Below are 115,343 nucleotides of genomic sequence, written 5' to 3' on the forward strand. Positions count from 1 at the left end.
GTGCTAAACGGGCAGGTGGATGCAAAAGCGCTGCTTGACGTGCGCCATGAGGTGGCTCGACGAGCCCGACCAACGCGTGTTCTGCCGCGCTTTGGGGCGGCGCGCGTCAAGCCAGAGGTGCGGAGGCAGGAGAAGACGAGCTTTGGCGGGCTGCAAACGCTTCATTATGAGTTTGGAGCAAGTGTCGATGCCGATCGTCTGTATGAGTTTATGTACCGCTTGCCGGAGAGTGTGGCGCGGGGAAAAGGGTTTTATCGAGATGCGGAGAACGGGCAGATGTATCAATTTCATTTTACTCCGTACGCCCCGATGACCGCGCCAGCCGAAGGTGAGATGCCGGCGTTTGCTGTGCTGATCGGGGAAAATTTGGCGGAGCGGGAGTTGCTCCAACAACTGCAAGCATGTGAAGTAGAAAATACCCCGCGCTAGTGGCGGGGTATTTTTCGTGGAACGACCAGACGTGTTCGTTGTTCAGCTTGGGCTGCCAGGCGGGATTCGTTTTTGGAAGGTAGCCTGGTGCGGATTGTTGATCTTTCTGATGAGTGCGATCTTGTTATCACGGATGGCGATGCTGGAGACTTGGACCTTGATCGTCACGCGGACGTTCCTCCTTCGATGCTTTTCTGCGGATGGGTGTCGATCACGGTGCGGATGAAATCGCAGGCGACGCAGGCAAAGGCGATAACAGATGGAAAATCGAGCGATTGTGACTTGCATGCGTTGGATGCTTCCGTATTTTCACGGATGCGAAGCGTTTCGCGAAACAGAGGTTGCCATTTTGCATCAGATGATTGGATGGCATATTGCAAAGCTGCCGTTTTGGAAAGTATGTCGCCGTGCTCCAAGGTGTACGCAATGCGGCAGAGAGTGAGGACGGCGTCTGCTGTATCCGCTTGGAGTTCCGTCTCGGGCAGCGTGTCGAAGCTCATCCCCTCCAGCGCTTGCAGGCGGTGCGACCAATAACTGTGCAAGTTATACGCCATCGTGGCGCGCAGGTCCTCCGTCGTGACATGAAGCAGCAGTGTAGATGATTCCGGGCCGAAGACGGTGACTGCACGATGTTGGAGCAGCCACCACGTGACATGGTTGACATCCCAGTGTCCGGCACGGTGGAACTCGCCTTCGTGCGTGAAGCTGTAGGGCGGGATCTCCGGATTGAGCCGGCCGAGGTGCTGACGATGTATGTACATGCCATCCATGAGGAAGGCGAGAGGATGATCGTTTTGCAAGCGGATGTGCAACAGTTCGAGTTCGCCCCGCTCCGCTTCGGTCAAGTCGCGGCGCAAAACGGTGAGGAAGTCGATGTCGCTCCGTTGCTCATCAAAAGCCCCTAGAGCGATCGAACCGTAGAGGTATATGCCGTGCAACGCGTCGCGAAACGAAGCGTTATTCAATTGGCAGGTGTAAGCCGCAATCAGCGGTTGTAACGCGGTCGGTATCTCACAAGTCATCGAAACACACTCCTCTGATAAAGATTAGCTCTCTAGATTCCACCAGATCAAAGAGCACCTGTGCCCATTGCATCCCAACAAGGTTGACACGTAGCACCAAACTCATCAGCGAGGGATCTGTCGCTCACCCTCGCCAATTTGTTGCATACTCGCGAACCAGCCGCAAAAACTCACTGTGGAGCGGAGAAAGCCATTTGTTTTTATGATGGATGATCCGGGTCGCGACACGGCTCGCCGAATCATCCCAAGCAAGAGCGGTCAATTTCCCTTCCCGCAGTTCAGTCTCTACGCTGATCCGCGGCAAGTAAGAAATGCCAAGCCCCGCCATCACACAGCTTTTGATCGCTTCAATATTCCAAAACTCCAGCGCGATCGACTGCTCGACCCCGTGAGTTTGCAACTGTTGTTCAAACAGCCCGCGATAGCTACATCCCGGCTCGGTGTGCAAAAACGACTCGCCTGCCAAATCCTGCGGTTGCACCCGCTCCTTATGGGCCAATGGATGGTCGATCGGCGCAACCAACGCCATACGTTCCACAACCAACGTCTCCCTGTACAGATCGGATGTCTCCCCCTCTGGCTCAAGCAAGAAAGCAAAGTCGATCTGCCCATTTCGCACCTGTTGCCGCATTTCAGGACAATGTCCTGGCCGCAACACGATTTTCACTTGCGGGAACAACCGCCGATACTCTCGAATGATCTCTGGCAACCGATAGGCGGCCAACGACTCCGACGCGCCGACCGTCAATGTCCCCGCGAACTGTGTGTCGATCTGCATCGCCTCGATCGCTTCATCATGCATCCGCACCATCTCCAGAGCAAATGGCAACAACCGCTCCCCCGCATCGGTCAACACGATCTTTTTCCCCAAGCGATCAAACAGCAAAGCTCCAAGCTCTTCTTCTAACCCCTGAATCTGCGCGGTCACACTCGATTGAGCGTAGCCAAGCAGCTCCGCCGCTTTGGTAAAACCCCTCACTTCTGCTACCGTTTTAAACGTGTTCAACTGCCTGATCTCCACAGCCACACCTCCGTTTCGTTCGATCTTCTAGCACGATTGTATACCAACAGATCTTAATTTTCCATCGCCAAAAACGATCCTTCTAATCAAGATGATTCATTTTACTGATCGAATCACAACTGGTACGATCTTCGAAAAGAGACTAGATGAATGGAGATTTGGAGATGGAAAAAACAAAAACTTTACAAGCCACGATCGGACTTCCGCAAGCGGTCGCGTTGTACATTGGGGCTGTGCTCGGCTCAGGCGTGTTGCTCGTACCGGGGTTGGCCGCCGAAATCGCAGGTCCCGCCTCACTGCTTGCCTGGGGGTTGATGACCTTGCTCATCTTACCGATGGCGCTGTCGATGGGCCTTTTGGCTGCCAAATTCCCAAGCGCCGGCGGCGTCTCTCATTTTGTCAGTCGGGCATTTGGCGACCGCGCTGGCACGGTTGTCGGCTGGTTCTTCCTGATGGCTGTCCCAGTCGGTACACCGATCACGGCCTTGATTGGAGCTGGCTACCTCAGCGTCGCAATGGGCTGGGGGGAATCGGCTCGCCTCACAGTCGCGGTCATCATGCTGCTGGTCGGACTGCTCACCAACCTGCTCGGCATGAAAGTGGCGGGCAGCATCCAAGTCACCGTTGTTGCCGCCATCGTCGCCGTTCTCTTACTCGCCATCGCAGGAGCCGCTCCGAACATCGAAGCACGCCATTTCACCCCGTTTCTGTCAAATGGCTGGTACAGTGTCGGGCAGGCGACCGCGATCATCTTCTGGTGTTTTATCGGCTGGGAGGCCGTATCACATTTGTCGGAGGAGTTTGTCGATCCGGAACGAGAAGCGGTCAAAGGGGTGACGATCGCCGCCATCGTCGTCGGTCTTCTCTATTTCCTGACCGCCTTGGCTACTGTCGGCACACACACCTACGGACAAGCGGGCCTGTCTGAAACATCGCTTGCCCTCGTCATCGAAGGACTGCTCGGCAAAAGTGGCATCTACATCGCTGGATTTACAGGTGTATTCATCTGCATGGCCACGATCATCGCCTATGTTGGAGCCACCTCCCGGCTCGCCTATGCTCTCGCGCAAAAAGGCGACGCACCCAAGCTGCTCGGGGCCCTGTCCAAGAAGCATGGCACCCCAGTTGGGGGACTTGCCTTTCTGGCAGTGTGCTTCGTGATCGTGCTCGCGCTTTATGCGACCGACAGCATCTCGCTTAGCACATTGATCCAATTCCCGAACGCGACCATCATTCTCACCTACCTAGGCGGGTGTGCAGCAGGCATTCGACTGCTCAAGGGCAACAAATGGGGCGTTCGTCTCTCTTGGTTGAGCTTTGTCCTGACCGCTTTGATCTTCCCTTTTGTCGGTTGGGCGATGCTATACCCACTTTTGATCCTCGCGATCGTCTGGCTTTCTGGATTGAGGAAAGGCGACCCACACGATCTTCCCCGCTAAAAAACACCCCGTCATTCGACGGGGTGTTTCTCCTTGCGTTCCAGCATACGCTCATAGGCAACGGCCAAGCGGCTCGTTTCATTCAGTTCGATCACACCGCACGTCTTCGTCTCCGGGCAGCCTTGATTTTGCATATAGCAAGGCATATTCAGATCGCCAAACAAGAGCGGAGCCACCTTGATCAACTGGTTCACCTCTTGGCGGCGAACCAACCGGATCTCATCCTGCGCGCGCAGGCACAAGCGCTTCATCGAATGGTGCCGCCAAGCCCAAGCATTGCGGGTGTCCGTGTAGGTCGTCGCAATGCCGACTGGCAAGACCGAGCGGGCTTTTTCCCCTTCGAGGATCTCCTCATCGGTAAGCCTGCTATATAGTTCAATCGCCTGTTCATGCACATACTGCCACTGATTCAATTCACTTTCACGACCGGGCTGCAAAAGCTCCTTTGGCGTATAATACACCAAACTGCCGTCATCCGCCCGGCAATAACGCAGGCTCCGCTCGTCGAACGAAGCGTGACGGGCGCGCAAATCTTGACGCGCCACAAAGATCGGCACCTTTTTCACAAACGAAAACACGTTGTGCTCCAGCACCGTATTGTGACCGGAGTCACGGCAATGCTCGACAACCCGTGTCGCCACCTTCGAGCCCGGTTTGTACAAATCGGTGTCATAGCACAGGCTCGCCACATTGGCAGCAAACCAGTCGGCATCCTCCGACCATTGTACCAACACCGAAGCCAACATCGGCAACTCCTTGGACAGTTTGAGCGCAGTCGGGTATTCGACCCCTTTATACGCAAAACGTACCGCCATGTGATTCTCCTCCCCCGCATCTCCCAGACGTCTAGTCACTCACGGTTACTTCGCCATTGACCGATTCTGTACCTTGCTCCCGTTTTACTCGAACGTGCGTGACCCAAGTTCCAGACATCGGAAACGTCCCGGCTCCTCGATACTGACCAGGTGACGTCTCCACAAGTCTGATCACATGTTCCCCGTGATCCATTTCCCGCATCTCCAAATACAGCGAGACCTCTGCTTGCACAACCGGCTTGTCTCGCTCTGTAACCTCCACCAAAAAGGAGGTCTGCTGCTCAGCATGGGGAACCGCAGGGTCTGTCTGAACGCTGACCGCAAGCGGCACTACAGCGGGTGCAACGCTGCTGTCACTTCGACTGCAACCTAGCAGAGGCACCGTGAGCAAACTCAGGATCAACACTGCACGACTTATCTGTAGTCTCATCTGTTTTACCTCTCTCATCTTATCAAAAAAGATCCCAACTGAGAAACTTCATCTCCAGTGGAATCTTTTGCCTTACGACACTTTTTTATTCGAGGCCAGTTCTTGTTCCAACCGCTTCATGCAAACACCCAGTGGCAGTTGCTCTCCATCAGGGAACGTCCGAAATCCAGTACGGAACAACTTCAACGCCTTCGTTTCTTGAAGATGATGTGTGGTCTGACAAGTCAAACAAAAATACATGAGTGCGCACCTCTCTATTCCGACAAAAATCGACATTTATACTACATAGACGTAGAAAAGAAGAGGAATGTTTCACCTTTAGTAAAAATTTTTTTGAGAGGCATGCTACTTATCGAGTACAGACGAAAGGTGGGGGTTAGATGACCAACCATAAGGATCTCTTCCGGAACAAAGTTGACTTTGCCAACGAAGAATTCGCCACCGAACTGTACAAGCCCAAAGGCATTCCGCGCCCACGGGAATACAAGTCACAAAAAGGTCAGTACGGCAAGCACGAGATGACGCACAAGTCGATCAAACGACCGATGAACGACAAACTCGGCTGGACCAAGTGACGACCTTTCTACCGCTTGGCGAAAGACCCGCATTCCTCATTTGGAATGCGGGTCTTTCGTTGCTTTTCGGCTCAACCTAGATCTCAAACACTGCACCTTGTGTTGCGATCAGCACTTCACGGCCAAACTCCGCCTCGGCCTCCGCTTTCAGCAGTGAGCGGTCGTACTCCGGATAGAAGTGGGTTAGGCAAAGTTGCTTCACCCCGACTCGCTTCCCGATCTCCCCCACTTCTTTCGAGGTGAGATGCCCGATGTGCGCTGGACCGCGATCCTGCTCCAGCCATGACGCTTCACAGAGGAAAAAGTCAGCCCCCGTTGCCAGGCGCTCCAAGTTCTCAGATGGCCCAGAGTCGCCAGAGAAGACGAAACGCTTGCCCTGATACTCGGCAGACACTGCCAAACAGGGAATCGCATGCACCGTATCGGCAAACGTAAAGGTCATGCCGCACAACTCCAGTTTGCTGTCACTCGTCAGCGGCACCGCTTGCACATGACCGTCCAAGCCCACTTTTGCAAACTCTTCGGCCGGAGCTCCATTGGCATAGACGGTGATCGGTTCGTCACGCAACCCTTGCAGACGATGAATCATCACGCCGTACTGCAACACGTTCAAGTCGCTCGTATGATCGGCATGATGGTGGGTGATGATCACCGCATGGAGGTCTTTGATCGCGAGATGTTTGGTCAGCTCGGACATCACGCCGCTCCCTGCGTCGATCAGCACATTTCCCTGCTCAGTCGATAATAAAAATCCAGTCGTTGCTCCACCTGGAGCCGGGTATGGGCCCGTTTCGCCCAACACGCGCAGTTTCATGCTCATGTTCTACACTCCTTCTCTTCCGACCGTGACGGCCTCTTCCTAAGTTCTTAAGCCCCTTGCCACACCTTCGCACTGCCATCTCACAGCAGCGCGGCGTGATCGGAACCTCATTTGTGTGTTTCAGCGAGTCCCCCTCATTATAGCGAAGTCCAGATCGAGCGACAATTTCAAACTTAGCGTACCCACCTCACCCTCCCACCACGCAAAAAGGTCACCTGTACATTCAGGTGACCTTGACCTTTCCCACCATCTGCAAAGCTGTTAGTTCCAGCCTTTATACGCCGCCTTTTGACGCAGCTTTTCCACCACTTCATAAGAGACATGAACGGAGCCCAGATCGCCGCGATGTTCAGCTCCACCGCCATGAAAATCGGAACCGCCCGTCGCAAGCAATCCGTGATGTTCGGCCAACTTTGCATAATGCGCGCGTTTTTCCGAGGGATGATCGGGATGAAACGCCTCTAACCCAATCAGGCCGAGCGGGACGAGCTTGTCAAAAAGCTCATCCTTTCCGACCAGGCCAGGATGCGCGACAACCGGACTGCCACCCGCCTGTAAGATCAGTTGTACCGCCATCTCAGGCGTCACCTTCAACCGCTCCACATAGCCGATCTTGCCCGAACCCAAATATTTGTCAAACGCCTCTGGGATATTGCTGACGTAGCCTTTCTTCATCAAAACGCGAGCGATGTGCGGGCGGCCGACCGCTCCTTTCGCTTCATTCAGCACCTCGTCTTTCGTGATCGCAAGCCCCCCTTGTTGCAGGCGGACGATCATCTTGTCGAGGCGGTTTAGGCGATCTTCGCGCATTTTCGCGATCAAGTCCCGCAGTTCCTGGTGATCGGGGTCATAAAAGTAGCCGAGCACATGCACTTCTCTTCCTTCTAGCGTGGTGCTGAGTTCAATGCCAGGGATTACTTCTACTCCTAGCTCCTTACCGGCTGCCCGCGCTTCGCTCAGACCGTCCATCGTATCATGGTCAGTGACAGCGACCGCCTGCAATCTGTTGCGTTTAGCCAGCTCCACTAATTCACGCGGCGTGAATGTACCGTCGCTGGCCGTCGTATGTGCATGAAGATCTGCAATAGTCATGTTGTTCTACCCTTTCAAGATGCTGTCGATCACGCGCTTAAAGTTACCACCCATTATCTTTTTCATCACGTCTTCGCCGTATGCTTTAAACAATCGCTCCTGCAATCGAGGCAAATCACCGCCATGACGCAGATCGGTCATCGTCCACTCGATCCCGTCAAAGTCAGAACCGATCCCCAAATGATCTTCGCCACCCAATTCCAAGATGTGATCGATATGGCGCATCAGATCGGAAATGGCGACGTCACCGGTCCCGACAAACATTGGAACAAACGTGACACCGATCAAGCCACCCGTTTTAAACAACGCTTGCAACTGGTTATCATGCAGGTTGCGACGATGATCATGTATGGCCCGTGCATTCGCATGGGAAGCGATCACCGGCGCCTTTGCGACTTCCATCACGTCCCAAAACCCTTTTTCCCCCAAATGCGCCACATCGACAATCATACCCAAGCGGTTCATCTCACGGACCACATCACGACCAAACGGTGTCAATCCACGGTCGATCTTCTCCCCGCATCCATCTGCGATGCAGTTAGCCTGGTTCCATGTCAGCCCCATCGCCCGGACACCAAGTCGATACATCGTGCGCAAGATGCGCAGGTCAGATTGGATGCAATCCCCGCCTTCAATCGACAACAGACCGGAGCGATACCCTGCCGCCAGATTGCGTTCCAAATCGCCTTTTTTCAAAATCGGACGAAATTTGCCCCCACCGACCACTTCACTATAAAACTGTTCAATCATATTTAAATGAATCGTGAGCTGCTCCGCTGGTGTGTACTTTGGTTCCACAAACAGCACGAAGAACTGCAAATCAATCCCCGCTTTGACGATGCGGTCATAGTTCAAGTGCAGATTATCCTTGTCTTCATAAAAACGCAAACCTTCCTTCTCCATCCGGTACAGAATGTCCGCGTGACCGTCGATCACTAATGTCTTCCCATATTCCATTTGCATGATCTCCTTTGTACACTTTAGTCAATGTTGTTGAAGATAATAGTTCGCCTTACAATATGAAAAAACCTGCTTATCTAGTTGATAAACAGGGGATTGATAAATGTATAAGAGCAATAAGTTCTCTCTTACCTCGGTTCCACAATCAGTTTGATCGCGGTTCGCTCTTCGCCATCAATAATGATATCGGTAAAAGCAGGAATGCAAATCAGGTCAACGCCGCTTGGTGCGACAAAGCCCCGTGCAATCGCCACCGCCTTCACAGCCTGATTGAGTGCGCCCGCCCCGATCGCTTGGATCTCAGCATTGCCTCGTTCGCGAAGGACACCTGCCAATGCTCCAGCTACAGAATTAGGGTTGGATTTTGCTGAAACTTTTAATACATCCACTTCAAGTACCTCCTTTAGATTGGATCGTTAGGTTAGGACACTACTATCTATATTCGCCCAGACCAAAATAATTCCTTCTGAATATAGTGAAATTTTCTCAAAATTCCACCAGTGAATCTTAAAGGAGGGAGAAGTGGTTTTTTAAAATTGTTTTAAATCAGAATTTGTGTTCCAAGGACGATCTGGCGTGATCGAAATGCGCGAGATCGACACCGCTTTCCCCAAATCGTTTGTTTCTATATATACGCCATGCAGTTGAGCTTCTCCTTGTGGAACTTCGAACCGCGACGGCATTTGAGTTAAAAACTTTTGGATCACACCGTCCTTGTGGAACCCGATGATCGAATCGTACGGCCCACACATCCCGACATCGGTGAGAAAGGCGGTGCCGCCTGCCAGAATCCGCTCATCGGCCGTCTGTACATGCGTGTGCGTGCCCACGACAGCAGACACACGGCCAGCCAAATAGTTGGCCAACGCAGCTTTCTCAGAGGTAGCCTCAGCATGGATGTCGAGGAAGATATGCTTGGTCTTGTCCCCGATCTCTTCCAAGATACGGTCTGCCGTGCGGAACGGATCGTCATAGTCCCCTAGAAACGCCCGCCCCAGCAGATTGATGATCGCAATCTGGCTATTTCCGGCCCGACAGAGCGTATAACCTTGGCCCGGAGTTCCAGCCGGGTAATTGGCAGGACGGACAATGCGGCGATCCGTACTGATCAGTGGCAAGGATTCCTTATGATCAAACGCGTGGTTGCCAAGTGTCAAGATGTCCACTTCCACATCGAAAAGCGCCTCGGCCAACCGTTCGGTGAGGCCGCGTCCATTCGGCGCAATATTCTCCGCGTTGGCGATGGTGATGTCCGGTTGAAAGTGTTTGATCAATTTCGGCACCCACTGCTCCACCATCTGTTTGCCAGGGTGACCCACGATATCTCCTAAAAACAAAATGCGCACAACATTTCCTCCGTTCTACTGTGAAGCCTGCAAGACCCGTATACGTGGTCTCATTTATTTATTGTACACGAATACTTTTCCACCATCACGATATGCAACCAGTGAATCTTCGTGACGCAGCGTATCTTTTTCTCCCAAGATTTTAGCGATGATCTCTTCTTGCGCATCCACTTCATCTTCCTGTAAGGGGAGCAGATCATCCCCACAAAGCTCGGCATAAAAATCCCGCACCAAGTTCATAAACAATGACAACTCCGTCACATTCAAACGATCGACCTGTTGCTCATAGGTCAAAATCGTCACATTGTCCATCAGAGAGTGGCCGATCGTCCCGAATTGACCAAAGCTCGGTTCAAGCTCTTGGAAGACTGCAAAATAGTCTGCACAAAATCGAGAGAACTCGCCGCGTTTTTCATCGGCAACTTCCCCGTTCAATAATATCGTAAACGTGAGCATGCCCGTTTTCGCATTCAGACTGAGTGAGGAGAGCTCCGGGTACCGTATTAACATCGAAACGAGCAAATTGGTGCCGGGCGTTTCCTTCAATCGAAGCTTTGCCAAAATGATCAAACCCTTCAATCAAAAATTCCACCACACATCTATTCGATTTCCCCTTGCAAAATCCTTCAGGTAATAATTGTGCACAAAAAAATAAAGTAGCCTTTAGGGCTACTTTATTTTGCGTATTCGACGGCTCGGGTCTCACGGATAACCGTAACTTTGATTTGTCCAGGGTAATCGAGTTCATTCTCGATTCGTTTGGAAATCTCACGTGCAACGCGTACCGATTCTGCGTCGTCAATTTGCTCAGGTTTGACAATGATTCGTACTTCACGTCCAGCCTGAATGGCATATGACTTTTCTACGCCGTCAAAAGACTCGGCGATTTCTTCCAATTTTTCAAGACGCTTGATGTAGATATCAAGCGTTTCACGGCGCGCTCCTGGGCGAGCAGCCGACAATGCGTCTGCCGCAGCGACCAGCATCGAAATTGGCGATGTGAATTCGATATCGCCATGATGGGCACCAATGGCGTTGATTACAATCGGGTGTTCCTTGTACTTTTTGGCAAGTTCAACTCCGATTTCAACGTGCGAGCCTTCCACTTCATGAGTGATCGCTTTACCAATGTCATGGATCAAGCCAGCTCGTTTTGCAAGTTGTACATCAAGCCCCAACTCGGCTGCCATAAGACCAGCGAGGTGGGCCACTTCGATCGAGTGTTTGAGAACGTTCTGACCGTAGCTTGTACGATACTTCAGACGTCCGAGAACTTTGATCAGGTCGGGGTGAATACCATGAACCCCTGTTTCGAAGGTGGCTTGTTCGCCCTCTTCGCGAATGCGCTCGTCGATCTCTCGACGTGCCTTTTCCACCATTTCCTCGATGCGGGCTGGGTGGATGCGCCCGTCTGCAACCAACTTCTCAAGTGCAACCCTTGCGATCTCCCGGCGAACCGGATCAAAACCGGAGAGAATTACAGCTTCCGGAGTATCATCGATAATCAAATCGATCCCAGTAAGTGTCTCCAGGGCACGAATGTTTCGGCCTTCGCGACCGATAATACGACCTTTCATCTCGTCGTTCGGCAATGCGACAACAGATACGGTCGTTTCGGCGACATGGTCGGCAGCGCAACGCTGAATGGAGGTTGCGATGATTTCCTTCGCCTTCTTTTCAGCTTCTTCTTTCGCTTGTTGCTCGATCTCTTTCATCATGATTGCCGCTTCGTGACGGCATTCATTTTCCACATTGGTGAGAATCAATTGACGTGCATCGTCGCGGGTCAGTCCGGAAATCCGTTCCAACTCTGCAACCTGCCCGCGAAGCATCGCATCTGCGCGCTCCTTGGTCTCCTCAATCATACGTTCTTTATTCGATAAGACTTCCCCGCGCTTTTCAATCGATTCGGTCTTGCGATCAAGCGTCTCCTCTTTTTGCAAAAGGCGGCGTTCGAGTCGCTGAACCTCATTACGACGCTCGCGAGTGTCTTTTTCAGCTTCGGAACGTAGCTTGTGTACTTCTTCTTTCGCCTCTAAAATTGCTTCCTTCTTCTTCGCTTCGGCTTCTTTTGCTGCAGTATCAAGAATCTGCTCCGCACGCAATTCTGCAGCGGCCAATTTGCCCTCTGCGATGTTGCGACGAACTAAATAGCCTCCAACAAGACCTACTGCCAAGAAGATCACCGATAACAAGATCGGGAGTAAGGAATCCATGGTGGCGCCTCCTTGCTCAGTTCATAAGTATCTAAGCATGTCTGACGCAAACCCGGTATGCGAAGCTACTTCCACGAGAGAATGATCAAGCTGTTTATACGCAATATTAATTCTATCGTCTGTGTCAATCATTGTCAAGATTGGCGAGGGATATACAGCGTCTTAACGCGACCTTGATCACCGTGGTAGAAAAACCCCGCCTTGCCAGATATTGCGCTAATTTCCGCTTTTCATCAAACGTAAATTCTAACGTTTTATGGCCAATTTTTTTCTGCAGGAGACGAATCGCCCCTTCAATTTCGAGATCGTCATCACAGATGTCATCGATGACTTCGGTCATCTGATCCGGATCGATGCCCTTTTGTTTCAATTCCCACTTGAGCATCGCTTTGCCGCGCGGACGGCTGCGCATCCTGCTTTCCACCCACTGCCTGGCAAATTCATTGTCGTTCAGATACTTCCGCTCGATCAGCCAGTCCACCGTTTTTCGGACGATCTCCTCATCAAACAGCTCTTTGCCGGACAGATAATCGACCATCTCTTTTTTCGAGCGATGCCGGAATGAGAGGTAGTGAACAGCAGCATCCTTCGCTTTGAACACCACCTCATCCCGCCATACATCCTGCATAAGTTCCGCCGTGACCTGCATCCCTTTTTTCAACTGGTGCTGAACTGCCACTTCCCGACGCACACCCATCAGGAATTGTTCATCGATAAACAGATTGAGACGGTCTGGACTTGCTTTTTGCACAGAAAGGGCGGTCACTTGACCGCCCCGAAATTCCGGTTGCTCTTGTTTCTTTTTCTCCTGCATCGAATACACCTTACAGGTCGAGGTCGAGCAGTTCGTCCGCTTCTTGGTCTGCCAACTCTTCAGCCGTTGCCTTGAAATCAGGCGCTTGTACTTTGCCTACTTGATAGTGCTCACGAATCAGTCCATCGATCTTGTTAGCCAACTCGGGGTGGTCTTTCAAGAACTGCTTCGCGTTCTCACGACCTTGACCGAGACGTTCCCCTTCATAGGAGTACCAAGCGCCCGATTTGTTGATGATGTCCAGATCGGTCCCCATATCGACCAGTGTGCCTTCACGGGAGATGCCTTCACCAAACATCAGGTCAACCTCCGCTTGTTTGAACGGCGGTGCAACCTTGTTCTTCACCACTTTGATCTTGGTGCGGCTGCCAACCATGTCATTGCCTTGCTTGAGCACTTCGGCACGACGCACTTCCAGACGAACGGTGGAGTAGAACTTGAGCGCGCGGCCGCCGGAAGTAGTTTCCGGGTTGCCGAACATCACGCCTACTTTTTCACGAATCTGGTTGATGAAAATCGCGATCGTTTTCGATTTGTTGATCGCACCTGCCAGTTTGCGTAGCGCTTGAGACATCAGACGCGCTTGCAGACCGACGTGGGAGTCACCCATATCGCCTTCAATCTCTGCCTTTGGAACGAGCGCTGCAACGGAGTCCACAACCACGATATCGACCGCGCCGGAGCGCACCAAAGCTTCGGCGATTTCCAACGCTTGTTCACCAGTATCCGGCTGCGCGATCAGCAGTTCGTCGATGTTGACACCGAGCTTTTGCGCGTAGACCGGGTCGAGCGCGTGCTCCGCATCGATAAATGCCGCTTGGCCGCCCGTGCGCTGGACCTCTGCGATCGCATGCAAGGTGACAGTCGTTTTACCAGAAGATTCCGGTCCATACACTTCGATGATGCGGCCACGCGGGAACCCGCCGACACCGAGTGCAATATCAACAGCAAGCGAACCGGTCGAGACCGTTTCCACGTTGTAGCTGGAAGCAGCTTCTCCTAGACGCATGACAGAACCTTTACCGAACTGTTTCTCAATCTGACGCAACGCCATATCCAATGCCGCTTTACGATCGTTAGACAATGGTTACACTCCCCTTATTCTATTCCTCTCACGAATCTCAAACAGATTCGCGTTCGATTCCTCAATCCCTGCTTTTATTGTACTGCAACCGGAGAGAAAAAGCAAACATTTGTTCTCCTGTTTTCAAGGAAACAGCCCCTGACTGTACAGGGGCTGTTCGTCATGCTATTTACGCGCGCGCTCACGCGGTCTGGCCGGTTCCAAATTGATTCGGGAGCCGTTGATACGCGATTTGCGCAACGCTTCAAATACGAACGGCGCAGATTCTTCCTGCACCTCAACAAAAGTGAACTTCTCAAAGATGTCGATCTTACCGATCGCACCGCCTGGGATGCCCGCTTCCTCGGAGATCAGTTTGACGAGGTCGCTCGGACCGATTTTTGCACTGCGTCCGATGTTCAGGAAGAAGCGAACCATGCCCGGTGCTCCACCCGTTTCACCAAAGTTGTAATCGCTCTCTTGCGCCTCAAAATCCTCACCGCTCGCCAGTTTCAGCGCCGCGGCGGCCAGATCGAGCGGATCGAATTCATCGACGAGACCCGAGAGAATCGCACGGTAGGTTGCCAGTTTTCCATCCTGCATCGTACGCACCAGACGGTCGCGCCAGATCTCCGTCTGCCGCTCTGCCACATCGGCTAAAGACGGCACCTCTTTGGAGATCAGTTTCGCCTTGGTCTCCTTTTCGATCTGTTTGAGCAGTTTGAACTCAGGCGGAGTGACCAGCGTCAGCGCCAACCCGTGCTTGCCAGCACGACCGGTTCGACCGATGCGGTGCACATACGATTCCGGGTCTTGCGGAATATCAAAGTTGATGACGTGCGTCACGTTTTCCACGTCGATCCCGCGAGCTGCCACATCGGTTGCGACGAGCAGTTGAATCTCTGTGTGGCGGAACTTGCGCATGACGCGGTCGCGCTGCGCCTGTGACAAATCGCCGTGGAGACCGTCGGCCAGATAGCCCCTGCTCATCAACGCATCGGTCAATTCATCGACGCCGCGCTTGGTACGGCAGAAGATGATACCTAGCTCCACCTCTTCTGAATCGATGATTCGCGACAAGCTCTCCAGCTTCGTGCGCTCCAATACTTTGTAGTAGACCTGCTCGATCAGCGGCACAGTCACCTCACCGCGATTGATCGATACATTCTGCGGATTATTCATGTAGCGCTTGGAGAGGTTTTTCACCTCATACGGCATCGTCGCCGAGAAGAGCAACGTCTGCCGATCTTCAGGTGTCTCTTTTAGAATCGCTTCAATATCCTCGATAAAACCCATATCGAGCATCTCATCCGCTTCGTCCAGCACCAGCGTCTTCAACTTGTCAAGCTTGAGCGTGCCGCGGCGCAGATGGTCTAAGATCCGGCCTGGGGTCCCGATGACGATCTGCACACCTTGCTGAAGCGTTCGAATCTGCGAGCCGATCGATTGCCCGCCGTAGATCGGCAACGTGCGGGTGCGCTTGTATTTCGCGATCTTGCGCAGCTCCCCTGCGACTTGAATCGCCAATTCGCGGGTCGGTGTTAAAATCAAAGCCTGCACATGCTTGCTAGGACCAGCCATCTCGATCAGCGGAATGCCAAACGCAGCCGTCTTGCCCGTTCCGGTCTGCGCTTGCCCGATCACGTCGCTGCCGGTGAGTACGACCGGGATGCACTGCGCTTGAATCGGAGATGGCTCTTCAAAGCCCATATCGCTGATCGCCTGTTGAATCTTCTTGCCAAGGTTCAGTTCAAAAAATGTCGTCATATGCGTATGATCACCTTTCGTTCTGGAGACGTTGGATCAAGCTGTAAAGAGCCGTTTTTGCCGCCCGCAAACGGATTTGGTTGCGATCCCCATGTTTCCATTGGTGTTGCTGCACCGTACTGCCGTTAGGACCTGCCACCGCGAGATAGACCAGCCCGACCGGCTTCTCCTCACTGCCACCGCCAGGACCTGCGATCCCCGTCACCGATACGGCCCAGTCGGTGCCCGTCAGTTTGCGCACACCTTCGGCCATCTGCACAGCGCACTCGGCCGAAACGGCACCATGCGTTTGCAGTACCTCCGCTTCGACACCTAAAACGCTTTGCTTCACCGAGTTATGATAGGAAACTACACTGCCTAAGTAATAGTCAGAGCTCCCCGGCAAGTCGGTGATCATCTTGCCGATCAGACCGCCTGTGCAACTTTCAGCCGTAGAGAAGGTCTGCCCTAGCTCTTGCAGCAACTGACCGACCTTCACTTCCAGCGATTCCTCGTCGATGCCGTAGATAAACTCGCCGACGCGCTCGCGAATCGACCGTTCTAGCGGTGCGATCAACGCCTGAGCTTCCGCTTCAGTAGAGGCGCTGGCGGTCAAACGAATCTTGACTTCGCCTTCTGAAGCATACGGAGCCACAGTCGGATTGGTCTGCTGTTGGATGATGTCGCGAATCTTCAGCTCCATCGTCGATTCGCCAATGCCAAACAGTCGCAAAAAGCGGGAGGCGAAGACCAGCTCATTCGTCCCTTGCAGGCGCTTTAAGATCGTCTGCACCTGCTCCTCATACATAGGGCGCATCTCGGTCGGAGGGCCTGGCAGCAGGAAGAAGTGCACACCATGCTGCTCCAGATACATACCGGGAGCAGTTCCGCGCGGATTGTGCAACACTTCGGCCCCGTCGATCACCATCGCCTGCTTGGTGTTGTTTTCAGGCATCTCAAGTCCACGATATGTATAAAAGCTGCGGATATATTCTACTATTTCGTTTGACAAATTCAGACTTCTTCCGACAAATGAAGCGACCACTTCCCGCGTCAAATCGTCTTCGGTCGGTCCCAAGCCCCCGGTCAGAATCACCACGTTAGCTCCACGATCGATCGCCGTTTGTAACGCTTGTTTGGCACGGTCGAAGTTGTCACCGACCACCGTATGATGGTACACTCCAACGCCGATTTCGGCCAAGCGTTGCGACAGATACTGCGCGTTGGTATTGGCAATCTGCCCCATCAAAAGTTCGGTGCCGACAGCAAGAATCTCTGCTCTCATCTCGTTTCAGTCCTTCCGTTTCCCGAATGATAAAGAAAACAAGTAGCCAAGGGAAAAGCTCCACTCGGCTACCGATACAAACCCATCATTCTTGAATCGCTTGTTTGTTCTTTACAAAATAGTCGATGCCTGACCAGACGGTGATCACAACCATCGCCCAGACCATCCACAGATCAAACCGGATGTCGATCGTGGAGAACGGAAAGTTGTTAAGGATCAGCGCGACGATCGCGATGATCTGGAGTGTCGTCTTCCACTTCGCAAGCTTCGATGCGGCGATCACAGTCCCATTGGCAGCAGCGACCAGACGAAGACCGGTCACGGCAAACTCGCGGGAGATGATGATGATCGCCACCCACGCGTCGAGACGTCCCAAGTCCACCAAGGAGATCAGCACAGCCGACACCAAAAGTTTGTCGGCGAGCGGATCGAGAAACTTACCAAAGTCGGTAATCATCTTGCGACTCCGAGCTATGTAGCCATCCAGCCCGTCCGTTATTGCCGCGATGATAAAAATCAACGCGGCAATGAGATCGGACCAGTTGGCTTGGTGACCGAATAACGTAAGTTTCCCAAGATCGAGACGCACCAAGAGAAAGAACATGACGATCGGTACCAATGAAATCCTGACTAATGTGATGCGGTTAGCCAGATTGAATTTCAATTAGACCGCCTCCCCCGAGAGGTCAAAATCGTACGCATGAGTGATGCGAACTTGAACCATATCGCCCACTTGAGCATCGCTGTTTGCAACAAATACAAGGCCGTCAATATCCTTCGCATCGAACTGCGTACGCCCCACGCGAATTGTTTCGTCTTCTTCATCATACTTCTCAATCAGCACGTCGAGAACGTGACCAACATGTCGCGCCTGACGTTCTGCTGCCACTTCGCGCGCCACTTCCATCAAGATGTTCGAACGGCGGTCTTTGACATCTTCAGACACCTGTTCGCCAAACTCTGCCGATGGTGTGCCTTCTTCCGGCGAATAGGTAAACACGCCGATATGATCAAAGGCCAGTTCGCGTGCGAAGTTGCACAGATTTTCAAAGTCTTCCTCCGTCTCCCCTGGGAAACCGACGATAAACGAAGTGCGAAGCGCCACGTTCGGCACGCGCTCACGGATCTTTTGCACCAATTTCTTGACACCTGCTTGGTGACCTGGACGCTGCATCGCTTTCAAAATGTGATTCTCAGAGTGTTGAAGCGGCATATCGATGTATTTCGCCACTTTGTCAAGGCGAGCCATCGCATCGATCACTTCATCGGTGAAGAATCCCGGATACGCGTAATGCAGTCGAATCCATTCCAACCCTTCTACATCGTTCAGGGCGGCGAGTAATTCGGCCAAACGGCGTTTTTTGTAGATATCGATACCGTAGTCGGTCGAGTCTTGTGCGATCAGAACGATCTCCTTCACACCTTGTGCCACCAGCATTTCCGCTTCGCTGACGATCGACTCGATCGGACGGGAGCGGAATTTGCCGCGCATCTTTGGAATGATGCAGAACGTGCAGGCGTGGTTGCATCCTTCAGCAATCTTGATATAAGCAGAGGAACCGCCCGTCGTGTGTACGCGCGGAGTCGTTTCATCGTAGAGATAGATTGGGTTCTCCGCGGAGAAATAGCGCGGACGATTGCCGGTCTGTGACTCTTCGATCAATTCGTCGATGCGAATCAGATCCTGGGTGCCGACAATTCCGTCGATCTCCGGAATCTCTGTCATCAGTTCATCTTGGTAGCGCTGTGCCATGCATCCAGCGACCAGAACTGATTTTACATGATGTGTTTCTTTCAACTGCGCCATGGTGAGAATGGTCTCGACCGATTCAGCCTTGGCATTATCAATAAAGCCGCAAGTATTGACTACAACGACGTCAGCCTCATCCGGAGAGTCGACGATTTCATACTCCTTGCCTTTGACAATGCCCATCATCACTTCTGAATCTACAAGATTTTTTTCACAACCGAGCGTCACGAAATGTACTTTTTGTATGGTTTTTTGTGTCATATTGCCTGTCCTCCAAAGCCAAAGCAAAGCTTGGCAATCTGCCCTTCAGTATAAACGAATGAAGTATACGTGTCAAAAGTAAAGGAAGAAGACTCCGCCTCGGGCAGAGTCTTCCTGAAAACGTTAACGGTAGTTGTTAAACTGCAAATCGACCGGTACGTCCGCACCTTTGAGCAGTTGGATGACTTGTTGCAGATCATCACGGTTCTTACCAGAGACACGAACGGCGTCGCCTTGAACGGACGCTTGCACTTTGATCTTCGAATCTTTGATGATCTTGACGATCTTCTTCGCATTCTCCTGATCGATGCCCTGCTTGATCTTGACCGTCTGCCTGACGGTGCCCGCCGCAGCCGGCTCGACCTTGCGATAGTCAAGCGACTTTAGCGAGATGCCGCGCTTGATGATTTTGCTCTCCAAAATGTCGATGACGCTTCTCAACTTGCCTTCATCATCAGACGCGAGGAGGATCTCCTCTTCCTTCAGTTCGATCGAGCTTTTGCTGCCTTTAAAGTCAAAGCGGGAGATCATCTCCTTGCTCGCTTGGTTGACTGCGTTGTCCAATTCTTGCATATCCACTTTCGACACGACGTCAAAAGATGCGTCCTTCGCCATCTGAAAAACCTCCTGTCAACAACTATGTATCTCAACAAGTATAACACAAAGCGTCAAACGATTAGCGCCAAAAAATCCCAAACAGTAAAATTTGCGTTCGTACTTTTAAAATGTCGAACGTGGTGTTAGAATACGAACATACATTCTCAAGAACGTATGTTCTGAAAAAGGAGGTGCGTGGCCACGTCTCGTGGATTTGACCCACTTTCCACGGTCAAGGAGGTTCTGACCCTGCACTTGCTCAGACAGCAGCTCGAAGCGGACATCAAGCTGCTCAGCAACATCCCCCTTCATCTGGGGGCTGCCTATATCGAGCAGTTGGAGGCTATACACGCCATGCTGCTCCAGCAAGTCGGCGCTGCCAAGCGCGAACTCAAACGACATGGTGTGCGGGTGATCGCACAAGAAAAAAACAGTATGGACTTTCACATCACCTATGTGGAGAAGGGATATGAGGTCCGGCACTGTTTTCTGCTGGCGACGTTAAGCGCGGAAGGTCGGGCGCGATTTCTGAATGATTTTTGGAGCGGGAGGTGATGGATGTGCAGAGTCACGAAGACTTGCGACTCGCCCGCGCACTCGATCAATTGAGCGTATATTTTTACGCCATCCGAGTGCCGTTCACAGTTGCAGATCTGTACAGGAAAGCGTACGGAGAGGTATGGGAGGAAATGCCGGGGGCGTTATGGTTAGAGTTTTTGTCGGAGGACCCGTATGTACGATTAGGACGGGACGAATTTTACTCGCTGATGACAATCTTTGAAACGCTCCATCGAGCGGGACTTGTCAAACTGTTGGACGTGATCGCCGCAGAGACAGAGCGGTTGGGGATCGACATGGGCGTCATGAAACCTGGACACTACATCGGCCGCCCGTCGAAACATAACGACGAGCAAAATGATTCCTGATGCGCCGACCCCCACCACTACTGCCTGTTTACGACTTCAGGTTGAACAGGAATGTGTAGCCGCGCAAAAGCGGTTCGACCTGCACCTGCTGTTCATTGATCTTGACCGTGATGAACTTGGATTTCCCCGTCAGCAACGCGATCGACTGATTCGCTTTCCACGTGCGGGTCTCTCCTTTTTTGACGATGCCCGACTCCAGCACCTTGCCGTCCGCTTTGATTTCCAACCAGCAGTCATCGAGTGCTGCAAGCTCCATCGTCATGTCCTTAGCACCTGTGACCTGATAGGTGGTCAGATTGTTTTCCTTTTGCACTTGCTGTACGACCGTTGTCGGCTTGGGCGGCTCCGGTGTTTCCTGTCCTTCCGGTTTGACAGTCGTGTCTGGCGTCTGTGTGATCCCTTGTGGAGGTTCTGTCGATTGAGTCACCGGTTCCTTGCCGACCTCTTGCTGATCTTTGTTCACCCAGACAGCATAGACTGTGGTCAGAACTACCAGAATACCGACAACAATCGCCACCTGCGGCAACAAACGGGTGTTGAACGAAGAGGCTTTGCCTAAATTTTTGTCCGTATGGGTGACCCGCACCGCTTCCAACTGTGTGTCCGCTTTGTCTGCAGCCATCCCATGCGCTTCGAGCAGTTCCTGACCGTCGATCTCCAGGAAATCACAATAGCTCTTGATAAAACCGCGAGCATAGACAACACCAGGTAACGCCGACAAATCGCCCGACTCGATCGCTTCCAGATAGCGGGTGCGGATCTTGGTCGCCTGTTGGACATCATCCAATTTGTAACCTTTTTCTTCGCGAATTCGTTTCAGTTCAGAACCGAGTTCCTCCACATTGATCCCTCCTTCGAGACTATGCCGCTTTTCGTTAACTGATATCGAAGGATGAAAATCCGGTTTGGATCATTTGGTAGGAGATCTCTTCCTCCGGCGAATTGCGAAGCTCGATGATCCGATCAAAATGTTCCCAACCAAATTCTGTCTCCCGAACGAAGATATCAGGGTGTTCGATCACCTTGGGGGCAGGTAAACGCATGATCTCCCGCACCAGCGAATGGTGCTGCTCATTGGAGCGCAGCGTAGACACGATACCATCAACGAGGTAGACCATGTTGTCGGTCGCCATCTCGTCCTCTTCCAAGCGATAGCGAATCGTTTGGCGCAAGAGCGTCGATGACACGAACGACCATCGCTTATTCGCATAGACGCTGGCCGCTACGATCGATTCGGTTTTGCCAACGCGTGGCATGCCCCTGATGCCGATCACCTGATTGCCTTCTTTTTTTAGTAATTCCCCCAAAAAGTCCACAAGAATTCCAAGTTGTGCCCTTGTAAATTTGTACGTTTTGACATTCTCGTTCGATTCGCGCTCGATAAACATCCCGTGGCGCAAGGCCAGACGGTCGATCAATGTCGGTTGGCGCAGGGCCGTGACGGTGATATTTTCCACCTTGCGCAACATCGAGCGCAAGGCTGAGATCTTTTGGCGGTCATCCGTCTGCAAGAGAAAACCGCGGTTTTTGTTTTCGACACCGTTTACAGTCAGGATGTTGATCGACAGCATCCCGAGCAGTGAGGCGATATCACCGAGCAGACCCGGTCTGTCCTTATGGATGTGATATTCCAGATACCAATCCTCCACATCATTCATCCCCTTTGGCGGTCAATCGGCGCGGTTTCCTTGCCGTACCGCCGCAATGTATTGTTCTGGGTTCAACGAGCCTGCGCCGATCTGTTCTTCGATCAGCTCAAGTCGCACATCGATCTGCCCGTTTGCAAAAGCGGCTGGCGTAAGGACTTGAAAGGTTCGTTTTCCCGTCAATGTGACGTTCTGCTGACCTGTCCAACTTCCGGATACCAGCAGTTTTGCTTCTTGGCGCAGTGCTGCCTCGTACAGCGAAGCGGGCTGTGCGATGACACGATCTTGAAGCGGTACGGCCGTAGCTCGCTCGTCGGTGCGGATCAGCACCTGATTGCTCGCTTTCAATCGCTCCCACGCCCGATCGGACGGTGGATCGAGCAACACCATGGAGAGACCGCTCAGTTTGGATGTGCCAGGGTTTTGTTGCCCAACCTCCCCCTGCCCTGTCGTCGTACCTTCAAGTGCAGAGATCGTGACTTGTTGCGGCACATCGTTGCGCCCTGCATAGTGGTGCCCTGCAAGAATCATCTGCCAGTCCGCATCGTCTGCACTGCGCGGTTCTTTGACCAGCACTGTAAACGGTGCATTCGAAGTGCGATTGGCTTCAGCAGCGAGGAAACCAGCTAGAAAAAGCAGTTTCTTGCGATCGTGGATCAAGTGACGGACATTGCTCAGCTTCGGTTCGGCGGTGTCACCAAGCAGAGAGAAACGCAGTTCAGGATGCTTAGCAGCCAATTCCCCAATCTGAGGGGTATCAGCAGCAGCTACGACCAGATCAAGTCCAGGGTACTCCGTTACTTGCGACAACGCGTTCGCGTCTGTCGAGTAGACCACTGCGGAGGACAACCCGTTCTCACTGGCCACTTCGCTTACCAATTGTTCAACGCTGTGCTTCTCTTCTTCATTTTCGGCGGTGGAGACGAAAGACATCGACCATTTGATCGAACTTGGCTCCATATTTTCAAAAGTTGGTTTATAACAACCGCTGACGAACACAGCGGTCAGACAGCCTGCTGCAATGAGTTTGCGGATTCCTTGTTTCATCTGTAAATTGAACGCTCCTGCCTGTTGATTGCCTAAGATGCAAAAGACGGTACTCCCTGCTAGTATAACACAGAGTCATCAAAAGCTTCGAGTCGCAACACAGCTTTGTGAATTTTTCCAGATGTATCCCACTTCGCTCGCGGGCATGCTGTAGAAAGTCTATCTCACAAAAAGGAGGAGGTTCATGAACGCGACAGAAGTCACTCGGCAGCTGCTGCCGCCCAGCTCCAAATGGCTGCTTTCGATCAACACCCTTTTTGCGGGAGCGAGCGCCTTATCCAACACATTTTTGAACATCTACCTTTGGAAATTCCTGCAAAGCGTTGAGCAGATTGCGATTTACAACTTTTACATCTTTTTGTTCTCGGCAATCGGGTACACAATCGCAGGCTGGATCGCAAAAAAGAGCGATCGCTTGTACACCTTGCGCCTTGGCGTCGCCATTCTCGCCCTGTTTTACATCCTGATCATCAGCCTTGGCTCACAGGTGATCAGCCTATATGTGCTGCTCGGAATGTTACAGGGAATCGGCACTGGCTTTTTTTGGCTGTCCTATAATGTGCTCGTCTTTGAAGTGACCGAACCGGAAACTCGTGATCAGTACAATGGGGCGAACGGTTTTTTGTTCGCGATCGCCACCATGGCCGCCCCCTTGCTCGCTGGGCGCGTTCTCTCCACCCTGCCGATCAAAGGCTACACGATCATTTTCACGATCTCGTTTGCATTGTTTTTGACCGCGGTACTGCTCACCTGGCTGCTCAAACCGAAAGCAGGACCCCCCTCTTTCGATTTGTACGCCGGTTTTTCGCCGCGAGAACACAAGAATTTGTGGCGAAAGATGCTGTCCATGTCCTTCGCGATGGGTTTTCGTGAAGGAACGCTGTCCTTTTTACCTTTTTTGCTGGTATTTATGGTCACGCGTGACGAACTGACCGCTTCACGTTACCTGCTGTTCACCTCGGGCGGATCGCTGATCGCCTATTATGTAGTCAAACGTTACTTAACCAATACACGGCGAATCACCTTTGTCACGACCGCAGCTTTTATGCTCGGCCTCTCCGTGCTGTTGCTCCTATTTGAAGTGAACAAGCTCTCCCTGTTTACTTTTGGGATTGCCAACGCTCTGTTCACACCGTTGCTTGTTATTCCCTACTCCTGCCTCACCTTCGATGTGATGGGGCAGTTACCAGAAGCGGTCCACCGCAAAGTTGAATACATTGTCATCCGAGAAGCGCTGGTCAACAGCGGACGCTGTTTGTCAATCTTGGCGATGATCGGCTTGCAGTTGATCGTCTCCGCCAGCTTGTCCCTAAAACTGACCTTTTTGCTGGTTGGACTTACTCCTCTCATCGCCATGTTCCTCTTCCGGCGTACCAACGAAGCGTTTCACTCCCTATAGGGTTAGGAACTTCGTTTTCTGAAGTTCCTGAGCCCTATTTCTTTTTCTTGCGTGCAAAGACCATCATAAATCCAAACGTGAGCAATCCCACGAGTACAAACGCTAACGCCATAAAGAAATCCACTTTGACTTCCTCCTCCATTCAACTCCATCATATTGTACCAAAAAAAATTCCAAAGAGGTCAAAGCACCTGAATTTGTAATATATATAGAGTAACGATATCAAGGTCAACGGAAAAGGGGAGAGGCAGAGTGACACAAGAATTTCATCATACGGAATACACACCAGACCAAGCCTTCTATCAACTGGACTTCTATTTAAAGGCACTCAACCTGCCCTTTTCGCTCAAAGACCTGTACAAAAAGGCGTATGCAGAACGCCTCGGTCCCCACTACAGCGACGACTGGCTCGACGATCTTGAACACGATCCGGACGTGCAGGAATCGATGAGCACGCCGTTTACGGCGAAGACGATCGTCGAAACACTGATGAAAAACGGACATGAATCGATCATTCGAGCACTGCTGCGGCACTCGCGAAAACTCGGGATCGGTTATTCGCAAGCCTATATCGTCGGCATCGAAAAATGGAAATAGCCGTGCGAAAAGCCGCCTTCGTCACAGAATCGAATGGCGGCTTTTCACTATATTATTCCAAGTGTCTGGACAACTCCTCAACAAATTTCTTCAATGCCTCTTCCGTTCCTGAGCCGAAATCTGCATCGAGTTGCTCATATTCTTTGAGGTCATTCTGCAACACATCCACAATGCATTTGACTTCAGGGAGCGGGATTTCGTAGAGATTGATCACTTTACTGCTATCGGAACGCACGACCACACCTCCACCTTATTGTTCCTTTAGCGCTTAGGGTGACCGAAAAAAAGGATGCTATCCCATGTATAAGATACGAGAGGCCAAGGAAACGTATTCAATACAAGGAGGTGATTGAAATGGCCCGCAATTCCAATCGTAATCGTGTGTTGGTAAACGGCGCTGAACACGCTCTCGATCATATGAAGTACGAAATTGCGAATGAATTTGGTGTAGACCTCAGTGGTGACACCCCCTCCCGCCTGAATGGATCGGTAGGTGGGGAGATGACCAAGCGTCTGGTCGCCTTCGCGGAACAGTCGTTGTCAGGAAGCAACATGGGAATGGGCATGCACCGCTAGTTTCCACGCCTCTGATACATAGGGACCCTACCAATCGAAAAGCGACCCCTGTTCAGCAGAGGTCGCTTTGCTTATCTTTTCCGCTTGTATTTCCGCCACGATCCACAAGGGATCATCGGGCACCCCTGATGATGTTGCCACACGTACGCCTGCCCTTGCTGTCCCGTGCTCGCATCGCAGACACGGATACGCTCATACAGGTTGTCCGGATGGTCTGGGCCGAGATAACCTTCTAACTCATCCAGTTTGGAGAGGCCCTCTGCTGTCACTCGCATCCATTCGCCTTCGATCAATTCGGCGTTGGGATCAAGAATCAGCGCTGGATAACGGCCTGCGGCCGCATCGTAGAGCCTCCCGTACACCGTGCCTGGCTCGACCTGCAACAGATAGGGAGCCACGATGTGATGATTGCGCTCGCCTGTGAGCAATGTGCCGTAGACAAATATATTGATCATCGCTTTGTCTCCGTTCGCTCGATCACCCGCTATGGTTTCAGTTCCGGCCAGATCTCGCCAACTTTCATCTCCAGAACCTTCGCGATCTTTTGCGCGATGTGCGGTTTGGGCTGATGTTGTTTGTAGACGAGAAACTCCAGTGCGAGCATCGATACGCCCGTATCTTCCGAAATTTTTTGCAAGCTCAGCTTTTTATCCTTCAACAGTTGCTCCAACCCATGTTTTCCGCTCATCACTCGAAATCTCCTTCGAACATAAAAACTGCGTCCATTGTATCATACTGCCAGCACTTTTTCGATGAACAAATCGGGGTGCTTTTGTAGGTCGATATACTCATCCTCGATCTGAAGCAACGGTCGGGTCGGACGATCCGGTGGGATCAACACCACCTTGGCTGAACGACCGTCGGAGAGCTGCACGATGTTGCCGACAAATAAGCCGATCATCTTCTGGACGAACACGGACACAACCGTTGGATCGAGTGCACCAAACGAGTTGCTCTGCAACTCATCGAGCACCCGGTAATACGAAGCCGCATCTCGATAAACGCGACGAGAAGTCATCGCGTTGAATACATCTGAGACGGCGACGATGCGCGAGAATAAATCGATCTCCCCTCGCTGTAACCCTCGCGGATAACCGCTGCCATCGAGACGCTCATGATGGTTGAGCGCTACCAACGCCACCGCTTCCTTCACCTCTGAGTTTCGCAGCACCATGTACCCCAAATGCGTGTGCGTTTTGATATGCTCATATTCGACCGGAGTCAACCGACCCGGTTTTAACAATACATCCTGATCGACCAAGCTCTTCCCGATGTCGTGCAACGTGCCAGCTAACAGCAGATCGTCACATTCCTCTGCCGATAAGCCAAGCCATTCCCCGATCTGCGCGCAAAGCAATCCGACACCGAGCGAATGTTGAAACGTATAGTCATCAAGCGTTCGCAGGTTCAATATCAAATCGAGAAAATTAGACTCCTGCTGGCAAGCGCTCCAGAACTCGCGTAGCACCGTTGGCGTCGCGCCAAGGTCGAGCTGTCTGGCAGCAGATGCCTGAGCAAACAGATCTTCGATACAGATCGCAGCCTCTTGATACACTTGAACGATGACTTCGCTAAACAGCGGTGCGACCACGGGGTCTTTTTCCCGCACCCATACTTCGAGGATTCCGAGCTGTTTGAGGCGATTCAACTGTGCCAGTGTCAGCACCGTCTGACGCGGCAGCACCAGCTGTCCTTGTTGATTGACGATATCACGGGCCAGGACGAGTTCGCTCTGCCACTCAGAAGTTTGAAATTTACGCTCGTTGGTCGGCATTCCCGATTCACCCCGTACATTGACAGAATCATATAAGTAATCTTAATTATTCAAATTATATCATTTCCCCCCTCAATTGACCAGCAATAGAAAAAGAGAGACAAGGATTCCCCCTGTCTCTCCCGCAACATTGCGATTAACGACTTCCCGTTTCGTAAGGCTTACCATTTGCGGCTGGCGCTTCCGATCGTCCAACCACTCCGGCCAGCGCCAGAATGGTCAGCAGGTACGGCAACGCATTCAGAAACTCACTCGGCACATACTCGGTAAGTCCCAGCACCTGTCCGGACACGGACAGTGCGGTAGCAAGGCCGAAGAAAAGCGCCGCGCCCATCGCGCCAGCCGGATGCCATTTGCCGAAAATCATCGCCGCCAGCGCCATAAAGCCATGACCGGATACGGTCGCGTGCTGGAAGTTCGACGAGATTGCGATCGACAAAGCGCTACCGCCCAGACCTGCGAGTGCGCCGGAGATCATCACCGCCATATAGCGCATGCGACGAACGTTGACGCCGAGCGTGTCCGCAGCTCGCGGATGCTCACCGACAGCACGCAGGCGCAGGCCGAACGGCGTTTTGTACAGCACATAGTACGAGACACCTACCAGAATCATGGCGAGGTAAGAGATCCCGTACACATTAAAAATCCCTGGGCCGATCACCGGAATTTCATACAGGCCCGGAATGGCGATCTTAGTGAACACGTTTTGCACGGTCGTGGTTTGACCTGCCCCTTCGAACAGCTTTTTTACCAAAAACAGGGCAAAACCTGCTGCCAAGAAGTTGAGTGCCACGCCGCTCACCACTTGATCGGCTTTGAAGTCGATCGAAGCGACCGCGTGCGGCAGTGAGAAGATAATACCTGCGACCATCGCCGCCAACATGCCGATCCAAGGAGCCAGCCAGCCTGGCACCCCCAGCGATTCACCGACGAAAATCGTCACGACAGCAGCTGCGAACGCCCCGATGACCATCAAACCTTCGAGTGCAATGTTAACGACACCTGAACGCTCCGAAAACACCCCGCCCAATGCGGCAAGAATCAACGGTGTCGCAAAGATGATCGAACCATTTAATATTGTAACGAGTACATCTGAAAAGTTCATCAGCTCTGCACCTCCTCACGACGACGGCGGAACACACCAAGCAGGCGGTAGATGATCGCGGAAGCCGCAACGAAGTAAATGACCATCGAAATGACAATTTGAATCGACTCGGTCGGAATTCCTTCGGCGCGCTGCATGTTGTCTGCACCAAACGAGAAACCGCCAAACAGCAAAGCACCTAGCACGACACCAAACGGGTTGTTCGCCCCGATCAGCGCGACCGCGATACCGTCAAAGCCGATTCCCGTGAACCCTGCCGAGATGACCATGTACCCATACACGCCAAGCGTCTCGACTGCCCCGCCCGCACCTGCGAGCATGCCGGAGATCACCATCGAGAGCACGATATTTTTCGATACGTTCATCCCTGCGTATTCGGACGCATGCGGGTTGAAGCCGACTGCGCGCAATTCATACCCAGTGGTCGTCTTCCACAGCAACCAGTACATGAGCAGTGTCAGACCTAAAGCGATAAAGAGTCCCCAGTTGATACGCGCCCCTTCAAAAAGGTTGGACAGAAACGGAGAGGCAATGGATGCGGACGGCAGAATATCTTTGGTGCCTTCCGATGCCCCTTTCAGGAAGTTGCGGATGATGTAGTTGGCACTGAACAGCGCAATATAGTTGAGCATGATCGTCGTGATAACTTCGTGCACACCCAAGCGAGCTTTCAGCCAACCGGCAAATCCCGCATACAGACCTGCTGCAATCATCGCGACGAGCACCGCTGTGATCGCATGCAGTACGGGCGGCAAGTCCCACGAAATCCCGACCCATGCTGCCGCGAGCTGGCCGACGATAAATTGCCCTTCGACCCCGATGTTGAACAGGCCCGTCCGAAATGCGAACGCCACGGCCAGACCTGCAAAGATCAGCGGCGTGACGGCGCGCAACGTCTCCCCCATGTAGTACGGGTTTGCGAAGATCCCTTGGAACATCAATGAATAGGCTTGAATCGGATTGTACCCCATCGCAAGCATAATCAGAGCGCCGACGATCATCCCAAGGATGACAGCCAGCACAGGAACGAGAAACGCATTTAATTTCGAGTTGCCTTTGTTCATGACTGCGCTCCTCCCCTCTCATTTGCTCCTCCGGCCATCATGAGGCCCAATTCATCGTGGTTGGTCTGTTGCGGATCGACAACACCAACGATCTGCCCTTCATAGATGACCGCGATGCGGTCGCTTACGTTTAAGATTTCATCGAGTTCGAGCGACAGTAGGAGGACAGCTTTCCCTGCATCTCGTTGCTCGATCAACTTCTGATGGATAAATTCGATCGCGCCAACATCAAGTCCCCGAGTTGGCTGAGCGGCGATCAACAGGTCAGGATTGCGGTCTACTTCACGCGCGATGATCCCTTTTTGTTGGTTACCGCCTGACAAAGCACGCGCTTCGGTGTATTCGTTTGGCGTGCGCACGTCAAATTGCTGGATCAGTTTGCGTGCGTACTCGTAGATCGCGTTGTAACGCAACACCTTGTTTTTCGCAAATGGCGACTTGTAATACGTTTGCAATACCATGTTCTCACCGATCGAATAGTCGAGCACCAGACCGCGCTTGTGACGGTCCTCGGGGATGTGGCCGACGCCCGATTCGACAATTTCACGCGGACGGCGATTTTGCATCTCTTTCCCATTTAGCTTGACCGTACCGGACTTGACCTTGCGCAACCCTGTGATCGCTTCGATCAACTCAGACTGCCCGTTGCCTTCGATCCCCGCCACGCCCAAAATTTCACCGGCACGCACCTCAAGGTTGAGACCGCGCAGCGCATCCACGCCGCGATTGCCCGCCACGATCAGGTCCTGCACTTCCAGGACTGGCTGTTTTGGAACGGCTGGCTGTTTGTGCACTTCAAACGTGACATGGCGCCCAACCATCTTCGCAGCGAGATCATCGACGCTGGTGTCTTTGATCGCAACACTGTCGATCTGCTTCCCGCGGCGAATGATCGTACATCGATTGGCCGCCGCCATGATCTCTTTTAACTTGTGCGTGATGAAGATGATCGATTTACCTTCGGCGACAAGACTTTGCATGATTTCCATCAGTTCTTTGATCTCCTGCGGGGTTAATACCGCAGTCGGTTCGTCGAAAATGATGATCTCAGCGCCTCGGTAAAGCGTTTTCAAAATTTCTACACGCTGCTGCATCCCGACCGAAATATCGGAGATTTTCGCGCTCGGATCGACTTTCAAACCGTAGCGGTCAGATAATTCCTGAACATCCCGCTCCGCTTTTTTTATGTCGATTTTCGCACCTTTTTTCGGCTCGGCACCCAAGATAATATTCTCGGTGACTGTAAACTTATCAACGAGCATAAAATGTTGATGCACCATGCCGATGCCAAGTTCATTCGCCATGTTCGGGTCGGTAATTTTCACCGCTTGCTCACGGATGCGAATCTCACCTGCGTCCGGCTGGTACAGACCGAACAGAATGTTCATCAAAGTCGATTTCCCCGCACCATTCTCCCCAAGCAGTGCGTGAATTTCTCCTTTTTGCACAACAAGATTGATATTGTCGTTCGCGGTAAATCCAGCAAACCGCTTTGTGATACCTAGCATTTCAACAACTGCCGGCACGGCATTCCCTCCCCTGTTAGAGGTTAAATCCAAAAACAAGGCCAGTGGGTCAGCACTAGCCTTGTTTGTCGGAGCTTTCATGGTGCTACTTACTTGAAGTTTTTGAACTCATCTGCAGTTGCTGGAGCAACGATTTTACCATCGATGATCTGTTTCTTATAGTCGTCCATCAGTTTAATAACATCTTCCGGAGTGTTGTTCTTGGTGGTCGGAGCGTAGCCTACACCATCGTCTTTCAGACCGTACACGATATGTCCGCTATCGAATTTGCCTTCGTTCAGGTCTTTGGTGATGGTGAAGATTGCATTGTCAACACGTTTTACCATCGAAGACAAGGTGTTAGCCGGAGCCAGGTCGTTTTGGTCGCGGTCAACACCGATGACCCAGAATCCTTTACCGCGCTCTTTTGCTTCTGCAAATACACCGTCGCCGGTCAGACCGGAAGCGTGGAAAATAATGTCGTTGCCGCTTTGGTACAACTGAGCAGCCAGCAATTTCCCTTTGTCCGGCTTGTCAAATGCGTCCGCATAAACAGCGGTTACAACAGCATTCGGGTTAACAGATTTGACACCCGCTTTGAAACCGTATTCGAACCTTTCGATCAGCGCAAATTTGACGCCGCCGACGAAACCAACTTTATTCGATTTGGTCATCTTGCCTGCGAGCACGCCCATCAGGAAGGAGCCTTCTTCTTCTTTAAACGTAACTGCTGTTACGTTTTTCGGGACGTCACCGCCAAGGTCGGAGTCGATGATCCCGATTTTTGCATCCGGGTTAGCCAGTGCGACCGACTTGATGTCTTTTTCCATCAGGAAGCCGATGCCCCAGGTCATGCCGACGTTCGCGTCTTTGACGAAGCCGTTCAAGTTCGGGGTGTAGTCTTCCGCGCGCTTGGACTCGGTCACTTTCGGAGTGACGCCGAGTTCATTTTTCGCACGGGTCAGACCTTCCCATGCCGATTGGTTAAACGAGTTGTCGTGCACGCCGCCAACGTCAGTAACCATGCCGATCGTCAGTTTTTTCTCGCCGCCTTGGTTGCTTTCGCCACCTTCTTTGGCCTTATCGGTACCACAGCCTGCAAGCAGGGATGCTGCGAGCACGCCGGTGAGCGCTAGGCTCATAAACTTTTTCGCTTTCATCATCTGTTCCCTCACTCTCTTAGATTCACATGGTGTAGTCAGATCATCTGGTATGTACTGATACTAGCGTTTCCCATTCCCCCCATGAACTTTCATCGCTATTCTTTCGGCCTGCGTCTTAAGACGTGAAAATGAAATGTATCGGTCCGAAAATAGTTAGCCGACAACAGCACGGGGATGTCGCTTGCATCAAAGTGCATCTGCTCTAGCAGTAACAGGGCCTGACCTTCTTTCACATCGAGCGCCGGAAACACTTCCGGATGCTCAGCGATCGGCTTGATCACAGTCCGCGCATACGCGATCGCATGTCCCGCCGCTTCCAAGTGGTTAAAAATCGAACCATCAAAACCGTCGAGCCCCTCCGGCAAAACCGACTTGGGCACGCGGTCTTCACAGTACACCACGGGATCGTCGTCGGCGGTGCGGATGCGATGAATGAGGTATAAACTCTCCGGCCCGTTCAGGCCGAACTGTTCCTGATCCTCTTTGCACGCTTCCTCCTCCCCGATCGAAAAACCGATCGTGCCGGGTCTACGACCCGCCCGCTCGATCCATTCGGTGACGGAAAACAACTGCTCAATGCCAGCCTGCACAAGCGAACGCTCGGCGATGAACGTTCCGATGCCGTGTCTGCGAACGACCGCGCCCTCTTCCTCCAGCACACGAAGCGCTTCCCGAAGCGTAGCTCGGCTTACTCCAAACATTTTGGCGAGCTCAAACTCGGAGGGAAGCCGCGTACCGGGCGGCCATTCGCCGCTTGCCGACATCTCCTTGATGCGATCGATGACCAGCATGTACAAAGGACGTGTGTCCGGTCGTAATTGGTTCACATTTACCTCCCTGGTTAGTCAGTCAGATGTCTGACACCATTACCTATTCTACATACTTCGACTGACGAGTGCTAGCGGTATTTTTCCACATTTACAAAAAAGATAAACATATCGTGTAACAATTATCATATTCTAGACATTCTGAGCATAATGAAAGCTGCCTCGAACTTACTCCGAGGCAGCTTGTTGCATCATCGCCCACTGATCGCGGGTGATTTTAACTTCGCGCGGTTTGCTACCTTCAAAAGGTCCGACAAAGCCGCGGTCTTCCATCTGATCGACCAGACGGGCCGCCCGCGCGTAGCCTACTTTCAGTTTGCGCTGTAATAGCGAAACGGACGCTTGCTGACTATCGACGATCAGCGTGACCGCATCGTAAAACAGATCGTCAAGATCGTCATCGCCGGCCCCTTTGCCATCCTCCCCCTGCGGGGAGGTGAGATCGACCGTATAGTTAGCCTCACCTTGTGTTTTTGCATAGGTGACGACCCGTTCTACTTCCGCGTCGGACAGAAACGCCCCTTGCACACGCACCGGCTTAGAAGCGCCAACAGGCAGATAGAGCATGTCCCCGCGCCCAAGCAACTTTTCGGCGCCACCAGAGTCGAGGATCGTCCGCGAGTCAACTTGTGAGGACACCGCAAAGGCGATGCGCGACGGTATATTCGCTTTGATGACCCCGGTGATCACATCGACGGATGGACGCTGGGTAGCGATGATCATATGGATGCCTGCCGCCCGCGCCATCTGCGCCAGACGGCAGATCGCGTCTTCAACATCGCCCGGTGCGACCATCATCAAATCGGCCAACTCATCGACGATGACCACGATGTACGGAAGGGGCTGTGCTCCTTTCTCGTTCATCAGCGCGTTGTAGCCATCGATGTTGCGACAACCAGTCTTGGAGAACAGCTCATAGCGATGTTCCATCTCCGCAACCACTTTTTTCAAAGCGTAGGCGGCGCGGCGCGGATCGGTGACAACAGGTGCCATCAGATGCGGTATGCCGTTATAGACGTTGAGTTCGACCATCTTCGGATCGACCATGATGAACTTGACTTCGGACGGCTTCGCTCGGTACAAAATGGAAGTGATGATCCCGTTTACGCAGACCGATTTCCCGGAGCCTGTCGCGCCTGCGACCAGCAGATGCGGCATTTTGGAGAGAGTGCCCACGATCGGCAGACCGGATATGTCGCGGCCCAATGCGATCGTCATTTTCGACTCGTTGCCGGAAAACTCCTGCGCTTCCAGCACTTCTCGCAGTGTGACGACTGCCACTTCCGTATTCGGAACTTCGATCCCGATTGCCGACTTGCCCGGAATCGGAGCTTCGATGCGAATGTCTTTCGCAGCCAACGCGAGCGCGATGTCATCAGACAGATTGACGATTTTGGAAACTTTGACCCCGACGGCCGGTTGCACTTCGTACTGCGTGACGGTCGGCCCGATCTGGGCGTTGATCACTTTGACCGTGACGCCAAAGCTCTCAAACGTCTGCTCCAGTTTGCGTGCGTTCGCTTTCACTCCAGCGATCCCCATTCCCTTTTGCCCACCTTTTGGCGCATCGAGCAGACTGAGCGGGGGAACTTCATAAAAATCTTCCTGCACCGGCTGAAAGTCGAGTTGCAGATCGACTGGCTCATCCAGTTTGGAAACTCCTTTGATTGGCGGGTCGAGCGGCACCTGCCCCTGCTTGACAGGAAACTGAATCTTGATCTGCGGCGAGTCGGTCTGTTGAACAAATCGCGGGACGTCCACCGCTTCGTCCGCTCCCTTTTCTTGCCCTTCTGTCTGTTGTTCAGCGATTAGTTGATCGGCAAACGAGCGCACGGTAAAGGAAAGATCCCCCGAATTTTGCTCCGGCGCCGCCTGCTGTCGCTCCGAATGTTGCTCCACCTTCTTTTGCACGGGCTCAAGCTCTGTGACGGCTGCGAACTCATCATCGTCGAGCTCCCACAGCGGAGAGACTTCTTCACCTGCTTCTTTGGGCTTAGCGTTTTGCTTGTTCTGTTTCGATTTCTCACGCTTCTCCTTGAGTAGGCTCGGCCACTCGCGCAAGGAGTCATAGATCCCAGCCATGCGCATCGCCATTTTGTCACGCCCGTTGCCAAGCGTCGCAACCAGCGATTTTTTGGTGATCAAGATCACAGCCATGATCCCCGCCATCACCAACACGAACAATGTGCCAGCCGTGTCGAACAAATAGTGGGTGATCGAGAAGATCAAAAAGCCTGTCAAACCGCCGCCTGCAGACGGTTTCTCGATCGCCACTCCGTTTTTCGTGGGGATCTCAGTGTTGTAATCAGACTGTGCATTGATGCGATCCATCGTGGCATCAAACAGATCGGGTGCAACGTTCGGATGTCCACGGGTGATCGTGTCATACAGGTTCATATGCGACCATGTGAGCAGCACCAAAAAGAAAACGATTAGACCCCACTGACGTGCGGTCATCTTCAGGCGCTGTCGCTTGATCATCAGATAGACCGCCAGATAAATCAGGTACGATTCGAGCAACCAATCCCAGTTGCCACCGAGCAGAATAAACAAATAATCGACCGTCTTGCCCACCCAGCCTTGTGCAGCAAGGCCGAGCATCGCCAGCGCGATCAGAGACAAGCCGATCAGTTCAAACTTGAGAAATTGCTTGGTCTGTTCAATCTTGCCAGCGCTTTTCGCGCCTTTTCCTTTCCCTTTTGCTCTCGCCATGCTTTCGCTCCGTTCTTGCCAAATCTTGCTCTCTGAAAGTTTCTCCTTTTTTGAGTCATTTCCTTCAGCTGCTTGGAAAAAAGCCACTTCCAGCTTTGGAAGTGGCTTTTTCGCCTCCGTACGTTATGGTCCTTTGGTTAAACAAACGTTCTGGCCGGGCTGATGTTTCGGGTTTAAGAACTGTGCAGGATCAGGGCAGAGCAAACGGATGATTCTTCCATACCCCGGTTGACCTTCCGTCGGTTCCACCAGCATCTTTACACCATTTACTTCCGCTTCGATCCAGTTATAGTTTTGCTTATCATAATTTTCGAGAATAAACTCTTCCGGCACAACCGACCAGAGCATTATTGCAACACCTCACTCGAACCTTTCTCTCGGCGGTCCGCAATCATCAGGTTCAATTTGCGAATCGCCTGGGCCAAGCCGCCGATCTCATCGATCAAGCCGTATTTGACCGCATCACGCCCGATTACGGTGGTGCCAATATCGCGTGCCAGTTCGCCCGTTTTCAGCATCAGTTCACGGAATTTATCTTCGGTGACATTCGAATGTGACGTTACAAAGCCGATCACCCGCTCCTGCATCTTTTCCAGATACTCAAATGACTGTGGCACGCCGATGACAAGCCCCGTCAATCGAATCGGGTGTATCGTCATCGTCGCAGTGTCGGCAATAAAGCTGAAATCGGAAGCCACCGCGATCGGGACGCCGATCGAGTGACCGCCACCGAGCACCAAGGTGACCGTTGGCTTCGACAAGGAAGAGATCATCTCGGCCAGTGCTAAGCCCGCTTCTACATCACCGCCTACGGTGTTCAAGATGATCAGCACGCCTTCTACCGTTTGGTTTTGTTCGACTGCGACCAATTGCGGAATGATGTGCTCATATTTGGTGGTTTTGTTCTGCGGGGGCAGTACGACATGCCCTTCCACCTGCCCGATCACGCTGATGCAATAGATGTTCGATTGGTCGGTGGACGGCACGTTGGTCGTACCGAGCGCCTGAATCGTATCCACAGGTCCGCGGCTTGGCATGTCCAGCGGCAGTCCAGGCGGTGTCGATGGTTGAACGCCCGGCGGTGCGGGAGGATTTATCGTTGGCGGCATGTCCATCCGCCCATTTCTCCATTCTTGCATCGTACCACTCTCCTCAATGTTCTCGGATGTAGTATGAAGCAAATTTCGCCCAATCATACAGATCATGAGCATGCAAAAAAAGCCTTGGCTTCCGAAGAAACCAAGGCTTGTAATCGTTTACCTATACTTCCATGATGATCGGCAGGATCATCGGGCGGCGACGTGTCTGTTCGTAGAGGAAGCGAGACAGCGCATCACGGATGCCAGTCTTGAGCGAGGACCACTCGTTGACATTTTCGGCAACCATGCGTTGCAAGGTGGCTGTGACGATGCGATTTGCCTCGTCCAGCAGTTGTTCCGACTCACGCACATAGACGAAACCACGGGAAATAATGTCTGGCCCAGACAGGATGGTACCTTCTGCTTTCGAAAGGGTGACCACCACGACAAGGATTCCGTCTTGCGAGAGCAGTTTGCGGTCGCGCAGGACGATATTGCCGACATCACCAACACCAAGCCCGTCGATGAGGACCGTGCCGGACGGAACTTTTGAGCCCATACGTGCGCGGCCGTTTTGGAATTCCACCTGATCGCCAATATCGACGATGAAGCAGTTCTCCTGTTCCACACCGGTCGCAACTGCCAGTTCGGCATGTTTTTTCAGCATCCGGTATTCACCGTGAACAGGGATAAAGTATTTCGGCTGAACGAGATTCAGCATCAACTTCAGCTCTTCCTGCGAACCGTGACCGGAAACGTGTACACCAGACACCGCTTGGTAAATTACGTTCGCACCGATACGGAACAGTTGGTCGATCGTGCGGGAGATGAACTTCTCATTGCCCGGAATCGGGGACGAAGCGATGATGACCGTATCGCCAGGCAGAATCTCCACTTTGCGGTGTGTCGCACGCGCCATACGGGTCAAGGCGGACATCGCCTCCCCTTGTGAACCGGTGGAGAGCACGACGATCTGCTCAGGTGGTAGCTTGTTCACTTCATCAGGATCGATCAGAGTCCCTTTCGCTACTTGCAGGTAGCCCAACTCCATCGCGATGTTGATGTTGTTGACCATACTGCGGCCGACGACTGCAACCTTGCGCCCAAAGCGCTCCGCTGCGGTAAATACCTGCTGAATCCGATGCAGGTTGGATGCGAACGTCGCCAAGATGATGCGGCGCTCCGCTTGGCGGAACGTATCGTCAATCGTGATGCCGACGACGCGCTCCGACATGGTGTAGCCCGGACGCTCCGAATTGGTGGAGTCGGAAAGTAACGCAAGTACGCCCTTCGCGCCCCACTCGGCCAGCATATGAAAATCTGCTTTGCGGTTATCGACCGGGGTGAAGTCAAACTTGAAGTCGCCAGTATGAATCACGATGCCTTCAGGAGTATCGATGGAAAATCCGACCGTATCAGGAATGGAGTGATTGTTATAAAACGGAGTGACGGTGAAGACACCCGCTTTGATATGATCCTGATTGGTAACGGTGATGAGCTTGGTGACATCAAGAAGATTGTGTTCACGCAGCTTGCCTTCAATCAGCCCAAGGGTCAAACGTGTCCCATAGACAGGCACGTTGATATGCTTCAAGAAGTATGGAAGACCGCCGATGTGGTCTTCATGGCCGTGCGTAATAAACATACCGCGGATCTTGTTCTTGTTCTCGATCAGGTACGTGATATCCGGGATGACGATGTCAATCCCGAGCATCTCCTCCTCCGGGAACTTCAGGCCGGCATCGACTACGATGATGTCGTTGCCGTACACATACGCCGTCATATTCTTGCCGATTTCCCCTACGCCGCCCAACGGGATGATCGACAATTTGTTGTTGTTCTTGCTCAATACTACACCTCCAAAAAGATTCCGATTCATTCGCGTTTCGCTTGTCCTAGTTCGTGTCACCAAAAACCCGTACCAGTCACTTGGTAAATATTATACATGAACTATATCCTCGTTACAAGAGAGCCATTGTGCGTAGTATCCCCGATGAAAAGTGTACTTACACCAAAAAGATTCCTTGATGGACGACTGCTCATCCCACTAAAGGGCTGGCAGTTCTCCCCATACAATGAAAAAAGAGGGGTAGCTTCACTCAGGAGCTACCCCTCTTTGTTGAAAATCACGGACCTTACATTAGCCTTTGATCTTGTTCAGACGCTTGCCTACCTCTTCGATCAGTTCCGGTGCCGCTTCCACCAACGGCAGGCGAACGCCGCCTACCTCTACACCGTTCTGATTCAGCATCGCTTTCACAAGGGTCGGGTTGGTAGCGAGGAACAGCCCTTGGAAGACTGGCAACAGTTTGGCGTGCAACACTGCCGCCTCTTCCACACGGCCTTCAACGAACGCACCGATCATCTGGGACATTTCATCCCCGACCACGTGCGAAGCGACCGAGACGATTCCATAAGCCCCGACCGCCAGCATCGGCAAGGTGAGGTAATCGTCACCACTATATACTTTAAACCCTGCCGGTGAAGCGGCGACGATTTCAGATATCTGGTTGAAATCACCACTCGATTCTTTGGTCGCCACAATGTTATCGATCTCGGCCAGACGCAAGGTGGTCTCTGACGTCATATTTACGCCGGTGCGCCCTGGGATGTTGTACAGAATGCACGGAATCTTCACTCCGTCTGCGATCGCTTTGAAGTGCTGATACATGCCTTCTTGTGATGGCTTGTTGTAGTACGGCACGACGAGCAACAGACCATCCACACCTGCCGCTTCCGCTTCTTGTGAAAGCTCGACAGAAGCGCGCGTGTCGTTGCTCGAAGTTCCCGCGACCACCTTGACGCGGCCCGCTGCTTTCTCGACTACATGTTTAAATAAAGCAATCTTCTCGTCATGGGTCAGAGTCGGCGATTCGCCTGTCGTGCCCGAAACGACGAGCGTCGTAGTACCCGATCCGATCAAATGCTCGATCAAAGCGTCCAAACGGCCGTAATCAACGTCCAAGTTATCATCAAACGGGGTGACCATCGCGGTCAAAAGTCTCCCAAAATCCACTGCCACAGTTATCACACCATCCTTGTTGTCCATCATTTGCTGCTTGGGGTTACAGTGCATGCAGTTCAAACTTGTTGTGTAGGGCCCGCACAGCCTGTGCCATATCATCGCCGCGGACGAGACACCAGATCGTCGTATGTGAATCGGCCGATTGCAGGATTTCGATGCCTTCTGCATGGATCGCGCCGAGGATCAATGCCATCACGCCCGGCACACCCGCAATTCCGGCTCCGACAACCGATACTTTGGCACATCCGCGCGTGGCTTCCGGATGAAAATCCATGTTTTGTAGCACCTGTAGCGCCTTGTCCGTGTCGCTGTCCGATACGGTGAAAGCAACACCGCGCGGGTTGACGTTGATAAAGTCCACCGAGATATTGTGCTCGGCCATCGCTTGAAACACATTCAATTGCATGCCGCTATTGTTCGGCTCAGCAAACACTTTGATCTGGGTGACATTAGCCGTCTGTGTGATACCGGTGACCAGTTGGTCACGCAGTTCGCCTTCAATGCGATCCGTCTCGGTCTGTGAGGTGACAAGCGTCCCTTCATCTTTCGAAGACGTTGCGCGCACGCGGATCGGAATGTTTTTTTGCATCGCGATTTCGACAGCGCGCGGGTGAATCACCTTCGCCCCTTGGTAGGCCAGGTTGCAGATTTCGCTGTACGTCACAGCACGTAGGCGTCGAGCGTCATCGACGATGCGCGGGTCGGCCGTCATGATGCCTTCGACATCGGTGAAAATGTCCACCACTTCCGCATCGAGGGCAACGGCAAGCGCTGTAGCGGTCGTGTCGCTACCGCCTCGGCCAAGAGTCGTCGTTTCATAGTCTTTCGTCCAGCCCTGAAAACCAGTCACAATCACCACGCGGTCCTGTTCCAATTCCTGCAAAATCCTCTTTGGGTTGATCGTGAGAATCTGAGCGTTGGAAAAATCATCATTGGTCGTGATCCCAGCCTGCCCGCCATTCAATGCGCAAGCCTCCACGCCGTGCGCGCGCAAATGTCCGGCAAAGACGACGCTCGAGATCACTTCGCCGCAAGACATCAGCAAGTCAGCTTCGCGGCGGGAGATTCTGTCTTGCTCGTCAATCAGGGAGATCAGCGAATCGGTCGCGTACGGGTCACCCTTGCGTCCCATCGCGGATACGACAACCACCACGCTGTAACCGAGCGATCTCGCATCTAAAATATGTTCGATCGCCTGTTCCCTGATCGCTCGCGTGGCTACTGAGGTGCCACCGAATTTTTGAACGAGAATTCGCATACAGTCCCCTTCTTACTACTTGGATTTCACCATATATTCGGCAATCTGCACAGCGTTCCAGGCCGCGCCTTTGAGCACGTTGTCAGATACTACCCACAAGTTCAAGCCGCGCGGATGAAACAGGTCGCGGCGAATACGCCCCACATAAACATCATGTGTGCCTTCTGCCATCGCAGGCATCGGGTACTCCTGCTCTTTTAAGTTGTCGAGCACCGTAATGCCCGGCGCCTGCTCCAGCAGTTGACGCACTTCTTCCAGATCGAACGACTTTTCCGTTTCGATGTATACCGCTTCCGCATGGCCAAACAGCACCGGAATCCGCACGGCGGTCGGTGTGACTTGAATCTCCTGGTCCCCGAAAATTTTGCGCGTTTCGTTGACCATCTTCATCTCTTCTTTGGAGAATCCGTTCTCTTCAAACACGTCGATCTGAGGAATTGCATTGAACGCCATCTGATGTTTTTTCGGCTGTGAGCCGACCGGCAGATGTGTGCCGACCACTTCTTCCCCGTTCAACACAGCACGAGTCTGATCGAGCAGGTCATCAACGCCTTTTTGCCCAGCTCCCGATACCGCCTGATAGGTCGAGACGATGATGCGCTCAATGCCGTATGCGTCATACAGCGGTTTGAGGGCAACGACCATCTGAATCGTCGAACAGTTCGGATTGGCGATGATGCCTTGGTGCTGCGAGATCGCGTGCGGGTTTACTTCGGGCACGACGAGCGGCACTTCTGGCACCATGCGAAACACGCTGGTGTTGTCGATGACGACCGCCCCGCGTTCTACCGCTTCCGGAGCGAGTTTTTCGGAGATGGAACCGCCCGCCGCGAACAGCGCGAAGTCAATACCTTCGAACGCTTCCGGACGGGCTTCTTCCACCTTATACGTCTGTCCTTTAAACATCACTTGCTGCCCAACAGAACGAGGAGAGGCGAGCAAGCGAAGTTCGCCCACGGGAAAATCCCGTTTCTCCAGAGTTTCAATCATTTTCTGACCGACTGCGCCTGTGGCTCCAACCACTGCAACATTGTAGCGTTCTTTTATTACCATTTCGATCATCCAACTCCTCGTCAAGTAAGCTTATCCGTTTATTTTTGCAAATCTCGCCACTTTTCTACGATCATTGGCTGAATTTGTTTTTTCTCAAGCGCGTGCTCGATCGTCGGGATGATCAGCTCATTGCGCGCGACGAGCGAATTGATCTTCTTCCAAGGGTCATCTTGCCCAAACGGAACAAAGAAGATGTTTTTCGTCACGAGCAGTTTCCCGATGTTCATCGCATTGAGACCCAATCCGTCGTTGGTCGAGATCGACACGACGACAGGACGGTCATTGCGCAATGTTGATTTGGCTGCCATCAGCACCGGCGATTCATTCATCGCATTGGCCAATTTCGCCAGCGAGTTTCCGGTACAGGGGGCGATCAACATGCAGTCGAGCAATTTGGAAGGACCCAGCGGCTCTGCCTCCGGGATCGACTTGATCGCCGTCTCGCCTGTGATCTTCTCAATTGTTGACACCCATTCATCCGCTTCGGCGAAGCGGGTGCTGGTCGATTGGACCGTGTAAGAAAGGATCGGAACCACGCGGGCTCCCGCTTGCATCAGCGCTTCCATCTGCGGCTGAACTTCGGCGTACGTACAGTGTGAACCCGTGAGGCCAAACCCGATCGTTTTCCCTGTCAACTCCATATCAGATACCTCCAGGTTACGCATGTTCCCAAAGGATCCGACAGAGCGTGCGTGCTAAAATCTGCCCTGCGGTCTTTGGGGCAACGATCCCCGGCAGACCTGGTGCAAGAATTGCTTTGATTCCCCGTTTTTCTGCGTAGCGAAAATCGGTGCCGCCCGGTTTCGAGGCGATGTCGATGATCACACAGGTTTTGGGCACCCGTGTCAGCACCTCTGCGGTCAACACCTGATGCGGGATCGTATTAAAGATCAATTCCGCATCTTTTACCGCCTTCACCATCTCGTGCAGCGGAAATGCTTTCAAGCCCATCTCTTGAATGCGGGCGAGATCCGCTTCTTTTCTGGCGCAAACTGAAACATTTGCTCCGATGCCTTCCAGCATGCGGGCTAGGGTGATACCGCAGCGCCCATATCCGAGCACTACGGAGCGCGAACCGTGGATGGTGATGTCGGTGTTCTCCATCGCCATCTGTATCGCCCCTTCGGCAGAAGGCACGGAGTTGCGGATTGCGATTTCGTCAAGCTCCATCAATTGAATCAGGCGCAGACCTTTTTTCTGACACACCTCCGTCAGTCTCTTCCGTGCGATGCCAGTAAAGATGAGCACATGCTTTTGCAACGCTGCAAAATGCTCCTCAGCAAGCATAAGTTCTTGTGAAGAAAAACGAGACTCCACTTTGCCTGTGTCATCCATTCCGGTCACGGGAAGCACGATTGCGTCTACGTCGCTGAACACGTCAGGGGCGAGTTCCGCCTTGACCGTATCTGCGAGGGGGGTCTCAAGTTGATCGAAGCCGATCAAAACGATGCTCGCATCGAGTTCGATCGCATACTTGATCACTTCAATCATGCGAGCGTCGCCGCCGACGAACGCCATTTTGATCCCTGTCAGCATGCTCCGGTTACCCCTTTCACAACATTTTACGCGAAACAGAAGAAAATTCAAGGCACACAGATAATTCTTCCTGAGACTGCGCTGCACAAAAAACGGGGAATCTCCAGTGCCGCGCGGGTCGTTGCAGGTGAGATATCCTATGCGCTGGGCTAGTCTCTAGTTCCAAACGCCACACTTCCGTAGCGCGCTTCTTGTGAGGAATCGAGCAAAATCATGTCAGGACCGATTTTATGAATCGCCGCCCACGGAATGACGGTATGCTCTTTTTTCTTACCAAATGAAAATCCACCTTGGGTGATCACGATCGAATCGATCGATCCGCTCTCCTCATCGATATACAGGTCAGCGCTCCCTAACAAGCCGATCCGAGTACCGGACCGAACATCGATCAACTCTTTCCCAGCCAAATCACTCAGTCGCATCGCATAGATCCCTCCTGTCTTGTTGTTACCTCATATGCTTAGAAGAATAGAAAAAGCACCTGATGCGATCAGGTGCCTGTTTCACAACGCCTATTTTGTTTCGCCGGGCATACGCAAATCGTCGAGCGGACCTACGGCAGTCATGGCGAATTTGCCACCAAGGATCGCACCTGCCGCCGTTTTGATCTCATCGAGCGACACGTTTTTGATCTTGTCTACCAAATCGTCAAGCGAGTCGTGGCGTCCCAGCAGTTCGTTTTTGCCAAGTCTCGACATGCGCGAGGAGGTGCTTTCCAAAGACAGCATCAGCGAGCCTTTGACCTGCTCCTTCGCTTTGGTCAACTCCTCAGCGGTGATCCCTTTTTGTGCGATGTCAGACATCACCTCTTCACACAGGTCGAGCACGTGCTGAGCCCGCTCCGGCGCTGTGCCGACATAAAGGCCGAACATGCCGCTGTCCTTGTAAGCGGTGTGGTAGCTGTAGATCGAGTAGGCCAGACCGCGCTCTTCGCGGATCTCTTGAAAAAGTCGCGAAGAAGACGAGCCGCCCAGCACATTGTTGAACAAGATGACCGGGTAGATCATCGGATCGTCATATGCGATACCCGGTGCCCCGAGCACAATATGCGCCTGCTCCGTCTTTTTATTCCGTATCGCCTTACCAGAGTGGAACACAGCCTGTTCGTCCTGACGGGAGATGCGAGACGGCTGCATATGACCAAACAGCTCGTTCGCCAAGGCGACCGCATGATCGCGTTGTACATTGCCAGCGATCGCAATGACGATGTTGTCGGTCGTGTATTTCTCTTTCATGTAGTCGAAGAGATCCTGTGGTTTAAACGCATGCAGGTTCGCTTCTGTGCCAAGGATGTTATAGCCGAGCGGATGCTTTTGAAACACTACTTCGGCGATCATATCATGCACCAAATCATCTGGGGCATCCTCATACATCTTGATCTCTTCCAACACGACGCGGCGTTCTTTTGCCAGCTCCTCTTCCGCAAATTTGGAGTTGAGCAGCATATCACCAAGCGTTGCCAGCGCCAGTCCAAAGTGTTCGTCCAACACTTTCGCGTAGTAGCATGTGTATTCCTTCGACGTAAACGCATTCACCTGACCGCCGATGCCGTCAAACAGCTCTGCGATCTGGCGCGCGTTGATGTTGTCCGTTCCTTTAAACATCATGTGTTCAATAAAATGGGTAACGCCGTTATTCTGCGGATTTTCGTCGCGGGAACCTGCCCCCACCCAAATCCCCAGCGATACGGAGCGCACCGATGGAATTTCTTCGATGACCACTCGTATCCCGTTTTGGAGTACTTCACGATAAATCAAGAACATCCTCCTCTTGTCAACGAGAGACTCTTTCATACCTCAATCAATCGCTATGGCTTAATCTGGTTTAACTATAGCAAAAAATCAGGTTCTGTGCCACAATCAACACTTTTACAGGTTTGGCACGGGACGCTTCTCGTCGAGCAGTTCTGAAACGGTGACAAGTTCATAGCCTTTTTTGGTGAGAGTTGCTACTATCGTACGCAACGCCTCGCGAGTTGGTTCGGTCGGATGCATCAGAACCAAAGCTCCGTTTTCCGCGCGCGAGGTGACCCGATCGACGATCGTGGCAGCCGGTGGCTTTTTCCAGTCCACCGTGTCCAGCGTCCAAAGAATCGTTTGCATGCCTTGGCTGTGTGCGGTCTCCACCGTGGAGTCTGCATAGGCGCCGGACGGCGGTGCGAACAACTTGGGACTGATCCCAGTCGCCTCTTGAATCACCGCGTTCGTACGGGTGATCTGGCGTACTTGATCGGACACGCCCATTCGCGACATATCTGGATGCGAATAGGCATGATTGCCCAATTCATGGCCGGCCATCGCGATTTGCTTGGCCATCTCCGGGTTCTTTTTGGTCCAACTGCCATCGAGGAAGAAAGTGGCTTTTACCTGATGTTTCGCTAAAGTGGCTAGCATGTCTGGTAAATATTCTGTCCCCCAAGCGACATTGATCATCAGGGCCATCTGTTTTTTTTGAGCATTGCCCTTGTAGATGGGAACAGGACCTAGGTCTTTGAGATGTACCTTGGGCGGTAGCTGTTCCGCGACGATCGCAATACGCTCTCCGCCTTCCGCTTTGGTCTTTCGATAGGTCGCTTCCACATCGACCTTTAAGCCGTTTAGCCCCGGTATGCCGCGCCAAACCCGGTCGTTCACAGCGTCGATCGGCTGTTTGTCATACTCTTTGGCGAGCAGTTCAATTCGTTTTTTCAAGGCGTCATCGTTCATGCCAGACATCGCGGCAACCACAGGCAACTGCTTTTGCTGACCGCCGATGACAAGTCCGGCCACCAAAAACAAAAACGCCGCCATTCCGAGCAGAAGATGGCGTTTGGTTAGTGTCAAAAAGTAAATCGGCCGTTTCATCACTGCACCTCCGCTTGCAATGCGGAGATCGATTTTGCATCGAACCCAGCCCCGCGAATCTGCTTCAGCACTTCAGGTATTCCGTCTGCCGTCACCTGATCAGCTCGCAGTCTTACGATGTCTCCGGCAGACAGACCGACTGAGAGTCCACTCCAGACTGCGGATGCCTCTTGCTGTGAAAGCGGCACCGCGCTGATCGACCACGCGATCAGGTTCTCATGGCGGGCGCGAATCTCTTTGGCAACTTGTCCTTTCGTTTCGCCAAAAGGCACACGAAACAGATCAACGTTGGGCAATTTCGCCGCGCTCCATGCCTGATCGGTCTTTTGCAGTTCAATGCGGAGTTCGTCTTGTGTCAGCTCGGAAGCTTTGCGATACGAATACAAACTGCGTCCGACCTCATGTCCTTCACGGACGATCGCACGGGCAAGATGTTGATGTCGCTCGACCCATTCTCCGGTCAAGAAAAACGTTGCTTTTGCTTTTTCAGCTCGCAGTTTGACCAATATTTGCGCCACTTGGTCGCTGTCTTCTGATACATCGAAGGTCAGTGCTACGACCGGCTGTTCGACACGGTAGGTCTGAACCGGAATTGCCAGTCCTTTCAGGTCGCGCACATAGGTGTTGATCGCTAACGTATCGGTAATTCCGGAAAACATCAACAAGCAAACGGCACAGGCAGTCAACAGTTTTCCTGCATGAAATTTGCGTGCATGTGTCATTTTTTTCATCTGGTTGTCCTCCTAACCTCATTGGCAGTGTATGCAAAATCGGAAAAGGCTAGACCCGCCGTGAAAAAAAAGAACAGAGCATCAGCTCTGTTCTTTTTGACTTACACGATATTCACACTACGTTCTCGGACGTGCCGGACGTTCACCACGATCGCGATCACGGTTGCGATCACCGCCACGGTCACCACCGCGGCTTGGACCGCCAGTGCGTTCACGGGCAGCTTTGACTTGACGCTGAATTTCTTCCAGCGGTGTTGGCGGCTCGCCGCGCAGTTCACGCAGCGCTTCGCGGTGGGACAGATTGACGCGGCCTTGCGAGTCGATCTCAGTGACTTTGACCATCAGCTTGTCACCAACATTGCACACGTCTTCCGTCTTCGCTACGCGCTCATCGCCCAACTGCGAAATGTGGACAAGACCTTCTTTGCCTGGCAACAGTTCAACGAACGCGCCATATTTCTCAACGCGAGTGACCGTACCGTTATACGTTGCGCCCGCTTCCACTTCTGCGACGATGTTCTCAATGATCTCTTTCGCGCGATAGCCGGCTTGTGCATCGGTTGCCGCGATAAAGACACGGCCGTCTTGCTCGATGTCGATCTTGACACCCGTCTCGTCGATGATCTTGTTGATCACGCGACCGCCCGGTCCAATCACATCGCGGATTTTGTCTGGATTGATGCGCATTGTAATGATGCGCGGTGCATACGGCGAAAGTTCCGCACGCGGTTCTGCGATCGCTTCCATCATTTTTGCCATGATGTGCGCGCGGCCGCGGTTCGCCTGCTCCAACGCTTGTTCGAGCACTTGACGATTGATCCCTTTGATCTTGATGTCCATTTGCAATGCGGTGATCCCGTCACTTGTACCCGCGACTTTGAAGTCCATGTCGCCGAGATGGTCTTCCATCCCTTGGATGTCGGTGAGGACGACCATCTTATCCCCGTCCGCGATCAGGCCCATCGCCACACCAGCAACTGGCGCTTTGATCGGCACGCCTGCGTCCATCAGAGCGAGAATGGAGCCGCAGATCGATGCTTGCGAAGAGGAGCCATTCGATTCCAGAACCTCGGAGACGAGGCGGATCGTATACGGAAACTCCTCTTCATTCGGAATGATCGGTTCAATCGCACGTTCGCCAAGCGCTCCATGACCGATGTCGCGGCGGGATGGCGCGCGCAATGGACGCGCTTCGCCAACGGAGAACGGCGGGAAGTTGTAATGGTGCATAAAGCGCTTCTCTTCTTCGAGGCCAAGGCCGTCGATCGTCTGAGCATCGCCGAGTGCGCCAAGCGTACAGACGGACAACGCTTGCGTTTGACCGCGTGTAAAGAGACCCGAGCCATGCACGCGCGGCAGCAGGGAAACTTCGGTCGAAACCGGGCGCACCTCATCAACTGCACGTCCATCCGGACGAATGCCTTCGTGAACGATCGAGTAGCGAACCTGTTCTTTGACGATGTCATAGAGTACTTCGCCGATATCTTTTTGCTTATCTTGATATTCAGCTTCACCCAACGTTTCGAGCATGGCTGAGCGCACATCTTCCTTCACAGCCGAAATGTTCGCTTCGCGCTCATGCTTATCGAATGTGCGGATTGCTTCCTTCAATTTATCGGTCGCCAGCGCACGAACTTTTGCATTGATCTCTGCATCAACTTCATGCAGTACAACTTCCATTTTCACAGGTTGGATCTCTTCGATCATTTGCTCCTGGAAAGCGATCAGTTCTTTGATCGCATCGTGGCCGAACATGATCGCTTCAATCATATCCTGTTCCGAAACGAATTTCGCGCCCGCCTCTACCATGTTGATCGCATCTTTTGTTCCTGCGACCACGAGATGCAAGTCCGATTGTTCAGTTTGTGCGACGGTTGGGTTGATCACCAATTGACCATCGACACGACCTACGATGACGCCAGCAATCGGGCCTTCAAACGGCACGTCGGACAACATCAGGGCAGCAGAAGTACCGATCATCGCTGCAATTTCCGGTGCGCAGTCCTGATCGACCGACATGACGATGTCTACGATTTGAATATCGTTACGGAAGCCTTCCGGGAACAGCGGACGAACCGGACGGTCGATCAAACGGCTCGCCAAGATCGCTTTTTCGGACGGGCGACCTTCACGTTTAATAAAGCCGCCTGGGATCTTACCAGCCGCATACAAACGCTCCTCGTAGTTAACGGTGAGCGGGAAAAAGTCAAGATCTTTAGGTTCTTTCGATGCGGTAACGGTACAGAGAATTACCGTTTCACCGTAGCTTACCATCACCGAGCCGCTCGCCTGTTTCGCGAGTTTGCCCGTTTCGATTGTCAGCGTACGGCCGCCGAGTGTAGTAGTAAACGTTCTATGCATAGAAGTAAAACTGCCTCCTTTTGGCGTTTTGCCTGATAGACTATGTATTCATGAAAAAGAGATGTGAAGATTCTAGACCCACAACCTCTAAGTAATTCGCACCTGTGGACAGTATTTCCTTCTTCATGGAAGAAAAATCATGCCCATACAAAGAAGAAGCGGGAAATTACTTCCCGCTTCTTTGTTCTGCTTACTTACGCAGACCGAGTTTACCAATAACTTCGCGATAACGGTTGATGTCCTTGTTACGCAGGTAGTTCAACAGGTTACGGCGATGACCAACCATTTTCAGCAGGCCGCGACGGGAATGGTGATCCTTCTTGTGCGTGCGCAGGTGGTTGTTCAGGTAGTTGATTTTGTTGGTGAGGATTGCGATTTGTACTTCCGGGGACCCAGTATCGGTCTCGTGTACTTTAAAAGATTCGATCAGTTGGTTTTTTGCGTCTTGAGACAATGCCATCTCAATACACCTCCATTAAGTTATCCCCAAGGCCCAGAATGCCGTCGGTGTGCTCGGACAATCCGCGCTCATGGTTGTAGTCATTTGCCGATTACCGTGATGACAAGTCTTCCCTGCGCAATATCTTTCGCCACAATATCAAACGCCCTCCCGCCTAAGGATACAAACCCTCGAAAACGTGTGGCGATCGGGACAAGTCCCGGGATCAGCCGTGCTGCTTTCGAAATATCCTCAATGCGAATACCTCGTTGCCGTTCTTCAAACAACCGTTGTCTGGCGTGATCGGTGACGATGACTCGCATACTCAGTTATACTCAATCGAGAGCTGGTGGTCATCGTCCATCTCCGTATACATAGAGAAGAGCGAATCTTGAAATGCGAGTAGAAATGCGTCTTTCATACCGCTCTTGCGATAAAACTTCGCAAGGTCACGGTTAAGTCGCTTAAACTCATCGCTGATGCAGATGCGGGCAACTTCGCGACACATTTCCATCAGACGTATATCACGTTCATCGACATGCGGGTATCTCACGCTCATCCATCTCCTCGCTCAGGAATAGAGCCGGAGCCAGGATCGTTGGAATGTCAGTAAGAACCACTAAGGTAGTATATCATAGCAGGACAAGTTCCACAATACCAGCCTATGTGCTGTAAATGTATGCAAACAAACTAGTACGATATGCCGGAAAACGTATGCAACCGTGTCTTGGCCTCCAAAACATCGGCGTGGATTTGTCCGATCAATTCGTCTACTGAGAAGAACTTCTTTTCATCACGCAGGAAGTCGAGTAACTGGATGCGTAGCGTCTGCCCATACAAATCGCCTTCAAAATCGAGCAGATGTGCTTCTAACGTGCGGCGATGATCGTCGTGAAAAGTTGGTTTCGTGCCGATGTTCAGCACGGCAGCATTCCATGTCTGTTGAACCAAAACACGCACCAGATAAACCCCGTTCTTCGGCAAGGTATACGGATCGTTCGGCTCGACGTTCGCCGTCGGGAAACCGAGCAAGCGACCTCGCTTTTCACCGTGCATCACAGTGCCGCTGATCGAATACGGTCGTCCGAGCAATTCCTGCACCAAACGCACATCGCCATAGGAAAGCTTTTCGCGAATCAAGGTGGAGGATATCTTATCTCCGTAAGCGCTGACCGCCCCGACAATCTCTACGTCAATCCCGATCTGCTCGGCGAGCAGTTTCAACTGCGACGTGTCCGACTTGCCGCCGCGTCCAAACGCATAGTCAAAACCGACGACCACCGTCTGCGGCAATAGCGCACCTAAGAATCGAAACACGAAGTCCTCCGCAGAAAGCGCCGCAAAATCGAGCGAAAAATGGACGACATAGACGATGTCAACGCCAAGTTCCTGCATGACGCGCATCTTTTCATCAGATGGAGTGAGCAGATGCGTGTAGCCCCCTTTGCCTAGCACTTGGCGGGGGTGCGGAGAGAACGTTAGCACACTCACCGGCACGCCGGTCGTTTCGGCGAGCGCTCTGGCCCGTGCGATCAGTTGCTGGTGTCCGATATGCAACCCGTCAAAATTCCCCAATGCCATGACAGTCGGACGAAACGCCGCACTCCCATTCCCGTCCAGAAGATCGGTGATTTGAATGATCTCCACGAGGTTCACCCCTACTCTTTAAACACCTTTTCCGGCAACGTGTGCAACTCTCCGTCCAACACGTCTGTAACGCGATACAAAGCCAGCAATTTCCCAGTGCGGCTTTCGATTCGCAGAAGCGACCCGACTGTCGCACCCGGAATCTGGCGTTTGATCGTCAACTCTCTGCCATTATCTACACGGCGCTCCAATACTTCCGGAATGACGTTTTGCGGCAGATGTGGAAGTGCGGCCTGCATCGGCAAGAGCACTTCTTCTATCGTTCCATTTTTCACATGCTCTTCGATCTCTTCGAACGTAAGCGCCTGTGACAGATCGAACGGTCCCGATTTAGTACGCAGCAAACTGGACATGTGCGCTGGAACTCCGAGCCGCACACCAAGATCATGACAGAGTGTACGCACGTAGGTCCCTTTTGAGCACTCGACGTAAAAACGCACCTTGGGCCTTGGTAGGTCAAGTTGCATCTCTTCTATCTCCAATTTGTAAAGGGTGACTTCGCGTGGCGGAATCTCCACATCAGCCCCTTTTCGGGCCAAATCATACGCCCGCTTACCGTCGATCTTGATCGCCGAATATGCAGGTGGACGCTGCATGATCGGACCAAGAAAAGCAGCAAAAGCGTCGCGTACCTGCTCTGCAGTCAGCAATACTTCATCAACCGCCTCGATCGGCTCGCCAGACGCGTCCTGCGTCGTGGTGGAGAGACCAAACGTCACCTCTCCACGATATGCTTTGGTCTGGTCGAGAAGATACTCGGCCACGCGCGTCGCCATCCCGATACAGATCGGCAACACACCTTGCACATCTGGATCAAGCGTCCCGGTATGACCGATCTTCTTGATGCCCAAGATCCGCCTCGCCCGCCCCACGACCTGATGGGACGTCATCCCCGCCGGTTTATTGATGACGAGAATTCCGTGCATCATTGTGTTGCCTCCGGTTTCGTGTCAACTGCGGTGACCACTTCCCGCACTCGAGCCAGCACACGATCTTTGACCGTGTCCACATCGCCATCAACGGTACAACCGGCCGCACGCGCGTGACCGCCGCCGCCAAATTCTAATGCGATCGCGCCGACATCGACCACATATTTGGAACGAAAACTCACTTTCACCTTGCCTGGAACACTTTCCCGAAACGAAATGCCAACTTCTACGCCTTCCACGTTCCGCGGGTAGTTGACCAACCCTTCGACATCTTCGTCACAACCGCCAGCGCGCTCCAACATGTCGCGAGTGATCGTCACCCAAGAGATCATCCCGCTCTCATCACGGTCGAGCGTGTCGAGCACGGTGCGAATCAACTGCACCTGCGGCCAGGTCAACGTCTCCATCACACGATCGACGATCTGATAAGGCGAGACGCCTGCAGTCAACAGATGGGCTGCGATCAAGAGCACTTCTTCTGTCGTATTGGAGTAACGGAACCCGCCTGTGTCGGTGACCAAGCCAGTATACAAGCAGGTAGCTGTATCCAAATCGAGTTCGATGCGAAGCTCTTGTGCAATCTTGAAAACGATCTGACAGGTGGCCGCCGCCTCGAGATCGACAATGTTCTCCGTTCCAAAATGATCGTTGGTCACATGATGGTCAACGTTGAGCAGATTGGCATCGGCTGCAATCAGCCCTTGCGAACGTCCCAAACGCTTGCGGTCGCCGCAATCAAAGGCGATCACGTTGGCAAAAGTCCCCTCGACTTCTTCTGGCAAAAGAAAACGATCGGCCATCGGCAAGAAGCGAAATTTATCGGGAATCGGGTCATCATTAACCAATGTCACCGTCTTGCCAAGCGATTGCAAAAGGTGCGCTGCGCCCAAAACTGAACCGAGCGCGTCACCATCCGGTTTTTCATGCACGAGCAAAAGCAGGTTGTCATGATTTCGAAAAAAATCTGCCGCCGACTTATATTCCGGTTTCAGATTAAGCTTGAGGCTCATCCTGCTTATCACCTTCCTTGATGTCCCGCAGTACTTTACCGATGCGGGTGGAGTAATCAAGCGAAGTGTCTAATTTGAAATGAAGTTCAGGCGTACGGCGTAGGCGGACACGTCGTCCCAGCTCTGCGCGGATAAATCCTGACGCCTTGTGCAACGCTTCCATCGTGCCTTTGCGCTGCTCCTCATCCCCTAATACCGATACGTAAACGGTTGCGTGCTGCAGATCGCCCGATGCTTCTACTTCGGTGATCGTTACAAAGCCGACGCGCGGGTCTTTGACCTCGGTGCGTACGATGTCAACGATCTCTTTCTTGATCTGTTCTCCCACACGGCTTACTCTGAGTTTTGCCATGAATGGTCACCTCATCCTGATAGAGTGAACAGCCTATGTATAGATGACGGAGTTGCGCCCCGCATCGGCCAAAGCAATGCGATGGCCGCGCGAAACCCAACTCCTGTCGTCTTTATACGATTTTTACTTGTTCCATATGGAAGGCTTCGACAATATCGCCTTCCTTGAGGTCGTTAAACTTCTCGATCGTCACACCGCATTCAAAGCCGGTCGCTACCTCTTTCGCATCATCTTTAAAGCGCTTGAGCGAGTCAAACACGCCTTCGAAAATGACGATGCCGTCACGGATCACGCGCAGTTCTGCATTGCGAACCAGTTTGCCCTCGGTGACGTAGCAACCTGCGATCGTGCCCACTTTGGAAACCTTAAAGGTCTGGCGGACTTCAGCACGGCCAAGGACAACCTCTTTATACTCTGGATCGAGCATCCCTTTGAGTGCCGCTTCGATTTCTTCGATCGCATTGTAAATGACGCGGTATAGGCGAACATCCACTTTTTCCGATTCGGCCATCTTTTCTGCCTGCGGCTGCGGGCGGACGTTGAAGCCGATGACGATCGCGTTGGAAGCGGCTGCCAAAAGGATGTCAGATTCGTTGATCGCACCAGCGCCTTGGTGAACGACGCGAACGCGGACTCCTTCGACATCGATCTTCTCAAGCGAGCCGCGCAATGCTTCAACAGTACCTTGCACGTCCGCTTTCAAGATGACATTCAGCTCTTTGATCTCGCCTTCTTTGATCTGTTTGAACAGATCGTCCAGCGTGACGCGAGAGTTCGAACCGATCGCCTCTTGACGGACTTTGCTGACCCGTTTGTCAACCAATTTGCTTGCTTTGCGCTCATCATCGTAGACGACGAACAGGTCACCAGCACTCGGAACATCGGAGAGACCGAGGATTTCAACCGGCATCGACGGACCTGCTTCTTTGATGCGGCGACCGCGGTCGTTGACCATCGCCCGCACCTTCCCGTAGGTCGTGCCAGCTACTACTACATCACCGACGCGCAACGTGCCGTTTTGTACGAGTACCGTTGCCACCGGTCCGCGACCTTTGTCCAGTTCTGCCTCGATAACGGTGCCGCGCGGGCGACCATCAGGGTTGGCTTTCAGTTCCTGAACTTCGGACACCAGCAGGATCATCTCCAAGATGTCTTCTAAGCCATCGCGCTTCAGTGCGGACACCGGAACGAAGATCGTGTCACCACCCCATTCTTCCGCAACAAGACCGTATTCGGTCAGCTCTTGTTTCACGCGGTCCGGGTTGGCAGACTCTTTGTCCATCTTGTTGACAGCGACGATGATCGGAACGTTTGCCGCTTTCGCATGGTTGATCGCTTCGACCGTCTGCGGCATAACGCCGTCATCCGCTGCGACCACAAGGATCGTGATGTCGGTGACTTGCGCACCGCGTGCACGCATCGTGGTGAACGCTGCGTGACCCGGAGTGTCGAGGAAGGTGATCTTCTTCCCTTTGATCTCGACTTGGTAAGCACCGATATGTTGCGTGATGCCGCCTGCTTCCGATGCTGTGACGTTCGTGGAACGAATCGCATCGAGCAACGTGGTTTTCCCGTGGTCAACGTGACCCATGATCGTAACGATCGGGCAACGTTCGCTCAGGTCTTCCGCTTTCTCTTCTTCGACAAGCATGTCTACCGCTTCTTCATCGACCGGCTCTTTGATCTCAACTTCGATGCCAAAGTCTTCTGCAACCAACGTCATTGCATCAACTTCAATTTCGTTGTTGATCGTCGCCATGATGCCCAAAAAGAGCAGTTTTTTGATGATCTCAGACGGTTCGCGCTTGAGCAGCTTTGCGAAATCCTTGACGGTCAACGGCTCGATCAGTTCGATTTTTATCGGGAAATCCGGCTGTTTCGGCGCATTCGGACGGTGTCCGCCTTGCTGGTTGCCTCCACGATTGCCACCACGGTTGTTGTTTCCACCGCGATTGTTGTTATTGCCGCCACGGTTGTTGTTATTGCCACCGCGATTGTTGTTTCCGCCACGGTTGTTGTTGCTCGGTCCGCGGTTGCCTCCGCCAGCGCCTGGGCGATTGCCGCCAGTTCCGCCCGAACGGTTGGCTGTGCTGCCGGTTGTGCTACCGCCAGTGCTCGGTTTCGCACCAGCAGGTTTGTTCGGAACTGGTTTTTTCGGAATGCGTTCATTGCGCGGCTGAGCAGCCACGCGATCACTTACAAGATTATCGTAGTCTTTTTCGTTCTCAGGATTCGCCTGAGAAGACTGTGCTGACGGGTTTTCTTTAGAATTCTCATTCGCCATATATCCCTGATTTCTCCGTTCTCCATTTTTTATTGAGGATGCTTCCCCTTTGTGTTGATCTGCTTTTGCTTTAACAGCTTTGACATGCTGTTCTACTTTCGTGATCATCTCTTGATCCATCACGCTCATGTGATTGGTCACGGGCACATTTTCGCGATTTAAGATGGTGATGATCTCTTTGCTCGTCATGCTCTGTTGTTTTGCGTATTCGTAGATTCTCAACTTGCTCAATGCGCTTCACCCCCGATATTCTCCCTTGTCAATTGCAAAATCCGGTGTGCGAAGCCGCGGTCTGTGATGACGAGGATTGCGTTTTGTGCTTTCCCCACCGCGTGTCCAAGGCTGTCCTTCGTGCCAAACTCTACGAGAGGAACCCCGTAGCTCTTGCACTTGTCCGTATATTTCTTCTTGGCATTTCCACCCGTATCAGTTGCAACGACGGCCAGGGTCGCTTTACCGGATCGCACATTGGTCATACACGCATCATTACCTGCAGTAAGACAGCCTGCGCGCATTGCCAATCCCAACAAGTTATATACTTTCGTTTCACTCATCAGGGCCCACCTCATCCACCAAGGCAAGCTCCTTGGTCAAAGAGTCGTAGATCTCTTCTGAAACGGAAGTTTTCAGCGAACGCTCCAACGCTTTTTTCTTTCTTGCCGTTGTTAAGCAATCTACTTTGCGACAGATGTAGGCCCCGCGACCGGCTTTCTTGCCTGTCGCATCGAGCTCTACCGTATTGAGCGCTTGGTTGGAGACGATACGAATCAACTCACGCTTTTGTTTCATCTCCTGACAACCTACGCACTTGCGAAGAGGGATCTTTTTCTGCAAAGGTGATCCCCTCCTTTTCCCTAATCGCGTACTTCTCCGGCATCCACTTCATCTGCGCCATACGAAGTATTCGCATAATCTTCCTGGTCAGAAGACACGGCATCCTGTGGGAGCACGTCGCCGTCTTCTCCTGCTTGCGATTCGCTCTTGATGTCGATCTTCCAATTGGTAAGCTTAGCGGCAAGTCGTGCATTTTGACCTTCCTTGCCGATCGCCAGCGACAATTGGTAGTCCGGCACGACAACGCGCGCCACTTTGTTTTCTTCATCAGTCTCAACAGAGACGACTTTCGAAGGAGACAGGGCGTTCGCCACCAATTCTTTCGGATCGTCGCTCCATTTGACAATGTCGATCTTCTCACCTTTTAGTTCATTGACAATCGCCTGAACCCGCATCCCGCGAGGACCTACGCAAGAGCCAACAGGATCGACTTCTGGGTTGCGAGAAAACACGGCGATCTTGGAACGATACCCCGCTTCACGAGCAACCGATTTCAGTTCGACCACGCCCTCGTAGATCTCGGGAACTTCCAGTTCAAACAGACGTTTGAGCAGGCCAGGATGCGTACGGGACAACATGATTTGTGGACCTTTTGTCGTCTTCTCGACCTTGGTGATGTAAGCTTTCACACGGTCGTTATGCGTAAATTTTTCTGTCGGCATCACTTCGGTCAAAGGCAGAACCGCTTCGACTTTGCCGAGATCCACGTAATAAAAACGGTTGTCCTGACGTTGTACGACACCCGTTACGATGTCATACTCGCGGTCAACAAACGTATTGTAAATCATGCCGCGTTCCGCTTCACGGATGCGCTGTGTAACAACTTGCTTTGCAGTCTGTGCTGCGATGCGCCCAAAGTCTCGCGGGGTGACTTCGATCTCGGCGATGTCGCCAATCTGGAAGCCGGGGTCGATCTGTTCGGCAGCATCAAGCGAAATTTCAAGTCGCGGGTCGGTAGGTTCCTCGACCACCGTTTTGCGCGCATAGACTTTGACCACTCCGGTATGACGGCTCACATCGACGCGCACGTTTTGTGCGGAGTTAAAGTTGCGCTTGTAACCTGAGATGAGTGCAGCTTCGATCGCTTCAATCAAAAGGTCTTTCGAAATACCCTTTTCGCGTTCGATCTGCTCTAATGCATCGATAAACTCTGTATTCATAGAATGGTCTCTCCTCCTTTCGAGAGTGGCCGTATTAGAAAGCGACGGCCAAGCGAGCCGACGCGATTGCCTCATGCTTTAGCGTTTTCGTCGCTTTCGATTCACGAACGGTTAATTGTTCGCCGTCATACGCTTCCAGCACACCCTCGAACGTTTTCTGTCCATCAATCGGTTCGTACGTCGTTATGTAAACATGCTTGCCGATCGCCCGTTCATAATCGGCGGGCTTTTTCAGCGGTCGCTCTGCACCCGGACTGGAAACTTCCAAGAAGTAACTGGTCGGAATCGGATCGACTTCATCCAACAAATCGGACAGCTTTTCGCTGACTCGGCCGCAATCATCAATGTCTACGCCCTCTGGCTTGTCGATAAATACACGAAGGAACCAGTTGGCACCTTCCTTTTTATACTCAACGTCGACAAGTTCGAGACCTTCACCCTCGACGATGGGGGTTGCGAGTTCTTCTACGATTTCTGTTACTTTACGCTTTGTCATGCTATCCCTCCTTCAAAATCAGAGCAGATGTCGTGTATGGGAATAGTATTTCCAACGTATACACCTCGCGAAACACCCAGATAAACCGAAAGAGTGGGTTTCCCCACTCTTGTCATGTACAGTATTCCACATCATAGCCATACAAATTATAGCATGAACAACATTCCCACGCAAGACTAAAACAGGGAGAGCTGGTTGCTCTCAGGCAGTCCTAGCAAGCATCCATGCGATTCGAGCAGTTCGATGACCGTCTTAGAAACGCGTGATTTTTCCTGCAAATCCTGAACGGACAAAAACTCACCGATCTTCGCCGCATCCGCAATCGATCGTGCTGCCGATTCGCCACAGCCAGCCAGTGCACCAAACGGCGGACGCAGTCCATTTTCTTCCTTCACAACCTGAAAACGGGTCGCATCCGACTTGTACAGATCGAGGGGCAAGAACTGATAGCCACGCGCCGTCATTTCGCAGGCCATCTCAAGGACTGTGTGCAACGCTTTTTCCTTCGGGGCGGCCTGAAAACCTTTCGCTTCGATTTCTTCGATCTTCGCCACGATCGCGTCGTATCCCTTGCTCATCACTTCGAGGTCAAAATCGTCGGCGCGTACGGAGAAATACGTAGCATAAAATTCCAACGGATAGTGGACTTTAAAGTAAGCGATCCGCACCGCCATCAAGACGTAAGCGGTAGCATGCGCCTTCGGGAACATGTACTTGATCTGCTTGCAAGACCAAATGTACCAGTCCGGCACTTTGTGCTTCTTCATCTCTTCTTCCATCTCCGGCGTCAGACCCTTACCTTTGCGCACGCTCTCCATGATTTTAAAGGCGAATGAAGGTTCAAGTCCGGCGTAGATCAGGTAGACCATGATGTCATCGCGGCAACCGATGACATCTTTCAGTTTGCAAACGCCTTTTTGAATCAGGGACTGCGCATTGTTCAGCCAGACGTCCGTCCCGTGCGACAGACCTGAAATCTGCAAAAGCTCGGAGAATGTGCTCGGCTTGGTATCTTCGAGCATCTGACGAACAAACTTGGTACCGAATTCCGGAATACCGTAGGTGCCTGTCTTGGAGCGGATGCGCTGTGGCGTGACCGGTTGCTCCGCATCGATCGTCAGCGCTTCGGTGCCAGCAAAGAGCGACATAACCTTCGGGTCATCGGTCGGAATCTTTTTCGGATCAAGACCTGTCAAGTCTTGAAGCATGCGGATGACCGTTGGATCATCGTGCCCCAGAATATCAAGTTTTAGCAGGTTGTCATGAATCGAATGGAAATCAAAGTGTGAAGTTTTCCACTCGGCGTTTTTATCATCTGCCGGAAACTGGATCGGACTGAAATCATAGACGTCCATATAATCAGGTACGACGAGAATTCCGCCTGGATGTTGACCTGTGGTGCGCTTGATACCAGTACATCCCTGCACCATGCGTGCCATCTCCGCATTGCGCAGCGTCCATCCTTTTTCCTCCGCATACTTCTTGACATAACCGAACGCCGTTTTTTCCGCAACGGTTGCAATCGTACCTGCACGATAGACATACTCTTCCCCGAACAATACTTTGGTGTAGGCGTGCGCCCGCGCTTGGTAATCCCCGGAGAAGTTCAAATCGATATCAGGCACCTTATCCCCTTTAAAACCAAGGAACGTTTCAAACGGGATGTCATGTCCGTCTTTTTCTAGCACCTCTCCGCACTCCGGGCAGTTCTTATCTGGCAAGTCAAAACCCGAACCGACCGAACCGTCCGCGATAAATTCACTGTGCTGGCAAGATGCACAGCGATAGTGCGGCGGCAGCGGGTTGACCTCTGTGATGTCAGACATCGTCGCCACAAAAGAGGAGCCGACCGAACCGCGCGAGCCGACGAGATAGCCATCATCGAGCGATTTTTTTACGATCTTATGCGAGATGAGGTAGATGACTGCAAATCCATGTTTGATGATCGACGTCAACTCTTTTTCCAAACGCTCTTCCACGATCTTCGGCAATGTCTCGCCATAGAGACGGCGTGCTTTGTCGTAACACATGTCGCGCATATCGTCTTCTGCGCCTTCGATCTTCGGGGTGTACAGTTGATCTGGAACAGGAGAGACATCCTCGATCAGATCGGCGACAAGGTTGGTGTTGGTGACGACCACCTCTTCGGCCAAATCCGGCCCGAGGTAGTCGAACGCTGCCAACATCTCATCGGTGCTCATGAAGTGTAGCGGTGGCTGATCCCCCGCATTCGAATCGTTTGTCGCCTGCAAAAAGACGTCGCGGTAGATCGCATCTTCTGGATTCAGGAAATGCACATCGCCTGTCGCAACAACCGGCTTGCCCAGTTCCTTGCCAACTCTGATGATCATCTGCTGGTATTCTTTGACTGACTCCAACGACGAGATCGACTCGTTGCGCAACAGCGGCTTGTAGTGTAACAGCGGCTGAATCTCCAAATAATCGTAGAACTCCGCGACTCCCTTCAATTCTTCTTCCGTCTTCCCGCGCAAGATCGAGTCGAACACTTCCCCTTGCTGACAGGCCGAGCCGATCAGCAAACCCTCTCGGTACTTGGTGAGCAAACTGCGCGGTACGCGCGGCACGCGGAAGAAGTATTTGGTGTGCGCCTCTGACACAATCTTGTACAAATTCTTCAAACCCACCTTATTTTGCACAAGGATTGTGGCATGGAAGGGACGAATGCGGCTGTAATCGACCTGTCCGTCGTTTTGGTTCAACCGCGACAGACTCGTGTAGGCTTTCTCTTCCAGATCTTTGAGAATGAATTGGAAAATTTTAGCCAGTGCCACCGTATCGTCAAGCGCACGGTGCGCGTTGACAAGATCGACATCGAATTTCTTCGCAAGCGTCCCAAGACGATAGTTCTTCTCATGCGGGTAGATCTTGCGTGCGAGCGCTAAAGTATCGAGCACCACGTTTTTCCACGGCTCCATACCAATGCGCTTGGCGCTGGCTTTCAAAAATCCCAGGTCAAACTCAGCGTTGTGCGCGACCATCACAGCATCCCCGACAAATGCCCGAAAATCGGGCAGCACTTCATTAAGCTTGCGTTTGCCTTTGACCATATCGTTGGTGATTCGGGTCAGTTCGGTGATCTTAGCGGAGATCGGAACTTCCGGGTCGATCAACTCCGTCCATTCGCTCATGATCTCCAGACCCTTCATCTTGACAGCAGCAATTTCAATCAGTGTGTTTTCGACTGCGTTGAGACCGGTGGTCTCGGTGTCGAACACGACCCATTCGGTGTTCGCATCGATCGCCACGTCGGTACCGTCCTTTAACTGGAGCACGATCGCCGCCCCATCATCGACCACATACGCTTCAAGTCCAAGCAGACACTTCATGTTGTTTTTCTTCGCGACACTGTATGCTTCCGGGAACGACTGCACGACACCGTGGTCGGTAACCGCAATCGCCGTGTGTCCCCATTTGGCAGCTTGTCCGTACAAATCTTTCACCGATGAGATGCCGTCGAGCGAAGACATCGGCGTATGCAGATGCAGTTCGACCCGCTTTTTCTCCCGTGTATCTTTTCGCGTTGGTTTCGGTTGTTCAACCAGGTCTTGAATCATCAAGACCAGTTCTTTGGCAAATGTGTCGAACTGCACGGTACCGCGTACTTTTAAGTACATGCCGTCTTTGAGCAGTTTGAGCACATCCACCTGCTTATCACCTTTGGCAAACGTTTTACAGGAGATCGAGTCTGTATTGTCGGTGATGTTAAATGTATACAATGTGCGCCCCGAAGCAAGTTCACGGGTTTCCACAGCAAAGATCCGCCCGATCACCGTCACGCGGCGCATTTCATCCTGAATTTCTTTCAAACGGGTCGGCTCGTCGTCGATCGGATAGCCCAGTTCGATTTTTTCCGGAGGCGCACCGTCCGTTTTGCTGCCTTTCTGTGCTTCCTGACGCTTCTCTTCCTCGGCTGCTACGGCCGCTTTCTGTCCCTCGATGCGATCTTGTTCCTCGACGAGGGAACGGAAATTTTCAAACGCTTCTGTGCGCTTGCTTTCGTCCGTGTACAGTTGGATGATCAACGGCAGGCTGAGATGTTCTTTCAACCAATGGGCCAAGCGCTCATCGTACTGCTTTTGTTTGATGCGACTAACCACAACGTCAGATGTGATCGGTACGCGAATCGCGCGTTCGTCGAGCAACAGACGCGCCGCTTCTTTGAGTTCCGCTTTTAAAGAAATGTCTTCACCGAGCACCTGATCGACAGCCAGCGCCCAGTAGTCACGGACGCGCTCCAGCACATCCGTCTCTTCGCTTGTATACTCAAAACGCAAGTTCACTTGTTGTGCCACACCCGCAAAGTACGATTGAAACGCCTCTTGCACCCGTGCATAAGCCGCGACCGGAATACGCTGTGGCAACTGTACTTTAGCGGTGACAGAACGCTCTTTTTTATTCACAACCGCACGCCCTGCCAACTGTCCGTGAGCAAGCTCCTTCACGATCGCTTCTTCCTTAATCCCCAAACGTTCGCATAAAAAAGAGAGACTTTGCCCATTCATATCCACAAGACTCATAATGGGAAAACCCCCTCGATTGTTATCACTTTGTTTATAAAACGATCAACAGACTAATGCCTATGAACGGATCAATACGCGCATGATGTCCCAATACATTTTCATCCTAGCCATGACCCCTGGCACCAGACCCAATTTTTCCTCTTTCATCCGATGCGTCAACTCATCTAGCGGCACGGCAACCACTTTTAACCCCGCATGGCGAACATGGCGAGTCAGTGCTACTTCCACTCCATAGCGAGTATGTTCGATCATCGGTAAGGATTCGAGAACTTCACGCCGCACCACGCGCTGACCGGACAGGTTCGGCGCGACGCGCTGCGCCCAATCGGTAGCAAAACGCCCTGTGCCAAACAGTCCGAGCGACATCGCGGCATCTCCATAAACAACAGGTTCGATCAGACTCCGCAAATGAGTCTCGCGAAGTCCGATCAAATCTGCATCTAATAGCATCACGTACGGATGGCGCGCACATTTCACGCCCGCCCAAATCGCAGCTCCTTTGCCGCGGTTGTAATCAAAACGGATCGATTCGACCTGATACTTATTGATTCTATCATAAGTTCCATCGACCGAACCGTCGTCGATCACAACTATTTGTTGGAAATCGGGCATCTTGACCACGACATCCAGCACCTGCTCAACATTTTCTGCTTCGTTATAAGCCGGGACGATCAAGGTAAGCAAGGTATCACTCCTCATCAAAGAGCACCCTGTCTCCTCTCCCTCGATTCTGCCGAAAAGCGCCCCGCTTACTGACCGAGTACCAGACCTGTGATCTCCTCGAACGCTTGCTCGATCGACACTTCGGTCGATTCGCCCGTCTTGCGCACTTTGAATTCAACAATACCTTCGCCTGCGCGCTTGCCGACGGTGACACGCAGCGGAATCCCGATCAGGTCGGAATCTTTAAATTTAACGCCCGGACGCTCATCACGGTCGTCGATCAACACTTCGATACCTTGCGCCTGCAAACGGCGGTAGAGATTATCTGCAATCGACATCTGCGCTTCATCTTTCACGTTGACCGGAATGACATGCACATGGAACGGCGCGACCGACAGCGGCCAGATGATGCCGCCTTCATCGTTGTTCTGTTCGATGACCGCAGCGAGGCAACGCGAGATCCCGATACCGTAGCAACCCATGATAATATCTTGGGCTTTTTGATTTTCATCGAGGTAAGTCGCGCCGATCTTCGACGAGTATTTCGTACCCAGTTTGAAGATATGGCCGCACTCGATGCCACGATGGAACTCAAGCGTTCCCTCGGTGCAATTCGGACACTTGTCGCCTTCGACCACATTGCGGATGTCTGCCACTCGATCTGGCGTAAAGTCACGGCCAACCACCACATTGCGAATATGGGTATCCGTTTCGTTGGCTCCAGTGATCCCGTTTGCAACCGCTGCTGCCGACTTGTCGATCACGATCGTAACGCCTTTCAGTCCGACCGGCCCGATAAAGCCGACCGGAGCACCCAAGGTGCGCTCGATGGTGGTGTCGTTCGCCATCTCCAAGGTCGTCGCTTCCAGCAAATCTTTCAGTTTCGCTTCGTTGATCTCATGATCGCCGCGCACGATAGCCACGACCGGCTTCCCGTCAGCCAGATAGACCAACGTCTTCAGGAAAGCGGATGCTTCCACTCCAAGTGCCGCCACCAGTTGGTCGATCGTCTTGGTATCCGGCGTGTGCAACTTTTCCATCACCGGAATCTCATCACTCGGTTGCAGACCTGCCGCCGGGGTTTCCGCCGCTTCAGCTTTTTCCAAGTTTGCAGCATAGTCACAGTGCGAGCAGACCGCCACGGTGTCCTCGCCGACAGCTGCCATCGCCATGAATTCATGGTTTTCACCTTCACCGCCGATTGCGCCTGCGTTTGCTTCGACAGGACGGAAGAACATACCCAGTCGGGTGAAAATGTTGCTGTAGGCACGATACATCGTTTTATAGGTGACATCAAGATCGTCCCAAGATGTATGGAACGAGTAGGCGTCTTTCATCACAAACTCGCGGGCGCGCATCACGCCAAAGCGCGGACGACGTTCATCGCGATATTTGGTTTGAATTTGGAACAGGGTGACCGGGAGCTTTTTGTAAGAAGAAATCTCTTGTTTGACCAAGCTTGTGATGACTTCTTCGTGCGTCGGACCAAGCACGAAATCGCGTTGATGGCGATCTTTCAGGCGCACCAATTCCGGGCCATAATCATCCCACCGACCAGTCTCATGCCAAAGTTCAGCCGGTTGTAGCGCGGAGAACAGCAATTCCTGTGCCCCGGCGCGCTCCATCTCTTCACGTACGATACGCTCCACTTTTTTCAACACGCGATAACCAAGTGGCAAATATGTATAGATCCCTGAGGCGAGTTGGCGAATGATACCTGCGCGCAACATCAGCCTGTGGCTAGTAATTTCCGCTTCTTTCGGCACTTCCCTGAGCGTGGGAAGAATCATCTTGTTTTGACGCATCTTCAGTTCCTCCAAGTCTTATATAACATGATTCTTTATTGTAAGGTATTTCGTACCAAAATACAAAGTCTAAGTGCGGGCAACAGAAAACGAATGCCCCAGACCAATGGTCCAGGGCAAATTTTGCATTTCCTTCGATCGAGTTATTTCGCGGTGATCCCACCGTCACAGACGATGGCGCTTCCGGTCATCGAGGATGACTCGTCCGAGGCGAGGAACAGATTGACATCTGCAATCTCTTCTGGGCGAATCACCCGGCCGATTGGCTGCACTTCCTCGATCATCTGTTCCAACACAGCACGCCCGCCAAACAGATCGTGATGCGCATCATTGATCGTCGTATCGACCCAGCCTGGGCATACGCAGTTGACGCGGATGTTGTCTTTGGCAAAATCGAGCGCCATTTGCTTCGTCAACATCAGGATGCCACCTTTTGATGCCACATAGGCGGACAAGAGCGGTTCCGCCACGAGCGAATTAGCCGAACCGGTGTTGATGATGGAGCCCCCACCCGCTTTTTTTATTTCCGGAATGCCGTATTTGGCGGTCAAAAACATCGATTTTACATTGACCTCAAACGTACGATCCCAGATCGCTTCGTCAAGATCGAGCACTGAGCCGGGAATGTTGATACCTGCCACGTTGCAGATGACATGCAACGCCCCATAACGCTCCACTGTAAAATGAATCAACGCTTGCACCTCAGCGGATTTCGAAATGTCAGCGCGGTAAAATTCCGCATGGCCTCCCGCGTCCCGAATCTCCTGCGCCACAGCTGCGCCAGACTCCAGCACGTCGGTCAGCACCACCTGTGCCCCCTCCTGTGCAAAGCGGCGGGCAGTCGAGGCTCCTATTCCTTGCGCCGCTCCTGTGACAAGCGCGGTTTTCTGTTGAAGTCTCATCTGCTGCTCCTCCTTTTCCCATCTGATCGATCTCGCCCTCTACACCTCTTTTAAGGCTGGCGGTACCTCTTTGTAACCTTTTGATTTGAAATATCCGACAAGCACACCGATGAAGAGCCAAGAGAATCCGAGCACATAAGTCATCACGTCAAAGCCCATCCAGACAAACAATAGAACCAAAAATCCGATCAGCGGAAACAGCAAGTAGTTGATGATGCCCGCCATGGAACGTTCCTTCTTGCGGAAGAAGAAATGATACACCACGGTGACGTGCAAAATCATAAACGAGGTTAGCGCTCCGAAGTTGATATACTTGATGATCGTCTCCAGATCTGCAACCGCTGCGATCACCACCGATAGCATGGCAACCAAGTATGTCGCATTTGCCGGTGTCTGGTGCTTTGGATGAATCTGCCCCAGGAACTTCGAGAATGGAAGCAGCTTGTCACGTCCCATCGAGAAGAGAATTCGAGAGATCGCAGCTTGCACCGTCAAAGCGTTCGCAATCCCAACCGCTGCGACACCGACCATGATCCACATGAAGTACAAGAATTCTCCGCCAACGATGCGCGTGATGTCGAAGAAAGCCATATCGGGATGGAGATCGGCGTAGTTCGGTTGGACGAGGGCTGCCATGTAAGCTTGAGCCATGAACAACGCACCGATCAGAACCAATGCAGCGATCGTCGCCTTGCCGACCGTTTTTTTCGGGTTTTTCACCTCTTCTGACAACGTCGAGATCGAGTCAAAACCGAGAAAACCGAGCACTGCGATCGAGGCTGCCGACGCCAAGAAGCTTAGATTGACCTTGTCCGCTTGATAAAGCGGTGCCAGCGTAAATCCTCCAGTGCCGCCCCCATCAATAAACACGTACTTGATAGCCAACCAGAGGAACATAAACACGGTGAACAGCTCGACGATCAGGAAAATAAAGTTCGTCTTGGCAGCCAGTGAAACGCCTCTCACATTGATGTACGTGTTGATGATGAGAAACACGATGACCCAAATATACGAGGGAACTGATGGAATGAGACCAGAGATCCAAATGCCTGCAAACGAATAGAGCAGAGCGGGGACCAGTATGTAGTCGATGATGATCAACCAGCCCGTCACAAAGCCGATGTGTGGGTTCAGACCACGCTGAACGAAAGAATACACCGAACCTGCATATGGGAATTCGGCGCTCATCTTGCTATAAGAAAGCGCTGTGAACAACATCGCTAGAATCCCAACTAAATAGACGAGTGGTGTCATGCCGAAGCTGCTCGGCGCGATCATGCCATAGACCTGAGCAGGTGCGATCGGCAGCATTGTCACCAAGCCAAAAATCACAAGATCTTTAAATGAGAGCGTTCGTTTTAACTCCTGTTTGTAACCAAGACTACTACCTGATTGCGTCTCCAACTGCGCCATCCCTATACACCCCTTCCGTTACGGTTTAACTTGCTCCCCCCTACACAAGACTGTACAAGGGTCACCCCCATATTCTCGGAATATTCATTTAAATTCCAATCTTCTATTTTTACATAACTTCGAACATCCCGATGGATTTACTTATTATTTTTCGTTCATTATACATTAGCATGCAAAGTTTGTAACCAATTATGTGAGTTTATCCAAAAATTTCTCAAAAATGATCCAAAATCAACACATTACACATTAGTTAAATTTCCTATATATAGCGTATCCGATCTTTAATAATGGTTCTTATGAACTAGCGATTTTTCAATCATGGCAAGGAATAGGAACTACTATCTAGAACTAGAAACACACCAGATATCGGGTCTGATCTTTTTAAAATAATTTATTTATACTTAATTTATTTTCTATTGGTGTGCTTTGTTCCTGCTTTCCATTACTCCTTAGGTGATCGATTGGGTACAAGATATAAAATTCAAATATTTCAATGTAATTTCAAATATATTCAATCTATCTTAGTATCCTCACCGCACTATTTGATTCTGAGCAATTTTCGCCCACTTTCATGAACCTAAATAATAAGGATTTGAGTACGTATTTATATATTTTCTAAATTATTAGAATAGACAAAATATACTCTGATCCTCTAAAGTAAGGGTAAGACATATTGAGGAGTTGGCACTTATGAATCGCTTTTATCAGCTCGTCTTCACGCTTTTGTTGTCTACTAGTCTGGTGACAGCTTCCGCTTCTGGTGCATCGGCAAGATCTCTCTCCCTCCCAGAGAATAGCTATTCATCTGTACTGAAGCCTTCTCCGATTCTTACGATTGCTCATCGTGGTGCTGCAGCACATGCTCCAGAAAACACGATCGCCGCCTTTGACAAAGCGGTTGCCCTGCATGCTGACTTCATCGAACTTGACATTCAACTCTGTAAAGACGGAGAACTTGTCGTCCTCCACGATGACACAGTCAACCGCACCACAGATGGACAAGGGAATGTGAAAAATTTTACCTTAGCCCAGCTTCGCAAGCTCGATGCCGGCTCTAAGTTTCATCCTTCTTTTAAAGGGGCGACCATTCCTACACTTGATGAAGTACTAACGCGCTATAAAGGTAGCATCGGTATCCTGATCGAAATGAAAACACCTTCACGCTATCCCAGCATGGAACAAAAAGTTGCTTCCCTGTTGCAAAAACACAAAATGGATCAGGCAGATTCGGGTGTCATCGTGCAGTCTTTTGACAGTCGTTCCCTGCAAACGTTTCACCAGTTGGCCCCACTCGTCCCGATCGGTGTTTTGATCGACCGTGCTGATCTACTGAACGAACCACAATTGATTCGCTACAGTTCATTCGCTACCTACATCAATCCGAATAAAAAGTTGATCAATTCGCACCTCGTAAACCGCCTGCACGAGTTTGGTCTGAAAGTCGCAACTTGGACAGTTCGTTCCGCCAAAGACATTCCCGCTTTGATCAAAGCGGGTGTAGACGGTCTGATCACCGACGACCCTTCCTTTCTTCGCTAACCAATGAAAGGCCCTCAGACAGATCGTCTGAGGGCCTTCCGTTTGCGCTACCGTTTACTTTAAAGAGCCGGTCAATTCGTACTGTTTTGCCAGCGCATCGATCTCTTTTTTCAATTCTTCGACCATCGTCGCTTCCGGAATTTTACGAACGATTTCACCGTGGCGGAATAAAAGCCCTTCTCCGCGTGATCCGGCGATGCCAATGTCCGCTTCCCGTGCTTCGCCCGGACCGTTGACAGCACATCCGAGTACGGCAACTTTAATCGGGGCTTTGATCGTCGAGACATAGTCTTCAATTTCATTCGCGATCGAGATCAAATCGATCTCAATTCGGCCACAGGTTGGACAAGAGATCAACGTGACCGCATTCGAAGCGAGTCCGAACGATTTCAAAATTTCTCGACCTACTTTGATTTCTTCTACCGGGTCGGCAGACAGCGATACGCGCATCGTCGAACCGATCCCCTTGGCCAGCAATGCGCCAAGGCCCGCTGCGCTTTTCACCGTGCCGGAGAAGATCGTGCCTGCCTCCGTAATGCCCAGATGCAGCGGGTAATCAAAGCGAGCTGCCGCCAATGTGTAGGCCTCAATCGCCAAAGGTACGTCGGACGCTTTCATCGAGATGATGATGTCTTCAAAGCCCAACTCTTCCAAAATGGAAACGTGGAACTCCGCGCTCTCCAGCATACCTTCTGCTGTCGGATACCCGTATTTGTCCAAAATGTGCTTCTCCAACGAACCTGCATTTACTCCTATTCGAATCGGCACTCCGCGCTCTTTACACGCTTTGACAACCTCTTCCACTTTCTCACGTTTGCCGATATTACCCGGATTGATCCTTACTTTATCGATCCCGTTTTCGACCGCTTTGACAGCCAGCTTATAGTCAAAGTGGATGTCGGCAACAAGCGGAATTGAGATCTGGCGTTTGATCTCTTTGATCGCTTCTGCCGCTTCCATGTTGTTTACAGTGACACGAACGATCTGGCATCCGGCATCTTCCAGACGCTTGATCTGCTCCACGGTCGCTTTCACATCGGCCGTCTTCGTCATAGTCATCGATTGCAGGACTACAGAATCCGAACCACCAATCGTAAGATTGCCAACCTGAATCGGCCGCGTCTTGGAACGATGAATCAACATTCTTCCACTCTCCCATTTCAATGTCTTGGTGCCTGTGAGAGATCCTAAGACAATTGTACCAACAATCGCTGAATTCGTACACGTACCCGTTCCGGCAATTCCCCTTGTAAAGCCCGCCTGAGCAGCTCAGGACGCCTACTGCCATTTTTCACAAAGTATGCTTCAATCTGCGCTGCTTTCTCTGCTTTTGCCGGATAGAGTTGGTAGGTCACGTACCAGTCCTCCAAAGCGCTTAGCGGAATCTCCGTCCGATCAAGCAGTATGCTTCCGGACAGCGAAGCAGCAGAAAACGCCTGTTCATACACGCCAGCTTCATGCGCAATTCGATAACCACCGATCAGATCGACATCTGCGTGCTGCACGCGATACTGGGCGAAATAGCGGGAACAAAACGGTGCCTTCACCACGCCAACTCCACCCGCTCCAAGCGTTTGCAACACGCGATCTGCATGCAAGACGGAAGACTCGGCGATCAAAAGATCAAGATCCCGAGCTTCATGTACGATTCCATGCGCAAGGAGCAGACGTGAACCGCCTACTCCCCAGATGATCTCTTGGTTTGTAAACGCCTTAGCAATGCTTAGGAGAGCTCCATCAAGCATGGAAGTAGTCATTGCTCTTGCCCAAGCTCTAACTCGCGGACGACCTGACACGCCTGCTGTCGCGCCCAGGCATCAGCTTCGAGCACTTCCTCCAGACTCGGGTTGGTGAGCAGTTGATGGCGGTCCATGACGTGCGCTACCGTCTGCTCGATGTCGAGGAAGCCGATCAGATTCATGCGGAAATACTCGTTGGCCACCTCGTTCGCCGCATTGAGCACCGTAGGCATCGACCCGCCGGCCCGCCCCGCATCAAAGCACATGCGAAGCAATGGGAATCGCTCAAAGTCTGGTTTCCGAAAATGTAACTTACCGACTTCGAGCAGGTTCAGACGTTTGTAAGAACCGGGCATGCGATCTGGGTAGGAAAGTGCGTATTGGATCGGAATTCGCATATCAGGTGAGCCCAGCTGAGCCAACACCGATCCATCCACAAACTCCACCAAGGAGTGCACGATGCTTTCCGGATGCACCAACACATCGATTCGATCATACGGCATGTTGAACAACCAATGAGCCTCGATCACTTCTAGTCCCTTGTTCATCAATGTGGCTGAGTCGATCGTGATCTTGGCACCCATCGCCCAATTGGGATGATTGAGCGCACCTGAGACGGTCGCAACTCTCATCTCGTCCCGCGTTTTGTCGCGGAAGGAACCGCCAGAAGCGGTTAATAGGATGCGGTCAACATCGACCGATCGTTCGCGGTGCAAACATTGGTAGATCGCCGAATGCTCGCTGTCCACCGGAAGGATCGCACAGCCTTTTTGCTTGGCGAGGTCCATCACCAAGTGACCAGCTGCGACCAATGTTTCTTTGTTGGCGAGCGCGATGTGTTTGCCCGCCTCCAACGCCTTGACCGTCGGAATGAGCCCAATCGACCCGACGACCGCCGTCACGACGATATCCACCTCTGGATGCGTAGCAACTGCGATCAGCCCCTCGAGTCCGACCAATACCTCAACCTTTGAACCAAAGCGTTCGCGCACGGCCGTTCGCCCTTCTTCATCAGCAACACTCACGATCTCCGGACGAAATTGTTCGATCTGCTGAAGCAGCAGGTCGATGTTGCGACCTGCTGCTAAGGATGCAACTCGAAACTCTCCCGGTTGGCTGGCCACCACCTCCAAAGTCATGGTACCAATCGAACCGGTTGAGCCGAGCAATGCTATCGTTCGAGACATACTGTCACCTCATATCTGGTGCCTTCTAGCTAGTTTATGAGCGCCGAAATACAGTAATACGCAAGCGGCGCACTAAAGATCAAGCTATCAAATCGGTCCAGGACACCACCGTGACCTGGCAACAACTTCCCAGAGTCTTTCACATTGAGCGAGCGCTTCAAGCCAGATTCAACAAAATCGCCCAGCTGTCCGACAACGGAGAGCAGGGCTGACAACAACAGCCACGGCCATAGCGCAAAATCATTCATCGTGGCAAATACCACGCCAACGATCGCTGCTGCCACCACGCCGCCCACTGAGCCAGACACCGTTTTGTTTGGAGAGATCGCAGGCCAGATCTTCGGCCCTTTCAGCGCTCGACCAACGAAATAAGCGAACGTATCGGTTGTCCACATCAAGATTAGCAGGAACAGAAAATAACGCAGTCCCAGCCCATCTTCGATGCGCAACAACGTAGCGCTTTGAAAAGCCAATCCAATGTATAACGTCCCTGCAAACAGATAGGACATATCTTGAAAACTATACCGATTCTTGGTCATGACACTGATCGTCAAGAAAGCGAACAGGATCAAGAGCAGCAACGGGATGGATATCGAATCTGGCGCAACAGAAAGTTCCCATGATTCCCGCCATAGCAGGTTGGTCGTGAATACAAGTGTCACGACATAACCGAGCAGCGCCGGCGCGGAAAAGGTGGCAAAGCCACGCATCTTCACCAGTTCCCGAAAACCTAAAACGGCGAGCAGCGCAAGGAGCAAGATTAACGGCACACCGCCAATCCAGACGACCCCAAGAAAAAGGGCGCCACCGATCACGCCTGTCAGGACTCGTTGGTATAACATGTGCGTCCTCCTCTATTTAAGTCCGCCGAATCTTCGACCCCGACTTTGAAACTCGCGGATCGCGTGATAGAAGTCATCCCGTTTGAAATCGGGCCAGAACATATTGGTAAACCAAAGTTCGGTATAGGCAGCCTGCCAAAGTAGAAAGTTTGACAAGCGCACTTCACCGGACGTACGAATCATCAAATCGGGATCAGGCAATCCATGGGTCAAAAGCGATTTCTCCATCGATTGCTCATCGATGTCATCCACTTGCAGCGTTCCGTCCGCCACCTGTTGCGCAATTTGCTTAACAGCTTGGATCATCTCGGCGCGGCTTCCATAATTCAGGGCAATATTCAAAATGAGGCCGGTGTTGTCTTTCGTTTTCCGTTCTGCATCCTGTACAACTTTTCTCGTGTGTTCAGGCAGTCCTTCCGGGTGCCCCAAGATGCGGATCCGGCAGTTCCTTTTCATCAGCGTATCCAATTCCATACGTAAAAACTCTTCCGGCAACCGCATCAGAAAATCAACCTCGTCTGTCGGTCGCTTCCAGTTCTCTGTCGAAAAGGCATACAAAGTAAGCACCTTAACCCCGATGTCATCTGCTGCTGTAGTGATCTCTTTGACAGCCTGCATCCCAGCTCGGTGGCCCGCTATGCGCGGCAGGCCGCGTCGCTTGGCCCAACGTCCGTTCCCGTCCATGATGATGGCTACGTGGTTTGGCACGCTGTCCAGAACGATCCCATGTTCATCTGTCTGTTCGGTCGGTGCTTTTTGAAATAAGCGTATGAGTCGTCGTAGCATACAGGATGTCCCCCACGTCAAAAATACCCCCCTCTTGCCAAGGGGGGCGACGGTTTATACTTCCATGATTTCTGCTTCTTTTGCAACGAGCAGCTTATCGATTTCCCCGATGAAACGGTCGGTTTCCTTCTGCACTTTCTCTTGCGTGCGACGGCTTTCATCCTCGGAGATCTCGCCGTTTTTCTCAAGTTTCTTCAGGTCGTCGTTGATGTCGCGGCGAATGTTGCGGATGGCAACACGGCCTTCTTCCGCCATCTTTTTCACCATCTTCACCATTTCCTGACGGCGCTGTTCAGTCAACTGCGGAATCGAGATGCGGATTACCGAACCGTCATTGGTCGGCGTCAGACCGAGGTCCGCTTTGATGATCGCTTTTTCGATATCACCAAGCATCCCTTTATCCCACGGTTGAATCACCAGCGTGCGCGGCTCCGGAGCGGAGATGTTCGCCACCTGGTTAACCGGTGACATGCTGCCATAGTAATCAACTTGTACGCGATCGAGCAGCGCCGGAGTTGCGCGCCCCGCACGGATGGAAGCAAACTCGCGTTTTACGTTTCCAATCCCTTTTTCCATGCGATCATTCAGATTATTCAACAGATCATTGACCATTTACTATTCACCCCTCAACTATTGTCCCAATCTCTTCGCCGAGAATCGCTCGTTTGATATTGCCTTCTTCCGAAATGTTGAACACAACGATCGGAATCTTGTTATCCATACACAGCGTAATCGCCGTCGTATCCATCACACCAAGTCCTTTGTTTAGCACATCCATGTAGGAAAGCGTCTCGAACTTGGTGGCTGTAGCTACTTTTTTCGGGTCGGCATCGTACACGCCGTCCACGTTGTTCTTCGCCATGAGGATGACTTCTGCCTCGATCTCCGCTGCCCGCAGTGCTGCAGTGGTGTCGGTCGAGAAGTAGGGGTTCCCCGTTCCGGCTGCAAAGATCACAACACGGCTCTTTTCCAAGTGCCGAATTGCCTTGCGTCTTATGTATGGCTCTGCCACTTGGCGCATTTCAATGGATGTCTGCACACGTGTGTCCACACCGATGTTTTCGAGCGCATCCTGCAAGGCGAGCGCGTTGAGCACTGTCGCCAGCATCCCCATATAGTCTGCCGTTGCTCGGTCCATGCCTTGCTTGCTGCCGGAGACACCCCGCCAAATGTTGCCGCCGCCTACAACGACCGCCACTTGTGCACCCAGTTCCACAATATCGCGAATCTGGAGCGCTACCGAGGAGATGACTGGGGCTGTGATCCCATAGCCGACCTCACCGGCGAGTGCCTCACCGCTCAATTTGAGAATGACACGCTTGTATTTTGGTTGAAGCATTGCCTATCCTCCAATACAGTAGTTTCTACGTGATGAATCCATTTCCTGCCTTGGCTGAAAAAAAGGGAACACGGAAAGTGTTCCCATCGGTGAACTTAAAGTTGCAAGCTTACTTCTTCAATTGGCTCATAACTTCTTCTACGAAGTTATCAACTTTCTTCTCGAGGCCTTCGCCCATCTCCCAACGAACGAAGCGACGGATGTTGATGTTTTCACCAATCGTCGAGATCTTCTCTTTAACGATTGTTTCGATCGTTTTGTCCGGGTCTTTGACGAACCCTTGCTCGAGCAGGCAGTTCTCTTTGTAATATTTTTGCACGCGGCCTTCAACCATCTTGTCAACGATGTTTTCCGGCTTGCCTTCATTGAGTGCTTGAGCGCGCAGAATTTCTTTTTCGTGGTCGATAACATCCTGCGGAACTTCTTCACGGTTCAGGTATGTAGGCTTCGCAGCTGCAATGTGCATCGCGATGTCGCGTACAAAAGATTTGAAATCATCGTTTTTCGCTACGAAGTCAGTTTCGCAGTTGATTTCGAGCAGAACGCCGATCTTGCCTCCAGCGTGGATATAGGATTCTACGAGACCCTCTGCCGCGATACGGCCCGATTTCTTCGCAGCAGCTGCGAGGCCTTTCTCACGCAGAAAGTCGATCGCTTTCTCCATGTCACCGTTCGTTTCAACAAGAGCTTTTTTGCAGTCCATCATGCCTGCGCCAGTCTTCTCACGCAGTTCTTTAACAAGTCCAGCAGAAATGGTCATGTCATTTCCCTCCTTGATTGTATCTTACCCATTATTAAGAGAGTGGTTTCCCTGAATCGAGTAGGGAAAAAGGGTGGTCAGGGCTTTACACCCTAAAGCCACCCTCTCGAATACTACTCGTTGTTGTTATCTTCGCCTTGACGACCTTCCAGGATCGCATCAGCAATCTTGCCGGTGAGCAGTTTCACCGCACGGATTGCATCGTCGTTGCCCGGAATTACGTAGTCGATCTCGTCCGGATCGCAGTTGGTGTCAACGATTGCAACGATCGGGATACCCAGTTTGCGTGCTTCAGCAACCGCGATGCGCTCTTTGCGCGGGTCGATGATGAACAGCGCGCCCGGGATGCCCTTCATGTCCTTGATGCCGCCGAGGAACTTCTCAAGACGTTCCATTTCCTTCTTCAGAATGATAACTTCTTTCTTCGGAAGGACTTCAAAAGTGCCATCTTGCTCCATTGCTTCGAGCTTTTTCAGACGGTTGATACGCTTTTGAATGGTGGAGAAGTTGGTCAAAGTGCCGCCCAGCCAACGTTGGTTCACGAAGTACTGACCTGCGCGCTCTGCTTCTTCCTTCACGGAGTCTTGAGCTTGTTTCTTAGTACCGACAAAAAGAAGGTCTTTGCCTTCTGCAGACAGGTCACGTACAAAGTTGTACGCTTCCTCTACCTTCTTAACAGTCTTTTGAAGGTCGATGATGTAAATACCGTTACGTTCGGTGAAGATGTAGCGAGACATTTTCGGGTTCCAACGACGGGTCTGATGACCGAAGTGAACGCCTGCCTCAAGCAGTTGTTTCATGCTGATGATCGCCATGATCCTCAGCCTCCTCTCAAAATGGTTTTTTCCTCCGCCGCCGTCAATCCGCTTCGACACTCACCCCGAGGGCCAGCACCTTCGAAACAGTCAAGCAGGCGTGTGTTGTGTTTTCACACCGAGGATTAATATAGCATACCTGACAAGCTTGTGCAAGAGATCTTAACGAAAAAACAACCAGGCCTGGTGTTGCATGCCCGGTTGTTCCAAAAACGGCAAAATCCGCCTCAATAGGAAGGCGGTGTGGCGATCGTTTTTAACACTTCTTGGGGATCGAAGTTCTTCGTAAATTCATACGTACCCGAACGAATCGGATTCGACCAAGATTCCCGAAGACTGATCAACCGATTGCCGTCTTGCAGGACACCTGCAGCCTGCAGCAGGATTGCTACATCGGTCGTGCCCATACCAGGTTGAATGTAGACGAACACTTTATCTACGACAGGGTTCTTGTTCAACTCTGCTTCTTTTTGCTTAGCCCCTTCTTCCTGCGCCTGGGTCAGTTGCTGCTGGTACTCGTCCTTTTTCAGGACAACCATATCGGCCTTCGTTGCTTCCTGCTGCCAATCGATCGCAGGTTGTGTTGTCTCATTTTGCTCCGGCTTTTCCTCCGGTTCCATTTGAAGCTGATTGCCCGCCCCAAGCACAAGGGTGGCAACGATCATGCCAGCCCCTAAGCCAAGAACCAACATCCGCGTGTCCATCAGCCTTCACCTCGCTTGGCCAGTCCGACTACCAACAGTATTTCGCCTACACCGATACCTGTTTCGCGAGCGATCTGCTCCGCTGGCATCCCAAGCCGAGACATGGCGAGCACCTGTGCATATTTTTCCTGCATCACAAATGCCGGCTTTGCTGACTCTACGACCGTGTCCGAAGACATATCTGCAGAATCATCCGAAACTTTGATCGACGATTCGATCTCCGCATCAACCGAGGCTTTTGAAGGCGATGTAGGCATGGGAAGCAAAAGTTGGGCCTCCAGTGCGTTCACACGGTCTTCCAATGCGCGAATGATCTCATTTTGCTCCGCAATTTGTTCTGTGTGTTCGTTTTTGAGTTTTGTAAAGCTGTCGATCAACTTCACGTTATCCCGCTCTAGATCGTTCATGAAGTCATCGAGGAGATCCTTCAACTCCTGATCGACCGCCTTTGATGGTGTTGGTAGATCTGTCGACTGAGCTACCGTTGTGCCTTTCGGACGGGTCAGCGCAAATAAAACGAGTGCGAGTCCGATCAATGCTACATAGAGATAGAGTTGGTTTCCCATCAGTACAGTTCCCGCCCCCTGCTTACATCTTGATGTCCAAGCGATGGCCCTTATAGGGATGAGGAATGGCCTCTTCTTGTTGCTTTTCGCCATGAGAGCGTTCGTGCTCGCTCTCCTGTCTATCATTGCCCTCCCGCTTGTCACGCAACTCGGTACGCGCGTTTTCCTCGTTTGCGGTCACTGTCTGTTCTGTACGCGCTGTACGACCTGCTAAAGATTCTGAGTTCATCGCGTTTGCCAAAGTGGTTTGATGTTGTTGATTTTGCATGAGCCTGCTGTGTTCGACCGTTCTTGGCACCGCAATTTGCAATTCCACCGCTTTGAGTGACATGACCGCACCTCCAGGCTCAGTATACGACGTTTGTAGTCAGTTCTCCGTCAGTGATTCCGAAAACGACAGGCCCTGTACGCGTATCGCGCATATACGCCACTTGCGTCCCGAGCGTCAATTTCACACCGCCGTACAAGACATCTAGACAATATACTTTTGCCCGCTTCGTATCGAGCAAGATCGCTTCGATTTCCGAACGGCGATACATCAGTTCCTCTTCTTCACGCAAATAATGCTGATAGGTCGCCGAAAGATTCTGGCGCAGTGCAGCTTTATCGGGTGGCAACTGATTGCCAATTCCCGCCATGTTATCGAGTAAGGTGAGCGCTTTCTTCGACTTGTCCATGTTCTGATGTAAATCTTTCATTCGCTGATGCAGCCCTTGCATCTCAGTGCGCAACTGTGGATGTACGCCTACTTCCACTTCGGTCGGCGTTGCCATTGGCGAGCCGAGCGTGCGTGTGCGCACTTCTTCACCGGCACGTACCAGACCGCCGACAATCACCGCTTTCTGCGCTTGCATATTAATGCTGCGCCCAGCCGAGATCGTGCAGTGCATGATCGAATCTCGCACGATCACATCGACACCTGCTTCGACAATCGCGCCTTGCATAAATCGTGCACGAACGGAGCCACCCGCTTTGATCATGCCCTTGCCTCGCGCTTGCACACCACCGCGGATGATGATATCGCCGCCCGCTTCCAGCACTGCGCTTTCCACGTTGCCGGCCACTTCGATATCCCCGGCCGCAACAATTCGAAAGCCAGGCAGAACATTGCCGCGAATGCGTACAGTTCCAAGGAAGTCGATATTGCCTACCGAAAAGTCGATGTCGCTGTTCACTTCGAAGACGTCAAAGACATGAATTTTCACATCGCGCGGAGTGTAAGAAACATGACCGTCCTTGTCCGCAATCAATTCCAGTCCGTTTTCGCTGATCACCGTATTTTTCCCGTGCGGAAGTCGATAGTCACGTCCAGGCTTGGCCATGATTGGCGCACCATTGACCCCAACCCCTTGAACACCTTCGGTCGGCAGCTTCTTTTTGGCCAAGATCTGTCCTTTGTGGACCGTGCGCACGACACCAAGGTCAAAGAAATCAACACGTCCATCTTCCAGTTCCCGCGGAACGTGCGTAATATCTTCAAGCAGGATTTCGATCACTGCATTTTCACCGTTGATCGGCGCTTTACCGACGGCAACTTTCTGTTTGAAGCCGATATAGCCTCGCGGATTCATGACGATTTGTTGGCAGGAAACCATATCGATGCCAAAGGTGACTCCGTTGTGACGCAAAAACTCCACCAAGCCATTGTACGTTAAGTGTGGGAAATTCTGTTCTTGTAGTAAAGTCTCGCTCAGGGTCAAATATGCCGTCAAAGCACCTTCGACGGTGACTTTTCCGTTTTTGAGCCAAAAGGCGGTCTCATCTTGTCTGTTCTCCATGCTAATCCCCCCACCATCAAAATCCCTTAACTTCTCAACTCTTGCTTCAGACGACTCAACGCTCCGCGGAGCCGATAGATCGCCTTGGTGTGAAGTTGAGAAACGCGAGAACCGGACAGCTCCAAAATCTCCGCGATGTCTTTGAACGAAAATTCCTCATAGTAATGCAGCGTGACAACCAGACGTTCTTTTTCAGGCAACCTCGTTAAAACTTTCATCAACATTTCTTGTACCATCGAACGCTCGATCGAGGTCTCAGGTTGGGCTGCATTTGGGTCGATGATCGTGTCTGCTACCGTGACCTCACTGCCGGCATCGTCACTTTTCAAAATGCCATCCAGTGAGACTAGCGGAGAAACGGACAGCTCATACAAAGTCTGCCGAAATTCGGTAATCGGCATGTTCAGGCGTTGCGCAATTTCCTCATCTTCTGCCGACCGAAGCAATTCATGCTCCACTTGTGCATAAGCCGCCTCGATCTCCTTTGCTTTCGTTCGCAGGGAACGCGGTACCCAGTCCTGACTTCTCAGTCCGTCGAGCACCGCCCCACGAATGCGCCAAGTCGCAAAGGTGACAAACTCATAGCCCCGCATCGGGTCAAAGCGTTCGATCGCCTCGATCAGCCCGAGCGTGCCCATGCTGACCAAATCATCAAAGTTGACCGCTGCATTCCACGTACTCGACATCTTGTAAACGACTTTTTGCACCAGTGGAAGATGAGCGACAACGAGAGCATCGCGCGCCTGCTTGTCCTGATCATGTTGCCAACGTGTCCATAAAAGGTCTGTCTGCTCCAAATGCTTCAGTTGCTTCATCTCCACCACCACCTATCGGTCTAATTCTTTGAGATGCCGCAAAGCTTCTGCCATTTTGCGCGCCTCTTCATCGGAGACCGTCTGCTGTGGCAACGTCTGATGCAGGGGAACAAAGTCGGTAACAGGCTCCTCATGCAGTTGTTCATCATCTGGCATCGGCACCGGCGGCTGTTCCGGAAGTAAAAGATCGATGTGCTTGCCCCGGGCTTCAACGCCTTCCGGTTCCCCAACAAAGATGCGCGTCGTAAATTTTAACAAGTAGCCGAGAACAAACAAACCAAGCAACCCGATCGCGCCGCGGATCAGACTGGTGAGCATCGTGTTTCCGGCCGCCAATGACAGACCCATCGCCAGAAAAAATCCAAACACGCCAAGTCCAACTTGCAGTCCAAGACCGCTTTGTTTTTGCTTCATCAGATCGTCGTAACTCCTTGCTTTGCTGTTCGAATCACAAGTGCACCGTCAGAGCCGCTCAGTTCGATCGTACGGCCGCAGTTTCCGCCTGTGTCTTCTGCTGTTATTGGGATAGTTAAGGCCGAGAGGGCCAGTTTGACCGCTTCCACGTTGCGCGGTCCGATTCGCATCAGGTCGCTTTGGCCCGCGAACGTAAACATTTGCGCCCCTCCGGCCAACTTAGCGATAATTCTTCTTTTGATGGCACCTTTTTGCTCCATCAATTGAATCAACAACGGAACTGCTGTATTTGCATACTTGGCCCGATTTTTCTCATCTGCGCTGGCAGCAGTAGGCAACATGATGTGAGCAAGACCGGCCACCTTAGCCTTCGGGTCGAACAATGCGATTCCAACGCACGAACCGAGCCCGGTTGTGCGGAGCGAGTCAGGAGAAGTTGCAGTGCCGAGATCGGCCATTCCCACTCTAATCACATTCATACGCTTTCCACCCCTAAAGACTGGAACAACAAATTGACTGAACCGGGATCAGGGAGCAGGAAAAAGTGACCACGAATTTCAAGATCCCCTTGTCGGAACTCGGTATCTACGACGAGAGCGTAGTCGGATACCTGTCCCAATTGGATCATACCGATGCTTAAGATCGCTCCCGCCATGTCTACTGCAAGGGCTGGCGGTGTCGGCGATGTGTCTTTCTTCGTAAAGTCGGCGAGCGAGGAGAGATAGGAACCCGCCAAAATGTTCCCGATCTCCTGCAATGCGGATATTTCCATTTCAGAAAAATCTTCGTGCTCACCTGTGCTGTATGGGCCCACCAAATCAGAAACCAGTCGCTTCGCACTCTCCTGGTGCAGTAGGAAAAAGATACTGCCCGGCAATTCGCCTTCGATGCGCAGGAAAATGCCGATCACCAGTTGTTCCGCGCCACCAACAACGTCTGCAATCTCGTCAAAACCGACCACAGAGACGCGTGGAACGTTCATTTGAATCTCTGAATGGAGCAGTTTGGACAATGCGGTCGCCGCGTGCCCTGCACCGATGTTGCCCACTTCACGGAGGCAGCTGAGTTGGATTTCTCCGAGATTTCGGATATCCTCCATCATGCTTATCGCTCCATCGCGGACATCGCTTGGATCTCTTCATTGCTGAGCACTTTGTCGAGGTTCAGCATGACGAGTAAACGGCCATCCAGTTTGGCAACACCGCGCAGGTAGGAAGCTTTAATTCCCCCCACAACCGCGGGCGGCTGTTCGATCGAGTTGATTGGAATGTCGATGACATCGTTCGCCGCATCCACAATCAGACCCACTTCCATATCCTCAACCGCTACAATGATGATGCGAGTGGATTCTGTATAGTCCGCTTGACCCAAGGAAAAGCGGGTTTTCAAGTCGATGACCGGCGTAACCACGCCGCGCAGGTTAATGACGCCGATTACGAAATCAGGCGTGCGCGGGACGCGGGTAATGTTCTGCATCTTTTCGATCGAGCGAACTTGAGCAACTTCCACCCCATACTCTTCGTCCACCAGACTAAACACGATTACCTTGATTTCTTCCACAATATCTTTGCGCTCCAACATGACGATTTCCCCTCCTTATTGAATCAAAGCGTTGCAGTCCATGATTAAGGCAACTTGTCCGTCGCCGAGGATGGTGGCACCCGAGATTGCAAATACGGTACCGGTCAGATATTTGCCCAGCGACTTGAGCACCACTTCCTGCTGGCCGATGAAGAAATCGACCGAAAGCGCCGCCATTTTTTCTCCTTTGCGAACGATGACCACATTTACTTCGTCCTGACGATTCTCCTCGTCTCGCGGTACGGAGAACGTGTTCTCAAGATCCAAAAGCGGTACTACTTTGCCACGGAAGTCGATCACGTCTTGACGATGCACACGCTTGATGTCCGACTTTTTAATGATCGCTGTTTCGATGATCGAAGAGAGCGGAATTGCATATTTCTCATCGGCAATCTGCACCAGCATCGCCTGAATGATCGATAGAGTAAGCGGCAGTTGAATGGAGAATTTGGTTCCTTGGCCTGGGGTGGATTGAACGACGACGCGGCCGCCGAGCGACTCAATTTTCGTTTTGACCACATCGAGACCAACGCCGCGGCCCGAGATGTCGGAGATTTTTTCTGCCGTGGAGAAGCCAGAGTGGAACAGGAGGTCAAATACTTGCATATCCGGCATTGAGTCTGCGGACGATGGATCGACAAGCCCTTTGTCAATCGCTTTCTTCAGCACGCCGTCACGGTCGATGCCATTGCCATCATCGGTGATTTCGATGAAAACGTGGTTGCCAGACTGGAAGGCCACCAACTCGACGCGTCCCGTTTCGTTCTTGCCATTTGCACGTCGGGCAGCTGGGAGTTCTAAGCCATGGTCGATCGAATTGCGCAAGAGATGAACCAGCGGATCACCGATCTCATCGATGACAGTACGATCGAGCTCCGTATCTTGACCGCGGATGACAAAATCAACTTTTTTACCAAGTTCGCGCGCCAGATCGCGAATCATGCGCGGGAAGCGGTTAAAGACGGTATCTACAGGAACCATGCGGATGGTCATGACCAAGTTTTGCAGGTCTGTGGAGATGCGGCTCATGTGTTCAACCGTTTCAATCAGATCGCCATTGCCGATGTCTTTCGCGATCTGTTCCAGACGGGTACGGTCGATAACCAACTCCGAGAAGAGGTTGATCAATACGTCAAGGCGGTCGATGTCAACGCGTACCGATTTCCCGATCTGCATCTTCTTCTGATCTTGTGCTGCCGCTTGTGCTTTCAGATCGACCACAGGAGCGGCTGCCTTCGAGGACACAGCAGGAGCTACACTTGGAGCAGATGCCGCAACTTCCACTTTGGAAGTTTTCACAGGTTCAGGCTGTTGCTCCACTTTGACCTGTGTGACGATGACATCAGCAACTTCCGAGACGTTCATCCCGATCGAGCGGACAGTTTCTTGATCTTTTTTGGTCACCAAAACGATCATGAAGTCCTTCTCAAACTTTTCTTCTTCCAAGTCCTCGACACTCGGGTCAGATTTGATAATCTCGCCCGTACGCTCGTAGGCATCGAACACCATGTAGGCACGTGCCGCGCGCATGATGCATTTCTCATTCAGCGTAACCATAATCTTATACGCGCTGAACCCGCTCTCCTGCGATTGGCGAAGAATCGTCGATTCATATTCGTTGAATATGAGGCCGTCTTCGGTCACTTCAATACCAGAGACTTCCTCATCGGAAACAGAGGAAGAAGCTGGCTTACCAGTAACGAGAGCTTTCAGTTTATCCACAGTCACTTCGATATCAGAAGCGCTGTCATTGCCCGCTTCGATGATCTGATTCAACTGTCCTTCCAAAATATCTACGCAACTAAACAGCACGTCCATCACGTCGCCACTAACAGCCAAGATCCCATTTCGCATCAGATCAAGTCCGTTTTCCATCTCGTGCGTCAAATGAGTCATCTTCTCGAAGCCCATCGTCGCCGCCATCCCTTTCAGGGTGTGAGCGGAGCGAAACACAACATTGACGATATCGAGCGACTGAGGTGATTGCTCTAAAGCAAGCAGGTTTTCGTTGATGGCCTGCAGATGCTCTTTTGATTCTTCAATGAACATATCAAGATATTGATTCATGTCCATATCAAGACACCTCCTAGCGTTTCCACGGTTTTCTAAGCTCGTCCGCAATGCGATCCAGGGGGACAATAGTATCTACACAACCTTTGGCTATCGCGGAACGCGGCATTCCAAACACTACACAGGACTCCTGTGCTTCGGCGATCGTACGACCACCGTTTGACTTGATTTTAACCATGCCGTTCGAACCATCACCGCCCATTCCGGTGAGGATCGCAGCGGTCACTCGAACATCGGCTAATTCTGCAACCGAATCAAACAGGACGTCAACTGCCGGGCGGTGCCCGCCGACCGGCGGTTCTTGAGAAAGCTCTGTCATATAGGTATGGGGGCGATGCTCCACGATTTTCATATGGTAATCCCCTGGTGCGATGTAGACATGCCCTTCTTCCAACATTTGACCGTGCTCCGCTTCATGCACACGAACTTGACAGAGATGATCAAGACGCGTGGCGAGCGATTTGGTAAATCCGGGCGGCATGTGCTGCACGATGACAACAGCGGCTGGAAGTTCGGCCGGCAAATGGGAGAGCACCACTTGCAAGGCGCGAGGTCCGCCCGTAGATGTTCCGATCGCGATGATTTCTTCCACACGCTTCCCTGTCCGCATCGGTTTAGGAGGTGTGGGGATCGGTTTTGGCAAAGGCCGAAAATAGGTCGTGCTGCGAACAATTTGTTCCTTTTTTGCGGCCGCTTTTACTTTAGCAACCAGCTCTTCCCCGACTATGCGCAGATCGAGAGAGATAGACCCTGAGGGCTTGCCGACAAAGTCAAACGCGCCAAGCTCCAACGCCTTAATCGTCGCTTCCGCTCCATCCTGCGTTAAAGAGGAGAGCATGATCGTCGGCAGTTTGTATCTGCGCCAGATCATCGGCAACGCTTCTAGACCATTTAAGACGGGCATCTCAATATCCAGGGTAAGAACGTCCGGTTTTAAATGAGGTATGAGTTCAAGCGCTTCCAGACCGTTCTTTGCTGCTCCAACCACCATGATTTCGGGGTCCGATTTCAAAATGTCGCTGATGATGCGACGCATAAGAGCTGAATCGTCACAAACGAGAACTTTGATCGGGCTCATTCTGTCAAACATCCCTCAATTCTGGGTACTATTGAAACAGCCGAACCATTCGATGCAAAAACTGTTTCATTCCTCTAGTCGATACATCCCCGGCAACTTCGCCCTTGATCTGCGCTTGAACCACATTCGTGATACACATCGAGGCGAGACCATTGGGGTAGGCAAGCAGAAACGGCACTTGCCGTTTGACCGATTTGGAAACGTTAGGGTCGTCAAGCAAAACGCACAGTGTGGAAATCCCAACATTCAAAAAACGCTGTGCGACCAGCCGAATCTTCTCGGCCGTCTCCTTCCCTTCTGGCATGGACTGCGCCCGGTTGACCACCAGTTGAATACGGGTGGCCGGCTCGCGATTGACCACCATCTTGATCAACGCGTAGGCGTCTGTGATGGCTGTCGGTTCTGGAGTCAGCACCACATAAACATCGTCAGACGAGAGGATCAATTGCAACGTCTGCGCGTTCAGCCCAGCTCCAGTGTCGATCAGCACATAGTCGGCAAATCCTTGCAATTCGCCTAGTTGTTCCAAAAGATAGTCAAATTCCTCTTGTTGAATATCGAGCAGATCTTGAAATCCAGAACCGCCCGCAATAAATTTGATATCGCATGGGCCTGTTTCGAGGATGTCTTGGAGCGTAGCTTCCTTGCGAATCAAATCGGCTAGGGTCTTTTTCGGTGTGACCCCCATCAAAACATCGATGTTGCCAAATCCTACGTCCGCATCGAGAATGACCACCTGTTTTCCTTGCTTAGCCAAGCCCAGCGCGTAGTTCAAGGTAAAGTTCGACTTGCCTACTCCGCCTTTGCCACTGGTGATCGTGATGACGCGCGTAGACCTGACTGGCGTTTCTTCCTGACGTGATTTTGCGACCAGGGAACGTAACCGCTCAGCTTGGTCATTCATACAAAATCTCCCCTGTCAGAAGTTTGGCGAGTTTTTCTGTTGAGACTTCTTCAATGTCCTCCGGCACGTTTTGCCCTGTCGTCAGATAGGACAGTGGCTTCTTGTACCGAGTGACCAGGTTGTAAACCGCACCGTACGTTTTGGTCTCATCCGATTTCGTGAACAGAAACTTGTCGGCGCGCACCTGTGTGAAGTTACCGGCGATCTCTTCCAAGTCGGATGCCTTCGTCGTAAGCGAGAGCACCAGATAGGTCTCATCCGGTTGGATCTCCTCAAGGTAGGTGTTTAACTGCCGTACATTGAGAAGATTGTGATAGTTGCGTCCCGCCGTGTCGATCAGAACCAGATCGAAGTCTGCATACACGCCCATCGCACGCTTGATGTCTTCGGGCGCATAACAGACTTCAAGCGGAATGCCCAAAATGTTCGCATAAGTGCGAAGTTGCTCAACGGCAGCGATCCGGTACGTGTCAGTGGTAATCAACCCTACCTTCTTGCCACGGGCGAGCACTTGCTCCGCTGCTAGTTTCGCGATGGTCGTCGTCTTCCCTACTCCTGTCGGCCCAATAAACGCAACAACTCTTGATTTTAAAGCGATTTGAGCTGGAGGACTATAGCGTTCTAAATCCTCTCTAATAAAATTTGTCAAAATACCCCGAAATTCCTGCTCGCTAACTTCATGAACCTGAGTAATATTTCGAATTCCTCGTTCAATCAGTTCATCGACCGCTTCCTCAGAGAGATCATTTTTGAGCATTTGTTTGCGGACATTGACCACCGCTTCTGGCATTAGTTGATTGTAAGAAGAGTTAAGGAGGCTCCGAAACATCGTGCGCAATTCCTGGACTTCCTTGAGCACCTTCTCATCATCTTCCATCACTGGTGCCGTTTCTGACACAGATAGAGGTTCCGGTTTCGGAGGTGCTGGAGGAGTTGCAACTGGCGTTTCGGCTGGTGAAGGTGTAGTGGGCGGCTGCCCCATCTGGCGTTGGTAGGCATTAGTAGCCGTCGGACGAGCGTTGAACTGCTGCACTCGCGGCTCAACGGGTGGCTCCTGCTCGTTAGCTGCCGCGATCACTTCGATATGCGTTTTCGGAAACAGCCCGAGAAAGCCGCGCTTATGTACTTTTTTTGTGGAGAGAATGACAGCATCGCTGCCCAGTTCCTCGCGTATCATCGACACGGCTTCAGGCATCTCTTTGACAAGATATCGTTTCACTAACATTACAGGTTCACCACCCCTCCGCTTTGTACTTCAACGGTTGCATCCAATTCGTTAAACGACAGCACAGCCACATCAGGCAACACGCGTTCGATCAGTTTGCGGACGTGCATCCGAATGTTCGGAGACGTGATGAGGATTGGCGAGTGACCCATCGCCACCAGTCCCTGCACCTGTTCAGCCAGCTTTTGATACATCTGCTGTGAAATGCGCGGATCGAGCGCAAGATAGGCACCGTGTTCAGAGTTTTGAATGTTATCAACCACAACCTTTTCGACCGCAGGAGCCAGTGTAATCACTTTCACCGGGCCGTGCGAAGTTCGATATTGGTTGGTGATCTGGCGCGCCAAAGCCTGTCGTACATACTCGGTGAGAATGTCTGGGTCTTTGGTGTACTGGCAGTAGTCGGCCAGCGACTCGACGATGGTGACAAGGTCACGAATGGAGATTTTTTCGCGCAGAAGGTTGACCAGCACCTTCTGTACTTCACCGATCGACAGCTGCGACGGCACCACTTCTTCGACCAGAGCCGGGTAGTTCTCACGCAAGGAATCGATCAGTTGCTTGGTCTCTTGGCGTCCGAGCAGTTCGCTCGCATGGGTGCGAATCACTTCTGTCAAGTGTGTCGCTACCACAGATGGCGGATCAACAACCGTGTAACCGGCAAACTCGGCTCCTTCGCGCATGTTTTCAGCAATCCACAGCGCAGGCAAGCCAAATGCAGGTTCTTTGGTAGGGATCCCGACGACAGATTCGTCGTCTACACCTGGACTCATCGCGAGGTAATGGTCGAGCAACAGCTCGCCTCGCGCCACTTCGTTTCCTTTGATCTTGATGACATACTCATTGGGACGAAGTTGGATGTTGTCACGAATCCGTATCACCGGCACGATCAAACCCATCTCAATCGCGCACTGACGGCGAATCATGATCACGCGATCCAGCAGATCGCCGCCCTGATTGACATCAGCGAGCGGAATGAGCGCATAACCAAATTCGAACTCGATCGGATCAACGTGAATCAGTGACAATACGCTTTCAGGCGAACGCACTTCGTCTTGCTTGACCTCTTCTTCGCGCTCCACTTCACGCAGTTCTTCCACCTTCATCGTTCGCTGCATCTGAATACCGCCAAAAACGAGCAACCCGGCGATCGGCCAAGTGCTGATCACACCGATCGGCGTGAACAGACCAAGCATTGCGATCACACCAGCAACGATGTACAACATGCGCGGATAGGCGAGCAGTTGTTTGGAAAGGTCGTCGCTCAACGTGCCGTCCGATGCTGCACGGGTGACAACAAGACCAGTCGCCGTCGAGATGAGCAGCGCAGGAATCTGTGAAACCAAACCGTCACCGACAGAAAGAATCGTGTAGGTCTGCATCGCTTCAGCTGCCGATTCACCACGCATCGCAACACCGATGATGAAGCCCGCCACAATGTTGATCACGACGATGATGATACCTGCGATCGCGTCCCCTTTAACAAATTTGGATGCACCGTCCATCGCACCGTAGAAGTCAGCTTCTCGTTCGATCTTCTGACGCTTGTCCTTCGCTTCTTTCTCCGTAATCAACCCGGAGTTTAAGTCAGCGTCAATCGAGATCTGTTTACCTGGCATCGCATCGAGTGTAAAGCGCGCTGCAACTTCCGCCACACGCTCCGAACCTTTGGTGATGACGATAAACTGAATGATGACAAGAATCAAAAACACGATGATCCCGACGACAGCGTTGCCGCCGATTACGAACGTACCAAACGTGTGAATGACGTTCCCCGCTTCCCCTTGTGAGAGGATCGCGCGGGTTGAGGAAACGTTCAAAGAAAGTCGAAACATCGTGGTCAGCAGCAGCAAGGATGGGAAGATCGCAAACTGCAGCGGTTCTTTGGTGTTCATCGCGACGAGCAAAATGGTCAGCGAGATGCTTAAGTTGATGATGATCAGAAAATCCAGTAAAGCGGTCGGCAGAGGAATGACCATCATGATCACAATGCCGATGACTGCTCCGATTACGCCGAAATCTTTTAACTTCAACTAGGTCACTCCTTTCCTTACACTTTACCCTTCAGGCGATAGACATAGGCGAGCACTTCAGCGACCGCTTGAAACAATTCACCTGGCACCCCTTCACCAATTTCAACCGTCTTGTAGAGCGTTTGTGCGAGCGGCCTGTTCTCAACCATCACAACGTTCGCTTCTTTGGCCACCTTTTTGATGCGCTGCGCCACTTCGTCGATCCCTTTCGCTACGACTTGTGGTGCAGCCATTTGATCGGCCTCATATTTTATCGCGATCGCATAGTGGGTCGGGTTGGTGATGACGACGTCCGCTTGCGGTACATCGGCCATCATTCGTCGCATCGCCATCTGGCGTTGGCGCTCTTTGATCTTCCCTTTGATCTCAGGACTACCCTCTGTCTGCTTGTACTCTTCTTTTACTTCTTGCTTGGACATCCGAAGGTTTTTATTATAATCAAAACGTTGATAGAACAGGTCAAAGAGAGCAAGAATGAAGATCGCAATTCCGACTTTCCAGAAAATACTAAAGGCTATACTTCCTACCACATGTAAGATGTCGAGCACTTCCATCGAGCCGAGTTGCGACACTCGCTTCCAGTCACCCATTAATTCGAGATAAACGATAACCGAAACGATCGTCATCTTTAAGAGTGATTTGATCAGTTCTACCAAGGTTCGCATTGAAAATATGCGCTTAAAACCTTGGATTGGATCGATCTTTTTAATATCAGGCATCAACGGTTTCATCGTAAACAGAGAACCGACCTGAAAGTAAGCGACAAATCCTCCGATCACCATGATTACTCCACTGATGGGGAGCACGAGCATGGCCACCGTCAGTGTTAAATCTAAAAACAACGGTGCGATCGATTGATCATTCAGTTCATAAGATAGCCCGCTCGTCAGCTGTACCTGAAACCGTTCCACCAGTTTTGCAAGGAAGGTGCCAGACATCAGTTTCAAACAAAACAGACCGACCAAGAGCACGATCGCCTGACCAAATTCCTGACTGCGAGCGACCTGCCCCTTTTTTCTGGCATCTTGCCGTTTCTTAGGCGTGGCTTTTTCTGTCTTCTCACCAGCGAATAATTGGAGGTTAATACGAATCATAGAACTAGATGCCTCCCACTGCCCGCAGGAGCATATCCAGTTGACCATACATCGTATGGAACAGCCCCCGAAGAAGATAGATGAATGCAGGCATGGCGACAAAGATCATCACAGAACCGACCAACACTTTAGTCGGCATCCCGATGACAAAGACGTTCATCTGCGGCACAGCCCTGGAGAGAATCGCTAAACCCACATCGGTGAGAAACAGGGAAGCGATGATCGGAGCAGCAATCTTTAAGCCCAGTAGAAACATGACCGTGAAAGTTTCAACCACAATTGAGAGCAGGTTATCTGACATGACAAACGAGCCAAGCGGCAAGAAGTTGTAGCTTTGCAAGAGAGCTGCCAGCAACCCGTGATGACCATCCAAACCTAAAAACAGCAACATGGCAAGCGCATATTTAAACTGGCCAGTGAGCGGAGCGGAAGCGCCAGTCAACGGGTCAAAAACGTTTGCCATCACGAACCCGATCTGCATGTCGATAAACATACCGCCGACCTGTATTGCAGCGAAAATAAAGGCCGCAATCATCGCAAGTGTAATTCCGACCATAAGTTCTTTCACGATGATCAAAAACATGTCTGCAAATCCAGCACCAGCGTACAATTGCCCTGCTTCAGAAGCTGCCAACACAGGTGTCATCAACAATGCGATCATGAAGGCAAGTGCGATTTTAATCACCATCGGAATGTTTCTTGCTCCAAAAAAGGGGGTTAGGAAGAAGAAACTTGAGATCCGAACTAAGACAAGGGTGAACACTTCTACATAGGTAACGACTAGACCTAGCATGTAGATGTCACCCCTTCTATCCGATAAACGAGTTTAAATTTCCGAAAATGTTTCTGGCGAAGTCCAAGATCAGTGACAGCATCCAGGGACCGAACACAACCATTGCAACAAAGGTCGCAATCAGCTTTGGAATGAACTGTAGCGACTGCTCCTGTATCTGAGTGGTCGCCTGAAAAATCGAAACCGTCAAACCGACCAGAAGCCCGATGCCAAGCAACGGAGCGACCATCATGAGCAGCGTCAAGATCGCATTTTGTCCAAGTGAGATGATAAAGTCCGCGCTCAATCTTCAATCTTCCTTTCCGGTTACTGGTATCCGATCAATAGTGACTTCACGACAAGGTACCAACCATCGACCAAGACAAACAACAAGATCTTAAACGGCATTGAGATCATGACCGGCGGAAGCATCATCATACCCATTGACATCAACACGCTTGCCACTACCATGTCGATGATCAAAAACGGGACGAAAATCATAAAACCGATCTGAAACGCAGTTTTCAGTTCCGAAATTGTAAAAGCCGGTACGAGCGTTGAGATTGGTATCTCATCCACGGTGTTTGGCATCGGTTGATTACGGAATTCCAGAAACAGCTTCAAATCCTCTTCCCGAGTTTGTTTCGCCATGAAATGTTTCAGTGGTGTAGCTGCATGTTCAAGAGCTTGCGTCTGAGACATCGATCCATCCAGATAGGGTTGCAACGCGGTATCATTGATTTGCTGAAGAGTTGGATACATAACAAAGAGAGTCATAAATAACGCCAGTCCGATTAATACTTGTGTTGGCGGCATTTGCTGCAACGCGAGCGCATTGCGGACAAAGGACAGCACAATCACAATACGGGTAAAACAGGTCATCAGAATCAAGATCGACGGTGCCAAAGACAAAACGGTCAGCAGCATGATGATCTGCATACTGGTCGAAACTGACTGCGGATCGTCCGCTGTCGAGATTCCGATGTCAATCCCTGGAATCACTATACTCTGTTGTGCGTAAACAGGCTCTGTGACTCCGACAAGTGCAAACAAAGTAACCATAAGCAGCAGGAGGATTTGAATCTTTTTCATCATTTTTCATCCTCCGGCGGCAAACCAGTCTGTTGACGTTGTTCTTTGAGCGAGTTCAGCTTCTCACGGAGTGCGTCATCAAAAGACAAGTCCGTGACATTGATTTCTTCTGCTTGCGGCGTTTGCTTCTTGCGCAGGCGGTTCAGTAAGTCGGTAAGAACTGGTGCCCCAGCGGCCATACCGCTTGTCGGCGCGGATGACTCTTTGATTTGCATCACAAGTTCCGCATCCTCGATCGTATCAAGCAGTGTGACGTCGTCTCCCACACCGATCACATACACTTTGTCTTGCAGAGCGATCACATGCACAGACCTGTTGGTCGCCAGCGTATGCGCTCCGAGCGGCTGAAACACGTTACCGCGTGTAAGATTGGTGCGTGTGGAAAGAAAGCGTATCAGCAGATAGATGATGGCAATAATAATCCCAAGTGCGAAAATCAACTGCAGGATTGACCAAAACATCGAACCACCGTCGATAGCTGCCCCCTGAAAGTTGGTGGCAGGTGTATCTTTTTTCAGCACGTCCTCCACATTGTTCTCAACCGCCAACACGCGAGGGGGGACGACAACCAGAGGGCTCCCGCAGCAACAGACCAAGCAACAAGTCTACGTAGTTTCGGTCGCATGACCCCACCCTTTCTCAATTGTTGACGCAAGGGCAAAATTAGCTCAGCGTTTTCTTGATCGCTTCGACAACGCGGTCCGCTTGGAACGGTTTGACGATGAAGTCTTTGGCGCCCGCTTGGATCGCGTCGATAACCATCGCCTGCTGACCCATCGCAGAGCACATGATGATTTTTGCGTTTGGGTCGAACCCGCGAATTTCTTTCAGCGCATGAATGCCATCCATCTCCGGCATCGTGATGTCCATCGTCACCAAATCAGGGCGCAGCTCTTTATATTTTTCCACCGCTTGTAGCCCGTCTTGCGCTTCACCTACAACGGTATATCCGTTTTTGGTGAGAATCTCTTTGATCATCATTCGCATAAATGCTGCATCGTCTACGATCAGGATTTTATGAGACATCTTTTAGTTCCCCCTAATTACTGTAATTTACGAACTCGTTCAGACGGACTGATGATGTCAGTTACCCGTACACCAAAGTTTTCGTCAATGACCACAACTTCTCCTTTTGCCACCAACTTATTATTTACCATGATATCGACAGGATCACCTGCAAGCTTATCGAGTTGGACGATCGAACCTGGAACAAGTTCAAGAATGTCCTTGATCAGCTTCTTGGTGCGCCCCAATTCCACAGTGATCGAAAGCGGTACGTCAAGCAGGAGATCGAGGTTGCTGTGTTGGCCACCTGCGCCTTCGTTGGCGTCAAACGATGCAAATTGCACCGGCTGAATATTCACGCTGGGCTGCATGCGTTGTGGCGCATGCGTAGCTGCCGTTTCCGCATGCGTATAGCCATGCGGCGGGTAGTTCGGCGGGTATCCGTAGGACGGATGCTGCTGCGGTGTATAAGGCGCCTGCGGATGCTCTGCATACATCGGTTGCTGAGGATATCCGGTGGCCGGCTGTTCATACATCGGCTGTTGCGGAGGATGCACAGGATGAACCGGTGCTGCTTCCGGCAGCGGAGCCGCCGCTTGCGGAACAGGCTGCGGTACTGGTGCCTCCGTGCGCACTGGTTCAGGTGCAGCTGTTGCCGCTGGTGCCGTTTCAGGCTCAGACTCACCAATTCCACCTGTCAGCTTGTTGATCATATCTATGGCAAATGACACAGGAATCATCTGCATGATGTGCGAATCGATCAGATCGCCCACGATCAGTCGGAAGGAAATCTTGATCAGCACCTCATCATTTGGGAACAGAGTCATCGATTGTCTTTTGTCAAAATCCATCACATCGACATCGGGCGGTGTAATGTTGACCATCATGTTGAAAATCGTTGACATGGATGTGGACGCAGATCCCATCATTTGATTCATCGCTTCTGCAACGGCCGACAAGTGCAATTCATTCAGTTCAGCAGGTGCTGACTTCCCGTCTCCACCCATCATCAAGTCGGCGATCACCTGCGCATCTTCCACGCGAATCGCCAAGACGTTTGCACCAACAAATCCGTCCGTATAGCTCACTTTAATCGCAACGTGCGGCAGCGGGAAATCGTGATTCAACTGATCGCGTGCGACAACAGATACCTTCGGAGTTGTGATGTCCACCTTTTGACGCAGTAAGGTAGATAGTGCAGTCGCCGCAGTGCCAAACGAAATATTCCCGACTTCTCCTAATGCATCCACTTCAAAGTCCGACAGGAAATCAGCTACTTTCAATTCGCTTGAACCCTCGCTGTCCCCATCACTTTGTTTTAGGAGGGCATCGATTTCCTGCTGTGACAAAACTTCTCTATTCATCAGCGCCCACTCCTTCATCATCTTCTAATGCTTGCGAAATTTGCACGGCCACTTTTCCGCGAGCCGTGCCCGGCTGTCCGTAAAACTTGACTCGGCTACCGATGCGAAGCTGAATCTTGGCATTGACATCCTGATGCAAGGCGATTACATCGCCTACACCAAGCGAGAGAAATTCACCGACGGAGATCGTAGAATGGCCAAGTTCTGCGAGCATTGGCACTTGAGTGTTGCCGAGGCTCTGACGGATGGCTTCCCAATCTTCACTGTAATCTTTGGAGCTTTTCATGCTACCCATCATATAGTGGGCAGAAAGCTTAGGAATGATCGGCTCCAAAACCACATGCGGCATACAGATGTTGATCATTCCCGTCGTCTCTCCGATCTTCGTCGATAAGGAGACGACTGCAACCGTTTCATTTGGTGAGACGAGCTGTAGGAATTGTGGGTTGACCTCCAAATGATCAACGTCAGTATCAAGGTCAACGACCGCCTTCCAAGCTTCTTGGAAGTTATCCAGCGCCCGACCAAACACGCGCTCCATGATCGTCATTTCAATCTCGGTTAGGTCGCGAAGTTCATCAGTCCCTTGTCCAGGGCCGCCAAGCAATCGGTCGAGCATCGCGTAGGCGATGTTCGGGTTGACTTCCATGACGAATTTTCCTTCTAATGGCGCGCAGTTAAACACATTCAAAATCGTCATTTTAGAGATGGACCTAATAAACTCTTCATAAGGCAATTGATCGACAGAAACGACAGAAATCTGAACAAACGTGCGGAGTTGAGCCGAAAAATACGTTGTCAGCAAACGTGCGAAATTCTCAAAGATCCGAGTGATGCTTCGAATATGGTCTTTCGAGAATCTCATCGCACGTTTAAAGTCGTATACTTTGATCTTGCGGTCCGTGTCTTCTTTACGAATCTCTTCCGCTGTTAATTCGCCCGACGAGAGCGCCGATAACAGCGCATCAATCTCACTTTGCGACAAGACCTCAGCCATCTGTCATCACCTCCTTTATGTACCGGTTGGCCTATTGCACGACGATGTCGGAGATGTAGATGTTTGTGACTTTACCCTCGATCATCACTTTGTTCATTTCGTTAATGAGGCGGACTTTCAAAAGCTGATAGCCCTCTGGCTTCTCAATGTCGGCCTGTGTTGTCGTATGCAAGACGGTGTTGATAATATCTTTGATCTGCGCTTTGCGCTCTTCTAACTCACGCATCGCATCCACGCTTTCACCTTGCACGGAAAATGTAGCCTGTATCAGCGCGCTTCCAGCCAAGTTTGTAGTCATCTTCCCAAATTCAAACTGGCTTAGTTTTAATTCTTTCGCAGTCGGTACTTTTTCTTCCTGCTGACCTGATGCCGGAACGATCACCGTTTTGAAAACGACGACCCCGACGATTCCAAGCAATGCCACGGCAATGACCACAATAAGTACGATATTGAGCATCTTATTACGAAACATCGGTTCCCTCCGCGTTCAATTGCCGGGCTTGTACAGAGACAAGCCCGACTTTTCGGTAGAATGATTCGATCATGTCAAGCACTTCTGAGACAGTTTCAGTCACGATGAACTTTTTTCCGGTGATCAGCGTGATCACCGTATCCGGTGTAGCTTCCACCGTTTCAACCAGCGTTGCATTGAGAAAGACTGTGGAACGGTTAAACCTCGTCACTCGGATCATAAGCTCACCTCACCCCTCTAATTAACGCTTGAGATTGACAATTTCCTGCAGGATTTCGTCTGCCGTCGTGATCGTTCGAGAGTTGGCTTGGAAGCCGCGTTGTGCCACGATCATTTCCGTAAATTCGTTCGTGAGGTCTACGTTGGACATTTCAAGGGAACCTACCAGCAAAACCCCTGTGCCCGTTGCGGTGTCGCCAGGCGATGCGATAATTGCTTCACCGGAGTTCGGAGAGCTTCTAAACATGGACCCCCCTACTTTTTCGAGACCTGCCGGGTTGGCAAACTTCGCCAGTCCGATCGGACCGAATGTGGTCGTCCCACCTTCACCATCAACGACAGTCAAGATGCCTTTCGAGTCGAACGAGAAGGATTTGACAGCCGACATATCATCAAGAACGATCGGGGCACCGGCGCTGTCCACCACTTTCCAGCCATCTGCCGTCACCAGGTTACCTGTTTCGTCAAAATAGAAATTACCGGAACGGGTGTAGAACACCTCATCATTTTCGTTAACCACGGTGAAGAATCCTTCGCCTTGGATCGCAAAGTCCAGCGGACGGTTCGTAACTTGAGGTGCCCCGTTGTTCATGATCGTATCGATGGCAGAGATCGTCGATCCCAAACCGATTTGCTGCGGGTTGGTACCACCAAACGGATCGACCGGTGCGCCTGCCCCTTGCAGGGTTTGGCTCATGATATCCTTAAACATCACGCGGCCCGCTTTAAATCCAACGGTGTTAACGTTGGCAACGTTATTACCAATAACGTCAAGTTTGATCTGAAAGCCTCTCATCCCGGAAATACCGGAATACATGGAACGAAGCATTGAAGTTCCCTCCTTTAGTTGTGAGCCGCATCAGTCGGTCAACGGCTTCTGGGCATCCACATGGTGGTCCTGCCCTACGCAAATACTGCGCTGTCAATTTTTGTGAAAACATGATCGTTCATATGTGCAGAATCGACAGCAGTGATCACTGTGCGGTTTTTCACCGAGATCACGAAGGCGGTGTCTTTATACACGACCAGTGATTCGCGCCCGCCTTTAGCTGCCACTTTGTCGATCGCATTTCCCAGTCGATTGAGATCATCCTGTGTCAAGGAGATGTTCCGCAGACGCAGACGCTCAAGTGCATGTCCGGAAAATGTGACCCTTTGCTGCTTGGCGAGTACCTTGTTCAATTCTTCCTGAAAGGAAGTTCCCCCTGTATGACCCGGCCCTGTAGTTCGCGGGGCGATCTCTCGTTTCGGAGTGATCGGTAGCGACAAAGGCCGCAGGAGCCAATCTTGGCTCACATTCCCCACCCCCTGCTCGAAGGTTATTTCGCTTTCACCGTCTCGATCGCGTTAAGATCAACCAGTTCCTGGCCTACTTGTACGGCGACGATGCCACCCACAGTTCGTACCGCTGTCACTTCCCCTGTGACAGTCTCCCCTTTGGCGTTGTAGTACGTGACAACGTTGCCGAGCAATTGCGCCCCAAGAGTCATTGCGCTCATTTGCGCGACTTGTTGATTGATAATGGCTACTTTGTTCATTTGCTCAAGCGAAGAGAATTGTGCCATCTGGGCAATAAACTCCCTGTCTTGCAAAGGCTGTGTTGGATCTTGGTTCGCTAGTTGTGTGACAAGTATTTTCAAAAATGCATCCCGATCGAGTTCGCGTTTTGGGGCTGCTTCCGTGCGCGATTCATAACGATGCGAGTTGTCAATGAGGACAGTATTGGCCATGATTCTCACTCCTTTTACGCTGTGACATCGATGCTCTCCCCGGTCAAATGCTCACCGTCCGGCAACGTCTCCCCATCTGGTAAATTAAACGTGTCCACCGGGACTTGGCGAGACTGTTCGCCTTGCTGTTGCTCACGTGCCTGCTGACCCGAACCGCGTTGATCCGGCATACCAGAACCTAGGCCGGTGCTGTTCTGGGAGGAAGTTTGCACTTCAATGCGGTCGTACTGGATTCCTTGCGCCTGCAATTGAAGTTTCAATCCAGTAATCGCCGCGTCGAGCATGCCTTTCGAGGCGGATGAGTCCGCGATCAATTGTACCGATATCTGTTTGTTAATCGCTTGGATGCGAACTTCCACTTCTCCTAGACCTTGAGGTTCTAGAATAATACGGAATTCATGACGGCCTGGAGCTTCGATCAGCGTAGCACGCTTGATGATCGTCTCAGAAAACTCCGATCGAAATTGATCGGCACGCATCGTGACGACTGGCTCCAGCTGCAGGTTGCGCGACGGGAGTTGCAAATGCGATTGATTCGCTACGATCCCCGCGGCTGGCGAATCTGTTTGCTGCGTTTGCCCCTCTGAACCGGACTTCACGAGTTCAGCGGTTGCGCCGCTCGTTTCGGCTGTCAGATTGGCAGCCGCGACAACGCCCCCCGGTTTGATCGATTCGGAAGTGAACGCCGTACGATCTGTTGCTTGAAGCGCATGTGTCGAGATCGTCGCCTGCAATTTGCCAAAGAGACTGTTGGCCTTGAGCAGTAATGCAGAATCAGTCTGGGATTTACTGTCCGAAACAGTATGACCTTCTTGATCCGAGTCCGCTTGTATCGACTTCATCAGCGATTGGAACAACGCGGTCGTTTGCGACTCCTGTACAAGCAACTGTGGCTGTGCGGAGAGCGCATGCACCATCTGGGTCAGAGCGGATCCGAACTCTGCAAGCAATTGCGAGTGCGATTTTAACGTTTCGATCGGATTTCCATTCGGCTGACTGTTGAGGACAGTCAAAAGCTCAGAAGAGGCTCCGAATTTCTGTAGCACTTGAGCCAATTCGGCGTTTGAAAGCGGTAGATCTTTCAACAAAAGTGCTACATTTCTTTCACCAGCTTGTCCAATCAAAGCAAGGCCTTGCCCTTCATCCATCGCTTGGAGTTCCGATTGTTGTAAGACGAGTTGCGGAGATAATCCTCCAGCCATTGCTGCCAAAGCGGTTAGCAATTGATCTTGATCAGGTGAACTCTTATCTGCTGTCTGCTTCGACAACCCCGCCGCTTGTAGGAGCATCCCGAATCCGCCACGTGCTTCTGACTTGCCTGATGCTGTGCCAGTTTTCCCTGTTGCCCCAGTAGATTGGGTCACTGCGGCGTTTCCAATTGCCAGTTTCATTTGTATCACCTCCTTTCGCAGTTAGCGGCTCATGATTTTAGCCGCAATCGCTGGTTCCATCTGTTCCAAAATCGCTGCCTGCGCGCTTGAGCTCATCTTGCTCAACAGTTGCTTGGCTTCGGTTACTGACAGTTGGCTTAGCACCAGTGCTGCTTTGGAAGGCTTCATATCAGCGTATACTTCCGCTTGCGCCAAAATTGGGTCTTTTTGAGTTTTGTCCGTCTTCGTTTCAAATTCGGCAAGTTTCGCTTTCAAACGCGCGATCTCGCCGTCTTTTTTCTTCAGGTCGGACTCGGTTTGCTGTTTTTCGCTCTCAAGCGCAGTCACCTTGTCTTGCAGCTCTTGGATTCGCTTTTGCTTTTCTGCATCGGCCGACGGTTGCCCAGTTACCGTCTCCTCTTCTTCTGGAAGGAAACTTGAAACAACCGGAATCTCTCGAGCAGCATTAGCAATCTTACCAGTTACATCAAATCCAAGAAATTGAAGAATGATCCCGGACAAAAGAGCGGTAAACAGAAGCGGAAGGATAATGATGTAAAACAACCACTCCATTTTGCTGTAGCGATGTTCCGCTTCCATGCTTCCCTCTTCACCTCCCTTTACGGCTTCTCAGTGCCGCAGCCGCTTCGTCCAGCGCTTCCTGCGCCTGCTTCTCCAGATGTGTTCGAACTTCCACACTGCGCTTTTCTTGCAGTTTCGACCATATCTGTTCATCAAGGAAGCGACCTTTCAGCATTTCATGCTTGTCCTCGCATTCCACCTTTTGCATTGCGATCACTTCGGCTTGTTGCAACATCTGACGTTGCTGAGCATTGAGATACACAATCCAAGAATGCAAATGCTGTGTAGAGATCCGCTCTTCGGTCGCCTGATGCAGTTCCGCTTTTGCCGCATCATGCTGATCAGCCAGTGTATACAACTTGTTATACTCCGCATCGAGTTTCCGCTTCGACTCGGCATATTCCCAAGTCGCCTGCTGAGTAATGCGATTTTTCAATGTTGTGATCTTTTGCAAAGAAGCCAAGGAGATCGTCATACTTCGATCCCTCCGAACTCTTCGATGAGTGCTGCCCTAGCGCTGTCCAAATCGCTGTGCTCATGCACATCCTGTGCTGTGAAGCGCTGAATGGCAGGATGATGCAAAATCGCTTTGTCGATCTGCATGTTGTTACCGCGCTGATAGGCGCCGATGTTGATCAAGTCTTCCGAATCCTTATAGATCGAGCTCAACTTTTTGACGGTAGCAGCTGCGCGTTTATGCTCAGGCAGTACCAGATCGTTCATCACGCGAGAAACGCTCGCCAGCACATCGATCGCTGGAAAGTGACCCCGATTGGCGATCTGACGGGAGAGGACGATATGACCGTCAAGAATGCCCCGTGCCGCATCGGCAATCGGTTCATTCATGTCATCACCGTCAACTAACACCGTATAAAAAGCGGTGATCGTCCCCAATTCGCCGGTACCCGCTCGCTCTAAAAGCTTTGGGAGCATGGCGAATACTGACGGGGTATAGCCACGCGTAGTCGGAGGCTCACCAACGGCGAGACCTACCTCGCGCTGAGCCATTGCAAATCGGGTAACCGAGTCCATCATCAGCACGACATCCTGCCCCTGATCGCGAAAATATTCGGCGATAGCAGTTGCGACAAGAGCGCCTTTGATTCGCACCAAGGGGGGCTGATCGGAGGTAGCCACGATCACGACGGAGCGGGCCAAACCTTCCGGTCCCAAGTCCTTCTCAATAAACTCGCGAACTTCGCGACCCCGCTCACCGATCAGTGCGATCACGTTGATATCGGCAGCCGTGTTGCGGGCGATCATCCCAAGCAGGGTACTCTTGCCAACGCCTGACCCAGCGAATAGTCCGACCCGTTGACCACGGCCCACGGTGAGCAAAGCGTCGATACAGCGAACGCCAACTGATAGCGTCTCGTCGATCCGCTTACGACTTAATGGATTGGGTGGTTGACGTGTAGCGGTGTAGGTCTGCGGGCTGTCTAACGGCCCTTTTCCATCGATCGGCTGACCAAGCCCGTCAAGTATGCGTCCAAGCAGATGCGGTCCGACAGGAATCTCAAGTGAACTGCCAGTCGCTAGAACGTCATGACCTGGACCGATCGAACCTAAATCGGAAAATGGCATTAAGAGCACGTTGTTTTCGCGAAAACCCACCACTTCTGCAAACATCGGCTCATTTCCCGGCGATTCGATTTGGCACACATCGCCGATCGTCGCAGCTGGTCCCCTCGACTCGATCGTGAGACCTATGACTTTTGTCACCTTGCCATTAATTTTCATTGTCCGCGTACGGCTCAGCCGACTGAGATACTTTTCGAGATTCACATGCCCGCTCATGGTTCAAGGCTCGCAGCGACTTCCTGCAACGCCTTTCTCACCTCTTCCAATTGGGTGTCAATCCTTGCATCGATGTTGCCAAAAGACGTGCAGACGACACAGCCTCCAGCCTCCACGCTATGATCTTTGATGATCAAAAGCTCAGCCTGTCCCGGCACATCTTTGCGAAGCCGCTCACGGTTCTGCTGGACAACCGCATGATCATCCGGATGGACTCGCACTTCAACTTTGCCGCTATCGTGCATCTCATCTAACGCGGCCTGTACGACCTCGACAACAAATGAGCGGTCAACCGAGCTCTCGCGAATCATGATCTTCTTGGCCACTTCCAACGCCAAGTCAACAATCATCGGTTCCGCTTGCGCAAAGTAGCGGCGGCGTTCCTCCACTGCAGACTGGTATTGTTCATCCGCTGCCTGCAGCATTTCGACACACTCCGCTTGTGCTTGCTCCATGCCAAGCGCTATACCTTCCTGACGGCCCTGTTCCTTCGCTGCTTCCACTTCCGCTTGCAACAGAGACTGCACACGCTCACGCTCACGTTCCAGCATTCCTGAAACCTCTTCCTCTGCATGTGCGACATGCTTGCGGGCAGTAGCTTGCGCGTCAGCCAATATGGCGTTTGCCTCCTGCTGAGCAGCAAGTATCGCCTGTTCGAACTCGGCTTGCCCCGGATTTTCTGATCGCGGGAACACGACCGGCTCGACTTGGATCTGATAGGCTTGCTGAGCGAGCGACGTCTGCTGTGCTTTGAGCAACTTAGACAATGATATCGTCTCCTCCGCCGCGGGCGATCACGATCTCGCCACTCTCTTCCAGTCGGCGGATGATGCCCACAATCCGTTGTTGTGCTTCTTCGACATCGCGCAGACGCACAGGTCCCATGAACTCCATATCTTGTTTGAACGTTTCGACCATTCGCTTCGACATGTTGCGGAAAATAACTTCTTGCACCTCTTCGCTGGATACTTTGAGTGCCAGCGCCAGATCGTTCGTGTCCACATCGCGGATGACACGCTGGATCGAACGGTTGTCGATGGACACGATATCTTCGAAGACGAACATACGTTTTTTAATCTCCTCAGCCAGTTCTGGATCTTGCAGTTCCAGCGATTCGAGAATCGTTTTCTCCGTAGCACGATCAACACCGTTGAGCACTTGTACAATCGCGTCGATGCCGCCTCCGGTGGAGAAATCGTGCAGCGTCATTTGGGACAACTTATTCTCCAACACACGCTCAACTTGGTTGATCACTTCTGGCGAGGTGCGGTCCATAATCGCGATCCGGCGTGCGATGTCCGCTTGACGCTCTTGCGGCAAGGCGGAGAGAATCATCGCAGCCTGCTGGGCATCTAAGTAGGAGAGCACAAGTGCAATCGTTTGCGGATGCTCATTTTGGATAAAGTTTAAGATTTGATTTGGATCCGTTTTCCGGGCAAAGTCGAAGGGACGAACTTGCAACGATGCGGTCAAACGGTTGATAATATCGATCGCCTTTTGCGAGCCGAGCGCCTTTTCTAGCACGTCTTTGGCGTACTCGATCCCGCCCTGTGAGATGTACTCTTGCGCTTGCGCAATCGAGTGGAACTCATCAAGCACATCTTCTTTTTGTTCGTATTCAATTTTACGCACATTCGCGATCTCAAGAGTCAACTGTTCGATCTCATCTTCACGCAGATGCTTGAACACCTTCGATGCGATTTCCGGTCCAAGAGAGACAAGCAGAACGGCCGCCTTTTGACGCCCGGTAAGTTTTTGTTGCATGCGCGCCACTAGCAGTCACTCCTACTCTTCTACCAACCAAGTACGCAACAGGTTGACAAATTCTTCCGGTTTTTGGTTTGCAAGTTTTTCGAGTTGCTTTTTCATCTTTTGCGATTCCGATTCTTCCATCGCCACCGCAATCTCTTTCGCTGCCGGGACTTCGAGCACCGGTACGTCCGTTTGCTTACGTCGTCTGGTCAGCACATAAGCGCCGCCTCCAAGCAGTACGAGAGCTGCTGCCATCGCCCCTAAGAACCATGGCTCTTTATAGAAGTTTTGCGATTCGAACGGGTTGGCTGGAGCAACAAATTGTTGTGCGGTTACGGTGATCACATCATTTGCCGTGCCGTCATTTTTGTTACCGATCGCAGTGGAGACGAAGTTGGTGATCTCGTCTTTTTGGGCCTGAGTCAGGTCTTTATCGTTCAACAGGACCGATACGGTATATTGCTTCACGCGGTACATCGAAGTTTTTCCGTTTTCGGTGTAGGTGTTCCACTCATAGTTCGTCGTGTTATCTTTTTTCGAAGAGGACGATGTTCCTTGCTCAGCAGCTGGGTATTGTTGCTGGTTGTTGTTGTTTTGCTGTTGGCCAGCAGCACCGCCGCCTTGTGTACCTTCTGTCTGTTCAGTGTTTTCTCGTTGGGAGATCACACCACCCGTCGTGGAACCATCGATCGGCGGTGTCAGCTTTTTGTCTGTCCAATTGCGTTGGTCGAAATCAACATCTGCATGAACAACGACAGCAACATTGTTGAGACCGACAATCCGCTCAAGTGCGTTACGAATCTTTTTAGTAGTTTCTTGTTCAACTTGAATTTGGATCTGCTGTTGCTTGGTCAGCTGCGAGTTCGTTCCGCCCACAGTCAGCGCCTCACCAGCATCATCGACAAGACGTGTGCCGTTTTGATCGACGATGGCTACATTTTGCGGAAGCAGACCTTGTACCGAATGCGAGACCAATTGTTGAATCCCGCCAATTTGATCGGTGTTCAATTGTACTCCGGGTGCCAGCGACAACATGACAGAAGCCTTTGCATCCTGCTGTGCTTGGGAAACGAAGAACTTCTCTTGCGCTTGAACAACGCTGACCTTTGCCTCCTGTACTCCCTTGATCGTCCGAATCGCATTGGCGATATTTCCTTCAATCGCCTGCTGGTAGCGGACATTGAACTCCTTTTCGGTCATGCCAAGATCGGTCTTGTCAAAAACGGAGTAACCTAGCGTCCCAGTGGATGGGAGACCTTCCATAGCGAGCTTCATCGTCGCTTCATGCTGGTACTGTTCAGGCACAGAGATCGAATCGGAACCGACTTTGATCGGGATGTTCAATTCCTCGAGTTTTTGCGACAATTCACCCAAACTCGCAGGCGATTGATTCGCGAAAACCACTACATAATTCGGGCGAAAAGCGAACCAAGAGAGAAGGGAGACTGTGAGTACAAAGAAGACGCCAACAAGGATCAAGTTCCGGCGCTGTCTTTTCTCAAGCTGCTTCCAATATCCTGTAAGTTTTTCGAATAATTGCTTAAGCTGCTGGTTCACAATTTCACCTCGTCGTCACTTCTTACTCCCCCACACGTGCTTCACGCAATCCCTTAAACTTGCATGCGCATGACCTCTTGGTATGCCTCCATCGCTTTGTTTCGTATTTGAACCATCAATTGAAAGGAAATTGACGCTTTTTCCGCAGCGATCATCACAGTATGCAAATCGGGAGCTTGACCGCTTGCCAGCGCTTCAGTCAACACATCCGCATGATTCTGTTGATTGTTCACGCTTTCAATCGCTTGACTCAACACTTCGGAAAAGGACGGGCCTCCAACAGACTTGACATCCGGCGCTTGCAGCGCCTTCACCCCATCAAGAGCTGTCGGTTGCATCAGTTTATTTACTCCCTGGATCATCGATCACGCGCCTCCTTCCTATTTACCGATTTCCAGCGCTTTCAGCGCCTGAGCTTTCGAGGCGTTGAGCGCAGTTACGTTCGCTTCGTAACTACGGGTCGCAGAGATCATATCGACCATCTCACGCGCGATGTCAACATTAGGCATCCGTACATAGCCGTACATCGGATCACCTGGAATCTTGACCGCATCCGGATGATTTGGATCGTACACAAGCTTGAACGGCGTCTCATCCTTGACGATGCTGGTCACACGCACACCTTGACCAGATGCTTGGCTCAGTTCTTGGTTCAGCACATTTTGGAACGACGAAGCTGTACGCTCGCCAAATGTGACGATCTGACGACGGTACGGCTCGCCATTCACTCCGCGCGTCGTGTTGGCATTGGCGATGTTGCCGGCGACCACATCGAGACGCAGACGCTCCGCGGTGAGTCCCGTTGCACTGATGTTTAGGCTGTCAAAAATCCCCATGCTTATCGCTTCCCTTCGCTGATCGCATATTTGAGCGTAGCAAATTTGCCGTTGATCCGTTGTGTAACCGCGTTGAAAAGAATTTGGTTCTCAGCAAGATTGGTCATTTCAACATCGATGTCCACATTGTTGCCGTCTAGCCGCATCGTCGTGGAAGTGTCTGTTACCGTCTTCGGTTGCACTTCGGAGAAGGAGCTTGTCCCGATCTGCATATGCCGCTCGTCTGTGCGACGTCCCCCCAACACTTTTCCTTGCAAGACTTGCTGCAGCGTGTGTTCAAATGACACATCACTGCGTTTGAAGTTCGGCGTGTTAATATTCGCTAGGTTGTTTGAAATCACTTTTTGCCGCAAACTTGCTGCATCAAGCGAGCGCTCCAGCAAGGTGATAGCGCTATTGTTGATTAACGACATATAATCACCCTTATAGTTTGATAGTAATATAATTTTCTCCACAATGTTTGGAAATCCTGCACAGTTCGACATCGATTTGAAACTGCCAGTCATCATTTTATAACTCCTGCTAAAATCTTACTAGGGACTTTCGACCTTACTCGACATAATCCTTCTGAATCTTTTTTTGCATTTACAATGATAAATAATTAGGGCGCGAACCTAAGTTCGCGCCCTAATTATTTATCATTTCGACTTCATGTCTTCCAGTAACGGAAGAAGTTTTTCGTTCAAGATCTTAATGTGTGTTCCCTTCATTCCGAGCGAACGCGCTTCTACAACCCCAGCACTTTCTAACTTGCGAAGCGCATTGACGATCACGGAACGGGTTATTCCAACACGGTCAGCGATACGAGATGCGACGAGCAATCCTTCACGGCCGTTCAACTCGGCAAAGATGTGATCGACCGCTTCCAACTCCGAAAATGAGAGCGAACCGACCGCCATCTGCACGACGGAGCGGTCACGGCCTTCCTGCACCTTCTTCTGCGAAGAGGCGCGAACCATCTCCAGACCGATCAGCGAAGCGCTGTATTCGGCGAGAATGATGTCCTCTTCGGTCAACGCAGAGTTTTGCTTTGTGAGAAGAAGCGTGCCGATCCGCTCGCCGGTGCCACGGATCGGTACGATCGACACATATGTCATATCCCCTGCCGTCGCACTGCAAAACGGGGTGTCCTCCTGTAAATTGGTGCGTGTGAGATCACTGCTGAGGAGTTTTGCTGCAAAGTCATTCGGCAGGCACGTGGTACCTTGTGCATCTTTCGGGAGTTGCGAGACATCCACCATCTCCGAAAATGCGCGACCGAGCATTCGACCTATGTCATCTACCAAAAAGACGTTGGCGAAAATAAGGTCGCGCAGACTTGCCGTCATTTCTTCGTAACTCACCCGCATGCCGTCAGCACGTTGCAACAATTGATTCATGACCCGCGTTTTGCTTAGTAGTTCCATAACAACCTGGTACCCTCCTGAGATATGCCTACAGGATGTATTGGCTGAGATCCTTGTTCTTCACGATGCCTTCCAGTTTATCTGAGACATAAGCTGGCGTGATGACCACTTTGTCAAGCAGCACGTCAGACGCTTCAAAGGAGAGGTCTTCGAGCACTTTTTCCAGCAAGGTGTGCAGGCGTCGCGCTCCGATGTTGTCCGTCTCCACATTGACGGTAGTGGCCAATTCGGCCAATTTGCCAATCGCATCTTCTGTAAACTCGACTTTGATCCCTTCCGTCTCAAGCAACGCGATGTATTGTTTGATCAGCGCGTTTTTCGGTTCGGTGAGGATGCGCTTAAAATCGTCAGCGGTTAAACTGGTGAGTTCGACCCGGATTGGAAAACGGCCTTGCAGTTCCGGAATCAAATCGCTTGGTTTGGAGATGTGGAACGCACCTGCCGCCATGAACAAAATATAATCGGTTCGAACCGGACCATATTTTGTCATCACGGTCGAGCCTTCCACGATCGGCAGAATATCGCGCTGCACGCCTTCACGGGACACATCGGGACCACCCCGCTCTTTGCCGGCGATCTTATCGATCTCATCGATAAAAATGATGCCGGTCTGCTCAGCGCGGTGCACCGACTCGGAGGTCACTTCATCCATGTCGATCAGCTTTTGTGCTTCTTCTTGAGCGAGCAGTTTGCGCGCTTCCCGAATTGGCAACTTACGCTTCTTGCGACGCTTGGGCAACATGTTACCCAGCATCTCTTGGATGTTGTTCATTCCAAGCCCGTCCATGCCTGGAGTGTTTCCGAGCATATCCAGCATGCCCGGGCTGTTGTCCTCGACATCGACTTCGATGATCTGATCGTCCAACTCTCCGCTTTCCAAACGTTTGCGGGCTTCGCTTCGTTTTTGTCGGATCTCATACGAATCCTGTGCATGTTCGTCTTGTTGAATACCAGCATTGCCACTAAACAGCATTTCAAACGGATTTTTGTAATTTTTATTTTTCGACGAGTCGGGAACGAGCAGTGATACAAGGCGGTCTTCCGCCATATATTTTGCTTTTTCTTCTACTTCCGCCATCTTTTCTGTCTTTACGATGCGAATCGCCGTTTCGACCAAGTCGCGCACCATCGACTCGACATCGCGGCCAACGTAGCCAACTTCGGTGAACTTGGTCGCTTCCACTTTGATAAACGGTGCACCAGCCAGTTTGGCAAGGCGGCGGGCGATCTCCGTTTTCCCTACCCCGGTCGGCCCGATCATCAGAATGTTTTTCGGTGTTACTTCGTCGATGATGTCTTCAGACAATAGCGAGCGACGATAGCGGTTGCGCAGCGCGACAGCAACCGCCTTTTTCGCTTTGCTCTGTCCGACGATATATTTGTCGAGTTCATCCACAATTCGTTTTGGAGTCAGGTCTTTCATTTTGTTCATCCTCTTCCCCTCCTCTTAGCCGATCTCTTCCACGATGATGTTGTGATTCGTATACACGCAGATGTCTGCCGCTGTTTTCAGGGCGTTCTCCGCAATCTCACGGGCGGTCAGCTCCGTGTGGTTGTAGAGCGCGCGTCCAGCAGCCAGAGCAAAGGAACCGCCCGACCCGATCGAGATGATGTCATCATCCGGTTCGATCACTTCTCCATTGCCGGAGACGAGCAAAAGATGGTCGCGGTTCATCACGATCAGCATCGCTTCAAGGTTCTTCATCATCTTGTTTGTGCGCCATTCCTTAGCCAGTTCAACAGCTGCTCGCTGCAGATTGCCGTGGAACTCTTCAAGCTTTTCTTCGAACAGATCAAACAGGGTAAACGCATCGGCGACCGATCCGGCAAAACCGGCGACCACCTCACCGCGAAAAAGTCGTCTGACTTTTTTCGCGCCGTTTTTCATCACCATATTTTGACCAAATGTGACCTGACCGTCACCTGCCATCGCTGCTTTCCCATTGCGGCGGCAGGCGAAGATCGTGGTGGAGTGGAATTGGCTTTCGCTCATCGTTCCCGTCCCCTCTCTCATTAAGCCCGCGGGTGGGCCTTGGTATAGACTCGCTCCAAATGCTCGCGAGTGGTGTGTGTATAGATCTGTGTGCTGGACAGACTGGCATGGCCGAGCAGTTCTTGAACAACCCGTAAGTCTGCTCCGTGGTCGAGCAGATGGGTGGCAAACGTATGGCGCAGCATGTGCGGAGAGACTTTTTGCATCCCTGCAAGCTGCACTACGTATTTGTCGAGAATTCGTCGCACACTGCGATCTGATAATCGCGTTCCTTTATGATTGAGAAACAGCGGGCGCTCTTCCCCCGCCCCCTTTTGCCGCAACAATGGCCAGGCATCGCTCAGATAGCGGCGCAGGGCGTTGACAGCAGGTGCACCGAGCAGGACGTAGCGCTCCTTGGCTCCTTTGCCGAAAACGATTGCTGCGCCAACGTCCAAGTCGAGATCGGAGACGTCGAGCCCGACACACTCGCTGACCCGCACACCGGACGCGTACAGAAGCTCAAGCAACGCTTTGTCGCGAAGCCCGAGCCATGTAGAGGTGTCAGGAGCGTTCATCAAACGCTCCACAGCGTCGAGGTACAGAAATCCTGGCAAGCGCCGCTCCAACTTCGGCAGATGTACGCCTTTCGCTGGGTTGGTCTCCACGAAGCCTTCCCTCCTCAAAAAAGAAAAGAAGGAACGGAGCGCCGAAATTTTCCGGGCGATCGTCTTTTTCTCGCGATGCAAGGCCATGCGCCCAACAAATGTCCGCACGTCGATATGAGTGATTTCAGAAAAAGAGGTGCGCGCTTCGCTCAGCATGAACGCGATAAACTGCTCGAGGTCCGAGTAGTAATGGTCGAGGGTGTGGTGGGAGACGCGCTTCTCGACCGCAAGATACTGCATGTACAAGTCAACCTGATGATCGATCATCGGGGGCCAAGCGATCGGTTGCTCCATCAATGTATCCCACCTTTTCCTGCATCCCTATGTAAAAAAAAGGCGATTTAGACCGACTCATCAGCTTCGGAATCAGATTTCTACAGCTGATGCTCAGACGTGAAAGCTTGCAGACGATCCAGTGCACGTGCGGAGATTTTTTCGTTCTTCTCCATCTTGTTGCGAATTTTTTTCTCAAGCGGCGGAAGCAGACCAAACGTTGCGTTCATCGGTTGGAAGTTCTTACCGCTGGTGTGGGTAATATAGTACGCCAGTGAGCCGATTGCTGTTTCGCGCGGGAACGTCAGAGGTTCTTGCCCTTCAAGCAGACGGCTGGCGTTGATGCCTGCGATCAGACCTGCTGCAGCCGACTCCACATAGCCTTCTACACCGGTGATCTGGCCTGCGAAGAACAGCGTGTCGCGAGTTTGCGTCTGGTAGGTCTGACGCAAGAAATTGGGGGAGTTGATGTATGTGTTGCGGTGCATCACGCCAAAACGCACGATCTCCGCATTCTCAAGGCCCGGGATCATCTGGAAGACGCGGCTTTGATCGCCCCACTTGAGGTGAGTCTGGAAGCCGACCATGTTGTAAAGCGTCGCACTCGCATTATCCTGGCGCAACTGAACAACTGCGAACGGTTCTTTACCTGTACGCGGGTCAGGTAGCCCAACCGGCTTTAACGGACCAAACAGCATCGTTTGACGGCCCCGTGTGGCCATCACTTCGACAGGCATACAACCTTCAAAGAAAATCTCTTTTTCAAATTCTTTTAACGGCACAACTTCTGCCGTGATCAGCGCTTCGTAAAAAGCATTGTATTCCTCTTCGGTCAGCGGGCAGTTGATATATGCAGCTTCCCCTTTGTCATAGCGGGATGCGATATACGCCTTCTCAAAGTTGATCGACTCTTTGTTGATGATCGGCGCAGCTGCATCATAGAAATACAAATACTCTTCACCGGTCATTTCCAAAATCGCTTTTGACAACATAGGAGACGTCAGCGGTCCGCTTGCGATGATCACGATGCCGTCTTGTGGAATCTCGGTGACTTCATCGCGGATGACATTGATGTTCGGATGTTCCATCACACGGCGAGTCACTTCTCCCGAAAAGACATCGCGATCTACAGCCAGTGCACCGCCTGCCGGTACGGCTGTCCGATCTGCGGACGAGATGATCACCGAGTCCAGACGACGCATCTCTTCTTTCAAAAGGCCGACCGCATTGGTCAAGCTCGCTCCACGCAGGGAGTTGGAACAGACAAGCTCAGCAAAATTCTCCGTTTTATGAGCATCGGTAGCACGAACGGGGCGCATTTCATACAAGTTTACCTTGTGGCCGCGCTTTGCAATCTGCCACGCAGCCTCCGACCCTGCCAGACCCGCCCCGATTACTGTGATCGGTTGTGTCATGATGAATTCTCCTTTCGTATCACAAAAAACAGGGGCAAACTACCCCTGTTTGCCCTCTGTGGTCACTTCTTCTTTATGATTGCATTCCGCTCCCGAACACTGGATAACTTCCTTACCTTCACCTTTTCCGGTTCGTTTTATGACCAGCGGTTCGCCACATTCCGGACAGGCCTTGCCAGACGGACGATCCCAGATGATAAAGTCGCATTCCGGATAGCGATCACAACCAAAGAATACGCGTCTGCGCTTACCTTTTCGCTCGACCAACTGGCCTTCTTTGCATTTGGGGCAGCCCACACCGATCTCTTTTAAGATCGGCTTGGTGTTCCGGCAGTCCGGGAAGCCTGGGCACGCTAAAAACTTGCCGTAGCGGCCATGTTTATACACCATCAGTTTCCCACATTTTTCGCAGGGAACGTCCGATACCTCTTCTTGCAACTCCACATGCTTCATTTCTTCTTCAGCGATGCGCAGATGCTTTTCAAAGTCCCCGTAGAATTCACCGAGCACTTTTACCCAATCGATATCGCCTTCTTCCACTTCGTCCAGTTCCTGCTCGATGGTAGAAGTGAAATCGACGTCGATGATTTGAGGGAAAAATTCCTCCATCATCTCATGTACAATCTCGCCAAGCTCGGTCGGTACAAACCGTTTTTCCTCCAAAAGCACGTACCCGCGCTTTTGAATCGTTTCTAATGTCGGCGCATAGGTAGACGGGCGACCGATGCCGATCTCCTCCATCGTCTTGACGAGACGGGCTTCCGTATATCGTGGCGGCGGCTGAGTGAAGTGCTGTTTCGGCTCGATTTCCGGATCGATCAGCTGCTGACCTTCTGCCATCTGCGGCAGGAATTTTTCGTCATCCTCTTTTCCTTCGTCATTTCCTTCAATATATAAGGTCATGAAGCCCGGAAATTTGATCTTCGAACCGGTCGCACGAAAACGTGTCTCCCCAGCTGTAATATCGACAGTCATCGTGTCGAGCACGGCCGAAGACATCTGCGACGCGACAAAACGATCCCAAATCAATTTGTAGAGGCGAAATTGGTCTCGGCTCAAAAATTCCTTGACCTTGTCCGGGTGGCGCAACACAGAAGTCGGACGCACCGCTTCATGCGCTTCTTGGGCACCTTTGGACTTTGTCGCATAGTTGCGCGGCTCAGCCGGGTAATAATCGGCGCCATATTCTTCGACGATATACTCTTTTGCTTCATCCTGCGCAACCTGCGAAATGCGAACAGAGTCGGTACGCATATACGTGATCAAACCGACCGTTCCTTCCCCCCCAATGTCAATCCCTTCATAGAGTTGCTGAGCGAGAGACATCGTTTTGGAAGCGCGATAATTTAATTTGCGCGCCGCTTCCTGTTGCAACGTGGAGGTGGTAAAAGGTGCAGAGGGATTGCGTTTGCGCTCGGTCATTTTGATCGACTGCACGATCCAGTTCTGACCTGCGATCATCTTCTGGATCTCCAGCACATCGCTTTCCGTTTTCAGTTCTTTCTTCTCATCTCCGAAACCGTGGAATCTTGCTTCAAATTTACTTTTCTCAATTTTGAATTGAGCGGTAAGCGTCCAGTATTCTTCCGGCTCAAACGCGCGAATTTCATGCTCGCGGTCGATGATCAAACGTGCCGCAACCGACTGCACGCGACCTGCCGACAGCCCTTTTTTTACTTTCTTCCATAGAAGTGGGCTGATCTGATAGCCCACGAGACGGTCTAAAATCCGACGCGCCTGCTGAGCATTGACCAGATTCATATTGATGGAGCGCGGATGTTTAAACGCTTCTTTTACCGCATCCTTGGTGATCTCGTTAAACACGACACGGCACGGAGCCGCAGTGTCCACGTCCAAGATATGTGCGAGATGCCAAGCAATCGCTTCCCCTTCGCGGTCGGGGTCGGCCGCCAGAAAAACGGCTTTTGCCTTTTTGCGGGCATCCCGCAACTCTTTCAAAATGTCGCCTTTTCCACGTATGGTTATGTATTTCGGAGAGAAGTCGTCTTCCACAGCAACACCAAGCTGCGATTTGGGCAGATCACGGACGTGGCCCATCGAGGCCTTGACCACATATTTCTTGCCGAGATACTTGCCGATCGTCTTTGCTTTGGCGGGAGACTCGACAATAACGAGATAGTCGGACACGACCCTCTCCCCCTTTCTTTATGTAATAGAATGCGTTTTCATATGAAAATCAAGATGCTATGTACCAATATATATCACCGATAATCTGTTTGTCACGACTTATCGTGATTTTTATGGCAAACTCCTGCCATAGTCATTTCCAATCTGAGCCCTCCCCAAACCGATGCGAACTAGAAAGTTCTGCGAAATTCTTGACGCTTTTTCGAATAATAAACAAATGTTTTCGATCAACATCGCCCCTTTCCGCTGCGTATCTTACAATTA

At 51.8% G+C, this 115,343-nt stretch carries 124 protein-coding genes (1 of these 124 running past the window's edge); 9 read left to right on the forward strand and 115 right to left on the reverse strand.

The annotated features are described in order from the left end of the window. A protein-coding gene (locus CIG75_RS11505) for a CobW family GTP-binding protein (protein ID WP_094236794.1) crosses the window boundary here: on the forward strand, positions 1-429 show its end. It extends 564 nt beyond the left edge of the window; the window shows 429 of its 993 coding nt (coding positions 565-993); its start codon lies beyond the left edge, outside the window; the stop codon is at positions 427-429. 42 nt (positions 430-471) lie between these two features. Here CIG75_RS11505 and CIG75_RS21440 read toward each other — a convergent pair whose 3' ends face one another. From CIG75_RS21440 to CIG75_RS11515, 3 genes are all read right to left on the reverse strand, one after another. After that, positions 472-597, reverse strand: a complete 126-nt coding sequence (locus CIG75_RS21440) for a hypothetical protein (protein ID WP_265415031.1) — start codon at positions 595-597, stop codon at positions 472-474. Next, entirely contained in the window at positions 594-1,451 is an 858-nt protein-coding gene (locus CIG75_RS11510; RefSeq protein ID WP_094236795.1) for an aminoglycoside adenylyltransferase domain-containing protein, read from the reverse strand. The genes CIG75_RS21440 and CIG75_RS11510 overlap by 4 nt, the downstream gene beginning before the upstream one ends. A gap of 124 nt (positions 1,452-1,575) precedes the next feature. After that, positions 1,576-2,472, reverse strand: a complete 897-nt coding sequence (locus CIG75_RS11515) for a LysR family transcriptional regulator (RefSeq protein ID WP_094236796.1) — start codon at positions 2,470-2,472, stop codon at positions 1,576-1,578. A gap of 164 nt (positions 2,473-2,636) precedes the next feature. Here CIG75_RS11515 and yjeH point away from each other — a divergent pair, with 164 nt between their 5' ends. Continuing rightward, positions 2,637-3,911, forward strand: coding sequence for an L-methionine/branched-chain amino acid transporter (yjeH, locus tag CIG75_RS11520; protein ID WP_094236797.1), 1,275 nt, complete (start codon positions 2,637-2,639; stop codon positions 3,909-3,911). Positions 3,912-3,922: 11 nt separating this feature from the next. Here yjeH and thyX read toward each other — a convergent pair whose 3' ends face one another. From thyX to CIG75_RS20740, 3 genes are all read right to left on the reverse strand, one after another. After that, positions 3,923-4,726 (reverse strand): FAD-dependent thymidylate synthase, encoded by an 804-nt coding sequence (gene thyX, locus CIG75_RS11525; protein ID WP_094236798.1) that lies wholly within the window; start codon positions 4,724-4,726, stop codon positions 3,923-3,925. 31 nt (positions 4,727-4,757) lie between these two features. After that, entirely contained in the window at positions 4,758-5,156 is a 399-nt protein-coding gene (locus CIG75_RS11530) for a FixH family protein (protein ID WP_157729523.1), read from the reverse strand. 72 nt (positions 5,157-5,228) lie between these two features. Continuing rightward, positions 5,229-5,396, reverse strand: a complete 168-nt coding sequence (locus tag CIG75_RS20740; protein WP_157729524.1) for a hypothetical protein — start codon at positions 5,394-5,396, stop codon at positions 5,229-5,231. Between the two features lie 140 nt (positions 5,397-5,536). Between CIG75_RS20740 and CIG75_RS11535 the strand changes: the two genes are divergently transcribed. Beyond that, positions 5,537-5,731 carry a hypothetical protein gene (locus CIG75_RS11535; protein ID WP_094236800.1) on the forward strand — a complete coding sequence of 65 codons (195 nt, stop codon included), beginning with the start codon at positions 5,537-5,539 and terminating at the stop codon, positions 5,729-5,731. Between the two features lie 76 nt (positions 5,732-5,807). On the opposite strand, the gene CIG75_RS11540 is transcribed toward CIG75_RS11535, so the two are convergent. The 14 genes from CIG75_RS11540 to CIG75_RS11605 form a co-directional block, all read right to left on the reverse strand. Continuing rightward, complete coding sequence (locus tag CIG75_RS11540) at positions 5,808-6,551, reverse strand: MBL fold metallo-hydrolase (RefSeq protein WP_094236801.1); 744 nt, start codon at positions 6,549-6,551, stop codon at positions 5,808-5,810. 261 nt (positions 6,552-6,812) lie between these two features. Beyond that, a complete protein-coding gene (locus tag CIG75_RS11545; RefSeq protein WP_094236802.1) occupies positions 6,813-7,643 on the reverse strand; it encodes a PHP domain-containing protein in 831 nt (276 codons plus the stop codon). Between the two features lie 6 nt (positions 7,644-7,649). Further along, positions 7,650-8,600 (reverse strand): dipeptidase, encoded by a 951-nt coding sequence (locus CIG75_RS11550; protein ID WP_157729525.1) that lies wholly within the window; start codon positions 8,598-8,600, stop codon positions 7,650-7,652. Between the two features lie 131 nt (positions 8,601-8,731). Next, positions 8,732-8,992 (reverse strand): stage V sporulation protein SpoVS, encoded by a 261-nt coding sequence (gene spoVS, locus CIG75_RS11555; protein ID WP_087457906.1) that lies wholly within the window; start codon positions 8,990-8,992, stop codon positions 8,732-8,734. A 141-nt stretch (positions 8,993-9,133) separates the two neighbouring features. Beyond that, positions 9,134-9,949, reverse strand: coding sequence for a TIGR00282 family metallophosphoesterase (locus tag CIG75_RS11560; RefSeq protein ID WP_094236804.1), 816 nt, complete (start codon positions 9,947-9,949; stop codon positions 9,134-9,136). Positions 9,950-10,003: 54 nt separating this feature from the next. After that, complete coding sequence (locus CIG75_RS11565) at positions 10,004-10,528, reverse strand: hypothetical protein (RefSeq protein WP_094236805.1); 525 nt, start codon at positions 10,526-10,528, stop codon at positions 10,004-10,006. Between the two features lie 95 nt (positions 10,529-10,623). Then, a complete protein-coding gene (gene rny / locus CIG75_RS11570) occupies positions 10,624-12,165 on the reverse strand; it encodes a ribonuclease Y (RefSeq protein ID WP_094236806.1) in 1,542 nt (513 codons plus the stop codon). A gap of 124 nt (positions 12,166-12,289) precedes the next feature. Further along, on the reverse strand, positions 12,290-12,979 hold the full coding sequence (locus tag CIG75_RS11575; protein WP_094236807.1) for a regulatory protein RecX: 690 nt from the start codon (positions 12,977-12,979) through the stop codon (positions 12,290-12,292). A 10-nt stretch (positions 12,980-12,989) separates the two neighbouring features. Then, positions 12,990-14,033, reverse strand: coding sequence for a recombinase RecA (recA, locus tag CIG75_RS11580; protein WP_172844502.1), 1,044 nt, complete (start codon positions 14,031-14,033; stop codon positions 12,990-12,992). A gap of 195 nt (positions 14,034-14,228) precedes the next feature. Beyond that, positions 14,229-15,809: a DEAD/DEAH box helicase gene (locus tag CIG75_RS11585; protein ID WP_094236808.1), complete on the reverse strand. Its 1,581-nt coding sequence runs from the start codon at positions 15,807-15,809 to the stop codon at positions 14,229-14,231. A 10-nt stretch (positions 15,810-15,819) separates the two neighbouring features. Continuing rightward, positions 15,820-17,073, reverse strand: a complete 1,254-nt coding sequence (locus tag CIG75_RS11590) for a competence/damage-inducible protein A (protein ID WP_094236809.1) — start codon at positions 17,071-17,073, stop codon at positions 15,820-15,822. Between the two features lie 85 nt (positions 17,074-17,158). Further along, entirely contained in the window at positions 17,159-17,737 is a 579-nt protein-coding gene (gene pgsA / locus CIG75_RS11595; protein WP_094236810.1) for a CDP-diacylglycerol--glycerol-3-phosphate 3-phosphatidyltransferase, read from the reverse strand. After that, entirely contained in the window at positions 17,738-19,084 is a 1,347-nt protein-coding gene (gene rimO / locus CIG75_RS11600; protein ID WP_094236811.1) for a 30S ribosomal protein S12 methylthiotransferase RimO, read from the reverse strand. A 123-nt stretch (positions 19,085-19,207) separates the two neighbouring features. Beyond that, the gene (locus CIG75_RS11605; protein WP_094236812.1) at positions 19,208-19,699 is read right to left on the reverse strand and encodes a YajQ family cyclic di-GMP-binding protein; all 492 of its coding nucleotides are present in this window, start codon (positions 19,697-19,699) and stop codon (positions 19,208-19,210) included. 177 nt (positions 19,700-19,876) lie between these two features. Between CIG75_RS11605 and CIG75_RS11610 the strand changes: the two genes are divergently transcribed. Both CIG75_RS11610 and CIG75_RS11615 read left to right on the forward strand, forming a co-directional pair. Then, positions 19,877-20,236, forward strand: a complete 360-nt coding sequence (locus tag CIG75_RS11610) for a YhjD family protein (RefSeq protein WP_094236813.1) — start codon at positions 19,877-19,879, stop codon at positions 20,234-20,236. Beyond that, positions 20,236-20,607: a hypothetical protein gene (locus CIG75_RS11615; RefSeq protein WP_094236814.1), complete on the forward strand. Its 372-nt coding sequence runs from the start codon at positions 20,236-20,238 to the stop codon at positions 20,605-20,607. The genes CIG75_RS11610 and CIG75_RS11615 overlap by 1 nt, the downstream gene beginning before the upstream one ends. A gap of 28 nt (positions 20,608-20,635) precedes the next feature. Here the strand turns inward: CIG75_RS11615 and CIG75_RS11620 are convergent, their stop codons facing one another. From CIG75_RS11620 to CIG75_RS11630, 3 genes are read right to left on the reverse strand one after another with little or no spacing between them, the layout of a single operon-like run. Then, on the reverse strand, positions 20,636-21,448 hold the full coding sequence (locus CIG75_RS11620) for a helix-turn-helix domain-containing protein (RefSeq protein ID WP_094236815.1): 813 nt from the start codon (positions 21,446-21,448) through the stop codon (positions 20,636-20,638). A gap of 34 nt (positions 21,449-21,482) precedes the next feature. Next, a complete protein-coding gene (locus CIG75_RS11625; RefSeq protein WP_094236816.1) occupies positions 21,483-22,265 on the reverse strand; it encodes a DUF3388 domain-containing protein in 783 nt (260 codons plus the stop codon). 12 nt (positions 22,266-22,277) lie between these two features. Then, positions 22,278-23,300: a type 1 periplasmic-binding domain-containing protein gene (locus CIG75_RS11630; RefSeq protein WP_094236817.1), complete on the reverse strand. Its 1,023-nt coding sequence runs from the start codon at positions 23,298-23,300 to the stop codon at positions 22,278-22,280. A gap of 184 nt (positions 23,301-23,484) precedes the next feature. Here CIG75_RS11630 and CIG75_RS11635 point away from each other — a divergent pair, with 184 nt between their 5' ends. Continuing rightward, positions 23,485-24,699 (forward strand): MFS transporter, encoded by a 1,215-nt coding sequence (locus CIG75_RS11635; RefSeq protein ID WP_094236818.1) that lies wholly within the window; start codon positions 23,485-23,487, stop codon positions 24,697-24,699. Positions 24,700-24,951: 252 nt separating this feature from the next. Next, the gene (locus CIG75_RS11640) at positions 24,952-25,296 is read left to right on the forward strand and encodes a hypothetical protein (RefSeq protein WP_094236819.1); all 345 of its coding nucleotides are present in this window, start codon (positions 24,952-24,954) and stop codon (positions 25,294-25,296) included. Between the two features lie 52 nt (positions 25,297-25,348). Here the strand turns inward: CIG75_RS11640 and CIG75_RS11645 are convergent, their stop codons facing one another. Further along, positions 25,349-25,531 carry a hypothetical protein gene (locus tag CIG75_RS11645; RefSeq protein ID WP_094236820.1) on the reverse strand — a complete coding sequence of 61 codons (183 nt, stop codon included), beginning with the start codon at positions 25,529-25,531 and terminating at the stop codon, positions 25,349-25,351. Between the two features lie 119 nt (positions 25,532-25,650). On the opposite strand from CIG75_RS11645, the gene CIG75_RS11650 reads away from it, so the two are divergent. Next, entirely contained in the window at positions 25,651-25,872 is a 222-nt protein-coding gene (locus CIG75_RS11650) for an alpha/beta-type small acid-soluble spore protein (protein ID WP_094236821.1), read from the forward strand. Positions 25,873-25,943: 71 nt separating this feature from the next. Here CIG75_RS11650 and CIG75_RS11655 read toward each other — a convergent pair whose 3' ends face one another. From CIG75_RS11655 to CIG75_RS11845, 39 genes are all read right to left on the reverse strand, one after another. Next, positions 25,944-26,327 (reverse strand): gamma-glutamylcyclotransferase family protein, encoded by a 384-nt coding sequence (locus CIG75_RS11655; RefSeq protein WP_094236822.1) that lies wholly within the window; start codon positions 26,325-26,327, stop codon positions 25,944-25,946. A 29-nt stretch (positions 26,328-26,356) separates the two neighbouring features. Further along, positions 26,357-26,560, reverse strand: a complete 204-nt coding sequence (locus CIG75_RS11660) for a helix-turn-helix domain-containing protein (protein ID WP_094236823.1) — start codon at positions 26,558-26,560, stop codon at positions 26,357-26,359. A gap of 42 nt (positions 26,561-26,602) precedes the next feature. Next, a complete protein-coding gene (locus tag CIG75_RS11665) occupies positions 26,603-27,646 on the reverse strand; it encodes an HD-GYP domain-containing protein (protein WP_094236824.1) in 1,044 nt (347 codons plus the stop codon). 136 nt (positions 27,647-27,782) lie between these two features. After that, the gene (locus CIG75_RS11670) at positions 27,783-28,751 is read right to left on the reverse strand and encodes an ABC transporter permease (RefSeq protein WP_094236825.1); all 969 of its coding nucleotides are present in this window, start codon (positions 28,749-28,751) and stop codon (positions 27,783-27,785) included. Next, complete coding sequence (locus CIG75_RS11675; protein WP_094236826.1) at positions 28,751-29,815, reverse strand: ABC transporter permease; 1,065 nt, start codon at positions 29,813-29,815, stop codon at positions 28,751-28,753. Before CIG75_RS11675 ends, CIG75_RS11670 begins: the two co-directional genes overlap by 1 nt. Then, a complete protein-coding gene (locus CIG75_RS11680) occupies positions 29,812-31,341 on the reverse strand; it encodes an ABC transporter ATP-binding protein (RefSeq protein ID WP_157729527.1) in 1,530 nt (509 codons plus the stop codon). Before CIG75_RS11680 ends, CIG75_RS11675 begins: the two co-directional genes overlap by 4 nt. Positions 31,342-31,430: 89 nt before the next feature. Further along, positions 31,431-32,480: a BMP family lipoprotein gene (locus CIG75_RS11685; RefSeq protein WP_094238419.1), complete on the reverse strand. Its 1,050-nt coding sequence runs from the start codon at positions 32,478-32,480 to the stop codon at positions 31,431-31,433. A 98-nt stretch (positions 32,481-32,578) separates the two neighbouring features. Next, on the reverse strand, positions 32,579-33,274 hold the full coding sequence (locus CIG75_RS11690) for a GntR family transcriptional regulator (RefSeq protein WP_094238420.1): 696 nt from the start codon (positions 33,272-33,274) through the stop codon (positions 32,579-32,581). Positions 33,275-33,478: 204 nt separating this feature from the next. Then, a complete protein-coding gene (locus CIG75_RS11695; RefSeq protein ID WP_094238421.1) occupies positions 33,479-36,022 on the reverse strand; it encodes a DNA translocase FtsK in 2,544 nt (847 codons plus the stop codon). 123 nt (positions 36,023-36,145) lie between these two features. Further along, positions 36,146-36,370, reverse strand: a complete 225-nt coding sequence (locus CIG75_RS11700; RefSeq protein ID WP_094236828.1) for a YlzJ-like family protein — start codon at positions 36,368-36,370, stop codon at positions 36,146-36,148. After that, positions 36,370-37,161 (reverse strand): ClpP family protease, encoded by a 792-nt coding sequence (locus tag CIG75_RS11705; protein ID WP_094236829.1) that lies wholly within the window; start codon positions 37,159-37,161, stop codon positions 36,370-36,372. The genes CIG75_RS11700 and CIG75_RS11705 overlap by 1 nt, the downstream gene beginning before the upstream one ends. A gap of 121 nt (positions 37,162-37,282) precedes the next feature. After that, on the reverse strand, positions 37,283-38,950 hold the full coding sequence (locus CIG75_RS11710) for a ribonuclease J (protein ID WP_094236830.1): 1,668 nt from the start codon (positions 38,948-38,950) through the stop codon (positions 37,283-37,285). 291 nt (positions 38,951-39,241) lie between these two features. Continuing rightward, on the reverse strand, positions 39,242-40,123 hold the full coding sequence (gene dapA / locus CIG75_RS11715; protein ID WP_322348587.1) for a 4-hydroxy-tetrahydrodipicolinate synthase: 882 nt from the start codon (positions 40,121-40,123) through the stop codon (positions 39,242-39,244). A 43-nt stretch (positions 40,124-40,166) separates the two neighbouring features. Continuing rightward, positions 40,167-41,384, reverse strand: a complete 1,218-nt coding sequence (gene dapG / locus CIG75_RS11720) for an aspartate kinase (protein ID WP_094236831.1) — start codon at positions 41,382-41,384, stop codon at positions 40,167-40,169. A 15-nt stretch (positions 41,385-41,399) separates the two neighbouring features. Next, positions 41,400-42,437 (reverse strand): aspartate-semialdehyde dehydrogenase, encoded by a 1,038-nt coding sequence (locus tag CIG75_RS11725; RefSeq protein WP_094238423.1) that lies wholly within the window; start codon positions 42,435-42,437, stop codon positions 41,400-41,402. 38 nt (positions 42,438-42,475) lie between these two features. Further along, positions 42,476-43,078, reverse strand: coding sequence for a dipicolinate synthase subunit B (locus tag CIG75_RS11730; RefSeq protein WP_094236832.1), 603 nt, complete (start codon positions 43,076-43,078; stop codon positions 42,476-42,478). Between the two features lie 16 nt (positions 43,079-43,094). Continuing rightward, positions 43,095-43,973, reverse strand: a complete 879-nt coding sequence (dpsA, locus tag CIG75_RS11735) for a dipicolinate synthase subunit DpsA (RefSeq protein ID WP_094236833.1) — start codon at positions 43,971-43,973, stop codon at positions 43,095-43,097. Between the two features lie 149 nt (positions 43,974-44,122). Continuing rightward, entirely contained in the window at positions 44,123-44,395 is a 273-nt protein-coding gene (locus CIG75_RS11740; RefSeq protein ID WP_094236834.1) for a YlmC/YmxH family sporulation protein, read from the reverse strand. Between the two features lie 90 nt (positions 44,396-44,485). Then, entirely contained in the window at positions 44,486-45,727 is a 1,242-nt protein-coding gene (locus tag CIG75_RS11745) for a M16 family metallopeptidase (RefSeq protein WP_094238424.1), read from the reverse strand. Positions 45,728-45,841: 114 nt separating this feature from the next. Next, positions 45,842-46,816, reverse strand: a complete 975-nt coding sequence (locus tag CIG75_RS11750) for a polysaccharide deacetylase family protein (protein ID WP_094236835.1) — start codon at positions 46,814-46,816, stop codon at positions 45,842-45,844. Continuing rightward, on the reverse strand, positions 46,816-47,547 hold the full coding sequence (locus tag CIG75_RS11755) for a polysaccharide deacetylase family protein (RefSeq protein WP_094236836.1): 732 nt from the start codon (positions 47,545-47,547) through the stop codon (positions 46,816-46,818). Before CIG75_RS11755 ends, CIG75_RS11750 begins: the two co-directional genes overlap by 1 nt. 117 nt (positions 47,548-47,664) lie before the next feature. Continuing rightward, positions 47,665-49,908, reverse strand: coding sequence for a polyribonucleotide nucleotidyltransferase (gene pnp / locus CIG75_RS11760; RefSeq protein WP_094236837.1), 2,244 nt, complete (start codon positions 49,906-49,908; stop codon positions 47,665-47,667). Positions 49,909-50,098: 190 nt separating this feature from the next. Then, entirely contained in the window at positions 50,099-50,368 is a 270-nt protein-coding gene (gene rpsO / locus CIG75_RS11765; RefSeq protein ID WP_094236838.1) for a 30S ribosomal protein S15, read from the reverse strand. A gap of 80 nt (positions 50,369-50,448) precedes the next feature. Further along, positions 50,449-50,670, reverse strand: coding sequence for a hypothetical protein (locus CIG75_RS11770; RefSeq protein WP_094236839.1), 222 nt, complete (start codon positions 50,668-50,670; stop codon positions 50,449-50,451). Positions 50,671-50,672: 2 nt separating this feature from the next. After that, positions 50,673-50,900, reverse strand: coding sequence for a hypothetical protein (locus tag CIG75_RS11775; protein WP_094236840.1), 228 nt, complete (start codon positions 50,898-50,900; stop codon positions 50,673-50,675). A gap of 137 nt (positions 50,901-51,037) precedes the next feature. Further along, a complete protein-coding gene (locus CIG75_RS11780; protein ID WP_094236841.1) occupies positions 51,038-51,994 on the reverse strand; it encodes a bifunctional riboflavin kinase/FAD synthetase in 957 nt (318 codons plus the stop codon). An 11-nt stretch (positions 51,995-52,005) separates the two neighbouring features. After that, complete coding sequence (gene truB, locus CIG75_RS11785) at positions 52,006-52,923, reverse strand: tRNA pseudouridine(55) synthase TruB (protein ID WP_094236842.1); 918 nt, start codon at positions 52,921-52,923, stop codon at positions 52,006-52,008. After that, positions 52,920-53,933, reverse strand: a complete 1,014-nt coding sequence (locus CIG75_RS11790) for a DHH family phosphoesterase (RefSeq protein ID WP_094236843.1) — start codon at positions 53,931-53,933, stop codon at positions 52,920-52,922. Before CIG75_RS11790 ends, truB begins: the two co-directional genes overlap by 4 nt. Beyond that, positions 53,917-54,285: a 30S ribosome-binding factor RbfA gene (gene rbfA, locus CIG75_RS11795; protein WP_094236844.1), complete on the reverse strand. Its 369-nt coding sequence runs from the start codon at positions 54,283-54,285 to the stop codon at positions 53,917-53,919. Before rbfA ends, CIG75_RS11790 begins: the two co-directional genes overlap by 17 nt. 112 nt (positions 54,286-54,397) lie before the next feature. Beyond that, a complete protein-coding gene (gene infB, locus CIG75_RS11800; RefSeq protein ID WP_407701290.1) occupies positions 54,398-56,758 on the reverse strand; it encodes a translation initiation factor IF-2 in 2,361 nt (786 codons plus the stop codon). 38 nt (positions 56,759-56,796) lie between these two features. Next, positions 56,797-57,123: a L7Ae/L30e/S12e/Gadd45 family ribosomal protein gene (locus tag CIG75_RS11805; RefSeq protein WP_094236846.1), complete on the reverse strand. Its 327-nt coding sequence runs from the start codon at positions 57,121-57,123 to the stop codon at positions 56,797-56,799. Continuing rightward, positions 57,116-57,403 (reverse strand): RNase P modulator RnpM, encoded by a 288-nt coding sequence (gene rnpM, locus CIG75_RS11810; protein WP_094236847.1) that lies wholly within the window; start codon positions 57,401-57,403, stop codon positions 57,116-57,118. The genes CIG75_RS11805 and rnpM overlap by 8 nt, the downstream gene beginning before the upstream one ends. Before the next feature lie 20 nt (positions 57,404-57,423). Continuing rightward, positions 57,424-58,563, reverse strand: coding sequence for a transcription termination factor NusA (gene nusA / locus CIG75_RS11815; RefSeq protein ID WP_094236848.1), 1,140 nt, complete (start codon positions 58,561-58,563; stop codon positions 57,424-57,426). Positions 58,564-58,597: 34 nt separating this feature from the next. Further along, positions 58,598-59,059: a ribosome maturation factor RimP gene (rimP, locus tag CIG75_RS11820; RefSeq protein ID WP_094236849.1), complete on the reverse strand. Its 462-nt coding sequence runs from the start codon at positions 59,057-59,059 to the stop codon at positions 58,598-58,600. Positions 59,060-59,235: 176 nt separating this feature from the next. Beyond that, entirely contained in the window at positions 59,236-63,597 is a 4,362-nt protein-coding gene (locus CIG75_RS11825; RefSeq protein WP_094236850.1) for a PolC-type DNA polymerase III, read from the reverse strand. Positions 63,598-63,657: 60 nt separating this feature from the next. Then, positions 63,658-64,299: a glycosyltransferase family 2 protein gene (locus CIG75_RS11830; RefSeq protein WP_227874432.1), complete on the reverse strand. Its 642-nt coding sequence runs from the start codon at positions 64,297-64,299 to the stop codon at positions 63,658-63,660. Positions 64,300-64,349: 50 nt separating this feature from the next. Continuing rightward, positions 64,350-66,068 (reverse strand): proline--tRNA ligase, encoded by a 1,719-nt coding sequence (locus CIG75_RS11835; RefSeq protein WP_094236852.1) that lies wholly within the window; start codon positions 66,066-66,068, stop codon positions 64,350-64,352. A 143-nt stretch (positions 66,069-66,211) separates the two neighbouring features. Then, a complete protein-coding gene (locus tag CIG75_RS11840; protein ID WP_094236853.1) occupies positions 66,212-66,970 on the reverse strand; it encodes an SDR family NAD(P)-dependent oxidoreductase in 759 nt (252 codons plus the stop codon). 39 nt (positions 66,971-67,009) lie between these two features. Beyond that, positions 67,010-68,383 (reverse strand): APC family permease, encoded by a 1,374-nt coding sequence (locus CIG75_RS11845; RefSeq protein ID WP_094236854.1) that lies wholly within the window; start codon positions 68,381-68,383, stop codon positions 67,010-67,012. Between the two features lie 690 nt (positions 68,384-69,073). Between CIG75_RS11845 and CIG75_RS11850 the strand changes: the two genes are divergently transcribed. Further along, complete coding sequence (locus CIG75_RS11850; RefSeq protein WP_094236855.1) at positions 69,074-69,922, forward strand: glycerophosphodiester phosphodiesterase; 849 nt, start codon at positions 69,074-69,076, stop codon at positions 69,920-69,922. A gap of 54 nt (positions 69,923-69,976) precedes the next feature. On the opposite strand, the gene ispG is transcribed toward CIG75_RS11850, so the two are convergent. The 52 genes from ispG to topA form a co-directional block, all read right to left on the reverse strand. Continuing rightward, positions 69,977-71,065, reverse strand: a complete 1,089-nt coding sequence (ispG, locus tag CIG75_RS11855; RefSeq protein ID WP_094236856.1) for a flavodoxin-dependent (E)-4-hydroxy-3-methylbut-2-enyl-diphosphate synthase — start codon at positions 71,063-71,065, stop codon at positions 69,977-69,979. A 44-nt stretch (positions 71,066-71,109) separates the two neighbouring features. After that, positions 71,110-71,667, reverse strand: a complete 558-nt coding sequence (locus CIG75_RS11860; RefSeq protein ID WP_094236857.1) for a hypothetical protein — start codon at positions 71,665-71,667, stop codon at positions 71,110-71,112. An 8-nt stretch (positions 71,668-71,675) separates the two neighbouring features. Then, complete coding sequence (locus CIG75_RS11865) at positions 71,676-72,848, reverse strand: 1-deoxy-D-xylulose-5-phosphate reductoisomerase (RefSeq protein ID WP_094236858.1); 1,173 nt, start codon at positions 72,846-72,848, stop codon at positions 71,676-71,678. Between the two features lie 29 nt (positions 72,849-72,877). Then, positions 72,878-73,690: a phosphatidate cytidylyltransferase gene (locus CIG75_RS11870; RefSeq protein WP_094236859.1), complete on the reverse strand. Its 813-nt coding sequence runs from the start codon at positions 73,688-73,690 to the stop codon at positions 72,878-72,880. Between the two features lie 12 nt (positions 73,691-73,702). Continuing rightward, positions 73,703-74,476 carry an undecaprenyl pyrophosphate synthase gene (locus CIG75_RS11875; protein WP_094236860.1) on the reverse strand — a complete coding sequence of 258 codons (774 nt, stop codon included), beginning with the start codon at positions 74,474-74,476 and terminating at the stop codon, positions 73,703-73,705. Positions 74,477-74,530: 54 nt separating this feature from the next. Next, on the reverse strand, positions 74,531-75,088 hold the full coding sequence (frr, locus tag CIG75_RS11880) for a ribosome recycling factor (protein WP_094236861.1): 558 nt from the start codon (positions 75,086-75,088) through the stop codon (positions 74,531-74,533). 7 nt (positions 75,089-75,095) lie between these two features. Beyond that, positions 75,096-75,815, reverse strand: a complete 720-nt coding sequence (pyrH, locus tag CIG75_RS11885) for a UMP kinase (protein ID WP_094236862.1) — start codon at positions 75,813-75,815, stop codon at positions 75,096-75,098. Positions 75,816-75,924: 109 nt separating this feature from the next. After that, a complete protein-coding gene (tsf, locus tag CIG75_RS11890) occupies positions 75,925-76,575 on the reverse strand; it encodes a translation elongation factor Ts (protein ID WP_094236863.1) in 651 nt (216 codons plus the stop codon). A gap of 113 nt (positions 76,576-76,688) precedes the next feature. Further along, the gene (gene rpsB, locus CIG75_RS11895) at positions 76,689-77,390 is read right to left on the reverse strand and encodes a 30S ribosomal protein S2 (RefSeq protein WP_094236864.1); all 702 of its coding nucleotides are present in this window, start codon (positions 77,388-77,390) and stop codon (positions 76,689-76,691) included. A 227-nt stretch (positions 77,391-77,617) separates the two neighbouring features. Then, positions 77,618-78,094 carry a hypothetical protein gene (locus tag CIG75_RS11900; protein WP_094236865.1) on the reverse strand — a complete coding sequence of 159 codons (477 nt, stop codon included), beginning with the start codon at positions 78,092-78,094 and terminating at the stop codon, positions 77,618-77,620. Further along, on the reverse strand, positions 78,094-78,660 hold the full coding sequence (locus CIG75_RS11905; protein ID WP_094236866.1) for a DUF6115 domain-containing protein: 567 nt from the start codon (positions 78,658-78,660) through the stop codon (positions 78,094-78,096). The genes CIG75_RS11900 and CIG75_RS11905 overlap by 1 nt, the downstream gene beginning before the upstream one ends. Before the next feature lie 22 nt (positions 78,661-78,682). Then, positions 78,683-78,991 carry a hypothetical protein gene (locus CIG75_RS11910; RefSeq protein ID WP_094236867.1) on the reverse strand — a complete coding sequence of 103 codons (309 nt, stop codon included), beginning with the start codon at positions 78,989-78,991 and terminating at the stop codon, positions 78,683-78,685. Positions 78,992-79,007: 16 nt separating this feature from the next. Further along, positions 79,008-80,438 carry a flagellar assembly protein A gene (locus CIG75_RS11915; RefSeq protein WP_094236868.1) on the reverse strand — a complete coding sequence of 477 codons (1,431 nt, stop codon included), beginning with the start codon at positions 80,436-80,438 and terminating at the stop codon, positions 79,008-79,010. A gap of 26 nt (positions 80,439-80,464) precedes the next feature. Next, positions 80,465-81,253, reverse strand: a complete 789-nt coding sequence (locus CIG75_RS11920) for a sigma-70 family RNA polymerase sigma factor (protein WP_094236869.1) — start codon at positions 81,251-81,253, stop codon at positions 80,465-80,467. Positions 81,254-81,265: 12 nt separating this feature from the next. Beyond that, a complete protein-coding gene (locus CIG75_RS11925; RefSeq protein WP_094236870.1) occupies positions 81,266-81,667 on the reverse strand; it encodes a hypothetical protein in 402 nt (133 codons plus the stop codon). Further along, positions 81,667-82,146 carry a chemotaxis protein CheD gene (locus CIG75_RS11930; RefSeq protein WP_094236871.1) on the reverse strand — a complete coding sequence of 160 codons (480 nt, stop codon included), beginning with the start codon at positions 82,144-82,146 and terminating at the stop codon, positions 81,667-81,669. The genes CIG75_RS11925 and CIG75_RS11930 overlap by 1 nt, the downstream gene beginning before the upstream one ends. After that, the gene (locus tag CIG75_RS11935; protein ID WP_094238425.1) at positions 82,143-82,766 is read right to left on the reverse strand and encodes a chemotaxis protein CheC; all 624 of its coding nucleotides are present in this window, start codon (positions 82,764-82,766) and stop codon (positions 82,143-82,145) included. The genes CIG75_RS11930 and CIG75_RS11935 overlap by 4 nt, the downstream gene beginning before the upstream one ends. Positions 82,767-82,771: 5 nt before the next feature. Next, on the reverse strand, positions 82,772-83,248 hold the full coding sequence (locus CIG75_RS11940; protein WP_094236872.1) for a chemotaxis protein CheW: 477 nt from the start codon (positions 83,246-83,248) through the stop codon (positions 82,772-82,774). Positions 83,249-83,263: 15 nt separating this feature from the next. Continuing rightward, entirely contained in the window at positions 83,264-85,321 is a 2,058-nt protein-coding gene (locus CIG75_RS11945) for a chemotaxis protein CheA (RefSeq protein WP_094236873.1), read from the reverse strand. Between the two features lie 13 nt (positions 85,322-85,334). Then, positions 85,335-86,396: a protein-glutamate methylesterase/protein-glutamine glutaminase gene (locus CIG75_RS11950; RefSeq protein WP_094236874.1), complete on the reverse strand. Its 1,062-nt coding sequence runs from the start codon at positions 86,394-86,396 to the stop codon at positions 85,335-85,337. 28 nt (positions 86,397-86,424) lie between these two features. Continuing rightward, positions 86,425-87,300: a MinD/ParA family protein gene (locus CIG75_RS11955; RefSeq protein WP_094236875.1), complete on the reverse strand. Its 876-nt coding sequence runs from the start codon at positions 87,298-87,300 to the stop codon at positions 86,425-86,427. Further along, positions 87,293-88,525 carry a flagellar biosynthesis GTPase FlhF gene (gene flhF / locus CIG75_RS11960; protein WP_094236876.1) on the reverse strand — a complete coding sequence of 411 codons (1,233 nt, stop codon included), beginning with the start codon at positions 88,523-88,525 and terminating at the stop codon, positions 87,293-87,295. Before flhF ends, CIG75_RS11955 begins: the two co-directional genes overlap by 8 nt. Further along, positions 88,525-90,558, reverse strand: coding sequence for a flagellar biosynthesis protein FlhA (flhA, locus tag CIG75_RS11965; protein ID WP_094236877.1), 2,034 nt, complete (start codon positions 90,556-90,558; stop codon positions 88,525-88,527). Before flhA ends, flhF begins: the two co-directional genes overlap by 1 nt. A gap of 17 nt (positions 90,559-90,575) precedes the next feature. Continuing rightward, positions 90,576-91,652 carry a flagellar biosynthesis protein FlhB gene (gene flhB, locus CIG75_RS11970; RefSeq protein ID WP_094236878.1) on the reverse strand — a complete coding sequence of 359 codons (1,077 nt, stop codon included), beginning with the start codon at positions 91,650-91,652 and terminating at the stop codon, positions 90,576-90,578. A gap of 4 nt (positions 91,653-91,656) precedes the next feature. Beyond that, complete coding sequence (gene fliR / locus CIG75_RS11975; RefSeq protein WP_094236879.1) at positions 91,657-92,445, reverse strand: flagellar biosynthetic protein FliR; 789 nt, start codon at positions 92,443-92,445, stop codon at positions 91,657-91,659. A 16-nt stretch (positions 92,446-92,461) separates the two neighbouring features. After that, entirely contained in the window at positions 92,462-92,731 is a 270-nt protein-coding gene (gene fliQ, locus CIG75_RS11980; protein ID WP_094236880.1) for a flagellar biosynthesis protein FliQ, read from the reverse strand. 20 nt (positions 92,732-92,751) lie between these two features. Next, positions 92,752-93,519: a flagellar type III secretion system pore protein FliP gene (gene fliP / locus CIG75_RS11985; protein ID WP_172844455.1), complete on the reverse strand. Its 768-nt coding sequence runs from the start codon at positions 93,517-93,519 to the stop codon at positions 92,752-92,754. Continuing rightward, a complete protein-coding gene (locus tag CIG75_RS11990) occupies positions 93,516-94,037 on the reverse strand; it encodes a flagellar biosynthetic protein FliO (protein ID WP_157729528.1) in 522 nt (173 codons plus the stop codon). Before CIG75_RS11990 ends, fliP begins: the two co-directional genes overlap by 4 nt. Positions 94,038-94,179: 142 nt before the next feature. Next, a complete protein-coding gene (locus tag CIG75_RS11995) occupies positions 94,180-94,542 on the reverse strand; it encodes a response regulator (protein ID WP_094236882.1) in 363 nt (120 codons plus the stop codon). 17 nt (positions 94,543-94,559) lie between these two features. After that, positions 94,560-95,885, reverse strand: coding sequence for a flagellar motor switch phosphatase FliY (gene fliY, locus CIG75_RS12000; protein ID WP_094236883.1), 1,326 nt, complete (start codon positions 95,883-95,885; stop codon positions 94,560-94,562). Beyond that, entirely contained in the window at positions 95,878-96,882 is a 1,005-nt protein-coding gene (fliM, locus tag CIG75_RS12005) for a flagellar motor switch protein FliM (protein ID WP_094236884.1), read from the reverse strand. The genes fliY and fliM overlap by 8 nt, the downstream gene beginning before the upstream one ends. A 31-nt stretch (positions 96,883-96,913) precedes the next feature. Then, positions 96,914-97,354, reverse strand: coding sequence for a flagellar basal body-associated FliL family protein (locus tag CIG75_RS12010; RefSeq protein WP_094236885.1), 441 nt, complete (start codon positions 97,352-97,354; stop codon positions 96,914-96,916). Beyond that, the gene (locus CIG75_RS12015) at positions 97,344-97,574 is read right to left on the reverse strand and encodes a flagellar FlbD family protein (RefSeq protein ID WP_094236886.1); all 231 of its coding nucleotides are present in this window, start codon (positions 97,572-97,574) and stop codon (positions 97,344-97,346) included. Before CIG75_RS12015 ends, CIG75_RS12010 begins: the two co-directional genes overlap by 11 nt. Before the next feature lie 21 nt (positions 97,575-97,595). Beyond that, a complete protein-coding gene (flgG, locus tag CIG75_RS12020) occupies positions 97,596-98,402 on the reverse strand; it encodes a flagellar basal body rod protein FlgG (protein ID WP_094236887.1) in 807 nt (268 codons plus the stop codon). Positions 98,403-98,476: 74 nt separating this feature from the next. Beyond that, complete coding sequence (locus tag CIG75_RS12025; protein ID WP_227874212.1) at positions 98,477-98,869, reverse strand: TIGR02530 family flagellar biosynthesis protein; 393 nt, start codon at positions 98,867-98,869, stop codon at positions 98,477-98,479. Positions 98,870-98,892: 23 nt separating this feature from the next. Continuing rightward, positions 98,893-99,303, reverse strand: coding sequence for a flagellar hook capping FlgD N-terminal domain-containing protein (locus CIG75_RS12030; RefSeq protein WP_094236888.1), 411 nt, complete (start codon positions 99,301-99,303; stop codon positions 98,893-98,895). Positions 99,304-99,317: 14 nt separating this feature from the next. Further along, on the reverse strand, positions 99,318-100,694 hold the full coding sequence (locus tag CIG75_RS12035) for a flagellar hook-length control protein FliK (RefSeq protein WP_094236889.1): 1,377 nt from the start codon (positions 100,692-100,694) through the stop codon (positions 99,318-99,320). A 21-nt stretch (positions 100,695-100,715) separates the two neighbouring features. After that, positions 100,716-101,273, reverse strand: a complete 558-nt coding sequence (locus CIG75_RS12040) for a MotE family protein (RefSeq protein WP_094236890.1) — start codon at positions 101,271-101,273, stop codon at positions 100,716-100,718. 10 nt (positions 101,274-101,283) lie between these two features. Further along, on the reverse strand, positions 101,284-101,730 hold the full coding sequence (locus tag CIG75_RS12045) for a flagellar export protein FliJ (RefSeq protein WP_094236891.1): 447 nt from the start codon (positions 101,728-101,730) through the stop codon (positions 101,284-101,286). After that, the gene (gene fliI, locus CIG75_RS12050) at positions 101,727-103,052 is read right to left on the reverse strand and encodes a flagellar protein export ATPase FliI (RefSeq protein ID WP_094236892.1); all 1,326 of its coding nucleotides are present in this window, start codon (positions 103,050-103,052) and stop codon (positions 101,727-101,729) included. The genes CIG75_RS12045 and fliI overlap by 4 nt, the downstream gene beginning before the upstream one ends. Further along, positions 103,049-103,819 (reverse strand): FliH/SctL family protein, encoded by a 771-nt coding sequence (locus tag CIG75_RS12055; protein ID WP_094236893.1) that lies wholly within the window; start codon positions 103,817-103,819, stop codon positions 103,049-103,051. The genes fliI and CIG75_RS12055 overlap by 4 nt, the downstream gene beginning before the upstream one ends. Next, positions 103,812-104,816: a flagellar motor switch protein FliG gene (fliG, locus tag CIG75_RS12060; RefSeq protein ID WP_407701291.1), complete on the reverse strand. Its 1,005-nt coding sequence runs from the start codon at positions 104,814-104,816 to the stop codon at positions 103,812-103,814. Before fliG ends, CIG75_RS12055 begins: the two co-directional genes overlap by 8 nt. A 21-nt stretch (positions 104,817-104,837) precedes the next feature. Beyond that, entirely contained in the window at positions 104,838-106,361 is a 1,524-nt protein-coding gene (fliF, locus tag CIG75_RS12065) for a flagellar basal-body MS-ring/collar protein FliF (RefSeq protein WP_157729529.1), read from the reverse strand. A 53-nt stretch (positions 106,362-106,414) separates the two neighbouring features. Then, positions 106,415-106,723, reverse strand: a complete 309-nt coding sequence (gene fliE, locus CIG75_RS12070; protein ID WP_094236896.1) for a flagellar hook-basal body complex protein FliE — start codon at positions 106,721-106,723, stop codon at positions 106,415-106,417. An 18-nt stretch (positions 106,724-106,741) separates the two neighbouring features. Further along, positions 106,742-107,197, reverse strand: coding sequence for a flagellar basal body rod protein FlgC (gene flgC, locus CIG75_RS12075; protein WP_094236897.1), 456 nt, complete (start codon positions 107,195-107,197; stop codon positions 106,742-106,744). Positions 107,198-107,199: 2 nt separating this feature from the next. Next, entirely contained in the window at positions 107,200-107,706 is a 507-nt protein-coding gene (gene flgB / locus CIG75_RS12080; RefSeq protein WP_227874213.1) for a flagellar basal body rod protein FlgB, read from the reverse strand. Between the two features lie 129 nt (positions 107,707-107,835). Next, positions 107,836-108,603 carry a GTP-sensing pleiotropic transcriptional regulator CodY gene (gene codY / locus CIG75_RS12085; protein WP_094236898.1) on the reverse strand — a complete coding sequence of 256 codons (768 nt, stop codon included), beginning with the start codon at positions 108,601-108,603 and terminating at the stop codon, positions 107,836-107,838. Positions 108,604-108,631: 28 nt separating this feature from the next. Further along, positions 108,632-110,035 (reverse strand): ATP-dependent protease ATPase subunit HslU, encoded by a 1,404-nt coding sequence (hslU, locus tag CIG75_RS12090; RefSeq protein WP_094236899.1) that lies wholly within the window; start codon positions 110,033-110,035, stop codon positions 108,632-108,634. A 15-nt stretch (positions 110,036-110,050) separates the two neighbouring features. Beyond that, on the reverse strand, positions 110,051-110,596 hold the full coding sequence (hslV, locus tag CIG75_RS12095; RefSeq protein ID WP_094236900.1) for an ATP-dependent protease subunit HslV: 546 nt from the start codon (positions 110,594-110,596) through the stop codon (positions 110,051-110,053). A 20-nt stretch (positions 110,597-110,616) separates the two neighbouring features. After that, positions 110,617-111,537: a tyrosine recombinase XerC gene (xerC, locus tag CIG75_RS12100; protein WP_227874214.1), complete on the reverse strand. Its 921-nt coding sequence runs from the start codon at positions 111,535-111,537 to the stop codon at positions 110,617-110,619. 80 nt (positions 111,538-111,617) lie between these two features. Further along, positions 111,618-112,931 (reverse strand): FADH(2)-oxidizing methylenetetrahydrofolate--tRNA-(uracil(54)-C(5))-methyltransferase TrmFO, encoded by a 1,314-nt coding sequence (gene trmFO, locus CIG75_RS12105; protein WP_094236901.1) that lies wholly within the window; start codon positions 112,929-112,931, stop codon positions 111,618-111,620. Between the two features lie 39 nt (positions 112,932-112,970). Beyond that, a complete protein-coding gene (gene topA, locus CIG75_RS12110) occupies positions 112,971-115,079 on the reverse strand; it encodes a type I DNA topoisomerase (RefSeq protein WP_094236902.1) in 2,109 nt (702 codons plus the stop codon). Between the last annotated feature and the right edge of the window lie 264 nt (positions 115,080-115,343).

The sequence above is a fragment of the Tumebacillus algifaecis genome (assembly GCF_002243515.1).
GTDB lineage: Bacteria > Bacillota > Bacilli > Tumebacillales > Tumebacillaceae > Tumebacillus_A > Tumebacillus_A algifaecis.

Excerpts from the sequence above, each read along its gene's own strand:
- CIG75_RS11510 (WP_094236795.1), bottom strand. The coding sequence starts at position 1,451 with ATGACTTGTGAGATACCGACCGCGTTACAACCGCTGATTGCGGCTTAC.
- yjeH (WP_094236797.1), top strand. The coding sequence starts at position 2,637 with ATGGAAAAAACAAAAACTTTACAAGCCACGATCGGACTTCCGCAAGCG.
- thyX (WP_094236798.1), bottom strand. The coding sequence starts at position 4,726 with ATGGCGGTACGTTTTGCGTATAAAGGGGTCGAATACCCGACTGCGCTC.
- CIG75_RS11530 (WP_157729523.1), bottom strand. The coding sequence starts at position 5,156 with ATGAGACTACAGATAAGTCGTGCAGTGTTGATCCTGAGTTTGCTCACG.
- CIG75_RS20740 (WP_157729524.1), bottom strand. The coding sequence starts at position 5,396 with ATGTATTTTTGTTTGACTTGTCAGACCACACATCATCTTCAAGAAACG.
- CIG75_RS11535 (WP_094236800.1), top strand. The coding sequence starts at position 5,537 with ATGACCAACCATAAGGATCTCTTCCGGAACAAAGTTGACTTTGCCAAC.
- CIG75_RS11540 (WP_094236801.1), bottom strand. The coding sequence starts at position 6,551 with ATGAGCATGAAACTGCGCGTGTTGGGCGAAACGGGCCCATACCCGGCT.
- CIG75_RS11545 (WP_094236802.1), bottom strand. The coding sequence starts at position 7,643 with ATGACTATTGCAGATCTTCATGCACATACGACGGCCAGCGACGGTACA.
- CIG75_RS11550 (WP_157729525.1), bottom strand. The coding sequence starts at position 8,600 with ATGGAATATGGGAAGACATTAGTGATCGACGGTCACGCGGACATTCTG.
- rny (WP_094236806.1), bottom strand. The coding sequence starts at position 12,165 with ATGGATTCCTTACTCCCGATCTTGTTATCGGTGATCTTCTTGGCAGTA.
- CIG75_RS11575 (WP_094236807.1), bottom strand. The coding sequence starts at position 12,979 with ATGCAGGAGAAAAAGAAACAAGAGCAACCGGAATTTCGGGGCGGTCAA.
- recA (WP_172844502.1), bottom strand. The coding sequence starts at position 14,033 with ATGGCGTTGCGTCAGATTGAGAAACAGTTCGGTAAAGGTTCTGTCATG.
- CIG75_RS11585 (WP_094236808.1), bottom strand. The coding sequence starts at position 15,809 with ATGACGACATTTTTTGAACTGAACCTTGGCAAGAAGATTCAACAGGCG.
- CIG75_RS11590 (WP_094236809.1), bottom strand. The coding sequence starts at position 17,073 with ATGAGAGCAGAGATTCTTGCTGTCGGCACCGAACTTTTGATGGGGCAG.
- rimO (WP_094236811.1), bottom strand. The coding sequence starts at position 19,084 with ATGACACAAAAAACCATACAAAAAGTACATTTCGTGACGCTCGGTTGT.
- CIG75_RS11605 (WP_094236812.1), bottom strand. The coding sequence starts at position 19,699 with ATGGCGAAGGACGCATCTTTTGACGTCGTGTCGAAAGTGGATATGCAA.
- CIG75_RS11615 (WP_094236814.1), top strand. The coding sequence starts at position 20,236 with ATGGATGTGCAGAGTCACGAAGACTTGCGACTCGCCCGCGCACTCGAT.
- CIG75_RS11625 (WP_094236816.1), bottom strand. The coding sequence starts at position 22,265 with ATGAATGATGTGGAGGATTGGTATCTGGAATATCACATCCATAAGGAC.
- CIG75_RS11630 (WP_094236817.1), bottom strand. The coding sequence starts at position 23,300 with ATGAAACAAGGAATCCGCAAACTCATTGCAGCAGGCTGTCTGACCGCT.
- CIG75_RS11635 (WP_094236818.1), top strand. The coding sequence starts at position 23,485 with ATGAACGCGACAGAAGTCACTCGGCAGCTGCTGCCGCCCAGCTCCAAA.
- CIG75_RS11650 (WP_094236821.1), top strand. The coding sequence starts at position 25,651 with ATGGCCCGCAATTCCAATCGTAATCGTGTGTTGGTAAACGGCGCTGAA.
- CIG75_RS11655 (WP_094236822.1), bottom strand. The coding sequence starts at position 26,327 with ATGATCAATATATTTGTCTACGGCACATTGCTCACAGGCGAGCGCAAT.
- CIG75_RS11660 (WP_094236823.1), bottom strand. The coding sequence starts at position 26,560 with ATGAGCGGAAAACATGGGTTGGAGCAACTGTTGAAGGATAAAAAGCTG.
- CIG75_RS11665 (WP_094236824.1), bottom strand. The coding sequence starts at position 27,646 with ATGCCGACCAACGAGCGTAAATTTCAAACTTCTGAGTGGCAGAGCGAA.
- CIG75_RS11670 (WP_094236825.1), bottom strand. The coding sequence starts at position 28,751 with ATGAACTTTTCAGATGTACTCGTTACAATATTAAATGGTTCGATCATC.
- CIG75_RS11675 (WP_094236826.1), bottom strand. The coding sequence starts at position 29,815 with ATGAACAAAGGCAACTCGAAATTAAATGCGTTTCTCGTTCCTGTGCTG.
- CIG75_RS11685 (WP_094238419.1), bottom strand. The coding sequence starts at position 32,480 with ATGAAAGCGAAAAAGTTTATGAGCCTAGCGCTCACCGGCGTGCTCGCA.
- CIG75_RS11690 (WP_094238420.1), bottom strand. The coding sequence starts at position 33,274 with ATGCTGGTCATCGATCGCATCAAGGAGATGTCGGCAAGCGGCGAATGG.
- CIG75_RS11695 (WP_094238421.1), bottom strand. The coding sequence starts at position 36,022 with ATGGCGAGAGCAAAAGGGAAAGGAAAAGGCGCGAAAAGCGCTGGCAAG.
- CIG75_RS11700 (WP_094236828.1), bottom strand. The coding sequence starts at position 36,370 with ATGCTCTGGTCGGTTGTGCCGGAAGAGTTTATTCTCGAAAATTATGAT.
- CIG75_RS11705 (WP_094236829.1), bottom strand. The coding sequence starts at position 37,161 with ATGCAAGAATGGAGAAATGGGCGGATGGACATGCCGCCAACGATAAAT.
- dapG (WP_094236831.1), bottom strand. The coding sequence starts at position 41,384 with ATGCGAATTCTCGTTCAAAAATTCGGTGGCACCTCAGTAGCCACGCGA.
- CIG75_RS11725 (WP_094238423.1), bottom strand. The coding sequence starts at position 42,437 with ATGGTAATAAAAGAACGCTACAATGTTGCAGTGGTTGGAGCCACAGGC.
- CIG75_RS11730 (WP_094236832.1), bottom strand. The coding sequence starts at position 43,078 with ATGGAGTTGACAGGGAAAACGATCGGGTTTGGCCTCACGGGTTCACAC.
- dpsA (WP_094236833.1), bottom strand. The coding sequence starts at position 43,973 with ATGCTGACAGGGATCAAAATGGCGTTCGTCGGCGGCGACGCTCGCATG.
- CIG75_RS11740 (WP_094236834.1), bottom strand. The coding sequence starts at position 44,395 with ATGCGACTGAGTGATTTGGCTGGGAAAGAGTTGATCGATGTTCGGTCC.
- CIG75_RS11750 (WP_094236835.1), bottom strand. The coding sequence starts at position 46,816 with ATGAAACGGCCGATTTACTTTTTGACACTAACCAAACGCCATCTTCTG.
- CIG75_RS11755 (WP_094236836.1), bottom strand. The coding sequence starts at position 47,547 with ATGAAAAAAATGACACATGCACGCAAATTTCATGCAGGAAAACTGTTG.
- pnp (WP_094236837.1), bottom strand. The coding sequence starts at position 49,908 with ATGCATAGAACGTTTACTACTACACTCGGCGGCCGTACGCTGACAATC.
- rpsO (WP_094236838.1), bottom strand. The coding sequence starts at position 50,368 with ATGGCATTGTCTCAAGACGCAAAAAACCAACTGATCGAATCTTTTAAA.
- CIG75_RS11770 (WP_094236839.1), bottom strand. The coding sequence starts at position 50,670 with ATGCGAGTCATCGTCACCGATCACGCCAGACAACGGTTGTTTGAAGAA.
- truB (WP_094236842.1), bottom strand. The coding sequence starts at position 52,923 with ATGATGCACGGAATTCTCGTCATCAATAAACCGGCGGGGATGACGTCC.
- CIG75_RS11790 (WP_094236843.1), bottom strand. The coding sequence starts at position 53,933 with ATGAGCCTCAAGCTTAATCTGAAACCGGAATATAAGTCGGCGGCAGAT.
- rbfA (WP_094236844.1), bottom strand. The coding sequence starts at position 54,285 with ATGGCAAAACTCAGAGTAAGCCGTGTGGGAGAACAGATCAAGAAAGAG.
- infB (WP_407701290.1), bottom strand. The coding sequence starts at position 56,758 with ATGACGAGCAAAGAGATCATCACCATCTTAAATCGCGAAAATGTGCCC.
- CIG75_RS11805 (WP_094236846.1), bottom strand. The coding sequence starts at position 57,123 with ATGAGTGAAACGAAAGTATATAACTTGTTGGGATTGGCAATGCGCGCA.
- nusA (WP_094236848.1), bottom strand. The coding sequence starts at position 58,563 with ATGAATACAGAGTTTATCGATGCATTAGAGCAGATCGAACGCGAAAAG.
- rimP (WP_094236849.1), bottom strand. The coding sequence starts at position 59,059 with ATGACAAAGCGTAAAGTAACAGAAATCGTAGAAGAACTCGCAACCCCC.
- CIG75_RS11825 (WP_094236850.1), bottom strand. The coding sequence starts at position 63,597 with ATGAGTCTTGTGGATATGAATGGGCAAAGTCTCTCTTTTTTATGCGAA.
- CIG75_RS11830 (WP_227874432.1), bottom strand. The coding sequence starts at position 64,299 with ATGAGGAGTGATACCTTGCTTACCTTGATCGTCCCGGCTTATAACGAA.
- CIG75_RS11835 (WP_094236852.1), bottom strand. The coding sequence starts at position 66,068 with ATGCGTCAAAACAAGATGATTCTTCCCACGCTCAGGGAAGTGCCGAAA.
- CIG75_RS11840 (WP_094236853.1), bottom strand. The coding sequence starts at position 66,970 with ATGAGACTTCAACAGAAAACCGCGCTTGTCACAGGAGCGGCGCAAGGA.
- CIG75_RS11845 (WP_094236854.1), bottom strand. The coding sequence starts at position 68,383 with ATGGCGCAGTTGGAGACGCAATCAGGTAGTAGTCTTGGTTACAAACAG.
- CIG75_RS11850 (WP_094236855.1), top strand. The coding sequence starts at position 69,074 with ATGAATCGCTTTTATCAGCTCGTCTTCACGCTTTTGTTGTCTACTAGT.
- ispG (WP_094236856.1), bottom strand. The coding sequence starts at position 71,065 with ATGTTGATTCATCGTTCCAAGACGCGGCCGATTCAGGTTGGCAATCTT.
- CIG75_RS11860 (WP_094236857.1), bottom strand. The coding sequence starts at position 71,667 with ATGCTTGATGGAGCTCTCCTAAGCATTGCTAAGGCGTTTACAAACCAA.
- CIG75_RS11865 (WP_094236858.1), bottom strand. The coding sequence starts at position 72,848 with ATGTCTCGAACGATAGCATTGCTCGGCTCAACCGGTTCGATTGGTACC.
- CIG75_RS11870 (WP_094236859.1), bottom strand. The coding sequence starts at position 73,690 with ATGTTATACCAACGAGTCCTGACAGGCGTGATCGGTGGCGCCCTTTTT.
- CIG75_RS11875 (WP_094236860.1), bottom strand. The coding sequence starts at position 74,476 with ATGCTACGACGACTCATACGCTTATTTCAAAAAGCACCGACCGAACAG.
- frr (WP_094236861.1), bottom strand. The coding sequence starts at position 75,088 with ATGGTCAATGATCTGTTGAATAATCTGAATGATCGCATGGAAAAAGGG.
- pyrH (WP_094236862.1), bottom strand. The coding sequence starts at position 75,815 with ATGCTTCAACCAAAATACAAGCGTGTCATTCTCAAATTGAGCGGTGAG.
- tsf (WP_094236863.1), bottom strand. The coding sequence starts at position 76,575 with ATGACCATTTCTGCTGGACTTGTTAAAGAACTGCGTGAGAAGACTGGC.
- rpsB (WP_094236864.1), bottom strand. The coding sequence starts at position 77,390 with ATGGCGATCATCAGCATGAAACAACTGCTTGAGGCAGGCGTTCACTTC.
- CIG75_RS11900 (WP_094236865.1), bottom strand. The coding sequence starts at position 78,094 with ATGGACACGCGGATGTTGGTTCTTGGCTTAGGGGCTGGCATGATCGTT.
- CIG75_RS11905 (WP_094236866.1), bottom strand. The coding sequence starts at position 78,660 with ATGGGAAACCAACTCTATCTCTATGTAGCATTGATCGGACTCGCACTC.
- CIG75_RS11910 (WP_094236867.1), bottom strand. The coding sequence starts at position 78,991 with ATGTCACTCAAAGCGGTGGAATTGCAAATTGCGGTGCCAAGAACGGTC.
- CIG75_RS11915 (WP_094236868.1), bottom strand. The coding sequence starts at position 80,438 with ATGGAGAACAGACAAGATGAGACCGCCTTTTGGCTCAAAAACGGAAAA.
- CIG75_RS11920 (WP_094236869.1), bottom strand. The coding sequence starts at position 81,253 with ATGAAGCAACTGAAGCATTTGGAGCAGACAGACCTTTTATGGACACGT.
- CIG75_RS11925 (WP_094236870.1), bottom strand. The coding sequence starts at position 81,667 with ATGAAGCAAAAACAAAGCGGTCTTGGACTGCAAGTTGGACTTGGCGTG.
- CIG75_RS11930 (WP_094236871.1), bottom strand. The coding sequence starts at position 82,146 with ATGAATGTGATTAGAGTGGGAATGGCCGATCTCGGCACTGCAACTTCT.
- CIG75_RS11935 (WP_094238425.1), bottom strand. The coding sequence starts at position 82,766 with ATGGAGGATATCCGAAATCTCGGAGAAATCCAACTCAGCTGCCTCCGT.
- CIG75_RS11940 (WP_094236872.1), bottom strand. The coding sequence starts at position 83,248 with ATGTTGGAGCGCAAAGATATTGTGGAAGAAATCAAGGTAATCGTGTTT.
- CIG75_RS11945 (WP_094236873.1), bottom strand. The coding sequence starts at position 85,321 with ATGGACATGAATCAATATCTTGATATGTTCATTGAAGAATCAAAAGAG.
- CIG75_RS11950 (WP_094236874.1), bottom strand. The coding sequence starts at position 86,396 with ATGAGCCCGATCAAAGTTCTCGTTTGTGACGATTCAGCTCTTATGCGT.
- CIG75_RS11955 (WP_094236875.1), bottom strand. The coding sequence starts at position 87,300 with ATGAATGACCAAGCTGAGCGGTTACGTTCCCTGGTCGCAAAATCACGT.
- flhF (WP_094236876.1), bottom strand. The coding sequence starts at position 88,525 with ATGTTAGTGAAACGATATCTTGTCAAAGAGATGCCTGAAGCCGTGTCG.
- flhB (WP_094236878.1), bottom strand. The coding sequence starts at position 91,652 with ATGATTCGTATTAACCTCCAATTATTCGCTGGTGAGAAGACAGAAAAA.
- fliR (WP_094236879.1), bottom strand. The coding sequence starts at position 92,445 with ATGCTAGGTCTAGTCGTTACCTATGTAGAAGTGTTCACCCTTGTCTTA.
- fliP (WP_172844455.1), bottom strand. The coding sequence starts at position 93,519 with ATGATGAAAAAGATTCAAATCCTCCTGCTGCTTATGGTTACTTTGTTT.
- CIG75_RS11995 (WP_094236882.1), bottom strand. The coding sequence starts at position 94,542 with ATGTCTCATAAAATCCTGATCGTAGACGATGCAGCATTTATGCGAATG.
- fliY (WP_094236883.1), bottom strand. The coding sequence starts at position 95,885 with ATGAATAGAGAAGTTTTGTCACAGCAGGAAATCGATGCCCTCCTAAAA.
- fliM (WP_094236884.1), bottom strand. The coding sequence starts at position 96,882 with ATGGCTGAGGTCTTGTCGCAAAGTGAGATTGATGCGCTGTTATCGGCG.
- CIG75_RS12010 (WP_094236885.1), bottom strand. The coding sequence starts at position 97,354 with ATGTTTCGTAATAAGATGCTCAATATCGTACTTATTGTGGTCATTGCC.
- CIG75_RS12015 (WP_094236886.1), bottom strand. The coding sequence starts at position 97,574 with ATGATCCGAGTGACGAGGTTTAACCGTTCCACAGTCTTTCTCAATGCA.
- flgG (WP_094236887.1), bottom strand. The coding sequence starts at position 98,402 with ATGCTTCGTTCCATGTATTCCGGTATTTCCGGGATGAGAGGCTTTCAG.
- CIG75_RS12030 (WP_094236888.1), bottom strand. The coding sequence starts at position 99,303 with ATGGCCAATACTGTCCTCATTGACAACTCGCATCGTTATGAATCGCGC.
- CIG75_RS12035 (WP_094236889.1), bottom strand. The coding sequence starts at position 100,694 with ATGAAACTGGCAATTGGAAACGCCGCAGTGACCCAATCTACTGGGGCA.
- CIG75_RS12040 (WP_094236890.1), bottom strand. The coding sequence starts at position 101,273 with ATGGAAGCGGAACATCGCTACAGCAAAATGGAGTGGTTGTTTTACATC.
- CIG75_RS12045 (WP_094236891.1), bottom strand. The coding sequence starts at position 101,730 with ATGACGATCTCCTTGGCTTCTTTGCAAAAGATCACAACATTGAAAAAT.
- fliI (WP_094236892.1), bottom strand. The coding sequence starts at position 103,052 with ATGAGCGGGCATGTGAATCTCGAAAAGTATCTCAGTCGGCTGAGCCGT.
- fliG (WP_407701291.1), bottom strand. The coding sequence starts at position 104,816 with ATGCAACAAAAACTTACCGGGCGTCAAAAGGCGGCCGTTCTGCTTGTC.
- fliE (WP_094236896.1), bottom strand. The coding sequence starts at position 106,723 with ATGATCCAGGGAGTAAATAAACTGATGCAACCGACAGCTCTTGATGGG.
- flgC (WP_094236897.1), bottom strand. The coding sequence starts at position 107,197 with ATGGGGATTTTTGACAGCCTAAACATCAGTGCAACGGGACTCACCGCG.
- flgB (WP_227874213.1), bottom strand. The coding sequence starts at position 107,706 with ATGATGACTGGCAGTTTCAAATCGATGTCGAACTGTGCAGGATTTCCA.
- codY (WP_094236898.1), bottom strand. The coding sequence starts at position 108,603 with ATGGAACTACTAAGCAAAACGCGGGTCATGAATCAATTGTTGCAACGT.
- hslU (WP_094236899.1), bottom strand. The coding sequence starts at position 110,035 with ATGAACAAAATGAAAGACCTGACTCCAAAACGAATTGTGGATGAACTC.
- hslV (WP_094236900.1), bottom strand. The coding sequence starts at position 110,596 with ATGAGCGAAAGCCAATTCCACTCCACCACGATCTTCGCCTGCCGCCGC.
- xerC (WP_227874214.1), bottom strand. The coding sequence starts at position 111,537 with ATGGAGCAACCGATCGCTTGGCCCCCGATGATCGATCATCAGGTTGAC.
- trmFO (WP_094236901.1), bottom strand. The coding sequence starts at position 112,931 with ATGACACAACCGATCACAGTAATCGGGGCGGGTCTGGCAGGGTCGGAG.